Below are 115343 nucleotides of genomic sequence, written 5' to 3'. Positions count from 1 at the left end.
GTTTTCACCAAAAGGTCCATGCCTGTCGCATGAATGCCGTTCTGATAAATAAGTTGCTCGGCGGTCGTAATAATCTTTTCTCGAGTATCTGTCATTTGCGTCTCCATGGACTCAATGTAGAACGATCGTTCTCCCCGGTCAAGCACCAATCGGAAAATTTCTATGAGCGACTGAGGTCGTCAAGCTCAAGGACGCGGCGAGCCGTGCCATCGGAAGGCTGTTCTACGGATGAGCAAAAGCAGCCGCACGCAAGAAGCCCTGGCGTTGGCCAAGGCTTGTGCATTTTTCGTGAGTCAGGTCACTACCCTGGGGCTGGCATACTGGCACCGTCCCGCACCTGCATCAGCGCAAATCCCAGTAGATTCAAGCCTTTCCACAGATTTGGATTGTTCGCATCCCCGTTGTCCTGGGCGAGCCCTATACCCCAGATGCTATCAACCGGGCTGGCTTCGACAATAATGCGCGAACCGGTTTGTAGAAGATATTCGTTTAACTGCGGATTCTGAGAGAACTTGGCCTGGTTCGCTCTAACGACGATATCGTATCGGTGTTGCAGCCAAACCTTGTCATTAAATCCGCGCACCTTGCGGCCAAGTGCTTTGGCAGCATCGGGAGTTGGAGCGTGGAAAACCTGCGCACGAATTTCGTGATCGTCGAACAAGGCCGCTTTCTCGGCCATCATGAAGTGTTCGGCCGTCGGGTAATGTTGACCCTCGACATTAAACCCGGCCTCGAACCATTGGCTGAAGCACGAAGCCGTGACGGCAGCTTTGTTACGCTGGTGTCCCCAGAAAAACGTAAAGCTCAGATGCTCTCCCGAGTTGAAACGGGCGCACAGTGCTTTCAGATGTTCAGAGTCGTTCAATCAGATACCCTCGCTAAGTGAGGATCGAAGTTACAGCTACAGTGCTGGTCAAGGCAACCACGAAGCCTGGCAGGTCTTCGGCTGACAAGCTCAGGCTATGCAGCGTTGGCCTATATCGAATTTGATATATGGCGCATTCGCTCATCTTTTGGCCGATTACTGCCAGCAACCAAAAGAAAATGTTCAGGCCCGCTACGGAATGCATTCCTGTTACTGAGGTCTGTAGATCAACTCAGCCAGGGACGCGCTCTATGCCTATCCGCCGTACATGCTGTTTGCTGATCTTGCCGTTGTTTACAGGCTGTCAGTATTTACCTCATACCGATTACTTCACCGCACCTGAAAACGAGCCGAACCCCGCCTGGATCCGTATCGTCGACTTCACTCAGCATGCCGCTATATACCAATACGAAAACGGTGTGCGTTCAGGAGGCGTCATACGGACAAGTATTTTCCCGATCATCCATACGCAGGATATGGGCATGCCCAAAGCAGGGCAGGATCTGACGTGGGACTACTATGAAAGCCGGATCCGGCCTGGTATCGAAACTCATGTGTTCATGATGTGGGAGGGTTCACGTACCCGGCACTGCTACGTCACAGCGCAATTCACACCACAGGCCGGGCGCTATTACCAATTCAGCATGACATCGGGTATCACCGGCACTTGCAAGGCGTATTCTTCGCTGATTGAGCGCGACAAAGACGGCACATGGCATCTCATGCCTAATACGGATGTGACGTACAAAGATGGAAGCCCGAGGAGCAAAACGTATTACAACGATAGTAGATTCGAGGATTCGAATTACCGGCCATCTCCGGATCGTTATCCCGGCATGGACATTAACTGATTTTGTAGAATTGAACGCCCCCATCGGACCGAAAACGATTACTTGAAAAAAAAAGCCCGGCGAACCGGGCTTTCTCATGCCGAGCGCTGATTAATTAGCAGTTTTCAGCTTGATAACATCGCCGGATACGGTGGTGGTGTAGCCGTTCAGGACCCAGGCCCAGAACCATTTTTCCTGCACCTGAGTATTGATCAGCGCATCTCCGCCTTTTGCCTGGATTGCAGACTTTTGAGCGCGAACAAAACGATCGTTCTGACGAATAGGGATCAGACCGAAAAGCATCAGGCCAGTAGCACTTGCTTCACTGTGACCAACGACGGTGTACTGGTTGCTATCGTATTGCTGAGTCTTCATGGCAGTGCCGGTGCAACCCGCCAGAACCAGACCACATACTGCAGAAGCGATGACTTTACTAAAGGACTTCACGATGTTTCCCCATGGCATATAACCCGAATCCAATTTTCGGGCGGCGCCACTCTACCTGAAGTGCTCAAATTTTTGACATTTTTTTACACACATGCCCGAACTTACGCCGTTCCCTTATTAATATGCATCGGCTTCTTGGTAGAGTTACCGATTATTAAGGCAGAATTAGAGGTATTTCAGAGATACCAGTGAAAAAATCACGCACTTAAAACTCGTGCTGCACGAGCGAGCGAGGCGAGAATGTCTTCTGAACCGACAGATATTCTGCGTCGGTACGCTGAAGTCGCCAGCAAGCTGCCTCCCACGAAGTGATTTCGCCAGCCTGCTGCAAGAAGCCTCGGTTTACGGTGCCAGAGCCACCTCTGAAAGCTTGATCCCACACATCTCGGCAAGCACCTGCACCACCAGCGCATGATCCTGCCTCTGATGAGGCAGACCCGACACAGTCACGACGCCTATGAATCCAACACCTTCGACCTGTAAGGGGAAGCTGCCTCCGTGGCATGCATAGTCGCGTGGAGGGAGAGCCATGGAAGCCTCCAGCGAGTTGCCGTTTTCAAATGACAGGCCCACTCGATAAGAACTCTGCCCCATCAACTCCACCACATTCCTTTTCCGGCGAGCCCAGTCAGCATTGCATGCAGCGGTTCCGGGCATTGCGTAGAAAAACACCGTCTCGCGAGCAAGTCTGATTTCAATCGTCGTACCCACCCCCGCCTCTTCGCACAGGGTCTTCAGCCTGAGCCCAAGTGCCCACGCAGCAGCGTTATCGAACGCCTTGAACTGGAGCACCTGTTCCTGAACCGCGATACGCTGCAGATCTTCCTGTCGCTCAATATTCATCGATATAAGTCCGTTATTCTGACGTCTGCGAAAGACTCGCTTTGAGATATGCGGGCAACGATACAACACTCATCCAGTGATTGCAGGACCATCAAAACTCCAACTGCGCCGAAAAAGCCACAGTCCGCGGATCCCCCAGATAGCTGCTGTTGAGCCAGTACTTCTTGTCGGTCAGGTTGCTCACGTTCATGCGCAGGGTCAGGTCATTCTCGCCCAGCGCCAGGCGATAGCGGACACCGGCGTCGAAGGTGGTGAAGGATGGCAGGTTGTAGTTGTTGGCTTCGTCCGTGTATTGCCTGCCGGTGTAGAACGCGCCGCCGGTCACTGCAAAGCCTGGTACGGAGGCCATGTCGTATTCGGCATAGACCTTGGCCAGTTGCTTGGCCACGTTGATGGGGGTGTTGCCGTCGTTGGCCGCTACGGCACCTTTTTTCACTTTGGGGTCGAGCAGAGTCAAACCGCTGACCAGCGTCAGTTGCGGGGTGACCTTGCCGGTAACGCTGAATTCCAGCCCATTGTTTTCCTGACGGCCGTCCTGGACGTAGACCCGGGCGCTGTTGGTGTAGGCGTTGGGCTTGTCGATGTTGAAGGCTGCCAGAGTGATCAATGTGTCGCCGATGCTGGCCTTGGCGCCGATTTCGTATTGTTTGCTGATCTGTGGTGCCAGGCCAGTGCCCGAGTTGATTGCTCGCGAGGGTGCTATGCCGCCGCTTTGCAGTCCTTCGATGTAGGTGGCGTAGGTGGTCAGCCAGGGCACGGGTTTGTAAATCAGCGATACGCTGGGTGAGGTGGTGCTTTCGTCATATTCGGTTTTGCGCGGGATGGCGGAATTGACGAAATCGTTGTTGTAGGTCTGGATCCGGGTGTGGGTGACGCCGAGGATCGTCGACCACTGTTCGTTGAAGGTGATGATGTCGCCGATCAACAGGTTGTGGGTGTCGCTGGTGCTGGAGAGGTGCTGTGCGCCGTGACCGATGGAGTAACCCGGCCTGCTCACTTGCGGTTGTTCGTCGAGCGACACGGCCGGGCCGGTGACCGAGCTGTATTGCTGGCTCGGGATATGGTCCTCGTGCATCAGGGTGCGTGCGGTATTGCCCTGATAGCCCAGCGTCAGTTTGTGATCGAGGGTGCCTGTCGCGAACTGCGAATCAAGGAACAGATAGCCTGAGTACTCCCGGGTTTCAAGGGGCGCAAACGCATACAAAGGCTGGGTGTACACACCCGGCGCATCGATCTGCGGGCCAGTGTAGGTGTATTCCTGGGTGTATTGCTGTGCAGCAACCGCCGCACGCAGGCTGAACCTGTCATTCAGACGCCATTTGACCCGCACACCCGCCTTGTCGGTCTGGTTGTCGGCGAACCCCCATCTCTGGCTGTAGAGCTTGTCGGTATCCAGTGATGAGGCACTGGGCCGGAAAGCCTGATTGGCGAAGAACCAGTAACTGGTCAGGCCGCGGGTCTGGCTTTCTTTATGGGAAGCGTCAAATTGCACCTGCAGGTCGTCGCTGATGTTCCAGTCCAGTGCCAGGCTGATCATCTGCCGACGACGCTTCTGCAGGTCGATTGCAGTTTCGCCATCCTGAGTCAGCAGGTTGAGTCGGTACGCAAACTTGCCTTCGCTGTCGATCGGGCCGCCGAAGTCGCCATGCAGGTAATAGTTCTCGCCACCGGCATTACCCAGAGTGACGCTGTTGTAGCGCTGGTAGGTCGGACGCTTGAGCACGTAGTTGGCCAGGCCGCCGGGAGACGCCGGGCCATACAGAAAGCCTGTGAGGCCGGTGATCACTTCCAGTTGTTCGGTGTCTTCGATGAAGTTGCCCGCATCGGCGAGTGTGCTGAAACGCAGGCCGTCGTTGGCGATGTTCAGGCTGGCGGAACTGCTGAAACCTCGAACGTTGACAGCGCTGGCGTAACCGGCGCTCTTGGGGGAGTAAAGCTGGGTAAAGGGATTGCGTTTGAACACATCGTCGAGGGAAGTGGCCTGGATGTTCTTGAGCAGCGCCTGAGACGTCACGCTCATGGAATAAGGCGTGTCCTGCAACTTCATCCCGCCCAGAGCACCGACATTGTTGATGCTGTCGCTGACATAACCCGCCGCTTCCGAGCCTTGCAAGGCGGCGCTGCTGGCATTGATATCGACATTCGGCATGGTCAGCGTACCGGCCTCGGTACTGACTTTGACCAGCCCATAAACCCGATCCCCCAACTGCACCGCCTCAAGCCCGGAGCCGGCCAGCAGTCTTGCAAGGCCCTGCTCCGCGCTGTAGTCACCTTCCAATCCCGGTGAGTTCAAGCCCTGAGTCAGGGCCGGAACGAACTGCACAGTGATTTTCGCCTGCGAGCTGAAGCCGGCAAGCGCCTGGGACAGGCTCGCTGCCTGGACGCTGTAATGCCGGGTCGCTCCGTCTGCCAGAGCACACAGCGGCTGGGTGGCCAGAGCCAGGGTCAGCAATGACAAAGCGAGCCTGTTGCGTGTGCTTGCACACGGGATACGAAGATGAGCCATGGAGCAAAATGTCCTTTGGTGATTTACAGATTCACAACCAAGGACGAGTGCCGCAGAAAAACGGGCCAAAAAAGACTGTTCGAAAAATCACGCCTTGCTCACTGTCACCCAATATCGGGTTCGATAGCTCACCGTAACCGGGAGCGTGACCGGCAGCGCGGCGAGGATCGCGTCGCTGTTGTCGAGCTGAAAGCCACCGCTGATACGCAAGGCCGATGCGCTTTCGTCACAGTGCAGCCGGCCGGGTCGATAACGGGTCAGCTCCTGGAGAAAATCGCCCAGCGGCATGTTCTCGGCCACCAGTTCGCCTTGTGTCCAGCGGGTAGCCAGCTCGCTGGCCGGGCGTAAAGGGCCAAAGGCATCTGCGCTGAAAGACCGTTTTTCTCCGGCCTCCACGACCTGTGACGCTGCCTGCTCGGGCGTGGCCCGAACCCGGCCCTGGAGCACCGCAAGTTGTGTGGTGCCACTGAACTGGCGCACGCTGAAGCGCGTTCCCAAGGGTTCCATGGCCCCTTGTGCGCTGACCACTCGCAGGGGACGGGCATCGACGCCGGTGCGGATCAATATCTCCCCACGCACCAGACGGATCAACCGCTGCCCGGCATCGAATCGAACATCGATGGCGCTGTCGGTGTTCAGGTCGACCACGCTTCCATCGGCGAGTGTCAGTTGCTGCCGTTCGCCTGTGCGGGTTCGGTAGTCGGCCATCCAGCCCTGCCCGGAGCCAAAGCGATAGCCAAGGTAACCCGCGGGGGCAATGGCGGCCAAGACCAGCAGCGTCTTCAAGACCTGGCGTCGCTCACGATTGAGAGTGCCCATGGCAATAGATGGCGGCAGACCACCCAGTTGCTGTTGCACATGCTGCACGCGCTGCCAGGCGCGTTCATGCTCGGGGTCGGCCGCACGCCAGCGCGCACAGGCCTGCTGTTGCGCGGGGCTCAGTGGCTGCTCATGCATCAGTACAAGCCAGTGGGCGGCCTGGCGTGCGACGTCCCGACTGATCGGAGCCTGTGCGGACATTAAAACGTCACGTCGCTCAGGATGCAGGCTTCAAAGGCAGTGGCCATATGGCGCTTGACCGTACGCTCGCCAATACCCAACTCGCGGGCGATCTGCATATAGGTCAGGCCATCGATCTGCGCCAGCAGAAATACTGCACGCACGACAGGCTTCAGGCGGTCGAGCAAGGCGTCAAGCTGGAACAGCGTTTCGCGCATCTGCCATTGCTCTTCCGGCGACAGGGCAAAAGCCTCGGGCATCAGGGCGAGCATGTCGAGATAAGCCCGCTCCAGGGACTGGCGCCGAAAATAGTCGCAAACCAGCCGTTGGCCCACAGTCGCCAGATAGGCACGTGGACGGTCCAGAGTCAGGGTTTCGCCGGTTTTACGCTGTGAAGTGAGGATACGCAGGAAAGTATCCTGCGCCAGATCCGCCGCCTGACTGGTGCAGCCCAGACGGCGATAAAGCCAGCCCGTCAGCCAGTTGTTGTGCTCTGCATAGAGAAGCCCTATACGGTCCTCGCTCACGACTTGCCTCCCCAAAGAAGCGGCGATAATAATTGATAATGATTCTCATATCAATGCGGGTGCGTGGAGCTGAACCTCAGCGTACAGACAGCAGAAATACCTTTCAGCAAGCCCCTTGACTTAGAGCGCACTCAAAGTATTAACGTGTGGGGTGCCTGGACGAGAAGGTGGATATGAAGATAGGTGAACTGGCTGAACGCTCGGGGCTTTCGGCCCATACGATTCGCTATTACGAGCGCATTGGATTGCTTCCTTACGCCCGACGCGACGGCTCGAGTCAGCGTGACTATGACTCATCGATTCTGGTCTGGATCGAGTTTCTTGGTCGCTTGAAAACCACCGGGATGCCGATCAGGGAAATGCTGCGTTATGCGAACCTGCGCGAGCGTGGTGTAGAAACGGAAGCCGAACGTTGCGAAATGCTTGAACAGCATCGCGAGTCCGTACGGGCCAAAGTGGCCGAACTCTCAGCCTGCCTGCTCGTCCTCGATACCAAGATCGCCGGTTATGTCGATCGCGCACAGAGGATCAATGAATATGACACCGCACCGCCCCTACGCAGACGAAAGTCGACTGGAACGAGGTAAACGGGCACTTGCCGAAATCGACGGCGAAGCCGGGCATAAAGTGATTGCCGCACTCGCCGATATCGCCCCCGACTTTGCCACTTATCTGTTCGAATTTCCCTTTGGCGACATCTACTCGCGCCCCGGCTTGAATGTGCGAGACCGGGAGATTGCTACAGTCGCAGCCTTGGCTGCCATGGGCACCGCAACGCCTCAACTGAAGGTGCATATCGAGGCTGCTTTGAATGTCGGGCTTTCGCAGGCAGAAATCACCGAAATCCTGATGCAGATGGCGGTGTATGCGGGCTTTCCTGCTGCGCTCAACGGATTGTTTGCGGCCAAGGAAGTCTTTGCCAACCGTACCGAATGAAATGAGAGGCCAGGGAAGCAGACGTGCCGCCCTGGCACAACTTTCAGCGCTTGAATCTGCGTGCGACTTCAACCACACGCTGACCAAAGAGCTCGGCGGTCTTCAAGTCGCCAGAGCGTGGTGCATCATCGGCGCTGGCATCCGATGGAGAAATGGCCAGGGCACCGGCAAAGCCGCCAGACCAGTTGATGTCAGCAGGACCGTTTTCGGTCTTGTTCGCAGGCATCAGGCCCGTCCCCACCCAGATCTGCCCATGCTGCTGGGAAAGCGTCCACATGTATTGAATGGTGGAGAACTTGTCGCCGTTGACCGATGCGGAGTTAGTGAAACCTGCGGCAATCTTGTCCTTGAGGCCCTCTTTGAACCAGAGTTTCGAGGAAGCATCGGCAAATTTCTTGAACTGCCAGGCTGGCCCGCCCATATAGGTCGGTGATCCGTAAATGATCGCATCCTGCGCTTCCAGCACATCGAGCGAGCCGTCTGGCAGATGGCCGTCCTGGTCGATGCGAAGCAGAGTGACTTCGGTATTTTCCAGCGATGCAGCACCGCGCTGAACGGCCTCCGCTTGTTTGGCTGTATGGCCATAGCCACTGAAATAGACGATAGCGATCTTGATCATGGTTGTCTCCGTTGAGGGATTGAGGCTGTGAGTGTAGGCGTGCTCGTCAGACCAGCAATGTGTCGAGCTTTCGATTCAGGACATCCAGTGCCGTACCGGTGGCTGGCAGTTGGTGGACATCGCTGCCGTTGATGAAGAGAAGCGTCGGATAAGACGCCACACCGAGACGGCGTACCCGGGCGAAATCTGCCTGTGCCTGCACTGCACTCAAGCCATGCTTCAGATCGCTCAGCACAGCGGATTCGTCCAGGCCGTTCGCCCTGGCGATGGCGGCAATGGTTTCGGGGTCGGACAGGCTCAGCCCCGACAGATAAAACGCTGCCTGCAGCTCGTGAGCCCAGTGAATGGCTCGCTCCGGAGCCTGAGCGCGCAGTACGGCCAGACCTTGTGCTGCGCCGAATGAGTCCATCACCGCGTCGCCCTTGCGCAAGAGCTTTTGGTAGGCGTCGCCGAACACTGCGCCGGTAAGACGCGAGATCCGTTCGTTGGCCTCTGGAATGTGCGGGTAGTCAGATAGTGGAGCTGCGCGGCTGCCGACGAACAGGCCACCACTGATAGCCGTGAAGTCCACCCGATGGCGGTTCGCAGCCTCGAACTCGGCGATGCGTTCGGCAAATCCCCAGCACCAGCCGCAATAGGCATCCATCACATAAACGACTGTCGGGGCGGGAAGGTTGAAGTTGTTCATGATGTCTCCGATAGCAGCGGTTGCTGCTGATGGAGGCACTGTATTGATTCGTATATTGAGAATAAACTCCCTTTCAATTAATTGATTGTTAACCGGATCGTTAAAATAAATGGATCGTCTCACTGCAATGCGGGTGTTCGTCGAGATTGCCGATCGTGGCAGCATGAGCGCCACTGCCGAGGCACTGGACATGTCCAGGCCGATGATAAGCCGCTACCTCGAAAGTCTGGAGGCATGGCTGGGTGTGCGGCTTCTGCATCGCACCACTCGAAAACTGACGCTGACCGATGCCGGTTTCAAGGCGCTCAGAACCTGCAGGGAAATGGTTGCTCTTGCCGATGACGTCCATCTGGAGGCGAGCCAGGAAGGAGAAGTACAGGGGCGTTTACGACTGACCTCTACACCGTCGTTCGCTCAGGCCCAGCTCACCGCCGCCATAGTGGATTTCCAGGCGCTCTACCCCAGGCTGGCAATCGATCTGGTCATGCTGGACAGGCGGGTTGATCTGGTTCAGGACCGCATCGATCTGGCCATCAGGCTCAGCAACCGGATCGATGAAGGACTGGTCGCACGCAAATTGACAGTCTGTCATTCCGTCCTTTGTGCATCGCCGGCCTACCTCAAGCGCAGCGGCACACCGAAAGGGCCACAGGATTTGAATGCTCACAGGTTTATCACCCATAGCAACGGTTTTGCACCCTCATACAATTTGCGCAAGGGAGATGAAGTCACCACCGTAGAGGCGCAAGGTACTCTCACTGCCAACGAGACCTCGATCGTGCGAGCCGCAGCGCTGGCGGGTGCCGGCATTGCGATGCTGCCCACCTACTACGTCGGAGAAGAACTGACCCGGGGAACGCTGGAGGTGGTACTGCCGGCCTACGAGCTGGACACGATGAATATCCAGGCGGTGTATCTGTCACGCAGACACCAGCCCCTGCCGCTGCGGTTACTCATTGACTTCTTCGTCGCCCGTTTTGGCGGTGATGTGGCGCCGTGGGACAGGGGGCGCACAAGCCTGCGCTGAAGCAGCTCGTCTCGCCAGTCACCCTAACATCCCCACCACCTGCCATGGCGTCATCTTGGTCACCATGATCAGCACGATAACGAACATTCCTGCAAACCCCAGCACGCCCATCCAGAACCACTTGCGGTAAATGGCCTGATACTCGACGCCCAGTTCTGCCCCCGAGTGAACCGCTGCCAGCGCCATCGTCTGCAATTGCTTCTGCAGGACCAGCACCGGCAGCCAGAGTGAGCCCACGCACAGGAAAATCACCAGCGAGGTCAGTACCCACTCCGTGGTCAGGGGCAGGCCCATGATTCGGGTCAGCAGGTAGCCGCTGATGATCTGCAGAAAACCCGCCGGGGTGGTAATCCAGGTATCGAAGCGCACCACCATTCTGGCGACATGGGCGATGACGTGCGGGTTGGCAGTGCGGCTGACGGCAATCAGATACAGGTAAGACCCCATGCCGAAACCAAACAGGAAAATTGCCGCGATGATGTGGGTGTATTTCAGAAGAAGGTACGTCATCGGTCAGCGCTGCTTGTCGGAAAACTGTACGGACAGATGAATATTCAACGGCTCGTCGATCGCCGCCAGGTACTCGTCAACGGTGATTTCCCCCACACAGGCCCGGGCACCGGGTTCAGACGTGTAACCGCGATTGACCTTTTCCATCAGGGCAACGGCTGCGCAACTGGGGATTTCCGGGCCCTTGTCGTTGGAAGCTGTCAATTGCACCGTCATCAAGAGTGGCCTGGCGTCATGATCAAGACCGTGGACATCGATGAACATCGCACTTTTGCCATCCCCAAAACGCTCGAACCAGGTTCCCCAGCGATGCAGCCGCGCAGCCCATTCGGGAATGGAACGGATCACCCCTGCCCTCACCGCCAGAGCCAGTAAATAGTTGGCGACACCTCCGAGCTTCAGGCCCGACCCGGCCTTGAAGCTCAGGTTCCTGGCACCATAGCGCCCGGCGAAGATATCCATGTCGGGCACATCGACATTGGCCAGAAGCCGGGTGCCGATCATCGGCATCTTGCGCAGGACGAGCCCCTGCCAGCCTGATACCGCATGCACCTGCCCGCTCCTGAGCTGGTTGATCGGCTTGCCGGCATAGGCCAGCACACCTTCGATGGTCGACAGACCGGGCATTTTCGCCGACGAGGAAATGCCGTGGTTGATGGTGTCGATACGGGTAAAGCGATGGCGATGTTGATCGATGATGGCCGAAGACAGCGAAGGCACGGAGCTGCAACCGCTGAAGATCGCCACGCCCGCCGCCCTGGCCCGCGCATCGAGCGCGGAAATGCCGCTGACGAAATGGCGGCAGTCGGACAGGTCGCAGTAATTGACCCCGGCCTCGATACAGGACTCGGCAATGGCATAGGGTTGCCCCTGAAACGGGCCAGCCGTATGGATCACCCAATCAATGCTCATTTGCCTCAGGACCGATTTCAGCTCTGCGCTCATCGCGTTGCCACACCAGCCTTGCACAACCTTGCCAGACTGCCGCTCAAGCGCCTCGACCTTGTGCGCCAGCTTTTGCGCATCGCGCCCTGTGATGACCAGTTCGATATCGGATACGGCGGCGAGATGCCGGCAAATGATGCTGCCGAAATTTCCATAACCGCCGACCACCATCACCTTGAGCGCCATTCACCACGTCCGATATTCATTTATTGATGCGGCGGCAGCTTCGCTGATATCCCCCAGGCGTTCAAGTTGAGAGGCACTTCAGATACCGCATCGCTTTGTGAGAGGCAGCTTGTTTGTACTTATGGATGAGAAATTTCAGATTCGACGTATAGCCAAAGGCTTACACGACCCAAGGGCAATTCGCTCTTTTTGCCCTTCAGAAAGGCTCGTAGTATTGGATCCAACAACTGGTGGGCAGGAAGCTCGCCAGGATCAAGGATGATCGACCATGGCCTGGATGCCTGCCGACAGGGAGTTGGAATGGTCTTTGGAAAACCCGCTTCGGCGGGTTTTTATTTGCCTGCAGAAAAGTGAGCCAGACGGCTCAGCGCTTTATATCCCTCACTGCGAATCTGCAGGTGTCGCCTCTTGAGCGGCTTCGGCAGCCATTTTCAATCGATCGGCCTTGCAGATGTACTTGGGCTTGCTCTTGGGGGCCAGTTTGGCACTGGCCTTCTTGGCGTGAGCCTTTAACAGCTGCTGGATCTTTTTACGACGATTCATGTTTCCCACTCACCTTGCGAATGCCTGGATGATATCAGCTTGAGATAGCGGACCAGAGCCCTGAAGAACCTTCTGCTCCAAGGTCATGGGAAATTTCAGAGCCGACATATAGCCAAAGGCTTACACGATCATAGGACAATTCGCTATTTTTACCCTTCAAGAAGCCTCGTAAGATTGGATCCAACAACTGGTGAACAGGGAGTTCGCCAGGATCAAGGATGATCGACCATGGCCCGGAGGGCTGCCGGCAGGGAGTTGGAATGGTCTTTGGAAAAACCCGCTTCGGCGGGTTTTTATTTGCCTGCAGAAAACTTCGGGGAGTAGCTCGATGACGGACAGGAACTCCCCGCAGACTTAATTTGCCGGCCTGAGAACAAATTCAGTGATCTCGGAAGGGACACCCAGCCGGACAGGGAATCCCATCCATAACCCTGTGCCATTGCTCACGTACAACTTCATCCGCCCCACGTCATAGCCACGGGATACATACCCTTCGTTGGCACGAGCAACGATTTGATCGAACCCCAGGATCATGCCACCGTGCGTATGCCCGGACAGTTGCACGTCAATACCCGCATCAGCATTTTCCATTGCCGCCTCGGGCCTGTGGCTGAGCAGAATCGTTGGCGCGCTGGCCGGGGCACCGGCCAGCGCCCTTGCCAGATCCGGGCCTGCGAACCCGTACTTCGGCGCAACATCATCCGTGATACCTGCGATCGTGAGGGCTGCATTCCCCTGCTGAAGTACCACATGCTGGTTCTCCAGCATTTTTATCCCCATGCCCTTGAACACAGGAGCCCACGCCGAGTAATCGAAGTAATACTCGTGATTGCCGGGAATACCGATCACGCCGTATCGCGCCTGCAGGTCTGCCAGAGGTGTTACATCGGAACGCCTTGCATCCGTATAGCCGTCGATCAGGTCGCCGGAAATCAGTACGAGGTCAGCGGAAAGTTCGTTGGTTCGATCGACCACTGCGCGGGCCCAGGACTCAGGAAAGAGTCGACTGATATGAAGATCGCTGAGCTGCACGAAACGGAAACCGTTGAACTCCGGTGGAAGGTTATCAATCGCCAATTCCACCCTGCGAACGTCCGGAACCTTGATCGCCTGCTGAACCCCCACCGCCGCCAGAGCCAATGCCAGCAAGACCGAGCCCGCTCGCCACCTGGGAGCTATCCGCCTGAATACCGGCCGACGCCCTGACACTGTCAGGGCAAGACCTGCCACATCGCCGATCACCGTGAACACCGTCAGCAGCACAAAGGCGCAGAACAGCCAGCCCAGAACCAGTACGACCCCAAAAGGCAACTCTGGCGACCACATGTCTCCATAGATCAACAATGACCAATAGTGATACTTGGAAACGATCAGCACACCGATGGCTATCAATAAGCGTGCGAACGTTGAAATCTTCAGCGGATAAACACACCGCACCAGGACATAGAGGCAAGCAACCGTAAGAAACGTATGGAACACAGCTTCGACCTTGAAATAAAAATGCACAGTAGCCGCTTTTGTCGGCTACTTGTTAGGCTCTGTACGAAATGTTTTCGAGCGAAGATGAGGCAAGGCAAAAACAGGCGAGGAAGCGGAGTTTACTGGTGTAAATGAGCATTCCGAGCCTGTTTTTAACGCAGCATCATCGAGCGCAGATAGATTTCGTACAAAGCCTAAGACTGCAGAGAAACACGCTCTCCCCCGACAGGCCTGATGAATCCGGTACAACAACGTTAACGTGGAGCCGGAGCCAACTTCGTCATGGGCGGCAACGAATTCCGGTAACCCTCTTTGTCACTGAGCAGAAGGCGTGCCTGGGTGCCCCAACCGCCGATAAATACATCGTCCTTGCCATCGCCGTCCAGATCACCGCGCCCCATGCTCCAACTACGCCCGACAGTAATGCCGGGAACGACATCGGCGGTGACATCCTTGAAATGGCCTTGACCGTCGTTCTGCCACGCACGCAACTGGAGCGGGACGAACCCGGGGATCTGAATTGCACCGACAAGCAGATCGGGGTGTCCATCGCCGTTGAAATCCACCACTGTACCGGCCCAGCTTGAAAAGCTGTGTGCGGGGAAGCGCTGTGCCGTTTCATCCACAAAACGCCCCTTGCCATCGTTCACCAGAATCCGGGTTTGAGGGTCCTTGTCCCAGCCGAAGTTATTGCTGGTGATATTGAAAAACACGATATCCGGATGGCCGTCCCGGTTCAGGTCGGCAACATGTACTTCCCGGGTCTCCATCGGTACGCGCAGATCGAGTCGCTCGGAAGCGTCACTGAAGTGCCCTTTCCCGTCGTTCAACAAGAGTCGATTCGATAACGCCGGACTTGCCAGCACCATATCGAGATCCCCGTCGCCGTCCATATCGGCCAGGACCACACCTTCGGTCTGGTCGTTGGTCTTTGGCAGATGGGGCTGCGTGGCATTGATGAAGTGGCCAGGTCGCTTGGGGTCATTCAGAAAGAGCAGGTTTCGTGCTGGAACAATCTTCGCGTCGGGCGCGTAACCCGTTTCGCCTGTGCTGCCAATCAGGATGTCTGGCAGGTTGTCTCCATTGACATCCCCCAACGCCAGGGCATTGCCTTGACTGGTTTGGGGCAAACGATCACTGGCATCGGTAAATCCGCCTTTCCCGTCGCCCAGAAACAGCTGATGCACCTCATCGGCTTCGGCAACGAATACCACGTCCATGTTGCCATCCGCATTCAAATCGGCGGCTCGGACATGCTCGCTGTCATGAATCACCGTTCCGAAGGCACCCGGTTTGATAGACAACCGGCCATGACCATCATTGAGATACAGACGATTCACCCCATGCTCAACGGATACCACCACATCCAGATCCCCGTCCTTGTCGACATCGACGAATACCGAGTCCGTTGCATGGAGGCTCGGTGCGATGGGCACATGGGTGGCGGTTGCATCGGCGAAGACGCTTGAAGGTCGTTCAGGGATGATGTCAAAGGCATCTTCAACAGCCGTGGAAGGCGCGGCATGAACGCCCGCTGACAGGGCGCTCAGGAGCCCGGCGGTCACCCACCCCATTCGCCCGTAAAAGCTGCTTTTCATGAAATCTCCTTTCAATCGTTCGAGCGCTCAACGCAGAGCTGTGGGTGAATTATTGACCGGGCAAGCAGGAAAGATTAGGTAGGCAGCATCGAATGGGTATATGACGAAACATCATATATAGATCGAAGATAGGCAGTGAAACAGGGAGTGGATAAGATCCGGCAGGCATATAAGCGCACCGCTCATGACTGGAGTAACTAAATGTTTCACGACGAGATGGGCAGCCTGATGGCTTTTGCAGCCGTTGCCGAAGAGTGCAGCTTCACCCGTGCGGCGGGCCGTCTCGGAACATCCCAGTCGGCGCTGAGCCACAAGATCCGGAGGCTGGAGGCGCGGCTGGGCGTACGCCTTCTCACCCGGACCACCCGCAGTGTGTCTCCTACCCATGCAGGAGAACGACTGCTTGAAACACTCAAACCCGCGCTGGCTGACATCACGGCGCAGCTAAAAAGCCTGACCGACGTACGTGACAAACCTGCCGGGACCATCCGCATCACGACAGCAGATCATGTCGCCGAAACCATCCTGTGGCCTGCACTGAATCGCCTGCTTCCCCAATACCCTGACATCGAAGTCGAGGTCACTGTCGATAACGGATTCGTCGATATCGTTGCCGAGCGCTATGACGCAGGCATCCGTCTGGGTAAAAACGTGAGCAAGGACATGATCGCCATCCCTATCGGCCCCATGGAGCGCTGCGTCATCGTGGGCTCACCGGCGTATCTGGCCAGGCATCCCGTTCCGACTCATCCGGATCAGCTCGCCAGCCATCAATGCATCAATCGCAGGTTTCCGAGCCTGGGTGGGATGGCCGCCTGGCAGTTCGAGAAAGAGGGGCGGCAGACCCAGATTCGCGTATCGGGACAAGTTGCATTCAACCGCCCCGAGATGATCCTGGAGGCGGCGCTTGCCGGATTCGGGCTCGCGTCTCTGCTCGACTCCCAAGTGATACGCCATGTGGAAGCCGGGCGCCTTGTGAGAGTCCTGGATGACTGGTGCCCTGAATTTCCTGGTTATCACCTCTACTACCCCAGCCGTCGGCAGAATACTCCGGCCTTTCAACTGCTGGTCGAAGCCCTGCGCTACGGGAAAGACCCGGAAGCCTGACTGTGGCACTCGCCAATGGGAGTTTTCATCACCGACGTATAGCCAAAGGCTTACACGAGCCGAGGACAATTCGCTCTTTTTGCCCTTCAAGAAGCCTCGTAATATTGGATCCAACAACTGGTGAGCAGGGAGTTCGCCAGGATCAAGGATGATCGACCATGGCCTGGATGCCTGCCGACAGGGAGTTGGATGGTCTTTGAAAAACCCGCTTCGGCGGGTTTTTATTTGCCTGTAGAAAACACGATGGGGGTAAGCCCCTTCATGCGTTTTTACGCCGGGATCAGGGTTTCCAGCAGCCACGCCCCTGCAGGCCCCAGACTGCGCTGGCGCGACCAGATGACATCCACCGCCGAACTGCGCGGCCAGCCCGGTACCTTGAGTTCCTTCAACAGTCCACTGGCATAGCGCGACACCAGCCAGCGCGGCAAGGCCGACCAGCCAAAGCCGAATCCCGCCATATCCATCAACAGCAGGTAATTGGGCGCTGACCAGTTGCGATAGCCACTGGTGGGCAAGTCATCGGTAGGGATGTTGTGGTCAATCAAGGTATTGAGCCGCAGCGCCCGGTATTCGGACAGTTGCTGATAGCTCACCTGCTCCAGCGCAGCAAGCGGATGGGAGTGGGCGACGAACAGGCCGAAGTCCGCACGCTCGACAATGGTCGCGTGGCCGATTTCCGGCGGGTAGCTCGCCTGTGCCGACAACAGCCCCAGTGACGCCCTGCCCGACTGGATCAGGTTGACCGCATCGCCATGTTCGGCAAACACGCACTCCAGCTCCAGTTCGGGAAAGCGCTGGTCCAGTTCCGTCATGCGCACCTCAAACTCGGCAAACTGGTTGGCATCGGACAGCACCAGAGTCAGGCGCGGCTCGGCACCTGCCGCCAGACGCCCCGCGGTACGGCGCAGGCAATCCGAAGCACTGAGCACATCCTCGACGCGCCCCAGCATGACCCTGCCCGCTTCGGTCAGGACCGGCTGACGTGCGGAGCGGTCGAACAGCTCCAGCCCCAGATCGATTTCCAGCCGGGCAATGGCTTCGCTGATGGTGGACTGGCTTTTGCCCAGACGGCGGGCAGCAGCACTGAACGAACCCAGTTCGACAATCTGGGCAAAGGCCTCGAGGGCTTCGGGTGAAAAACTCATGGGCATCCTTCTATCGGTTTTCCCGATGGAAACTATTTTCACTTTAGCGCAATGACCGATGAAAATGCAGCCTCCTATGACCACAGAGGTGAGATTTGCCATGGAACAGACAAGTCAGAGCACTGCCGAGTCAGCGAACGTGCCTGTCAAATCGCTCAAAGAGCGCATCCTGCATGCGCTGCTCTTCGAGCTGATTGGTCTGATCATCTGTGCGCCATTGCTGGCCTGGATCATGGATGAGTCGCTGGGCAAGATGGGCGCGCTGACGGTGATGATTTCCACGGCAGCGATGCTCTGGAACATGCTGTTCAATGCCCTCTTCGACCGCATCCGGCGCAAGACAGGCTTTGCCATGACCTTCACGGCCCGGGCGCTGCATGCCGTGTGTTTCGAGGGCGGTCTGATTCTGGCCATCGTGCCGCTGGCCGCCTGGTGGCTGTCCATCAGCCTGATGCAGGCCTTCTGGCTGGATATTGGCGTGCTGCTGTTTTTCCTGCCTTACACCATGCTGTTCAACTGGGCCTACGACAGCGTGCGCGAGCGGGTTGTGCAGCGCCGCCTGTCCAGATGTGGCGAGGCCTCGCGCTCCTGAATGCATTTGCCGTTGGATTGCAGTGCAAGGGTTCGGCACAATCATTGGCCCACAGTGACGATAAGGTCTGTCCGACATGACCACGGAAATTCTCAAACTGGCTGCCTTCAGCGACGGTAATCAAGGCGGCAACCCGGCAGGCGTCTGGATCGGCGATGCACTGCCCGATGAAAACACCATGCAGCGCATTGCCGCCGAGGTCGGTTTTTCGGAAACGGCCTTCGCGGCCCCGCTGGACGATGGATGGCGAGTACGTTACTTCTCGCCCCTGGCCGAAGTGCCCTTCTGCGGCCATGCCACCATTGCTCTGGGCGCAGCACTGGCCGGGCAGCAAGGCGACGGGCTGTTCAGGCTGACCCTCAATCAGGCGCAGATCACGGTCGAAGGCCATGCCCGTGGCGAACTGACCTCAGCCGCCCTGCAATCCCCGCCCACGCACAGCAAAGCCATCAGCCCGCAATTGCTGGAAGAAGCCCTGGCGCTGTTCGGTTATCAGCACAGCGATCTGGATGAGCGCATCCCGCCTGCGGCGATCAACGGCGGTGCCGGGCATCTGGTGCTGGCACTCAATAGCCGCTCGACGCTCAAGGCCATGCAATACGATCAGGAAGCCGGACGCCAGCTGATGGTGCGCGAAGGCTGGGCAACCATCGTGCTGGTGTTTGCCGAAAGCGAGCAGTTCTTCCATACCCGCAATCCGTTCGCCTTCGGCGGTGTCTACGAAGACCCGGCCACCGGCGCGGCAACCGCAGCGCTGGCCGGTTACCTGCGTGATATCGGCTGGCCCCACGGCGGCGTCATCGACATTCTGCAGGGCGAGGACATGGGCAGCCCGTCACGCCTGCGCGCCGAAATCCCGGAACAGACCGGCAGTTCGATCCGCGTCTCGGGCATGGCGCGCAAGCTGTAAGGTCTCAGGTCTTGAGCTGGCTGCCACTGATCGCCACGCCCAGCAGCATCACGGCAACGATCATGAACGCCAGTTCCAGGCTGCTGGCATGGGCGATGAAACCGATGGCAGCCGGCCCGACCAGAATCCCGGCATAACCGACCGTGGTGATGGCCGGGATCGCGACGCTTTCCGGCATGGTGGTCTGGCGGCCGACAGCGCTGTAGCAGACCGGCACGATATTCGAGCAACCGGCCCCCACCAGGGCATAACCCAGCAAGGCCGCCTCCCAGGCCGGCACCAGCGTGGCAATCGCCAGACCGCTGGCAGCGCACAAACCGCCCAGAATGATGATCCGGTTGGAGCCGAGCCTGCGCACCACCGCATCGCCAAACAGCCGCCCCAATGTCATGGTCACGGCAAACACCGCGTAACCCAGGCCGGCATAGGAAGTTTCAACGCCCCGCAGCGAACTGAGGAAAACCGCGCTCCAGTCGAGCATCGCGCCTTCGGCGAGAAACACGGTAAAGCACAGCAGACCGATAAACAGCACCACGCCACGGGGAATCGCAAAGGCAGGCCCTTCGGACTTGCTGCCGTAAGGCAACAGATGCGGTGCGGCCTTGGCCAGGGCTCCAAGCGTCAGCACGACCACTATCAGCATTGCTATCAGCGGCGAAGCGCCCAGGCTCAGCAAGGCACTGACGCCCGCCGCGCCCACAATGCCGCCGAGGCTGAACAGGCCATGGAAACCGGACATCATGGTCTTGCCGCTGGCCCGCTCGACAATCACCGCCTGGACATTGGCCGTGCAATCCACACCGCCCATGCCTGCACCGAACACAAACAGAGTCGCCACCAGCAGCGGCAGGCTGGAAATGCTCGCCAACAAGGGCAGACACAGGCAGACGATCAGGGTGGAAATGATCAACAGGCGGCGACAGCCGTAGCGTGACGCCAGCGCGCCGGCCATCGGCATGGCCAGGATCGAGCCCATGCCCAGACACAGCAACAATAAACCCAGCGTACCGTCATCCAGCCCGACCCGGGCCTTGGCATAAGGCACCAGTGGTGCCCAGGAAGCCACGCTGAAACCTGCAATGAAAAAAGCTATCCGGGTGGAAGACTGCTCCTGCCGGGCCTTTGTTATCTGGGCCTCGTGGCTGAAAGAGGTCATGCAAACTCCTTGAGAACACCAGACAGGATCGTGCTGGTGAGCATGACAGCCTAGCAAAGTCAGGGAGGGTTCCACATGTGCAATGCTCACAAATGGGGCAATCCATCACTCCATTCCGTGAACCTGGTCTTGGCCGCGACAGCATGTTCAGACGCTGGAGATGTGTTGCCTGTCGAAGCATCGCGTCCAAGGCCCCTCCCGCTTCATGACGTGTACGCCCACCTGACGAGCAGAAATACTCCAGCTATTTTCAAATCTTCGCACTAGACTACGCACCTTTGCAGTGCATCCCGCCCGCCCCATCCATCAAAGAGGCTGCTGTGTATAAAGGTGTCGTGCTGTCAGTCATGGCGTCGGTGCTGTTTGCCGTCATGTACTTCTATACCTCACTGATGACACCGCTGACCGGCGAGGAAATCTTCGGCTGGCGCATGTTGCTGACCGTGCCTTGCGCCACGCTGTTCATGCTGATCAGTGGCGACTGGAAACTGGTGCGCACACTGGCCGGGCGCATCAGGCAGCAGCCGCTGCTGATATTGGGCATCCTGCTGTCTTCGCTGCTGCTGGGCGCGCAACTACTGATTTTCATGTGGGCCCCGTTGCACGGCCGCAGCCTGGAAGTGTCCCTGGGGTATTTCCTGCTGCCGCTGAGCATGATCGTCACCGGCCGTATCGTGTATGGCGAACACCTGTCGCATCTGCAGAAGATCGCCGCCTCCTTCGCCCTGATCGGCGTGGGCCACGAGCTGTGGCGGCTGGGCAGCTTTTCCTGGGAAACCCTGCTGGTGGCGCTGGGTTATCCGCTCTACTTCGTCCTGCGGCGCAGGCTCAAGACCGATAACCTGGGCGGGCTCTGGTTCGACATGCTGTTCATGCTGCCCATCGGCCTGTGGTTCATTGCCAATGGCAACCCGATGGCGGCTCAACACGAACCCAGGCTCTACTTTCTGATTCCGCTGCTGGGCATCATCAGCGCCTCGGCCCTGATCAGCTACATCCTTTCCAGCCGCATTCTGGCGTTCAGCCTGTTCGGCCTGCTCAGTTATGTGGAGCCGGTACTGCTGGTGTGTGTCGCCCTGCTGCTGGGTGAAAGCATTGGCCGTGATGAATGGCTGACCTATGTGCCGATCTGGCTGGCGGTGGTGGTGCTGATCATCGAAGGCGCCAGGCACATGCTGGCCCAGCGTCGTCGGGATGTCGTCTGAACGATCAGTGCTCTGTAAAACGTTCCAGTTGCATTTCCTGCAGGCGACTGAGGGTGCGGCGAAAGGCAAATGACAGGTAACCCTCGGTGTACAGCTCGTCCATGGATGTCTGCGCCTCGATATACAGCGGAATACGCCGGTCGTAGCACTCGTCCACCAGGGCAATGAAACGCCGCACGCCATCGTCCTTGGGCGACAGTTGCGGCAATTGCCGATCCCCCGCCGTCACCTGCTCGACACCATCCTCGGTGCCACGGGCAATCTTCGCTTCGCGCTGGGCGGCGCTCAGGGCCGGGACTTCGCCCAGCAGGATCACCGAGAAACGGTCACACAAGGCGATGAAATCCATGGCTGCCAGGGGTTGCTCGCACAGGTCGCGGTAGCGGCACCAGATCGTCGTGTCGGTGTGCTGCACCACGTTTATGCTGCGATAACCGAGCATCACCTGCGAGTCATACGCCGTCTGCCCGCCACTCAAGGCTTTGAAGATATCCCCCAGCGCACTGGCACTGCCCGGTTCGGCAACCCAGTAACGCTGATGCAACTGGCCGGGATGCAGACGATGATCTTCGCCGCCGTCCACGGTCACCACATCCATGTACTGCTCGATCGCAGCGATGGCGGGCAGAAAGCGCTCACGGTTATGGCCATGGCTGTATAGCTGCTGTGGTGGCTGGTTGGAGGTGCAGACCAGCACCACACCTTCTTCGAACATCACCTGCAGCAGACCGCCGAGGATCACTGCATCGCCGATATCGGTGACAAACAACTCATCGAAACACAGCACCCGCACTTCCCGGGCCAGCTCTTGGGCCACGACCTTGAGCGGCTGGGATGTGCCCATCAGCTCGAACATGCGCTTGTGGACCCAGCGCATGAAGTGATGAAAATGCTGACGTCGGGCCGGTACGCTCAGGCTCTCGAAAAAACGGTCCATCAGCCAAGTCTTGCCGCGCCCGACAGGTCCCCACAGATAAACGCCCCTGGGTGTCTTGCCCTGCTGCGCCAGCGCCAGATAACACGTCTGCAAGTGCCGGGCAGCCTGAAATTGCGCCTCGTCAGGCTGAAAACCACGCTGGACCGCTCGTTCATAAGCATCCAGAGGAGACACGACATCCATTCGAGAACGCACCTTAGACTTGGGGAAAATTTGCCAGCATATAGAAGCACGAGGCAGATGATAGTCGCACATGAGGACTTTTTAACTGGTCGGTTAAACGCATATTTCGTAACATCTGCGCCCTTCTTTTGTATGCCGACGGCTGTGACGCAGTACGTTCGCCCTCAGGTAAGTCATGAAACCACTCCGTATCCGCACTGAAGTCCTGGCCGGGCTCACCACTTCTTTCGCCCTGGTGCCCGAGTGCATCGCATTCGCCCTGGTGGCTCATCTCAACCCGCTGATGGGCCTTTATGGCGCTTTTATCATCTGTACCCTGACCGCCCTGTTCGGCGGTCGTCCGGGCATGATTTCCGGCGCGGCGGGCTCCATGGCCGTGGTGATCGTGGCACTGGTGGTGCAGCACGGCGCGCAATATCTGCTGGCTACCGTGGTGCTGGGCGGGCTGATCATGATTGCTTTCGGCCTGCTGCGCCTTGGCAAGCTGGTGCGCATGGTGCCCTATTCGGTGATGCTCGGCTTCGTCAACGGCCTGGCGATTGTGATTGCCCTGGCACAAATGGAGCACTTCAAGAGCGGCGCAGCCTGGCTCAGCGGCAAGAGCCTGTACCTGATGCTGGGGCTGGTGGCCCTGACCATGGCCATTGTCTACCTGCTGCCACGCCTGACCCGTGCCGTGCCCCCCGCGCTGGTGGCGATTCTCAGCGTCGGTCTGCTGGTGTATCTGCTGGAACTGCCGACCCGCACCCTGGGCGATATGGCGCACATTGCCGGTGGCCTGCCGTCACTGGCCTTGCCCGACGTGCCATGGAATCTGGAAACCCTGCAGATCGTGATGCCCTATGCCGTGCTGATGGCAATCGTGGGTCTGCTGGAAACCCTGCTGACCCTGAACCTCACCGATGAGATCACCGAAACCCGCGGCCACTCCAATCGCGAGTGCATCGCCCTGGGTGCGGCCAACATGGCGTCCGGCTTCTGCGGCGGCATGGGCGGTTGCGCGATGATCGGCCAGACCGCCATCAACCTCAGTTCCGGCGGGCGTGGGCGTCTTTCCGGCGTGGTGGCCGGCATGATGATCCTGATGTTCGTGCTGTTCCTGTCGCCGCTGATCGAACGCATTCCGCTGGCGGCGCTGGTGGGCGTGATGTTCGTGGTGTCCCAGCAGACCTTTGCCTGGGCCTCGTTGCGGGTGCTGCACAAGATCCCCATGAACGACGTGCTGGCGATCATCGCCGTGACCATTGTCACCGTGCTCACCGACCTGGCGGCCGCCGTCGTGTTCGGCGTCATCATCGCCGCCCTCAACTTTGCCTGGCAGCAGGCCCGCGAACTTTACGCCGACACGCATCTCGAACAGGACGGCAGCAAGCTCTACCTGATGCATGGCACGCTGTTCTTCGCCTCCACCACACGCTTTCTCAACCAGTTCGACCCGGCCAATGATCCGCAGCAGACCACCGTTGACTGCCGCCATCTGAACTTCGTCGACTACTCGGCCATTGCCGCACTGAAAACCCTGCGCGAGCGCTACAGCAATGCCGGGAAACACCTGCGCGTGATACACCTGTCCGAACGTTGCAAGACACTGCTCAAACGTGCAGGAGCCCACGACAGTTGAGCGACCTGAAACACATGGGTCATATCTTGAGAAAGAACGTTTATTGAGCCCTGGCCTGCAAAATGCCAGGGTCTGCTCCCTCAGCGAATACGAGGACGTTTCAATGCAATGGACCCAGACATGCGTTGCATCGGCACTGCTGCTCATCATCGGCAGCACGGCCTTTGCCCAAGGCGAAACACCAGCTCTGGACAAGACCGTGGACGCCGAAGTCCAGAGCCTCATGCAGCAGTACAACATCCCGGGAATGGCCATTGCCATCACCGACAATGGCCAGCGGCGCTTCTATGACTACGGGATTGCTTCCAGAGACAGCCAGGCAAAGATCAGCAACGACACGCTGTTTGAACTGGGCTCGCTCAGCAAGCTTTTCACTGCGACCCTCGCCACCTGGGCTCAAGCCAACGGCCAGCTTTCCCTGACCGACAGCATCGACACCTATGTGCCCCAGTTGTACGACAGCCGCCTGGGCAAGGTGCCGCTCTTTCATCTGGGCACCCATACCGCCGGTGGTTTTCCCCTGCAGTTTCCCGATGCAATACGGGACAACGGGCAGATGCTGAGTTACTTCAAGGCCTGGCAACCGCAATATTTGCCCGGCGCACATCGCAGCTACGCCAACCCCAGCATTGGTCTACTGGGCATGATCGCAGCCAGCAGCATGAAGATGCCGTTCAATACGGCGATGGAGCAGCATCTGTTTCCGGCTCTCGGCATGACCAACAGCTACCTTGATGTGCCCGCCAACCGACAGTCCTACTATGCACAGGGTTACAACAAGCAGGACGAAGCGGTAAGGCTCAACCCCGGCGTACTGGCCGCCGAAGCCTATGGCATGAAGTCCGGCAGCGGTGACCTGATCCGTTTTGTCGAAGCGAACATGGGCCTTGTGCAGACCACACCTGCACTGCAACGCGCACTCGCGGATACCCGGACCGGCTATTTCAGATCAGGCAGCATGACTCAGGACCTGATCTGGGAGCAGTACACACTCCCCGTCAAGCTGGAGACGCTGTCAGAAGGTAACTCCAGCAAGATGGCCTACGAAACCCAGCCCGCCAGTGCCTTGAACCCGCCCTTGAAGCCACAGCAGGACGTTTGGATCAACAAGACCGGCTCGACCAATGGCTTTGGCGGATACGTGGCTTTTGTGCCCGGGAAGAAGCTCGGCATCGTGATTCTGGCCAACAAGAATTACCCCAATGAAGCGCGGGTTCGCCTGGCGTATCGCATCCTTGAAGAACTGGGTTGCTGCTCGCCGGATTGAAATACCGATCAGTTGCGGGAGGCAGCTTGCTGGCGAAGAAGGCCTGAAACCGGCAGATATTCTGCGTCTGCGTGAAGTCGCCAGAAAGCTGCCTCCGACACAGTGACTCATTGATTCTTTACCTGAACCCAACCTGAACAGCATAGGCATCACCGGAAAAACAACTGGCTCTCATTCGGGAATGAGTATCATTATGTTACTTATTGTTTCAGCCATACAGCTCGCTGAAACACCTCACCCCGAAGCCTTTACCCCGGTGAACCATGCTTGTTCCGTTTTTGATCATGCTGCGCGAAGGCATTGAAGCCGCGCTTATCGTTGGCATCATCGCCAGTTACCTGAAACAGACCGGCCGCGGCGAGTGGATGCCTGCGGTGTGGATCGGTGTCTTCCTCGCCGCGGCCCTGGCCCTGTTCGTCGGCGGTGGCCTTGAGCTGATGAGCGCCGAATTTCCGCAAAAGCAGCAAGAGCTGTTCGAGGGCATCGTCGGTCTGGTGGCCGTGGGCATCCTCAGTTCCATGGTGTTCTGGATGCGCAAGGTGGCGCGCTCCATCAAGCACGCCCTGCATGCCTCGCTGGACGCCGCCCTCGCCGGCTCGAAAAACCAGACTTACGCCCTGATCGCCATGGTGTTCTTCGCCGTGGCCCGGGAAGGACTGGAAACCGTTTTCTTCCTGCTCGCCGTCTTCCAGCAGAGCGAAGGTTCCAGCGCGCCCCTGGGTGCCCTGCTCGGCCTGCTGCTGGCCATCGGTTTCGGCGTGGCGATCTACAGCGGCAGCATGCGCCTGAACCTGAGCCTGTTCTTCCGCTGGACCGGGTTGTTCATCCTGGTGGTAGCCGCCGGAATTCTGTCCAACTCCGTGCAGGCACTGCATGAAGCCGGGGTGTGGAATCACTTGCAGGATGTGGTCATCGATTTCAGCGCGACCCTGCCGATGGACGGCCCGCTCGGCTCGGTGCTGGCCGGCATGTTCGGTTATCAGGATGCGCCGACCGTCAGCACCCTGAGCGCTTACCTGATCTACCTGATCGGTGCGCTGGTGCTGTTCTTCCTGCCTCACTCCACGGCAGAAAAACCGCAACGCTCCCCCACTTCCGTCACGAACGAATAAGGGCCTACATGTCGAACCCTTCCTCTGAGCTTTCCGGGAAAGCCAGGCCTCCCCGCGCCTTGCGACTGGCAGTCGCCGGCTCCGTGATCCTGATGATCGCTGCCGGTGGGCTGTTCTACTACGCCTCGCAGGTGGCCTCGAAAAAACGCGCCGCCAACAGCGGCAATGAAACCGTGGTCAACATCCACGCCCACAACTGCGATCCCGATACGCTGACCGTGCCTGCCGGCAAGAACGCCTTTCGCATCGTCAACCGCTCCGAACGTGCCGTGGAATGGGAAATCCTCGACGGCGTGCTGGTGGTGGAAGAGCGGGAAAACATTGCGCCGGGCCTGAGCCAGGTGATCAACGCCAACCTGCAGCCCGGCGACTACGCCATCACCTGCGGCCTGCTGAGCAACCCGCGGGGCACCCTGCATGTCACCCCGACGGCCGAGTCCGAGGCACGAGCCAAGGCGCGTCCGTCGATGGTGGCGTTTATCGGCCCGCTGTCCGAATACCGCGTGTACCTGAGCCAGCAAAGCTCGGCGCTGATCAAGGCCGTCACCACCTTGCAACAGGCCATCGAGGCCGGTGACCTGAGCGCAGCGCAAGCCGCCTACACCCCGGCCCGCACGCTGTATCAGCGCATTGCCCCTGCCTCGCAGCGTCTGGCGGAACTGGACAACGCCATCAACGCCCGGGCCGACTACTACGAAAAACGCGAGCAGGACCCCGGCTTCGGCGGCTTCCACCGCATCGAGTACGGACTGTTCGAGAAGCGCAGTACCGAAGGCCTGACACCCGTGGCGCAGCGTCTGCAAACCGATGTCGCCAGTCTGAAGCAGCAACTGCTGGCGCAGACCCTGGCACCCGAGCAACTGGCCGAGATCCTTGCCCGCAACATGCGCAGTCTGGCCGAGGTGCGCAGCAAGGGCGAAGAGGAGCGCTACAGCCACAGCGACCTCAATGGTTTCGCCGCCAACCTGGAAGGCACCCGCAAGGTCATCGACCTGCTGCGTCCGCTGCTGGCCAAGAGCGCAGGCGCTCTGCTGCAAACCCTCGACAGCACCTTGGGGGCCCTGGATGAACAACTCAAGGCACTGAAAACCGACAGCGGCTACCGCCCTTACGATCAGGTCGATGCCGCACAGCGCCAGGCAATCGCCGACAAGGCCAGGGCCCTGGCCGATGCGCTCAACGGCATCGATTCGGCCCTCGGCCTCTCCGACCTCTGACTGATGTGAACAAGTGACTACGATGAAAAATCCGGAATCCGATAACGCTCCCCACTCCCCTCAGCGTCGCCGTGTTCTGCTGGGGCTGGGTGCCGCCGGTGCAGCGCTGGCGGGCAGCAGCCTGAGCGGCAACGCTTTGGCTGCCACCACCGCTCAGGTCACCGAGGCCCCGAACAGCGACAAGACCCAGGACCACAATGCGTTCCATGGCATTCACCAGAACGGCATCGTCAACCCGCGTCCGGCGGCGGGCATGATGGTCGCCTTCGATGTGCTGGCTGCCGACCGTGAAGACCTGGAGCGCATGTTCCGAACCCTCAACGAGCGCATTGCCTTCCTGATGACCGGCGGCCCGGTGGCTGAAGTCGATCCGAAACTGCCGCCACTGGACTCCGGCATCCTTGGCCCGGTGGTCACCCCCGACAACCTGACCATCACCGTATCGGTGGGCGAGTCGCTGTTCGACGAGCGCTTTGGCCTGACGGCCGTCAAACCCAAGCGCCTGAGCCGCATGACGGGCTTCCCCAACGATGCGCTGGAAGCCAGCAGTTGCCACGGCGACCTGAGTATCCAGTTCTGCTCCAACACCCCGGACACCAACATTCACGCCCTGCGCGATATCGTCAAGAACCTGCCGGACCTGCTGCTGGTGCGCTGGAAGCAGGAAGGCACGGTTCCGGCGCAAGCGCCTAAAAAGCCGGGCCAGCCCGCGGAAAGCGCGCGCAACTTCCTGGGTTTCCGGGACGGCTCGGCCAACCCGGATTCCAACAACCAGAAGACCATGAACGAGCTGGTCTGGGTCCAGCCCGGCAGCGACGAACCCGCCTGGGCCGCCAACGGCAGCTATCAGGCAGTGCGGATCATCCGCAACTTCGTCGAGCGCTGGGACCGCACGCCCCTGCAGGAACAGGAATCCATCTTTGGCCGCACCAAAAGCACCGGTGCGCCCATGGACGGCAAAGTGGAAAGCGATGTGCCGAACTATGCAGCCGACCCGCATGGCAAGAAGACCCGCCTGGACTCGCACATTCGCCTGGCCAACCCGCGCACGCCCGAAACCCAGCGCAACCTGATCCTGCGTCGCCCGTTCAACTACTCCAACGGCGTCAACAAGAACGGCCAGCTCGACATGGGCCTGCTGTTCATCTGTTACCAGAGCGACCTGGAAAAAGGCTTCATCACCGTGCAGACCCGCCTCAACGGCGAGCCGCTGGAGGAATACCTCAAGCCTTTCGGCGGCGGCTATTTCTTCACCCTGCCGGGCGTGACCAGCGACAAGGACTTTATCGGCCGCTCATTGCTGGCCGCCGCAGCGACTGCCCAAACCGCATGACCTCCAATCACCTGACCCGGAAGACAACCATGAAAAAAACGCCTCTGGCCTTGCTGCTGACCCTTGGCCTGCTTCAGACCCCGATGGCGGCGTTCGCTGCCACGGCGCCGCTGGATCTGGTCGGCCCGGTTTCGGACTACAAAATCTACGTCACCGAAAACATCGATGAACTGGTCAGCCACACCAAAGAGTTCACCGATGCCGTCAAGAAAGGCGACATCGCCACGGCCAAGAAGCTGTACGCGCCGACGCGGGTCTACTACGAATCGGTAGAGCCGATTGCCGAACTGTTCAGTGATCTGGATGCGTCCATCGACTCCCGTGTCGACGATCACGAGCAAGGTGTCGAGGCCGAAGACTTTACCGGCTTCCATCGTCTGGAATATGCCCTGTTCTCGAAGAACACCATTCAGGACCAGGGCCCGATTGCCGACAAGCTGATGGCCGACGTGAACGACCTGCAAGCCCGCGTGGCCGACCTGACCTTCCCGCCCGAGAAAGTCGTCGGTGGTGCTGCCGCCCTGCTGGAAGAAGTCGCAGCCACCAAGGTCTCCGGCGAAGAAGACCGTTACAGCCACACCGACCTGTATGACTTCCAGGGCAACATCGACGGTGCGAAGAAAATCGTCGACCTGTTCCGTCCGCAGATCGAGAAACAGGACAAGGCCTTCGCCACCAAGGTCGACAAGAACTTCGCCACCGTCGACAAGATCCTGGCCAAGTACAAGACCAAGGATGGCGGCTTCGAGACCTATGACAAGGTTAAGGAAAACGACCGCAAGGCCCTGGTCGGTCCGGTCAATACACTGGCCGAAGACCTGTCGACCTTGCGCGGCAAGCTGGGTCTGAACTGATCGTTCCCTTGTTCACATAACGGTAGGAGCGCGCTTGCCCGCGACCATCAGTGTCCAGACAATACATTTTTGTCGTCTGAGCCATTGTCGTCGCGGGCAAGCGCGCTCCTGCCGGGTTGCTTACTCAAATCCCGCTGAACCAGTTATACCCCTGATCCTCCCAATACCCGCCCGGGTTCTCGTTGCTCACGAAGATCTCGACGATATGCTTGGGATTCTTGAACCCCAGCTTGGTGGGCACCCGTACCCGCAACGGGTAACCGTAGTCCGGCGGCAAGGCCACGTCACCGAAGTCCAGGGCCAGCAAGGTCTGTGGATGCAGGGCCGTGGGCATATCCAGGCTCGAATAATAGCGATCGGCGCACTTGAAACCGACGAAACGCGCAGTCGTATCCGCCCCGATATATTCCAGAAACGTCCTGAGCGGCACGCCGCCCCACTGCCCTATCGCGCTCCAGCCTTCGATGCAGATCAGCCGCGTGATATCCGTGCGCTGCGGCAGCTTGCGCAAGGCTTCGAGGGTCCATGGCTGCCTGTCGCGCACCAGTCCCGAAACCGCCAGTCGATAGTCGGACAGCTCCACTTCGGGCACGTTGTATTCCGGGTAGAACGCATTGAACGGGAACGGGTTGGTGATCTGCGCCTTGCTGTAGGTCGGAGCCAGTTTCTGGCCGCTGAACAGCCAGGCCTGAACCCGATCGTTCCAGCGCGACATGGCCCACAGCGCCCTGTCCACCTGATCGCCATCCTGGAGATTGCAGCCGGTCAGCATCGACATGGCCCCCACGGTCAGCCCGGCGCGCAGGAACGAGCGGCGCTGGATATCCACCAGTTGTTTCTGTTGCGCAGGTTCCAGGCGGATGCGCGGTTTACGAGGTTCATTCATGGCCGGAGTTGCCGTGTTCAGCCGGCAGACGCCCGCCAGTAATCATGGGCAACAAGGTGCGCGGGACCAGCACGACCAGTGCCAGGTGCACGATGACGAATGCACCGATGGCCGACATCGCGGCGAAATGCACCCAGCGGGCAGCGTCGTAGCCGCCCATCAGGCTGGCCAGTTCCTGAAACTGCACCGGTTTCCACATCGCCAGTCCGGACAGCACTATCAATACGCCCATGGCCAGCACCAGCCAGTACATCAGGCGTTGCACGGCGTTGTAGCGGCCCTTGATATGCGCCAGACGAAAGCGCAAGGCATCGGCGATATCGCGCTTCACCTCGGCGGGACGTACCGGCAACAGGTCACGTTTGAAGTGGCGACTGAACACGCCATACAGCACATAAACCAGACCATTGATCACCAGCAGCCACATCACTGCAAAGTGCCAGGCAATCGAACCACCCAGCCAGCCGCCGAGGGTGAACGATTTGGGGAAGGTAAAAGCCATCAGCGGCGCAGCGTTATAAATCCCCCAGCCGCTCATGAACATGCAGACCATGCCCACCGCATTGACCCAATGGGTCAGGCGCACCGGCCAGGGATGAATGGGACGGGTTTTCATGATTGTTCTCTCAGAAGTTGACCGAGCCATGGGAGTAATGCCGGGCTGATTTCAAAAAGCAGGTGACTGGGCCACCGTGGAAGGGGCCTTGGCCGCGACAATTTGCTTACAGGCAACATATTTTCAGGGCCTGAACTGAAAGCTGTCGCGGCCAAGGCCCCTCCCCCAAGTAACAGGTATGCCTTGACTGATCGGCATTCACGCCATGTATCAGTTACATCGGCGGGGTATACCCATCCTTGCCAACCGCAATCCCGCGGGCGGACTTGCCGTCATCGGCGGGGAACAGCACGATTTTCGCGCCCGCTTTCAACTCACTGCGCTGGCCCGGTTCGACATAGGCAATCGGCACATCTTCCGGGACCACCAGTTGTTTCTCGCCGCCCTTGTAAAGCACGCTCAGGGTACGGCCATTGGCCTTGGACAAGGTGCCCACCGTGCCGTTGGTCATGGTGCCGGTGCTGCCATCGGCATTTTCCCAGCCGTAGTGGCCTTCGCCGCTGCCTTTGAGGCTGGCTTCGAACACCGTGACTTCCAGGGCCTTGAGCGTGCCGTCAGCCTGGGGAATGGCTGCCGAGCCGACGAAGCTTTGCGGTTTGATAGTGTCCAGATCGGCCTTGGAAACCAGACGGATACCGGTCTTTTCGGTCAGTTGAATACTCTGGTGCTGACCGGCACGGGTGGTGAAGTTCAAGGTGTCGGCCTGCAGGCTCTCGACCGTGCCACGCATCGGTTTGACCACCGGCAGATCGGCGGCTTGAGTCATGGCAGCGGCACTGAGCAACAGCAGGCCGAAGGTAGTGGAAAGCGCAGTCTTCATCGGTTATTCCCTGACAGATTGAATGAAGCGCCATCATTGCTCCGCTACCGGTACTGCAAAATGACTTGCCCATGACATTTTTGTCATTCACGAAACCGGCCGATCAATGACAAAAATGTAACCGACTCGCCGCTGGCAACTGGTTAGACTGCCGACACCGGCGCGACTGAAGGCGCCTGCCAGAGTGTAGCCAGCCTCACCATGCATATCCTGCTGATTGAAGACGACACCAAGACCGGCGAGTACCTGAAAAAGGGCCTCGGCGAATCCGGCTATCAGGTCGACTGGACCCAACACGGCGCCGATGGCCTGCACATGGCGCTGGAAAACCACTACGACCTGATCGTACTGGACGTGATGCTGCCCGGTATCGATGGCTGGCAGATCATCGAGGTGCTGCGCGCAAAACAGGATGTGCCGGTGCTGTTTCTCACGGCACGGGATCAATTGCAGGACCGGATTCGCGGCCTGGAACTGGGTGCCGACGATTATCTGGTCAAACCCTTCTCCTTTACCGAGCTGCTGTTGCGCATCCGTACCATCCTGCGGCGGGGCGTGGTCCGTGAAGCCGATCACTTCCATCTGGCCGATCTGGAACTGGACCTGCTGCGCCGCCGCGTCACCCGCCAGCAGCAGGTCATCGTCCTGACCAACAAGGAATTCGCCCTGCTACATCTGTTGCTGCGCCGCGAGGGCGATGTGCTGTCACGGGCGCAGATCGCCTCCGAAGTCTGGGACATGAATTTCGACAGCGACACCAATGTGGTGGATGTGGCCATCAAGCGCCTGCGCAGCAAGGTGGACCTGCCCTACCCGATCAAGCTCATCCATACCGTGCGCGGCATCGGTTACGTCTGCGAGGTACGGCCATGCAACCCGGACGCCAGCCATCCCTGACCCTGCGCTCGACCATGGCCTTCGCGCTGGTGGCGATGTTCACCGTAGGCGGCGCGGGGCTTTATCTGTATCAGTCGATCAAGCAGACCGTCATGCAGCGCAGCGACCATGCCGTGCTCGCCCGGCTGGATCACTTTCGCAAACTGCTGCGCTATGACCTGACCCTGGACAACCTCAAGGCCAGCCCGCAGTTGTTCGAGAACATGCTCGACAGCGAAGAAGACATTTTCATCATTGGCGAACCGGGCAAGCCACCGGTGATTGCCGTGAACCCGCAACGCGCGCCACTGCCGGAACTGCCAACGGTCGCTCAGGATCAGGCGCTCAGTGTCAGCGACCTGCGCAGCGGCATGAGCCTGCAGGGCGTGCCGCTGCGAGCGGCGTCGGTGCAGGCGATGTCCAATGGCGTGGAGTTGCGCCTGCAGGCCGCGCACCTGATGGTCAAGGAAATGGCCATGCTCGCCAGTTTCCGCGAGCGCATCTATGCCGCCATGACACTGACCTTTGTAATGACAGCCTTGCTGGGCTATGTGCTGTTGCGACGCGGCTTGCGCCCGTTGCGCCAGATGGCAGCCCATGCGGCCGGGATCTCCCCGACCAGTCTGCATAACCGTCTCGATACGCGGAACACGCCGGTCGAGCTGCAACAGCTAAGCGACGCCTTCAATGCCATGCTCGACCGGCTGGATGACGGCTATCAGCGCCTGACGCAGTTTTCCGCCGATCTGGCCCATGAAATCCGCACCCCGGTGGGCTCGCTGATGGGGCACTGTCAGGTCGCATTGCGCCAGAACCGCAGCGTCGATGACTACCAGGCCTTGCTGGCCTCCAACCTCGAAGAACTGGAGCGGATTTCACGGCTGGTGGAAAGCATTCTGTTCCTGGCTCGCGCCGACGAAGCCCAGGCGGTTCTGGAACGTCAGCCGCTGCACTTGCAGGACGAGCTGCAACGGGTAACGGGCTATTTCGAGGGATTGGCCGAAGAGCGGCAACTGGAACTGCATGCCAGTGGCCAGGGCAAGCTGGACGCCGACCCGATCCTGCTGCGCCGGGCCTTGAGCAATCTGGTGGCCAACGCCATCCGCTATGCCGACGAAGGCAGCCGGATTCTGCTACGGGTCGTGTCTCTCAGGCATGAACAGCGGATCGAAGTGGAAAACCAGGGGCCTGTACTGCCCGCTGCAACCCTGGACCGGCTGTTCGACCGTTTCTACCGTGGCGACTCATCGCGCCACGAAAGCTCCGATTCCAACGGCCTGGGGCTGGCCATCGTGGCGGCGATCATGCATTTGCATGGCGGTCGCGTCGAAGTGGCACAGCCCCAGGCCGGAAGGATCTGCTTCAGCCTGGTATTTACAGGTCAGGCTTTCTTGTCGTGAGCGATGGTCAACTGGTAGAACGTGGCTGCGCCGCCTTCGTTGGTGTAGCCGGTGTTGTCCTGGGTATAAACCCCGGCCTTGAAGTAAAACAGTTTGGTGCTCCAGGCCGAGTCCAGGCTGGCATTCCAGACATGATCGTAGGCATTGACCGTGAGACTCCCGGCGGGCGTCAGATGGATGCTGTAGCTGAAACGCTCGTTGAGCGGGACACCCTGGGCAATCATGATCACTTCGATTTCGGCATCCGGGCTGCGCCGAAACTTGGCGACGATGTTGCCGGTCTGCAGTTTTTCCTTGTACTGATACTCGACCTTAAGCAACGGCTCGGTGCTGCCGTAGCAGTGGATCTGGCCGATCACGATCTTGCCGGTCGATGGCACCTGATTGACTGTCAGCGCCGCCCGCAGGAAATTGTCCGCACTCGAATAAGCCCAGTTGTGGGCTCGACCATCTGCCGTGGTTTCGCGCAGCTCGGTACGCGGGTACTTGGCATTTTCCGTGGTGGAGCCGGTGACCGGTGCCCAGAAAAACAGAGTATTGCCTGAACGGAAATAACCATCCTGATAGCCACCCATGAGTTTCGGGGTGTCGATGGTAGTGGCTGGTGTCCCGACAGGTACGGACAGATTCCAGGTGGCGAGGTCGATCATGGGGTTGCTCGCAAGGTGCGCCATGGCACCGGCAGGATGGCTCTGGAACGGGCGTTTGGCGCCCGTTGGATTCGTCCTGACTATCGGCTGAATCGTTTATTTTTTAAACATCGACCCACGGCATATTGGCGTCAAAAGAAAGTCATAAAACCCCTAAAGCCACTATTTTGATGTTATTTGTATTGAAAGTTTGACAAATGGTTTTTTTGTTCTAAGCGGCGATTTATTTGGAAATGGTCAAAAGCGGAGCGCGTCATTTTTTTGAATGACAACCTCCGGAGCGGGCATTTTTTTCGAAAAATTGCCGACGAACGGTAGCAATTATTTTCAGGAATCGAGGCACTTTTCAAAGCCAGGACTGTCCTGACGACCGTTCATCGGCCTTTGGAGGCGCATTTGGGGGAGCGCCGCCCGATCCGCTCCTACGCAGGAAGCGTAATTTTCGCGGGAGACAGGACCGGTTCGGGCAGACGGATAAACACGGTATAAGTCGCGCCTTCCATTTCCTCGAAGGCAATCAGCTTCTCGACCAGAAGTTCACTGAGCACCTTGCCGGCATTGAGCAGCAGCATGCCGTTATCGGCGTTGAGGTTACGGGCCAGCACCATGCCTGCACTCAACTCACGGGGTTTCATGGCCTTGACCAACGGGTCGCCCAGGGTGATATCGGAGCGGTAGACCGCGCAGGCCTTGATGAACCCTTCCAGCAGGCCAGGGTCGTACCAGCGCCCGCTGTACTGACGGATAAACACCAGCGCTTCGTCGCTGTTCATGCGCCGCTGAATGATCAGGCCATGCTGCAGCTCGATGAAATCCACGGCCAGCTTGAGCAGGCGCGAACCGAAGGGAGTCGCCTCGCCCTTGAGCCGGTCAGGAAACCCCGTGCCGTCCCAGCGCTCCTGATGGTGCAGGATCAAGCGGGCCGCATCGCGCATCGGGTCCAGGGTCATGAGCAAGGCTTCGCTCTGCTTCGGATAGTCCCGATAGCGTTCACGCTCGGTGTGGGAGAGCTGATCGGCAGGCGCGCCGATCATGTTGTCAGTCCAGGCGAGTTTGCCGATATTGTGCAGCGCGGCCGCCATGCACAGGTCGCGTCGACTGACCTCATCCAGCCCGTGAACCTGACAGTAAGTACGCACCAGATCGATGATCTGCCGGTTGGTCTGCTTGTCCGCAGGCAGGCGCTGATTGACCAGCAATGAGAAGAGTTCGGTGCTGGTGGCATAGCTGTGCTTGAGTTCGTCGTAGGCCAGATCGAGCATGTCGGCGGTCTGCTGCACCTCGGACGTGCGCGCCAGCACGCGCTTTTCCAAAGTGGCATTGAGCAGTTGCAGCGCTTCGTTCTGGTCGTGGGTCAGTTGTTCGAGCCGTTGCCGCTCGCGCTCGGAATGCTGATGGGCCAGGGACTGACGCAAGGTCAGCAGCATGTCTTCGTCATTCCAGGGTTTGCTGATATAGCGATGAATGCCGCCTTCGTTGATCGCCTTGACGATCATGTCCAGATCCGCATAACCGGTGAGCAGCAAGCGCATGGTGCCGGGATAGAGCGCATGGATACGGGCCAGCAGCGTGGAGCCGTCCATGTGCGGCATGCGCGCATCGCTCATCACCAGGTCGATGGGATGTTGCGCCATGATGTTCAGGGCTTCTTCGCCGCTGGTGGCGCAGTGAATGGTGTACCCCTGGGTCCTCAGCAGACGGCGCAGGCTGCTGAGAATCAGTTCCTCGTCGTCAACCAGAAGCACGTTCGGTTTGTATGCACCGGCAGAAACAGACTTGTCGTCCATCGCGAGTACCTCGCTCGGCGGTAGTGGCACATTTTTCTTTTCAAGTGCCAGATCATCATGCGCTTCGATCCTGTCTTGAGCATAGCGGGATATTGAAAAATAGTGGCACTTTGCAATTATTTCCGATGAAAGCTCATGCATGGCGCTATGCTCAAGTCAGTCAGGGACGCTTCCTGTCATCCACTCGACCGTTGCCGCAGGTGTGCCATGAAAATCCTGTCCAACCGACGCATTCTCCTGATAGACAGCACCCCCGCCACTCACGAAGATTTTCGCAAGGCTCTGGTCCCGGACAGCAGCGGCCAGACGGATCTTTACCTGATCGAGGCGGCCCTGTTCGGCAACGACATGCCGATCATCACTCACCACTACCTGCTCGACTGCGTATACGACGCGCAAGACGGCCTGCTCAGGGCGCAACAGGCGCTGGATGACGACGAGCCCTATGCGCTGGCCTTTGTCGACATGCATCTGGCGGAAGATGCGCGAGTCATCGAAAAACTCTGGCAGATCGACCCGCGCCTGCAGGTGGTGATCTGTACCGCACAAGCCGACTATTCGTGGGAAACCCTGATTGATCGCCTGCAAGGCCATGAGCGGCTGTTGACCCGCAAAAAGCCCTTCAACGACATTGAAGTCCAGCAACTGGCCAATGTGCTCACCACCAAATGGGAAATGACCGAGCTGGCGTCGGTGCAGATGGACCGGCTCGAACAACTGGTGGAACAGCGCACCGAAGAACTGACCCGCACCAGTGAAGAACTGCAACATCAGATCGACGAGCGCAAACATCTGGAAAGCCAGCTGGTGCAGTCGGAAAAACTGGCTTCGCTGGGGCAACTGGCGGCCGGCGTGGCCCATGAAATCAATAACCCCATCGGCTTCATCTCTTCCAACCTCGGCACCCTGGAAAACTATTTCGTCCAGGTCAGGGAAATGCTGCTGGCTTACCGGGAGGTCGAGCAGGGCCTTGGGCAAGGCCCGGAACGGGAGCGGCTGGCCGAACTGCGCGAGCGCATAGAGCTGGACTACCTGATCGACGATATCCCGGTGTTGATCAGTGAGTCCAAGGAAGGCATCGACCGCGCCGGGAAAATCGTCAAAGACCTCAAGGCCTTCTCCCGGGTCGACAGCAACGAACAATGGCAGTGGGCCGATCTGCATCTGGGCATCGACTCGACGCTCAACATCGCTGCCAACGAAATCAAGTACAAGGCCGATGTGCTCAAGGAGTACGGCGACCTGCCGCAGATCGAGTGCCTGCCCTCGCAGATCAACCAGGTGGTCATGAACCTGTTGGTCAATGCGGCCCAGGCCATCGGCGACGAGCGCGGGCAGATCGTCATCCGCAGTGGTCAGGAAGGCGAAAATGTCTGGCTGGAGGTGGCCGACAATGGCTCGGGCATGGAGCCGCAGGTCATGCAGCGCATCTTCGACCCGTTCTTCACCACCAAGCCTGTGGGCAAAGGCACGGGGCTGGGTCTGTCGCTTTCCTACGGCATCGTCAAGAAACATGGCGGCAGCATCGGCGTTACCAGCCAGTTGGGGATCGGTACCACCTTCAGGGTCGTGCTGCCGATCCATCAGGTCCAGACCGGCCATTGAGGTACAGCGCCACCACCTTCCGGAAATTTACGGTTGACGGAAAGACTTTGTTACAGGATATTATTAGTTAGCAAGCTATTAATATCCTCACTAACAATATCGTCCCTAACTAAATATCCGGTTTTCCATGTCACTCGATTCACTCCACAGAGCCATCAGCAGCGGCGTGGTCGCCGCCTCTCGCCAATGGCGGCGCATCTGCCATGCCACGCTGTCCACTTATGGCATCTCCGAAGCCTGCGCCGGCCCGCTGCTGGCCATTGCGCGTTTGGGCGACGGCGTGCATCAGGTGAAAGTGGCCCAGGCCGCCGGTATGGAAAGCCCGACCCTGGTGCGTCTGCTGGATCAGCTTTGCGCATCCGGCATCGTCTGCCGTACCGAAGACCCCAGCGACCGACGCGCCAAGGCCCTGAGCCTGACCGAAGACGGTCGCAGGCTGGCCGGGGCGATCGAACTGGAACTGACGCGCCTGCGCGCCGAGGTGTTCAAGGGCATCGACACTGCCGACCTTGAAGCCACCTTGCGCGTCTGCAAGGCTTTCGCCGATGCGGCTCACCCCGACAATGCAGGTCAGTCGTGAACGGTTTCTTCGCCGGTTTTCCGCCAGCGCGCGACTGGTTCTATGGCGTGCGCACCTTCGCCGCTGCCATGCTGGCGCTGTATATCGCGCTGATCATGGAAATGCCGCGGCCTTACTGGGCCATGGCGACGGTCTATATCGTTTCCAGCCCGTTCGTTGGCCCTACCAGTTCCAAAGCCCTGTATCGCGCACTGGGAACACTGGCCGGTGCTGCCGCCTCGGTATTGCTGGTGCCGGTCTTTGTGCAGACACCTTTGCTGCTGGCGATCGTGATCGGCCTGTGGACCGGCACGTTGCTGTTTCTTTCCCTGCACCTGCGCACCGCCAACAGCTACGCATTGATGCTGGCCGGCTACACCATGCCGCTGATTTCCCTGCCGGTGGTGGACAACCCGCAAGCGGTTTTCGAGATTGCCGTCTCGCGTACCGAAGAGATTTTCCTGGGCATCATCTGTGCTGCCGTGGTCGGCGCCATGTTCTGGCCGCGTCGCCTGAAGCCGGTGTTCCAGAGCACCACTGAACAATGGTTTCGCGACGCCAGCGCCTACAGCGACCGGTTCCTGGGGCGCAGTGCCCGGGCCGAAGAAGTCGGCGCGCTGCGCAACTCCATGGTCGGCAGCTTCAACTCGCTGGAACTGATCATCAGCCAGTTGAGCCATGAAGGCACCCGCAAGCAGACCGTGCGCAACGCCATGGAACTGCGCGGCCGCATGATTCATCTGCTGCCGGTGATCGATGCCCTGGACGACGCGCTCTGGGCACTTGAACGCCGCACCCCGGAACTGCTGGCCAGCCTCTCGCCGCTGCTGGTGGAAACCCGCAACTGGCTGCACAACACCGCCCACGGCCCGCAACTGGAACAATGGCAATTCTTGCATCGCGAACTGGAGCGCCTGCAACCCGCCTCCGAGCAACTGGATGAACGGGAACAACTGCTGCTCTCCAATGCGCTGTACCGGCTGGGCGAATGGATCGACCTGTGGCTGGACTGCCGCACCTTGCAATACGCCATCGACACCGACGATCAAACGCCCTGGCGCGCCGTCTACCGGCACTGGCGGCTGGGCCGGCTCACGCCCTTTCTGGATCGCGGCCTGATGCTGTATTCGGTGACCTCGACGGTGCTGGCAATTATCGTCGCTTCGATGCTGTGGATTCTGCTGGGCTGGAAAGACGGTGCCAGTGCCGTGGCCCTGGCAGCGGTGTCCTGCAGCTTCTTTGCCGCCATGGACGACCCGGCGCCGCAGATCTACCGGTTCTTTTTCTGGACCTTGCTATCAGTGGTGTTCGCCAGCCTGTACCTGTTCGTGGTGCTGCCCAACCTGCATGATTTCCCGATGCTGGTACTGGCCTTTGCCGTACCCTTTATCTGCGTCGGCACCCTCACCGTGCAGCCGCGCTTCTTCCTCGGCACTCTGCTGACCATCGTCAACACCTCGTCCTTCATCAGCATTCAGAGCGCTTATGACGCCGACTTTCTGAACTTCCTCAACGCCAATCTGGCAGGTCCTGCCGGGTTGTTGTTCGCCTTTATCTGGACCCTGGTGTTCCGCCCGTTCGGCGTCGAACTGGCGCTCAAGCGTCTGATCCGGTTCAGTTGGCGTGACATCGTAAGCCTGAGCAAACCCGCCACCCTGGCCGAACACCGGCACATGGGCGTGCAGATGCTCGACCGTCTGATGCAGCAACTGCCGCGTCTGACCATCACCGCGCAGGATTCGGGCATTGCCCTGCGCGAACTGCGGGTCGCCCTCAATATCCTCGATCTGCGGGCCTATACGCCACGAGCCACAGTCGTTGCCCAGGGCTTGCTCAATCAGGTGGTGGATGAAGTCGGCAGCTATTTCAAGGCCTGCATCAAGGCCGATGAGCGCCTGCCTGCGCCCAAGGGGCTGCTGATGACCATGGACCGGGCGCGCCGCTCGCTCACCGCTCAATGGATGGGCCAAGACCCGGCGCGCATTCACCTGCTGCATGCCCTGAGCGGCCTGCGCCTGGCGCTGCTGCCGGGGGTCGAGATCGTCAGCGTTGCCGGGGAAAGCACCGAACAACCGCCCTATGGCATCGATGGAGCGCCTTTATGATTGGTGATCTGGATATCAGCGGCATCTTCGTGCCCACCTTTCTGGCGATCATGGGCATCGCCTATCTGTTGTTTCTGGGCGTGCATGCACTGCTGTCGCGCGCCCACTTCTACCGCCTGGTATGGCACCGGGCTTTGTTCAATGTAGGTCTATACGCTTTGTTGCTCGGCGGCGTGGATACTCTCAGTCGATACCTGATGACATGAAAAAACCATTACTGACATTGGGCCGTGTGGTCCTGACCCTGCTCGTTGTACTGCTGGCCAGCGTCGTCGTATGGCGCATGGTGATGTATTACATGTATGCGCCCTGGACCCGGGACGGCCATATCCGCGCCGACATCGTGCAGATCGCTCCGGACGTCTCCGGCCTGATCCAGACAGTCGAAGTCAGCGACAACCAGCAGGTCAGCAAGGGCCAGGTGTTGTTCACCATCGATCAGGACCGCTTCCGGCTGGCCCTGCGTCAGGCCCAGGCAACGGTTGCCGAACGCCAGGAAACCTGGGAACAGGCGCGTCGCGAGAACAGGCGCAACAAGGGCCTGGGCAATCTGGTGGCCCGCGAGCAACTGGAAGAGAGCCAGTCCCGTGAAGCCCGTGCCCTGTCGGCACTCAATGAAGCCAAAGTGGCGGTTGACGCTGCGCAACTGAACCTGGATCGCTCGGTGATCCGCAGCCCCGTGGACGGCTACCTCAACGACCGTGCGCCGCGTCCCCACGAGTTCGTGAGCGCAGGCCATGCCGTGCTGTCGGTGGTCGACACAGCCTCCTTCCATATCGACGGCTACTTCGAGGAAACCAAGCTCGATGGCATCCATATCGGCCAGAGCGTGGACATCCGCGTGATCGGCGACAACGCCCGCCTGACCGGCCATGTGGTGAGCATCGTCGCCGGTATCGAAGACCGCGACCGCACCAGCGGCTCGAACCTGCTGCCCAACGTCAACCCGGCGTTCAGTTGGGTGCGTCTGGCGCAGCGCATCCCGGTGCGGATCGCCTTTGACGAAGTGCCTGCGGACTTCCGCATGATCGCCGGGCGCACGGCGACGGTCTCGATCATCGACGACCGTCAGGGAGCGGCACAATGAAACACGCCACACACATGGCCACGCTGGGCCTGGGCTTGCTGCTGTCGGCCTGCCAGATGGTCGGCCCCGATTATCAGTTGCCCAAGGACAGCGCCATCAATCGTCCGGACCTGCAAGGCGAACTGGCGGGCCGTTCAGTCAATACCGTTTCGGCACCAGTGCCGGAACACTGGTGGCGTCTGTATCAGGACCCGCGACTCGATGAACTGGTGCAACAGGCCATGGCCTCCAACACCGACCTGCGAATCGCCGCCGCCAACCTCCAGCGCGCCCGCTACCAGACAGCTGAAGCCCAGGCCGCAGGCGGTTTCACCAACAGCGCCACCCTGGGAGTCCAACGCCTGCAGGAATCGGGCGAGGCCTTTCTGCTGGCCGACAAGGTGCCGGTGGCCAATGTCGGCGATGTGGGGCTGACCACCTCCTATCAGTTCGACCTGTTCGGCACCTTGCAGCGCGGCATCGAAGCGGCCCAGGCCAATGTCGATGCCAGCCAGGCCGCAGCCGATACCGCACGCATTACCCTGGTCGCCGATGTGGTGCGGGCCTATACGCAGATCTGCGCCGCCAATGAAGAGTTGCACATCGCTCAGGAGTCGCTGGATCTGCAACAGCAGAGCGTGACCCTCAACCAGCGCCTGCGCGATGCCGGACGTGGCGATGAAACCCAGGTCACCCGCTCCCAGACCCAGTTCAAATCCCTGCGTGCCGAAATGCCCCGCTATCAGGCCTTGCGTCAGGCCGGGCTGTTCCGCCTGTCGATGCTGCTGGCCAGGCCCGTGGAGCAACTGCCAGCTGGCGTCAGCACCTGCAACGAACTGCCGCATATCGCGCAAGTCATGCCGGTGGGCGATGGCGCCGCCCTGCTCAAGCGCCGTCCCGATGTGCGTCAGGCGGAGCGGCACCTGGCCATGGCCACCGCGCAGATCGGCGTCGCCACGGGCGAGCTGTACCCGGACATCAGCATAGGCGCAACCGTGGGCAGCATCGGCATTCTCGAAAACCTCGGCAAACCGGCCGCCAACCGCTGGGGCTTCGGCCCGTTGCTGAACTGGACCGTGCCGTCCAACGGCTCACGGGCACGTATCCATCAGGCCGAAGCCTCGACCCAGGCCGCACTGGCGCGCTTCGATGGCGTGGTGCTCAATGCCATTCGCGAAACCCAGACCGGCCTGGCGAAATACACCGCTCTGCTGGATCGCCGCGATGCCCTGAAAGAGGCCGAACAGTCGGCACAGGAAGCTGCCGAACAGACCCACCGCTTCTACAAGGCTGGCCGCGCCTCGTTCCTGGCGGATCTGCAGGCGACACGCACCTACACCGATGTACGCGCACAGATGGCAGCGGCCAATACCCAGGTGGCCATGGGGCAGATCGATCTGTTTCTGGCACTGGGCGGGGGTTGGGAACAGGAAAGGAACAGCCCTCGAAACACGCCTTGAGTTCAACCCATGCGGGGGCAGCCAAAGCCCCCTGAAGGCTTGCCAGATTCAGACAGTGCGACGACTTATTGTATTGAAAATGACAAGTATCAATACGATATCCCCCTCTACAAAAAATTGGCGTCAAATATTATTAGTATATTCAGCCAGTTCTCGCTCGACTCCTCCATGAAACGACCGCTGTTCTTACAACGCCACCTGACCTTTGATAAATGCCCGAAAACAGGGCATCGCGCATTGACTGGCAGACAAGGACGCTCTGCTGCAGCTCAAAAAATATTTAATATTTTTTGAGCTTGCTAGCGGATTTCAATAGTGCTATTAAATAGCAGCGCCATTATTTGGCCATTACCAAAACTATAATCAAGGATGACCGCCATGCATGGCGCACTTCTCTTTCAGCAGATCCCCACTCGACTGTAACAACCCTGTAATTTGACGATGACTCTGCCTTGCAGCGTTATAAGGCATTGCCCTGCACGTCAGATATCAAACCGATAGAAAGCTGCCGACTTGATGCTATTCAAGTGCTGCTTTGTTGCGCCCGTACATATGTACTTATTGAACATAGAGTCATACATCTTTTATTGAATTCATCAACCCGAGGGAAACACCATGAGCTGGCCAGGCAAAGGCGTCGATTATTATGCTTACTTGGAAACCAACGAATTCACTACCCTTTTCCAACAACCCACCGATTGGGGTGATAAAACGGCCTCCTATCGACTCGATACGCCGAACACGATGCAACATGGCAATCTTCAGATCTCGGAAAACGATATCGGTCCTTTCTCGCACACCGGACGCTATAGCTGGCAACTTTCAAAGAACCAGAAAGCGATAGCGGACAGGTATGCAGATATTGCCCCCTTTACCGGAAACCTCAGTGATACCACCTTGGGCAACATGCTGCAGACCCCTGCCCTGTTCGGCCAGGGCTGGGCGGTTTCCTATGGTTTCTACGACAGCGGAAGCGGAAGCGGCGGTCTTACCAACCAGGACCAGTCTTATGTATACGCCACAGGCGACATGTCAGGCTGGATGGGAGATCTCGCCAACAGCATGGGAGCGGCACTGACGGAAAAGCCGTTTTCCTCCTTTGCATTGCCGGGTTCCCATGACGCCGGCATGTTTGACCCGACACTTCTCTCAAAGCTGTTGGATGACGCAAAGTTCGTGTCCACCATCGCGAGCTCGCTTCCTCCTCCCATCGGCTCCATCGCTTTCATCGCTTCTCTGAGCAAACCCATTGCCTTGCGCGCAATCATCAACCTGGCTTTTACCCAGAAAGACAACATCACCGCACAACTCAACCTGGGGACCCGCTACTTCGACTTCCGTCCGGGATATTGCTACCAGAACATTACGGGCGGCATCTATCACCAGCACACCCTGATTCCAGGTTATTCGTATCAGAGCTTCCTGGAAGACATTCTGAACTGGCTGGCTCAGCATCCGACGGAAATTGTCGTCATCAGCCCGAACTTCCAGGGTTTCGCGCAAGGTGCGATGAAACCGGCCTCCGATGTACTCGACGGGATGCTCAATACTGCACTGGCCAACACCCAGACACAGGGCAAGATCGTGCCCGGCTACAAAGGTGATCTTGCCTCGAGTTATGCAACGCTGCTCTCGCAATCGAAACGCCTGATCCTGCTACCGCAGACCGACTCGCCTGAAGATGCCTCCAAGTACGACTCCTACAACGACAGTTACACCACAACAGACGTCAACAATATTCTGGCAGCCCTGAACAAAATGAATGCGGGCGGTCAGGCCAGCCACGACTACACCGTGCTGCAACTTCAAGGAACAGCCAGTGGCGTGGACGGGGCAGCCACTCCCTCCATTGCGACCCTGAGCGATGCCTCTTCTCCGTTGATGTCAACCAAGCCGGGATTCGACTTCCATACCTATCCGTGGCTGGTCGCGAACGTCGCCAGCAATCTGAGCGCATCGGGACTTGTCGTCTTTCTCAACGACTTCTGTGACAACGCCCTGGCTTCCATTGCGAAACAGATCACACAGGCCAGAGCCAGCAAACTCTAGTTATCCGCCCACTCAAGCATTTGTAACAAGCCTGATAATAACAGCCAACTCTCGCATGTAAGGGATGTACCAGCATGGGAACAAAACACACCGCGACCATTTTCATCACCAATGACACTGGTGGAAATGCTGACATTACTCTGTTCCACACAGACTCGAACGACCAAAGACAGTCCAAGCAATGGTTTGCACAACCGGGACAAACTGTCGGCCCGCTGGAAGTTACTTTTGAAACGGGCCTGAGTGCCATTGATGTTCTGGATTACTGGTCCGTCATGGTCAATGTCAGGGATGGTGGATCGCCAGGCTATTACGCCAATAAAGGCAGCGATAATTACAAGAAGGAATGCCAACTGCAAAGCAAGGATGCAGAGCAAACCCTTACCTTCTCCGTGAGCACCACGAAGTTCAATATTGCATTGAAATCAGGTGGATGCAGTGATGGCATGAAAAAGCTGGCACCCGCTGCCACTGCCCCCATCACCCACGTATTTGTCGTCATGCTGGAAAACCATTCGTTCGACAATATATTCGCCATGTCCGGGATTCCGGGCATAACGGCAGCCACGACCAATGACTCGAACACCTACCAGGGAGACGTCTATAAAGTTCAGTCCAGCGCTCCCGTGAGCATGCCAACGGATCCGGGGCACGAGTTCAATGATGTGTTGGAACAACTGACCGGGGGGACCAACTTCGTCAAAGGTCAACCTTACCCCACCATCAACAATTCCGGGTTCGCTTCAAGCTACGCAACATCAACAACCGAATACCCGAAAAAAGCGCCATCCCCCGAAGACGTCATCGATGTCATGTCATGCTTCGACACGCCGACTCAATTGCCTGTCATCTACAACCTGGCGACCGAGTTCGCGATATGCGATCACTGGCACTCTTCCATTCCGGGGCCAACATGGCCGAACCGCTTCTTCGTTCACGGCGCTTCGTCGGCCGGCTTCGACGACAGTCCGAAAAATGAACAGATGCTCGTCTGGGAAACAACCGATGGATTCGTCTACCCCAACGGGTCCATTTTCCAACGCCTCAATGATGCCAACATCCAGTACAGGGTTTACAACGACTCTCAGGTTCAGCCAAAAACCTATCTGAGCCTGTACAGCGACCAGCCTCAACGAGGAACAGCTCTGGGCGCGGTCCCACAGGTGGCGGCTCTTAAAGGCCTGTCGGTGTTCGATATTGAATCCCTGCAGCACTTTGCGGACGACCTGCAACAACCCTACCCGTTTTCCTACACCTTCATAGAGCCTCATTACGGGAGTGCCAGCGCTGATTATGCGGGCGGCTCATCACAGCACCCGATGGATGGCGTCTATGGTGGAGAGCACTTGCTGCAGTCCGTCTATGCAGCCATCCGCAACTCGCCTTACTGGAACACCAGTCTATTGATCGTCACTTACGACGAACATGGCGGCCTCTATGACTCGGTCACGCCGGGAACGATAACTGCGCCGGGCGATAAATTTCCCGCAGGCAACAACACCCATGGCTTCGACTTCACGACAGCAGGCGTTCGAGTGCCAGCCATCGTGGCATCCCCGCTGATTCCCAAAGGCACGGTGGACTCGACGCTGTACGACCATGCTTCGGTTCCTGCACTGCTGGAAAATCTCTGGGGCCTGAAGCCTTTGACGCAGCGGGACGCCAATGCCAATACTCCCCTGCATCTGCTTTCGCTGACCACTGCACGCGATACACCCAGCGCACTGGCCGACCCGAAGGCTCCAGCGCCAGAAACCAGGGCTACACCGAGCGAAACCGAGAGCGCTGCAAAACTGGCCAACCCCGTTCCGGCTTCCGGAAATCTGGCGGGGACCCTGGCCATTCTTCGCAAAATGGACGCAGAGTTGTCAGCAGGCAAACCTGCCGGATTGCTTCCCGAGCAAAACCTGGCTGGCGTCGGACTGCTTGCCGCCACAGGACAGATCGCCACCGTCCAGACACTCGATGACGCAGAGCAATATGCTCAAAAGGTTCTGGAAAAAGCCCACCAGGCCAGACTCCTGAACAAGCTCGCAACTCCTGACAACTAATCGGAAACTGCTGACGCTTGCGTACGAGTTACGCAAGCGTCAAAAGAAAATGGATTCTTTCCGATACAGCGCATTAAGCTTTCGCAATAGCCATTGCGAGAGCAACCATGAACACCACTCTCAGCCGCCGCGAGCGGCTGCACAGCATCATTTTCCAGACCGACACACCCGCCGGACGGCGTTTTGACAAGATTCTGCTGATTGTCATTCTGCTCAGCCTGCTGGTGACCATGGTCGACAGCATTCAGGACATCCATCGCGACTATGCCACCCTGCTCACCTATATCGAGTGGGGCTTTACGCTGGTCTTCGCCATCGAGTACATCCTGCGCCTCTACTGCTCGCCAAGGCCACTGAAGTACGCCTTCAGTTTCTATGGCCTGGTGGACCTGCTGGCCATCGTGCCGGGCGTATTGGCGATCTACTACAGCGATGCCCAGTACCTGCTGATCGTGCGGATCATCCGCATGCTGCGTATCTTCCGGGTCCTCAAGCTCAGCCCGTATCTGAAGCAGGCCCACTATCTGGTCGAAGCCCTGCGCGGCAGCAGGCAGAAGATCATCGTGTTTCTGGTCAGTGTCTCGACCCTGGTCACGGTGTTCGGCACCCTGATGTACGTGATCGAAGGTCCGCAACATGGGTTTACCAGCATACCCAAGGGCATTTACTGGGCTATCGTGACCCTGACCACCGTGGGCTTCGGCGATATCGTGCCCAAGACGCCGCTGGGGCAGATGGTGTCATCGGTGGTGATGATCATCGGTTACTCGATCATTGCCGTACCCACCGGTATATTCACCGCCGAACTGGCCAATGCCATGCGTGGCGAACAGCTCAGGCATGACTGCCCGGTGTGCGCGAAAAAGCACCATGAGCATGGCGCAGCGTTCTGCTCGCGGTGTGGTAACGCGCTGTTTGCCAAGGAATAAGCAAAGACGTTTTTAATCTTTATGAGGCCAATGTCCAGCAGCTATAGTCGCGGCATTAGGCCATCAGCCTTATAACAATGACTGTCAACTCAAGGAATGCGCAGTGAAAAAAATCTTCGCCGCCTCGCTACTGGCCGCCGGTCTGGCTTTCGCCAGCGCCGCCCAGGCCGCCCCGACTCTGCTCAATGTCTCCTACGACGTGATGCGTGACTTCTACAAGGACTACAACAGCGCCTTCCAGAAGCACTGGAAAGCCGAGCACAAGGAAGACGTCACGGTACAGATGTCCTTCGGCGGGTCGAGCAAGCAGGCGCGTTCGGTGATCGATGGCCTGCCGGCAGACGTCATCACCATGAACATGGCCACCGACATCAATGCCCTGGCCGACAATGGCGAACTGGTTCCCAAGAACTGGGTGACCCGTCTGCCGAACAACAGTGCGCCCTTCACGTCCGCCACCGTGTTCATCGTGCGTAAAGGCAACCCCAAGGCCCTCAAAGACTGGCCGGACCTGATCAAGGATGGCGTGGAAGTCATCGTGCCCAACCCGAAAACCTCGGGCAACGGTCGCTACACTTACCTGTCGGCCTGGGGCTACACCCTGAAAAACGGTGGCGATGAAGCTGCCGCCCGCAAATTCGTCGGCCAGTTGTTCAAACATGTACCGGTGCTCGATACCGGCGGTCGTGGCGCAACCACCACCTTCATGACCAACCAGATCGGCGACGTGCTGGTGACCTTCGAGAACGAAGCGGAAATGATCGCTCGCGAGTTCGGTCGCGACCAGTTCGAAGTGGTCTACCCGAGCGTTTCCGCCGAAGCCGAGCCGCCGGTGAGCGTGGTCGACAAGGTCGTGGACAAGAAAGACTCCCGCGCACTGGCCGAAGGCTACCTGAAATACCTGTGGTCCCCTGAAGCCCAGGAAATCGCCGCCAACAACTACCTGCGCCCACGCGACGCAACAGTGTTGGCCAAGTACAAGGACCGCTTCCCGAAAGTCGACTTCCTGTCCGTGGAAAAAACCTTCGGTGACTGGCGCACCGTGCAGAAGACCCACTTCGTTGACGGTGGCGTGTTCGACCAGATCTACTCGGGCAAGTAAGCCGACCCGGGCCTCACCGGCGCTGTTGCGTCGGTGAGGCCTTTTTGTTTCTGCTGTCCCGTCTCTCAGAACACCTTATTTCGTGGGAGTCAGCTTGCTGGCGAAGTCGGTACAGACACAACATATGCGCCGGTTTTCACAGGCCTTTTTCCCCAGCAAGATGCCTCCTGCAAGTTTCATATATGCCCGGATTTACCGGCATTACCCGCCATCGCGCCTTTTTCATTGGTAACAAAAAGCTTGCACACCTTAGACGTAATGGCTATAAACATGCCACGCAAGTACGTCCGCTACTTGAATAAGGATATGAATATGTCGACACAGGGAAGGTGTTCAACTCAAGTGTACTCACACTTCGACTTCAAATTATCTGAATGCCTGCGCTGGACATGACCGCACACTAGCGTGTCAATCTTTCGACGCCTGCACATTCAAAACCGAACAAAAACAATACCTTTCTCAAAAGGAATGTTGCTACGCCTGATTGAAAGTTTAAAACCTTAAATCATCGCAACACAAAAAGGATTTTCACATGATCAAGAAGACCTGCCTGGCCCTCTTCGCAACTGCCGTACTCGCCACAGGCAATGCCTATGCCGCCTGTGCCAACCTCAACGTCAACAGCAGCGGCGCCAATGTGCTTGCCCAGGGCGATGCCGTTGTCTATGGCCCTTACAGCATTTCATGTGCAGGACCGCAGACTTTCACCTTTCAGGACTTGTCGGCGTCCAACAGCAACAACTCGATCAAACATATCTTCGAGAGACAGAACGGCTCCACCTGGACCGTCGTATCCAGCAGTACGAGCACCGGCGCGGCATCCGTCACCAAGACCTTCTCCATCAGCACCAACGGCACTTACCGTTATCGCATCGAAAACGTCGGTACTTCCCGGATCGCGAACTGGACAATGAGTGGCCGGGTCACCTTGTTCACCATTCCGGGCACGTTCTAACTCGTCCATTATCAAACTGAACAAAAACAATACCTTTTAAAAAAGGAATACTGCTATACCTGCTTGAAAGTTAAAAACTCAATAACTGCCAACATCAAAAGGATTTTTTCAAATGCTCAAGAAGACCTTCCTGGCCCTCTTTGCAACTGCCGTATTTGCCACAAGCAATGCCTATGCCGCCTGTGTCAACTTCAACCTCAACCGCAGTGGCGCAAACGTTTACCCCCAGAGTGATGCCGTTGTCTACGGTCCTTACAACACTTCATGTGCAGCGACACAAACCTTCAGGCTCCAGGACCTGTCGTCCAGGTATGTCACCAACAGTATCAAACACATTTTCGAGAGACTGGACGGCTCCACCTGGACCGTCATTTCCAGCACCACCAGCCTTGGAGGCGCCTCGCTGAGCTTTTACGCCCCTACCCCAGGCACCTACCGCTACCGGATCGAAAACGTAGGCACCACGACTGTCGCGAACTGGACAGCAACCGGCAGAGTCACCATCTAACTGAACAGTCTGGCAGTGATACGTTGTATTACTGCCAGACTTTCATATGTCCGTTATTGAAGTCACTGATTAAAAGCCATCTTCGCGGATGAATCCGCTCCTGCCATCGCCTGCTGTAAGCCAACGAAATGCCGCAAATATAGGACTTTTCTTACAGTCTTACCCACTTTCATACGAGTGAACTTTCCTGGAAAATCCTTCCACCCTTGCATGGGTGTTTACTGCGTTGCGCAGCCGCTACCGCTTACGAATCCGGCGACAGCCTCAACGGTCCGAAACGCGACCTGGCGTTCCCAGTCGTGCATCTGATCGGCATGGCCCGAAAGGAGCTTGACCGCTCGCTTGAGCGGATTGAACCACGCTGACCTGAATGGCACTCCTACGCTCTACTGCCGATCAACAAGGCAAGGCACAAACAAAACTTGTGGGAGGCAGCTTGCTGGCGAAAAAAGCCTGAAAAACCAACAGATATTCTGCGTCTGCACACTGAAATCGCCAGCAAGCTGCCTCCCACAGAGTGATTTATGACCTTCTGATCAGGAGCGGATTCATCCGCGAGAGGTCGGTACATTCAAGGAAAATGCACCGCCTCCCGGCCCACTCAATTACTGAACTGTCTGCCCAGCCCCGCCGGAACCCCACTGGCATCGGTCGCCTGCCACGGTCCGTTCGGACTGGTGGACCAGCTCCAGCCGTTGTTCCATTGGTAGTAGGTGCGCTGGCGGTAGAAGGTGTTGGTCTGGTCGTCCATCACGTACACGCCCATACGCGCATCCCAATGGCTGTTGCCGCCCGGTGGCGGGGCGAAGCTGGCGGAGGTTTTCGGCGCAGGTGCCGGAGCCTTGGGCGGGGTTTTGGGCGTAGTCGGGCGTGGGCTGCCGGGTTGCTGGCCGCCCGGCAAGGACTGGATGGGTTCCTGACCATGGGGCTCGGGTGGCTGAACCGCACAGGCACTCAAACCAAGAGCCAGTCCCAATAAGGTAATGCGTGCGGTGCGGTACATAAGCGACCCTCTATTTGTCAGGACTGTCGATAGTTAACGCCTGCTGCGCCGTGATGCTACTGGCCAGTGGCTGGCTGCGGCCGATCCACTCACCGGTGGTTGGCAGCCCTGCACGGGACACCCGTGCAACCAGTTGGACTTGCGCAAAGTTCGACAGTTTCAGTTGCGGCATCATTGCGTCGGAATCTCCCAGTTCGACCTGCGCAGGCAGGTCGGCCACGGTGATGCGCTTGACTGCCAGAGGTGCCGGAGGGCCATTCACGGCACGGGCAAAGATGAACACGCTGTCACCGGGCTGGACGCTGGCCTTGAGCGCTGGTGCCAAGTCGACACGGACCTTGATGCGTGCAGCATCGGCCACGACGGGAACCGCTTTCATTCCGAGGTTTTCACGGGCGCGGGCAATGCCGCCTTCCAGTGCCGAACGGGACGGGTCTTGCGGGGGCAATACGCTCAGCAGTCGCGTCCAGTAATCCACCGCGATTTGATAACGCTCGCTTTCATAAGCGGCGATGCCCAGCAATCCGAGGCTGGTGGCTTCTCGCGGGTCGGCCTTGAGGGCTTCGTCGGTGAGCGCCTGGACCTGAGGCGTGAATTGCTTGTTGCTGGCGAAATACAGGGCCTGGGCCCATTGCCCCAACAGTTCCGGTTGACGTCCGGCCAGGGCTACGGCGCGCTCGAGCATTTTTGCGGCATCGCCAGGACGTTCCTGGGCCATGTAGCTGCGGGCCAGGAAGTAGAACCCTTCTGCCGAATCCGGCTGGGCCTCGACGGTGCGCTCCAGACGACGGGTCATGTCTGCCAGGGACGTCGGCGGCTGGGAGAACTCACGGGCCAGTTCGACCTTGTCGCTGGCGCCATAGTGCAGGTACAGCCCCAGACCAAGAGTCGGCACCAGCAACGCCGCCAGCAAGGGCAAGGCCTTGCCCAGACGTGAGTGGCACACAGGGCCGGCGTCTTCGGTATCGGCCAGCAGTTCACGCGCTGCCTCGGCACGACCGCTCTGCATCTGCGCCGCCGACAACACGCCCTCCTCCTGCTGGCCTTGCAGCTCGGCCACGCGCTCCTGATACAGGGCGACGTTAAGGGCGGTGCGATCTTCTTCCGCTTGCACATGACGACCGCGCAGGACCGGGATCAACAAGAAACTCAGGGCCACCAGCAACAGCAGGCCGGCTGCCATCCAGAAATCGATCATTCTCGGTTTTTATCCAGCAGATGGGCGAGGCGCTGACGCTCCTCGTCGGAAAGAACGTCGGCTTCTTCGCGGCGCTCACCGCGACGACGCCCGACGATCACGCCTATTACGATCAGCCCCACAAGCAGCAGCGCGACCGGGCCGAACCAGAGCAGCCAGGTGCGTGAACTCAGCTTCGGGTTGTAACGCACGAACTCGCCGTAACGATTGACCATGAAATCGACGATCTGCTGATTGCTCTGGCCTTCACCGAGCATGCGGTAGATTTCCTTGCGCAGGTCGGCGGCAATCGGCGCGTTCGAGTCGGCGAGGTCCTGGTTCTGGCATTTGGGGCAGCGCAGTTCCTTGGTCAGTTCGCTGTAGCGAGCACGCTCGGCTTCGTCGCGAAACTGATAGGCATCGATCGCTGCCTGGGCGAAACCGGCAAGGCCCAGACTCAATGCGGCAGCAGTCAACCAGCGCTTCATGGTCTGGCCTCATCGACCAGCGTCTGATACAGCCCGGCCAGTTTCTCCCGCCAGACCGTTTCATCGATCACGCCGACATACTTGTGGCGGATGATGCCCTTGCTGTCGATCAGGAAGGTTTCCGGCGCACCATAGACACCCAGATTCACGCCCAGAGTGCCCGCTTCATCGCGGATATTGAGCTGATAGGGGTTGTGAAAGTCCTTGAGCCACTTGATCGCGTCGGCGTTCACATCCTTGTAGTTGATGCCGTAGATCACCACGCCTTGCTGCATCAGTTTGTTGAGCACCGGATGCTCGACCCGACAGGCGATGCACCAGGTTCCCCAGACATTCACCAGGGCCGGTTTGCCCAGCAGGTCGGCGCGGGTCAATACCTTGTCGCTCTCGACCTGTGGCAGGGAGAACTCGGGGAAAGGCTTGTCGATCAGCGCCGAAGGCAGCTCGGCAGGGTCCAGGTACAGACCGCGATAGAGAAACACTGCAACAACCAGAAAGATTGCCAGTGGCAGCACCATGATCCAACGCTTCATACCGCCGCTCCCGCCATGCCCAGCGCATCGCTCACCTTGTTCTTGACCTTGATCCGGTAACGCCTGTCCATGGCCGCCAGCATGCCGCCGAGGCCGGTCAGCAGGCCGCCGAACCAGATCCAGCGCACGAAGGGTTTGACATGGACCCGCACCGCCCAGGCACCGTTGCCCAAAGGCTCACCAAGGGCGACATACAGATCGCGGGTCACGCCTGCGTCGATACCGGCCTCGGTCATCATCGACTGCTGCACGGTGTAGAGGCGTTTTTCCGGATGCAGCACCGAAATCACCTTGCCATCCTGCAAGACCCGCACGGTGCCGCGATCCGAGGTGAAATTAGGCCCTTCGTAGTGCCTGGCTCCCTCGAACACGAACTGATAGCCGCCCAGTTCGGTGGATTCGCCGGGGGCCAGGCGCAGATCCCGCTCGTCACTGTTCTGGCTCGACAACACGACACCCAGAGCGCAGACCGCAATCCCGATGTGTGCCAGTTGCATGCCCCAGTAGCTGCGGCTCAGGCCGCGAGCCCCCTTGAGCAGGCCTTTGTGACGAGTCTTGTCCAGCAGGTCGCGAACGCCCGCCAACAATACCCAGGCCGCCAGCATGAAAGTCGCCATCACTGCCCAGTGGAAATCACCCAGTACAAGACCGGCGACAACCGCCAACACCGCACTGCCGATCAGCACCGGGGCCAGCATGCTTACCAGCCATTTGAGTGGCGTGTCTTTCCAGCGCACCAGCACGCCAACCGCCATCACCACCATCAGCAGCCCCATCAGCGGCACGAACAGCGCATTGAAGTACGGCGGGCCAACCGACATCTTGGCGCCGCTAACAGCATCGAGCACCAAAGGATAAAGAGTACCGAGCAGGATCATGGAAGCCGCTACCACCAGCACCAGGTTATTGCCCAGCAGCAGCGTCTCGCGGGACCACAGGCCAAAGCCCACGTGGCTTTTCACCACCGGCGCACGCACGGCGAACAGCGTCAGCGAGCCACCGACCACCACCAGCAGGAAGATCAGAATGAACACGCCCCGCTCGGGATCGGAGGCGAAGGCATGCACGGAGGTCAGCACGCCGGAACGCACCAGGAAGGTCCCCAGCAGGCTCAGGGAAAAGGCTGCAATGGCCAGCAATACCGTCCAGCTTTTGAAGACGCCGCGCTTTTCGGTGACTGCCAGCGAGTGAATCAGCGCCGTGCCCACCAGCCAAGGCATGAAGGACGCATTCTCTACCGGGTCCCAGAACCACCAGCCGCCCCAGCCCAGCTCGTAATAGGCCCACCAGGACCCCAGAGTGATGCCGATCCCCAGAAACGCCCAGGCGACGATGGTCCAGGGCCGCGACCAGCGCGCCCAGGCCGCATCCAGACGCCCGCCCAGCAAGGCAGCGATGGCAAAGGCGAAGGCCACCGAAAAACCGACATAGCCCATGTATAGCATCGGCGGGTGCACGATCAGGCCGATGTCCTGCAACAAGGGGTTGAGATCCCGGCCATTGGCCGGAACCTGGGGCAGGATGCGCGAGAACGGGTTGGAGGTCAGGATCAGGAACGACAGAAAGCCGACGCTGATCATGCCCATCACTGCCAGTACCCGCGCCAGCATGATCTGTGGCAGTTGCCGGGAGAAGACCGATACGGCGAAGGTCCAGCCGCTGAGGATCAAGGCCCAGAGCAGCAAGGAGCCTTCATGGGCCCCCCACACGGCACTGAACTTGTAATACCAGGGCAAGGCGCTGTTGGAGTTCTGCGCGACGTAGGCCACCGAGAAATCATCGACCATGAAGGCATGGGTCAGGCAGGCGAACGCAAAGACCAGAAAGCTGAATTGTCCCCAGGCTGCGGGCCGCGCCAGGCCCATCCAGAGCCGATCGCCCCGCCAGGCTCCCAGCAGCGGCACGATGGCCTGCACGACAGACAGGCACAGCGCCAGAATCATGGCCAGATGGCCGAGTTCAGGAATCATGACTCAACCCTGCTTCGATGGTGTGGGAGATGGAGCCGGAGCGGACTGGCCGCTTTCCTGCAGCGCCTTGGTCACTTCGGGCGGCATGTACTTCTCGTCATGCTTGGCCAGCACTTCATCGGCTACCACGACGCCTTCGGCATTGAGTTTGCCCAGCGCGACAATGCCCTGCCCTTCACGGAACAGATCCGGCAGGATACCGCGATAGGTGATGGTCACCGACTTGCTGAAATCGGTGACGACAAAGCGCACATCCAGAGAGTCGGTCGAGCGTTGCAGTGAACCCTTGGCCACCATTCCGCCTGCCCGGATACGCGTATCCAGCGGCGCTTCGCCATTGGCGATCTGGGTCGGGGTGTAAAACAGGTTGATGTTTTCCTTCAGGGCACTGAGCGCCAGAGCCAGGGCAATCCCGACCCCGGCCAGTATCGCGAGGATGATCAACAGACGCTTCTTGCGCAGCGGATTCACTTCTTGCTCTCCCAGCGCAGACGACGCGCCTCTTGTTGCAGGTAACGCCGACGTGCCAGCAACGGCAGCGCCACATTGAGAATCAGCACGAACAGGCAGATACCGTAAGCCGACCAGACGAACAGGCCATGGCGGCCCATGGCCAGAAAATCAGCGAATGACTCGAAACTCACTGTGCGCCTCCGCTGTTTGAAGAACTCGGATTCTGACCCAGGCTGTTGAGGATTTCGGCTTTCACCCAGCTGGAGCGCGACTCGCGCTTGAGCACTGCAAGGCGCATGCGCACCAGCAGCACGGCCCCGAAAAAACAATAGAAACCCAGGGTGGTGAACAGCAGCGGCAGCCACATTTCAGCAGGCATGGCCGGCTTTTCGGTGAGGGTGAAGGTCGCGCCCTGATGCAGAGTGTTCCACCACTCCACCGAGTACTTGATGATCGGAATGTTCACGACACCAACGATGGCCAGCACCGCACAGGCCTTGGCGGCGCTGTCGCGGTTGGTGATGGCATTGCCCAAGGCGATCAGACCGAAGTACAGGAACAGCAGAATCAGCATGGAGGTCAGCCGCGCATCCCACACCCACCATGAGCCCCAGGTCGGCTTGCCCCAGATGGCTCCGGTGACCAGGGCCACGGCCGTCATCCAGGCACCGATGGGAGCGGCGCTCTGCAGGGCGACATCGGCCAGTTTCATCTTCCAGACCAGACCGACCACGCCACAGACCGCCAGCATCACATAGCAGGACTGGGCCAGCATGGCAGAGGGAACGTGGATATAAATGATGCGAAAGCTGTTGCCCTGCTGATAGTCAGGCGGCGCAAAGGCCAGCCCCCAGACCGTGCCGATGCCGATCAGCAGCACTGCGGCAATGCTCAACCAGGGCAGCAGGCGCCCGCTGATGCCGTAGAACCACTTCGGTGAACCGAGCTTGTGAAACCAGGCCCAACTGATGCTGCTTTTCATCACGCTGCTTTTCATCACGGTGCATTCCGGGTTTTTACTGATGGCCAGCCTTTGCCAGCCTCAGAACCTCAATTATTCGCCGACGCTGATCTTCAGGCCTGCGGCTATTGCAAAGGGTGTCAGGGTTACAGCCAAAGCGGTCAGGCTGCCAAGCCAGAGTAGATAACCGGTTGCCGGCATGCCTTGCAGGGCTGCTTGCAATGCGCCACTGCCCAGGATCAGGACCGGGATATACAACGGCAGGATCAGCAAGGCTAGCAACAGGCCACCACGTTTCAAGCCGACAGTCAGCGCGGCACCGACGGCACCCAGCAAGCTCAGCACCGGCGTGCCCAGCAGCAGGGAAAACAGCAGGACCGGCAGGCATTGAGCGGGCAGACCGAGCATGAGCGCCAGCAGCGGCGCCAACAATACCAGTGCCAGCCCGGAAAAAACCCAGTGTGCCAGTACTTTGGCCAGTACCAGAAGCGCCAGAGGGTGTGGCGAAAGGACCCATTGTTCCAGTGATCCATCCTCGAAATCACTGCGGAACAGCCCGTCCAGCGAGAGCAGGACCGATAAAAGCGCCGCGACCCAGAGCAACCCTGGCGACAAGGTTTGCAACAATTGAGTCTGCGGGCCGACCGCCAGAGGGAACAATGCAATCACGATAGCGAAAAAGACCAGTGGGTTGAGCAGCTCCGCCGGGCGACGCACCAGCAGACGCGCCTCACGGGCCAGCAGCAGGGTAAATACATTGCTCATACCGACCACTGTCCCAGATCAATATCCCGATAACCCGCAGGTATGCGGCTCAGTGTGTGATGGGTGGTCATGACGATCATTCCGCCTTTTTCGCAGTGTCGGGCCAGATGGTTTTCCAGTTGCGCGACACCCTGCTTGTCCAGAGCGGTGAAAGGCTCGTCGAGAATCCAGATCGGCGGCGTTGCCAGATGCAGGCGCGCCAGTGCGACACGACGCTGTTGACCGGCGGACAGGGTATGACACGGCACATCCTCGAATCCCTGCAAGCCGACAGCCTCGAGTGCCCGCCAGATATCAGGCGCCTGCACCGGCTGATGCAGGGCACAGAGCCAACTGAGGTTCTCTGCCGGGGTCAGCAAATCCTTGATCCCGGCGGCATGGCCGATCCACAGCAGGTTACGCGCCAGTTCGGCCCGCTGCCCTTCAAGAGGCTGGCCATTGAGGCGAACCTCCCCCGCCGTTGGCTGCATCAGGCCGGATAACAGCCTCAGGAGGCTGGTCTTGCCACTGCCATTGGGGCCGCTGATCTGTACCATGTCGCCCGTGTCGAGGCGCAATTCAAGGTTCTCGAACAGCATGCGCCAGTCACGTTCGCAGCACAGAGCGGTCGCTTCCAGAAGAGGTGTCGCCAGGGTCATCGGGGGCTTCCAGCATGGCGTTGGTACGTCGAGGGACAACGTACAAGACGCAGACAGAGAAAGGGACGGTTCAAGTCGGTATTGAAACAGCCGTTACAGTGATGCAACTTTATCTCCGGTCCATGCGTGGCCGACATTATACATGTGTGTCCTGATACCAAGAGGGCAACTTCCACAGGTCGAGATTCAATGACGGGTGATATCACCAGCGTTCCTGCCGCGACACCGCCTGCCGCCTTGCTGAAGGCGACAGTGACTCAGGCGCAGGTCCTGACCTTGCTGCAAGCGGCAGACAATCTCGTGCCCGAAGGCGAAACCGCCGAAGCCGAGGTACTGACCCTCAAACAGGTCAATCAGCAATTCCAGTTACTGCTCAGGCTGGCGCTCGCCAATGGCAGCCAGACCAACCTGCCGGTCAACAGTAGCCTGCCCTTCACGCCAGGTACCACCCTGCAAGTGGCACAATCTTCGCCCAATGAACTGACGCTGACCTTGCAGCAGATCAACAACGCGTTGAAAAACTCGCAAACCAGTATCGATCTTAAACAATTACCGGTGGGTTCCCTGCTGCAAGGCAAGGTCATGACCAGCCAGGTCGTCAATCAACTGGCCGGAGCGCAGAGCTATCGCTCGATCGTGATGCTGCTCAATACCGCTCAGGCCGGCACCATCCTGACCATCGAGAGTCCCAAGCCGCTGACCGTTGGCAGTCTGCTCAGTGCCCAGGTGCAGGGCAATCAGTCGCTGAACTTCGTCCCCCTGCCCGGCCGCCTCGATCAACTGGCGGTCGCGCAGCAACTGGCCACTCAGCAGAATCGCCAGGGCTCGCTGGAAAACCTGATTGCCGCCCTGCAGAACCTGCCGCGCTCCAACCCTGCGATTCCCGCGCCGTTGCAGGCCAGCATCAATCAGATACTGGCCAACATTCCCGACATCGAGCAGATGAGAACGCCAGGCAATGTCGCTCAGGCCCTCAATGCCAGCGGCATGTTCATGGAGGCCAAGCTGCTGGCCGGCCTGAACCCGGCGCAAGTGCCAGACATGAAAGCCAACCTGATGCGCCTGATCGCGCAGGTTCTGCCCGAACTGCCGGGCAACGCTTCGTACAATGCGGCTGCGGCATCCAACATGTTGACCCGGATCATCCCCAGCACCATTCGCAACGCCCTGGGCACCCTGGGTCTGGTAGCTCCGCGCCCGCAACCCAGCAGTTTCCCTCTCCCCTCCCGGGATGTCAGCGGTGGCGAAAGGGAAGAGGATCTGGAGCTGCTCCTCAAGCTGGCTGCTGCCGCGGTGTCGCGCCTGCAAAGCCATCAACTGGGCAGCCTGGAACAGACCCGGACCAATGCCGACGGCACACAGGTCACTACGTGGCAGATGGAAGTGCCGATGCGCAACGCCCACGATATCGTGCCCCTGCAGGTCAAGATACAGCGTGAAGATGCGCCGGAACAGGAAGCCGCCGAGGATCAGAATGGCAACGACGTAAAAGGCCCACGGGAAAAGCTCTGGCGCATCGACCTGGCCTTCGATCTGGAGCCGCTGGGACCTTTGCAGGTCAGTGCGCAATTGATCAGCGGCACACTGTCCAGCCACCTGTGGGCCGAACGCCCCGGCAGCGCGACCCTGATCGCTCAGGAGTTGGGTTATCTGCGCGAACGGCTGATCGCCTGCGGTCTGGCGGTGGGCGAGCTGGCCTGCAGTCAGGGAGTTCCCCCACAAGGACCGCGTACCACACTTGAACAACGCTGGATCGACGAGAACGCCTGATGAGCCTACCCGACCACATGCCGCGTCAGGCCATCGCCCTGACCTACGATGGGCAACAGGCCCCAACCCTGAGCGCCAAGGGCGACGATGAACTGGCGGAAGCGATTCTGGCGATTGCCCGGGAGCACGAAGTCCCGATCTACGAAAATGCCGAACTGGTCAAATTGCTGGCGCGCCTGGAGCTGGGCGACAGCATCCCCGAACAGTTGTATGTGACCATCGCCGAAATCATCGCCTTTGCCTGGCACCTCAAGGGCAAGTTCCCCGCAGGCCAGGACCCGGATGCGCCGCCGATAGAGCGGGATATCACACCCCGGTAAACCGCGCCGCATAGCAGCAATACCGTCGTCGCGAGCAAGCTTCCTCCCATAAAACCCGTGGGAGGGAGCTTGCTCGCGACGGGTCAAGAAGGTCTTTGCGCGAGAACCACAGGAGGTTATTGATCAGCCGTATTGCGATGCAACTTGCTCATCAATTGCGCTTCGGCCTGGGTCAGGCCGCAGGATTGAGTCAGTTCATCGACACTTGCCCCCATACCGACCAGGCGTGCCGCCTGGGCGAAGGACAGCGTGGAGGGATCGCGCTGTTCAAGTGCCGTGAGCTTGTCAGGCAGAGGTGCAACCATCGCACGCAACTCATGCAGGTCTTCCCCCATGCGCACCGTGCCGTTCTGGAAGGTGTCCACACGCTTGGCCAACTCCCGGATCCGCTGGTCCCGCAAGGCACTGGCCTCATCACGTTCAGCGTCAAGAACCCGCTGACGCCTGGTATGAGCCAGGAACATTCCCAGGGTCACGACCCAGAGAATGCCCAGGAAGACAACTGCTACCTCAAGAATCAATCAGATGTTCTCCAGCTCGGACCACTCTTCTTCGGACATCATCTTGTCCAGCTCGACCAGGATCAGCAGCTCGCCGTTCTTGTTGCAGACGCCCTGAATGAACTTGGCAGTTTCGTCGTTGCCCACGTTCGGCGCGGTTTCGACTTCGGACTGACGCAGATAAACTACTTCAGCCACGCTGTCGACCAGAATACCGACCACCTGCTTGTCGGCTTCGATGATCACGATACGGGTGTTGTCGCTGACTTCCACCGGAGCCAGGCCGAAGCGCTGACGGGTGTCGATCACGGTCACAACGTTACCGCGCAGGTTGATGATGCCCAGCACATAGCTTGGCGCACCCGGCACAGGAGCGATTTCGGTGTAACGCAGCACTTCCTGGACCTGCATCACGTTGATGCCGTACGACTCATTGTCCAGACGGAAAGTCACCCACTGCAGGATAGGATCTTCGGAACCTTGTGCAGACGTCTTATTCATACCGCTAACCCCTCACGTGTGTACTCTGCGGGCAACGCCACTGGCGCCAACCCATGATTATCTCGATTTGTTCAACTGCTTGACCGCGCCACTGGCTATCAACTCGGCCAATTCTGCAACATCCACCAACGCGCACATATGCTCGATCACTGTTCCCGCCAGCCATGGACGCTGACCACGATGGCCCCGCCATTTGATCTCTGCCGGATCGAGGCGCAACGAACGACTGACCTGATGCACTGCCAGCCCCCACTCGTAGCCTTGAACCGAGATCACGTACTGCAATCCCTGGCGAAAATCGTCGCGGTAGCGATCAGGCATGATCCAGCGCGCGGTATCCAATACTTTCAGGTTGCCTGCCTGACTGGGCAGGATCCCGAGAAACCAGTCCGGCTGCCCGAACAGGGGTGTCAATTCCTGGCCTGCCAGAGGATAGATCGACCCCAGGCATATCAGCGGTACGGCCAGCGTCAAACCCGCCACATCGAACAACAGGCACTCGAAAGGCTCGTCGGCCCAGGCCGGACGCCCCTCACGGGTCGGCGGCGGAGTCGGCGTGCGTTGTTCACCCAGGGTGCTCAACTGCACGACAGGCTCGACCACTTCCACTTTCGGCACCGCAGCTTCGGCAACGATCACCGGCGCAGGCACTTCGACAGGTGTCGCCACCGGAACCGCAACCGGCGCAGCTACCGCGACGGGTACATCCACTGGAGCAGGTGCCGCAACGGCCACTGCAACGGGTTTGACCTGCTGCCTGCGCGCATCGAGGGCCTGCTCTTCGAGCACTGCTGCCTGGAACTCGTCGATGGTATTCGACGGTTCTTCCAGTTCTTCAGTGGCATCCTGAAGCAAGGCATCGAGATACGACTGCAATGCCAGTTTTGGTCGTGTAGCAACTTCTAAAGGGCGGTTCATACCTGGGCCCAACGAAAAATGGAGCGAGTGCCGCCTGATAAGCTTATCGGCCGCATTGAGGCCTGACTTGAGCGGGCTGCACAGAAAGAGTAAGGACGCACGTCAAGCCACCTGAGCCGTAAGCTGCTCGGAGAGCATGTGTTTGAGCAACGCCCGGTAAGCCATGACCCCACGGCTCTTGCCGTCGTTCTGCGAAGGCGTGATACCGGCACGGCTGGCATCGCGCAGACGGGTGTCCACAGGCACGTAGGCTTTCCAGACATGATCGGGAAACATGTCGCGCAACAACTTGAGCGTCCCCATTGAAGCCTGGGTCCGACGATCGAACAGGGTCGGCACGATGGTATAGGGCAAAGGCGTCTTGCGTGACCGGTTGATCATCGCCAGGGTATTGACCATACGCTCCAGGCCTTTGACGGCCAGGAACTCGGTCTGTACCGGAATCGCCAGTTGCTGGCTGGCTGCCAGGGCATTGACCATCAGAACGCCCAGCAAGGGCGGACTGTCGATCAGGGCATAGTCAAAATCCTGCCACAGCTGTGCAAGGCTCTTGGCGATGACCAGCCCAAGACCGCTCTGCCCCGGCGACTGGCGCTCAAGGGTGGCCAGGGCCGTGCTCGAAGGCAGCAGGGAAATACGTTCATCACTGGTCGGCAGCAGCAACTGGCCAGGCAACCCTTCAGGGACCGAGCCTTTGTGCAGGAACAGATCGAAGACACTGTGTTCAAGCTCGTCGGGGTTATGCCCGAAGTAGCTGGTCATGGAGCCGTGGGGGTCCAGATCGACCACGACCACGCGCTTGCCCGCGTCGGCCAGCAAGCCGGCCAGGGCAATGGTCGTAGTGGTCTTGCCGACTCCACCTTTCTGATTGGCTACTGCCCAGACTCTCATTGATGTTTTTCCTTCCGCACAACGACGACCATATCGATAACGACTACTAGAGGGCGGGTGACGGAGAATTGACGGAGTTCGCTCGTACCGGCGGCTTTGCTGGCACAGGTGCAGTTTGTGTGCCAGCACGCCTCAAAGCTGCATCCGGTTGTGCATTGGCCGTTCCGGTGCTGGTCAGACTACGCCGAACATCGAGATTACGCGAGATGACCAGCACCACGCGACGATTCTTTGCACGCCCTGCAGCCGTGGTGTTGGTTGCAATCGGCTGGAACTCGCCATACCCCACCGACGCCAGTCTGGCGGGATTGACACCGTCCATGGCCAGCATGCGCACGATGCTCGCGGAACGGGCCGACGACAGCTCCCAGTTGGTGGGGTATTGAGCCGTGCTGATCGGCTGGTCGTCGGTGAAACCTTCAACGTGAATCGGGTTGTCGAAGCGTTTGACGATCCCGGCCACCTTTTCAATGATGGTGAATGCCTTGTCGCTGGGCATGGCATCGCCACTGCCGAACAACAGGCTGGAATTCAGTTCGATCTCGATCCACAACTCGTTGCCGCGCACGGTCATCTGGTCGGACTTGATCAGGTCACCAAAGGCATCGCGCACATCTTCAGCGATGGTCTGTAACGGATCGTCGGACTTCTGGCCTATCCCGGCATCGGTCTGTTCGCTGTCCTTGAGCAACGGCTGGGCAGGCGTGACGCTCTGCGGACGCTGCTCGCCGATGGGAATGGGTTTCATGGTGCGCTCGGCATCGTTGAACACGCCGACCAGCGCCTGGGAAAGAATCTTGTACTTGCCTTCGTTGATCGACGAAATCGAGTACATCACCACGAAAAAGGCAAACAGCAGCGTAATGAAGTCGGCATAGGAAACCAGCCAACGTTCATGATTCTCGTGCTCTTCGGGTGGACGACGGCGAGCCATGCGGCATTACTCCATGAAGCCTTGCAGCTTGAGTTCGATGGAGCGCGGGTTTTCACCCTCGGCAATGGACAGCAGACCTTCGAGCAGCATTTCCCGGTAACGGGCCTGACGGTGGGCAATGGCCTTGAGCTTGTTGGCCACCGGCAAGAGAATCAGGTTGGCCATCGCGACACCGTAAATGGTCGCAACGAAGGCCACGGCGATACCGCTGCCCAGCTGGCTCGGATCGGCCAGGTTGCCCATCACATGGATCAGCCCCATGACCGCGCCGATGATCCCCACGGTCGGCGCATAGCCGCCCATGCTTTCAAATACCTTGGCCGCCTGGATGTCGCGGGTTTCCTGGGTGATGAGATCCACTTCCAGAATGCTGCGAATCGCTTCGGGTTCGGCACCGTCCACCAGCAACTGCAGGCCCTTGCGGGAATAGTTGTCGGGTTCGGTATCGGCAACCGTTTCCAGGCCCAGCAGACCTTCCTTGCGGGCAGTCAGGCTCCAGGCAATCACCCGGTCGATACCGCCAGCCAGATCGATGCGTGGCGGGAACAGAATCCAGCCCACGATCTGCATGGCACGCTTGAAAGCGCCCATCGACGACTGCAACAGCGAAGCACCCAGCGTACCGCCCACCACGATCAAGGCTGCCGGGCCGTTGACCAGAGCGCTCAGATGCCCGCCTTCGAGGAAGTTACCGCCAATGATGGCAACGAATGCCAGGATAAGACCGATAAGACTCAGTACATCCATCAGAGACAGGCCTCGACCAGATGCCGACCGATATCGTCCAGGCTGTAGATCGCATCCGCCAGATCAGCTTTGACAATCGCCATCGGCATGCCGTAGATCACACAGCTCGCTTCGTCCTGTGCCCAGACGCTGCTGCCGCCCTGCTTGAGCAGACGCGCACCTTCACGGCCGTCGGCGCCCATGCCGGTCAACACCACAGCCAGCACCTTGTCGCCATAGGACTTGGAAGCCGAACCGAAGGTGATGTCCACACAGGGTTTGTAATTGAGGCGTTCGTCACCCGGCAGGATTTTCACCGCGCCGCGACCATCCACCATCATCTGCTTGCCACCGGGTGCCAGCAACGCCAGGCCCGGACGCAGGATGTCGCCATCCTCGGCTTCCTTGACGCTGATCTTGCACAGTTTGTCCAGACGCTCGGCAAAGGCCTTGGTGAAGGCAGCCGGCATATGCTGGATCAGGACCAGAGGTGCCGGGAAATTGGCAGGCAACTGGGTCAGCACCCGCTGCAATGCCACCGGACCACCGGTGGAGGTACCGATGGCGACCAGTTTGTAGGCCTTGCGCTTGGGCGAACCCGAGTGAGCCTGGGGAGCCGGCGCGTGATGCGCAGGCGCATGGGCTGTCGGCGCGGCCGCAGTGCGAGGTGGAACTGTACGGGCTGTCGGCACGCTCGCACGGCCTGGCGCAGCGGCCGGGGCCGGTGCAGGCGCGGCAGGCGCTGCGGCTGGCGTACTCATGCCACTGAAACGACGATTGCTGCGTGCGATGCTGTTGATCTTCTCGCACAGCAGTTGCTTGACCTTCGTCGGATTACGCGAAATGTCTTCGAAATTCTTGGGCAGGAAGTCCACCGCACCGGCGTCCAGGGCATCCAGCGTGACGCGGGCACCTTCATGGGTCAGTGAGGAGAACATCAGGACCGGAGTCGGGATGCGCTGCATGATGTGTCGAACCGACGTAATGCCATCCATCATCGGCATTTCGTAGTCCATGGTGATCACATCCGGCTTGAGCGCCAGAGCCTGTTCGATTGCTTCCTTGCCATTTGTCGCCGTGCCGACGACCTGGATGTTTGGGTCCGATGAAAGAATTTCCGATACGCGGCGGCGGAAGAAACCGGAATCATCCACCACCAGGACCTTGACTGCCATAAACACTCCAATAGGCGCAGCAGGCAGCTTGCGCTGCCCGCGACCCCAGAATCAAATACGCCGTGCGGCGTAACGCTTGAGCATGCTCGGTACATCCAGAATCAGGGCGATGCGACCGTCACCGGTGATGGTGGCGCCCGACATGCCTGGCGTACCTTGCAACATCTTGCCCAGCGGTTTGATAACCACTTCCTCCTGACCGACCAGTTGATCGACCACAAAGCCGATACGCTGAGTGCCAACCGAAAGGATCACGACATGGCCTTCATGCTGTTCTTCATGGGCGGCAGAGCTGATCAGCCAGCGCTTGAGATAGAACAGTGGCAGAGCCTTGTCGCGAACGATCACGACTTCCTGGCCATCGACGACGTTGGTGGTCGACAGGTCCAGGTGGAAGATTTCGTTGACGTTGACCAGCGGGAAGGCAAAGGCCTGATTGCCCAGCATGACCATCAGGGTCGGCATGATTGCCAGTGTCAGAGGCACCTTGATGACAATCTTGGAGCCCTGGCCCTTGGTGGAGTAGATGTTGATCGTACCGTTGAGCTGGGCGATCTTGGTTTTCACCACGTCCATGCCCACGCCGCGGCCGGAGATATCGGAAATCTCGGATTTGGTCGAGAAGCCCGGGGCAAAGATCAGGTTGTAGCAATCGGTATCGCTCAGGCGATCGGCAGCATCCTTGTCCATCACGCCACGCTTCACGGCGATGGCACGCAGAACGTTGGGATCCATACCCTTGCCGTCATCGGAAATCGACAACAGGATGTGGTCGCCTTCCTGCTCGGCAGAAAGAATCACCCGTCCGCCACGTGACTTGCCGGAAGCTTCACGCTCTTCAGGCATTTCGATACCGTGGTCGACCGCGTTACGCACCAAGTGGACCAACGGGTCGGCAAGCGCCTCTACGAGGTTCTTGTCCAGGTCGGTTTCTTCACCGACCAGCTCCAGGTTGATTTCCTTCTTGAGCTGACGCGCCAGGTCGCGAACCAGTCGCGGGAAGCGACCGAAGACTTTCTTGATCGGCTGCATCCGGGTCTTCATCACCGCGGTCTGCAGGTCGGCGGTGACCACATCCAGGTTCGACACGGCCTTGGACATGGCTTCGTCGCCACTGTTGAGCCCCAGGCGAACCAGACGGTTACGCACCAGCACCAGTTCGCCGACCATGTTCATGATCTCGTCCAGACGCGCGGTATCGACCCGTACGGTGGTTTCCGCTTCGGATGCCACAGGCTTTTCAGCCGGGCCGCCCGCAGCAGGTGCGCGAGCCGGAGCCGGAGCCGCAGGTGCTGCTGGTTTGGCAGCAGGCGCCGGAGCCGGGGCCGGAGTCGGCTTGGCTGCAGCAGGTGGTGGCGGAGGCGGTGGCGGCGCGGCGGCTGCCGCATTACCGGCAAGAGCCTGAGGCTCGAACTTGCCTTTGCCATGCAGCTCATCGAGCAGATTCTCGAACTCGTGATCGGTGATCTCGTCGCTGGCCGCTGCAGCAGCAGGAGCTGCAGCCTTGGCAGGCGCCGGAGCAGCCGCTGCTGCGACCGGGGCTGCTGCGACACTGGCATCGAACGAGCCCTTGCCATGCAACTGATCGAGCAAGGCTTCGAATTCGTCGTCAGTGATTTCATCGCTGGCAGGTGCAGCGCCACTGCTCTGGGCAGCCGCTACCGGAGCGGGTGCAGGAGCGGAGACGGCATCAGGCGCAAACTGGCCCTTGCCATGCAACTGGTCGAGCAGCGATTCGAATTCCTGATCGGTGATTTCATCACTGGCTGCCTCAGGAGCTTGCGCAGCAGGCGCTGCATCGGCCTTGGCCGCGCTCATGGTATCGAGCAGATGCTCGAACTCGGCATCCGTGATGTCATCGCTTGCGGCCGGCTCCACAGGAGCAGCCTCGACAACAGGAGGTGGTGGTGGCGGTGCAGCGGCCTCGGCCTGCTGAGCCGACTCGGGCTCGGCAAGACGCGACAGCGCAGCCAGCAGTTCCGGAGTCGCAGGTGTAAGGTCGGTACGCTCGCGCACCTGACCGAACATGCTGTTGACTGTATCCAGAGCTTCAAGGACCACGTCCATCAACTCGGCGTTAACGCGGCGCTCCCCCTTGCGAAGGATGTCGAACACGTTTTCGGCGATGTGGCAGCACTCCACCAGCTCATTGAGCTGGAGGAAGCCGGCGCCCCCTTTTACAGTGTGAAAACCGCGAAAAATTGCATTGAGCAGATCCGCATCATCTGGCCGGCTTTCCAGCTCGACCAACTGTTCAGACAACTGCTCCAGAATTTCGCCGGCCTCTACCAGAAAATCCTGAAGGATCTCTTCATCGGCGCCGAAGCTCATTGGGGTGCTCCCTAAAATTAACCGTCAACAGACCTAGAAGCCAAGGCTCGATAGCAGATCGTCTACATCATCCTGTCCGGATACGACGTCTTCACGTTTATCGGCATGAATCTGCGGACCTTCACCCTGCGTGATATGTTTTTTAGGATCTTTTTCAGCAAGGAGTGCTTTCTGGTCATGTTCGATACCCGCAAAGCGGTCGACATGACTGGCCATGAGGACCAGTTTGAGCAGATTGCTTTCGACTTCAGTGACCAACTGCGTAACGCGCTTGATCACCTGACCGGTCAGATCCTGATAATCCTGGGCCAGCAGAATGTCATTGAGATGGCTGGCAACGGTATGAGCTTCCCTCTCGGTGCGAGACAGGAAACCGTCAACACGCTTGGCCAGATCACGAAACTCTTCGGCACCGATTTCGCGGCGCATGAAACGCCCCCAGTCCGCGCTCAGCGACTTGGCATCTTCGCTCAGCCCGTTCATCAGCGGCGTGCTCTGCTCTACCAGGTCCATCGTGCGGTTGGCCGCATTCTCGGTCAGGCGTACAACATACGACAGACGATCGGCGGCATCAGTGATCTGCGACACTTCTTCGGCTTGCGGCATGTTCGGGTCAATATGAAAATTGACGATCGCACTATGCAGTTCGCGAGTCAGCTTGCCGACTTCCTGATACAGGCCACGGTCACGAGCCTGGTTGAGCTCATGGATCAATTGCACGGCATCACCGAAGCGGCCTTTTTCAAGGCTGGCAACCAGTTCCTGCGCGTGTTTCTTCAGGGTTGACTCGAAGTCACCCAATGAATCGTTGTTATCCATAGCGCCCTCGCGGCATGCATCAGCTGTTGACGCGTTCAAAGATCTTTTCGATCTTCTCTTGCAGCACTTGGGCCGTGAACGGCTTCACGACGTAACCGTTCACACCGGCCTGGGCAGCTTCGATGATCTGCTCACGCTTGGCTTCGGCAGTCACCATCAGTACCGGGAGACTTTTGAGACGCTCATCCTGACGAACCTGACGCAACAGATCGATGCCGGTCATGCCTGGCATGTTCCAGTCAGTCACCAGAAAGTCAAAGGAACCGCTTTGAAGCATCGGCAAGGCAGTGATGCCGTCGTCCGCTTCGGATGTGTTGGTGAACCCCAGGTCACGCAACAGGTTTTTTATGATCCGCCGCATCGTTGAAAAGTCATCAACGATGAGGATTTTCATGTTCTTGTCCAATTCGACCTCCAAGCAGTCTTTAACGCATTCAGCACCTGAACACGCTGTTCACTCAATACTGGCACAGCACACCCCCGGCTGTACGAAACGACGACGGGCTTGGCAAAACACAGAGCACAAACCTGAACCTGCAGGCCATAGGCGCTGTCTGAACAGGCTCCTGCCTTGTCTATCCTGATACCACGCAACGCTCTGCACAGCCGGCTTGCGACAACCTGTGACCCGGATAAGTCACAAATTGCCATCAGCGCGCTCGCCACTCCCCCAAACGCCCCCGCAAACGAGCTGCGCACTGGCTGTGTAACTGACTGACTCGCGACTCGCTGACCCCAAGCACCTCACCGATCTCCTTGAGGTTCAGCTCTTCGTCGTAGTACAGCGCCAATACCAGTCGCTCACGCTCCGGCAAATTGGCGATTGCATCTGCCAGCGCTGCCTGGAAACGCTCATCTTCCAGGTCCCGCGACGGTTCGAGCGAGCCGCTTGCACCGTCCTCATGCAGCCCTTCATGATCACCGTCCTGCAAGAGGTCGTCGAAGCTGAAGAGGCGGCTGCCTAAGGTATCATTCAAAATCCCATAATAATCATCGAGACTTAACTGGAGTTCGGCAGCAACCTCGTGATCTTTAGCGTCACGACCGGTTTTTGCTTCAATTGCGCGAATTGCATCACTGACCATGCGCGTATTGCGGTGCACCGAGCGTGGTGCCCAGTCGCCCTTGCGCACTTCATCGAGCATGGCACCACGAATACGGATACCGGCATAGGTCTCGAAACTCGCACCCTTGGTGGAGTCATATTTGGTGGACACTTCCAGCAGTCCGATCATGCCGGCCTGGATCAGGTCTTCCACCTGAACACTGGCAGGCAGGCGCGCCAGCAAGTGATAGGCGATACGCTTGACCAACGGCGCATAACGCTCGATGAGTTCGTACTGCGAATTTCTGGAAGCCTTGCTGTACATTTGAAAGCCGCTCGCTGTCATTGAACAGGCCCCGCACTGGTCTGGTGGACAAGTCGTTCGACGAAGAACTCCAGATGGCCACGCGGGTTGGCCGGCAACGGCCAAGTGTCAACCTTCTGAGCAATGGCCTTGAAAGCCAGTGCACATTTGGAGCGTGGAAACGCCTCGTAGACAGCGCGCTGCTTCTGCACCGCCTTGCGAACACATTCGTCGTAAGGCACGGCACCGACATATTGCAGGGCAACATCGAGGAAGCGGTCAGTCACTTTCGTCAGTTTGGCGAACAGGTTGCGCCCTTCCTGTGGGCTTTGGGCCATGTTGGCCAGAACGCGAAAACGGTTCATGCCGTAGTCACGGTTGAGCAGTTTGATCAGGGCATAGGCGTCGGTGATCGAGGTAGGCTCATCACAGACCACCAGCAGCACCTCCTGAGCGGCGCGCACGAAGCTGACAACCGATTCGCCGATACCGGCAGCCGTGTCGATCACCAGTACATCGAGGTTGTCGCCAATCTCGCTGAAGGCCTGGATCAGACCGGCATGCTGGGCAGGCGACAGGTGAACCATGCTCTGGGTGCCGGAAGCCGCAGGCACGATGCGAACACCGCCCGGGCCCTGCAACAGGACATCGCGCAAGTCGCAACGACCCTCGATGACATCCGCCAGCGTGCGTTTGGGGGTCAGCCCCAGCAGGACATCGACATTGGCAAGGCCAAGGTCGGCATCCAGCAGCATGACGCGCCGACCGAGTTCGGCCAGAGCCAGTGAGAGGTTCACTGACACGTTAGTCTTACCGACGCCACCTTTGCCACCGGTCACTGCGATAACCTGTACGGGATGCATGCTGCCCATGTTATTTCTTTACCTTGTCTTGCGTAGACCGAAACCACATTACGGGCTGCATGCTCGCGAGCGAACAATGCCTGGCAGACCATCGATGCAGGGACATTCCAGTAATACCCATCACTTAACCCACTCTCTTGCCGGGGGTGTGATAGAGGTCGGCAAACATATCAGCCATCGCTTCCTCGCTTGGCTCATCTTGCATTTGCACACTGACTGCACGGCTCACCAACTGGTGACGACGTGGCAGGTGCAGGTCATCGGGAATACGCGGCCCATCCGTCAGGTAAGCCACGGGTAACTCATGACCGATCGCAAGGCTCAACACTTCGCCGAGACTTGCGGTTTCATCGAGCTTGGTCAGGATGCAACCTGCCAGGCCACAACGCTTGTAACTGTGATAGGCCGCAGTCAGCACCTGTTTCTGGCTGGTCGTTGCCAGCACCAGGTAGTTGCGTGCACGGATGCCGCGTCCCGCAAGGCTTTCGAGCTGCATGCGCAGGGCCGGATCACTGGCCTGCAGGCCTGCGGTATCGATCAGCACCACACGCTTGCGCAACAGCGGGTCCAGCGCCTGAGCCAGCGACTGGCCAGGATCGACATGGGTCACCGGCACATTGAGGATACGACCCAGTGTCTTGAGTTGCTCCTGGGCGCCGATACGGAAACTGTCCATGCTGACCAGGGCAATGTTCTGCGGGCCGTACTTGAGCACATAACGGGCAGCCAGTTTGGCGAGGGTCGTGGTCTTGCCCATGCCGGCCGGGCCGACCATGGCGATCACGCCACCCTCTTCGAGAGGCTCGACATCGGGCACGCTGATCATCCGCGCCAGGTGCGCCAGCAGCATGCGCCAGGCCTGACGGGGTTCGTCGATATCCGGGATCATCGCCAGCAGGTCGCGTGACAGCGGGCCGGACAGACCGACGCGCTGCAGACGACGCCACAGGCTGGCCTGCTGCGGACGGCTGCCTTGCAACTGGTTCCAGGCCAGGGAGCCGAGCTGGACTTCCAGCAGCTCGCGCAGGCCATTCAATTCATGACGCATGGAGTCGTAGGCACGCTGCCCGCTTGCCGGCTCTGCAGCGGCAGCCGCAGGCGCAAACGGACGTGGCGGCTCTTCGAGAGTCGGCTCGATATGCTTATCGAGGGCGTTGAGCGGCATGCCGGAAAACAGCTGGCGATTGATCGAAGGATCGCTGTCACCGCGATTGTCCAGTTCGGCCTGGGCGGAAACGATGCGCGACTGAGTCTTGCGCAGCTCGTCCTCAAGCTCCATGTTCGGCACGCGAGGCGCCAATGCGGACAGCTTGTAATCCAGAGCGGCAGTCAGCTCCACACCACCGGCGATGCGGCGGTTGCCAATGATGGCTGCCTCGGCGCCCAGCTCATCGCGAACCAGTTTCATGGCTTGACGCATATCGGCGGCGAAAAAACGCTTAACTTGCATGACTCACTACCTCAGCCGTTAGGCCCGACAGTCGCTACGATGGTGACTTGCTTATTGTCAGGAATTTCCTGATACGCCAGAACATGCATGTTCGGTACAGCCAATCGTCCAAATCGTGACAGCATGGCCCGGATGGGGCCCGCTACCAACAGAATTACCGGCGACCCTTGCATCTCCTGACGCTGGGCGGCCTCAATCAACGAACGCTGGAGCTTTTCAGCCATGCTCGGTTCAAGAAGAACGCCTTCTTCCTGACCCTGACCAGCCTTCTGCAAACTATTGAGCAATATTTGTTCCAACCTTGGCTCCAGTGTGATCACAGGCAGCTCCGGCTCAATCCCTACAATGCTTTGCACGATTGCACGGCTCAGACCGACGCGCACGGCAGCCACCAAAGCGGCGGTATCTTGACTCTTGCCCGCGTTGTTGGCGATGGCTTCGGCAATGCTGCGGATATCGCGCACTGGCACGTGTTCGGCCAACAGGGCTTGCAGCACATTGAGCAACGCCGACAGCGAAAGAACGCCCGGCACCAGTTCTTCAGCGAGTTTGGGTGAGCTTTTGGCCAGCAATTGCATCAATTGCTGCACTTCCTCATGCCCGATCAGCTCATGAGAGTGTTTATAGAGAATCTGGTTCAAGTGAGTTGCCACTACAGTACTGGCATCCACCACCGTGTAGCCCAGTGACTGAGCCTGGCTGCGCTGGCTGATTTCGATCCACACCGCCTCAAGACCAAATGCCGGATCTCTGGCAGTGATGCCGTTGAGCGTGCCAAACACCTGCCCCGGGTTGATCGCCAGTTCGCGATCCGGGTAAATCTCGGCCTCGGCCAGAATCACGCCCATCAGCGTCAAACGATAGGCACTGGGTGCCAGATCGAGGTTGTCGCGAATATGTACGGTCGGCATCAGGAAACCCAGCTCCTGGGACAGCTTCTTGCGCACACCCTTGATCCGCGCCAGCAATTGACCACCCTGGTTACGATCCACCAGCGGAATCAGGCGATAGCCCACTTCCAGACCGATGATGTCGATAGGCGTCACGTCATCCCAACCCAGCTCCTTGGAGTCCTGAACGCGGGTTGGCGACGGCAACAGTTCCTGCTGACGCTGGATCTCGGCCAGAGCCTCGACCTTTGCCATGTTCTGCTTCTTCCAGAGCCAGTAGGCAACACCGCCGGCCACCATCCCCAGACTGATAAAGGAAAAGTGCGGCATGCCCGGCACCAGACCCATGACAATCATGATCGCTGCCGATACGGCCAGAGCCTTGTGGGAGGTGAACATCTGGCGATTGATCATCTTGCCCATTTCTTCCGAACCGGAAGCACGGGTCACCATGATCGCCGCAGCAGTGGACAGCAGCAGTGATGGCAATTGCGCCACCAAACCGTCACCGATGGTCAGAAGCGTGTACACGCGGCCCGCATCGGCAAAGGTCATGTTGTGCTGCAGGATACCGACCAGCATGCCGCCGATCAGGTTGATGAACAGAATCAGCAGGCCCGCAATCGCATCACCGCGCACGAATTTGCTGGCACCGTCCATGGAGCCGTAGAACTCGGCTTCCTGAGCAACCTCGGCACGACGGCGCTTCGCTTCGCCCTGATCGATCAGGCCGGCGTTGAGATCGGCGTCGATCGCCATCTGCTTGCCGGGCATCGCGTCGAGGGTGAATCGCGCACTCACCTCGGAGATACGACCGGCACCCTTGGTGATAACCACGAAGTTGATGATCATCAGAATCGCGAACACCACGATACCGACCACGTAGTTACCGCCGATGACCACTTCACCGAAGGCCTGGATCACCTTGCCCGCAGCCGCGTGACCATCCTGGCCGTGAAGCATGACCACACGGGTGGATGCCACGTTCAGCGCCAGACGCAACAGAGTGGCCACCAGCAGGATGGTGGGGAAAACCGAGAAGTCCAGCGGGCGCATGGCATACACACAGACCAGCAACACGACGATGGACAGTGCGATGTTGAACGTGAAGAACACGTCGAGCAGGAAAGGCGGGATGGGCAACATCATCATTGCCATCATGACCAACAACAACAGCGGAATACCCAGTTGGCCACGACCAAAGCCGGCCAGACTGCTGCGTGCGCCACTGATTATCTGAGAGCGATCCACTGTTCTTTACCTGCGCACTAAATCAAAACTTTGACGCCCAAGGCGACCTGAATCGACCTATTGCAAAAAGCCGTCCAACTTTAGCAGCGAGTAGCCATTACCAAGCCACAAGCTGATAACAACTTGTGGCCTTGCCTGGAGGATACGGGGTTTTCGCGAATGAATTCGCGATCAGGAGTCTCGCTGCAAATCTGGCGGGATAGGCAGAACACCCAATGGATCCGGGCGCTTGCCTCGACCGGCCTGGTACTGGCGGATCTGGTAGACGTAGGCCAGCACCTGAGCCACGGCCAGGTAAAGCCCGGCAGGGATCTCCTGTTCAAGCTCGGTGCTGTAGTAGATGGAACGGGCCAGGGCGGCCGATTCCAGGATCAGAATCTGGTTGTGCGCGCCGATCTCGCGAATCTTCAGGGCGATCAGGTCGGCGCCCTTGGCCAACAGCATCGGTGCCCCACCCTTCTCGGGGTCGTACTTGAGCGCCACGGCAAAGTGCGTCGGGTTGGTGATGATGACATCGGCCTCAGGAATCGCCGCCATCATCCGGCGATGGGACATCTCACGCTGCAGCTGACGAATGCGCTGCTTGACCTCAGGACTACCTTCGCTGTTCTTGTGCTCGTCTCGCACTTCCTGCTTGGTCATCAGCAGCTTCTTGTGCGCTTCGTACAACTGGAAAGGCACATCGAGCGCAGCAATGAAGAACAATCCGCACGCCATCCAGAAGCTGCTCCAGCCGACCACCTGCAAGCTGTGGATCATGGCCTGCTCCAGCGGCTCATGAGCAATGGAAACCAGGTCGTTGCGCTCCTTGCTGAGCACCACCAGCGCCACCGCCAGAATGATCAGAAATTTGCCGAGGGACTTGAGCAGCTCTACCAGCGCATGAGGCGAGAACATGCGCTTGAGCCCGGAAGCCGGGTTCATGCGACTGAACTTGGGGGCCAGCGATTTGGTCGCAAATAACCAGCCACCCAGCAGGATCGGCCCTACCAGCGCAGCCATCAGCATGGCAATCAGAAACGGCAACACCACAATCATTGCATGCTCGCCGGAACTGAGCAGCAGCTTGCCCATGTAGGTGGTGTCCATCAGGGTTTCACGACTGATGGTGAAGTTATTGCGCATCAGCTCAATCATCATGCGCGCAATCCCCCCGCCGAACATCAGCAGGCCACCCGCCCCCATCAGCATCACGACGAGAGTGGTCAGTTCCTTGGAGCGGGCAATCTGTCCTTCGGCCCGGGAGTCCCGGACCTTTTTCTCCGTGGGGTCTTCTGTCTTGTCCTGGCCATTCTCGTTCTCAGCCATATCAGCGGGCCCTCACCAGATCACGCAGGGACTGCAAGGCCTGAACGGCCATGGGTTGGTACTGATTGAGAATGTCGGCCATGCTCATCCACAGGATGACCATGCCAAGCACCAGCGTCAGGGGAAAGCCGATGGAGAAGATGTTGAGCTGCGGTGCCGCACGAGTCATGACACCAAAAGCGATGTTGATGATCAGCAGCGCGGTAATGGCTGGCAATACCAGCCTTATCCCTGAACTCATCACCCAGCCGAGCCCCGTGGCCAGCTCCCAGAAATTGTTGACCAGCAGGCCGCTGCCCACCGGCATGGTCGTGAAACTCTCGACCAGAATTTCCAGCACCACCAGATGGCCATTCATTGCCAGGAACAGCAGCGTGACCAGCATGGTGAAGAACTGACCGATGACCGCCGACGACACACCGTTGGTAGGGTCGACCATCGAGGCAAAGCCCATACCCATCTGCGTGGCAATGATCTGGCCTGCCACCACAAAGATATGGAAGAACAACTGCAGCGAAAGCCCCATGCCCGCGCCGATGAGGATCTGCTCACCAATGAGCAGCAATGCGCTGAGATCGAGAGCTTCGACGGCCGGCATGGCCGGCAGCACAGGAGCGACCACCACGGTAATCGCCACGGCAAAATACAGGCGCACGCGGCGCGGAACCAGCGTCGTGCCGATGATCGGCATGGTCATCAGGACTGCGACTATCCGGAACAGAGGCAGCATGAAGCTGGCGACCCAGGTACTGATCTGGGTATCGGTCAGCGCAAGCAAGGGTTGCATGAGCCGCTAGCCGATCAGGGTCGGAATACTGCCGTAGAGCGACAGAATGTATTCCATGAATATTTTCAGCAGCCACGGCCCCACGACGATCAGGGTCAAGAGCATGACGATCAGACGCGGGAGAAAACTCAGGGTCTGTTCGTTGATCTGGGTAGCCGCCTGGAACATGGCGACCAGCAGGCCGCAGATCAGGCTCGGCACCACCAGAATCGCCACCAGCACAGTGGTCAGCCACAACGCCTCACGAAACAGGTCGACCGCTACTTCCGGCGTCATCGGGCAGACTCCTCGTCAAAACGACTCATACACCACCAAAACTTCCCGCCAGCGTTCCGACGATCAGCGCCCAGCCATCCACCAGCACGAACAGCATGATCTTGAACGGCAAGGAAATGATCAGCGGCGACAGCATCATCATACCCATGGCCATCAGTACACTGGCGACCACCAGGTCGATGATCAGGAACGGAATAAAGATCATGAAACCGATCTGGAATGCCGTCTTGAGTTCCGAAATCACGAAGGCCGGGACCAGAATGGTCAAGGGCGCAGCATCAGGAGTCTGAATATCGGTACGCTTGGACAGGCGCATGAACAGATCCAGATCGCTGGTGCGGGTCTGAGCCAGCATGAAATCCTTGATCGGCACCTGGGCCTTGGCCACCGCATCCTGTGCACTGAGCTTTTCCGCCAGATAAGGCTGCAGGGCATCCTGATTCACCCGATCGAACACAGGCGCCATGATGAACATGGTCAGAAACAGCGCCATGCCGGTCAGAATCTGGTTCGACGGTGTCTGCTGCAAGCCCAGGGCCTGACGCAGGATCGAGAAGACGATGATGATTCGCGTAAAGCTGGTCATCAGCATGACGAACGCCGGAATAAAGCTCAGCGCCGTCATGATCAGCAGGATCTGCAGGCTGACCGAATACTCCTGCTGCCCCTGCGGGTTGTTGGACAGCGTGATCGCCGGTATCGACAACGGATCGGCAGCGAACACGACAGGTGCCGCCATCACCAACAGCAGCAATATCAGGAAACGCAAGGCACCCATCACTTCTTGTCCTTATCCTTGCCCATCAACTCCAGAAGGCGCTGGGCGAACTCAGGGGTTGCCTGCTCGCGCACGGGAACCTGTACCGGCTCCTTGAGCACATGCAAAGGCGTGATGTGCCCCGGCGTGACCCCCAGCAGAATCTGCTCGTTGCCCACCTGAACCAGCAGTAGCCGGTCACGGGTGCCCAACGCCCGCGAACCCAGCAGTTCGATGACCTGACCACCGTTCGGCCCGACGCTCTGCACCCGGCGCATGACCCAGGCCAGCACGAAAATCAGGCCAACCACCACCAGCAGGCCGAGCAGCAGTTGCAAGACCTGCCCGCCCATCCCGCCAGACACCGTGTTGGCCACCTGCGGAGCGGCTGCAGCAGCCTGCGCCACAGGTTCGCTCGCCCACGCCAGCGAAGGCAGTGTCAGCAGCACACCCAGCAAGCGCCTCACTTAGCGCAACTTCTTGATGCGTTCGCTCGGACTGATGACATCCGTCAGACGAATGCCGAACTTCTCGTTGACCACGACCACTTCGCCATGGGCGATCAAAGTGCCGTTGACCAACACGTCCAGCGGCTCGCCGGCCAGACGATCCAGCTCGATCACCGAACCCTGGTTGAGTTGCAGCAGGTTACGGATGTTGATATCGGTGCTGCCCACTTCCATGGAGATCGACACCGGAATATCCAGAATCACATCCAGATTGGGACCGTCCAGCGTCACAGGTGCATTACTCTTGGGCACACTGCCGAACTCTTCCATCGCCATGCGCGACGAAGAATTGCCTTCATCGGCAGCCAGCAATGCGTCGATATCGGCCTGTCCACCCTCACCGGCCTCACCCAGGGCCGCAGCCCATTCATCGGCCAACGCCTGATCTTCCGCAGACGTCATTTCGTTTTCATCAGCCATCGGTTGTCCTCAGCGGGCATTGATTCAGTTACGCAACAATTTCGGCATCGACCTGACAGATCAACGCCGCTCTATGGGTTCGATTACTTGCAGGGCCAGGTTGCCCTTGTGCGAGCCGAGCTTGACCTTGAAGGAAGGCACGCCATTGGCACGCATGACCAGCGTCTCGGGCAACTCCACCGGAATCACATCGCCAGGCTGCATGTGCAGGATGTCGCGCAGCAGCATCTGGCGCTGAACGACGGTCGTGCTCAGCGGGACGGACACATCGAGTACGTCTTCCTTGAGCGCCTTGATCCAGCGCTCGTCCTGATCGTCGAGGTCCGACTGGAAACCGGCGTCGAGCATTTCGCGGATCGGCTCGATCATCGAGTACGGCATGGTCACGTGCAGGTCACCGCCACCGCCATCGAGTTCGATATGGAAAGTGGAAATCACCACCGCCTCGCTCGGGCCTACGATGTTGGCCATGGCCGGGTTCACTTCCGAGTTGATGTACTCGAAGTTCACTTCCATGATCGCCTGCCATGCTTCCTTGAGGTCGATGAACGCCTGATCCAGAACGATGCGTACCACGCGCAGTTCGGTCGGGGTGAACTCACGTCCCTCGATCTTGGCGTGACGACCGTCACCGCCAAAGAAGTTATCCACCAGCTTGAACACCAGCTTGGCATCGAGGATGAACAGAGCCGTACCACGCAATGGCTTGATCTTGGCCAGGTTGAGACTGGTCGGTACGTACAGAGAATGTACGTACTCACCGAACTTCATGACCTGGACACCACCCACCGCCACATCCGCCGAACGACGCAGCAGGTTGAACATGCTGATACGGGTATAGCGGGCAAAACGTTCGTTGATCATTTCCAGGGTCGGCATCCGACCCCGCACGATCCGGTCCTGGCTGGTCAGGTCGTAACTCTTGATGCTGCCAGGCTCATTGTTACTTTCGGTCTGGACCATCCCATCGTCAACGCCATGCAGCAGCGCATCGATTTCGTCCTGGGACAGCAGGTCTTGAACGGCCATGTCAGGGTCCTACTGCAATACGAAGTTAGTGAAGAGCAACTGTTCGATCACGGTCTTGCCGAGTTCTTTCTGTGCCACTTCCTGAATGCTGGCGGTCGCTTTCTGACGCAGCATTTCCTGGCCGATGGGCGTGGCCAGCGACTCGAAGGGAATGGAAGCGAACAGCATGACCAGATTGTTGCGAATCACCGGCATATGAACCTTCAAGGCCTCCATGTCCGCAGCATTGCGCGCCAGCATGGTGATGCTGACCTGCATGTAGCGCTGACGACCGTTGGAATTGAAGTTCACCACGAACGCCGGCGTCAGAGGCTCGAAGACTGCCACTGGCTTGACGTTGGCCGCCGCTGCCACTGCCGCCGGATCCGGCGCACTCGCAGACTTGTGCATGATGAACCAGGTCGCACCTACCGAAAGGCCTACAGCGAGCAATAAAGCCACGACTGCGATAATGATGAGCTTGAGTTTACCTTTGGAAGCGGGGTCTTTAACTTCTTCGCTCTTCGCCATGCCAATAATCCGTCACTATTCAAGGGGTTCGCTGATGCGTGAGAGAGGCAGAGCAAGTGTTATGCCAGAGTTGCGGGAAGGAAGGCGGGAGCGTGAATGAATTCGTTACATCTGCGGGGGCTTTTCGCGACCAAAGTCGCTCCCACGGATTTCGTAGAAGCGAATTCAGTCGCGAAAAGAGTCGGCAAGCCAATCAGGCGTAGAAATCGATCTCGCTGGTGCCGATCACCCGGGCAGCCGGTTGACTGACCGGCGCGGCAGCATCGGCGACAGCGGTATCATCCACTCCGTCACCGGAACCCGAACCGCCGCTACGACCACCGCGCTGTGCCCGACTGGCCTGTTCTTGCGCCTGCTGCTGGGCTTGCTGCTGAGACTGATCGGACACGTTCACATCGACCTGCCCGAGCCCCTGCTGCACAAACGACTCACGCAGACGTGACATCTGACTTTCCAGCGCCTCACGTACGCCCATGTGAGCACTCATGAAGGTCACCTGGGTCTGCTGCTCCGGCGCCATATTGACGCGGATATCCAGACGACCGAGCTCAGCAGGTTCCAGCTTGATTTCAGCCGACTTCAGATTCTGGCTCGACAGGTACATCACACGATCCACGATGCCTTCACTCCAGCCGCTCTGGTTCATGGCCAGAGGCTGATTGATCAGCGGCGTCGCCGGCGCGGTCCTGGCAGGCTGCGCTGCCTGGCTCAGGGCCGCCAGACGTTCTGCGAAGTTATCGACCCGGGTATCGGCAGTGACGCTCTTGGTGTCCTTGAGGCCATCGTTGATCAGGCTGCTGAACGATTTGTCGCTGCTTTCGGTACTGCTTTCGTCCGAGGGCAACTGCTCGCTCAAGGCGGCCAGATTATTGGCGACATTTTGACTCTGATCGTTATCGGCATTGTGGGTAGCCCGACCCGACGAATTAGCCTGTTGTGCAGCATGCTTGGAGTTGGCGTTTTCCAGGGCCAACTGCACCGCATGCAGGCCATCCAGCGGATCGGCTTCAGGGTCGAAGGTATCGTCTTCAACAGGCGCCGCGGTGGGCAGAGCGGCCAGAACCGGCACTGCCTTGGTCGCATCGCTGTCGGTCATGGCTGCCGAGGCCGCCAGGGCAGCAGGCGTCTGGGCCGCAGCCAACTGCAAGGCCGGATCAAGCGCAGGATCGGTAACCGGCGGCGTCACGACTTCGGCCAGCGCCTCGCCATCGGCAGCGGACTTGTCATCAGTGCTGGCGCTGGCCGAGTCGGCAGGCAAGCCATTGCCGCTTTCGGCAACGGTCGAGTCATCGGCGGCAGCTTTTGTATCAGTGTCAGTCTTGTCCTTGCTGGCGACTGTCTTGTCCTTTTCAGGCACAGCCTTGTCACGTGCAGGCTTGACCGTAGCGTCGTTGCGATCAGCAACCTTGTCCTTGGCCTGCTTGGCGTAGACATTGGAAAAGCTGGAGCCGTCGCCCTTGCCGCTGTCTGCAGCCTTGATCGCATTGTTATTGGCAGCGCTGGACTTTGACGTCGCAGTCGCATTGGCCTGAAGAAGCACATTTGGGGCAAGGGGCATTTCAATCTCCGCACATGGGCAGCTGGTTCCATGAACAACAGCAAGATGCGGGCCAGCTTTTGCAGGCAACTGAAATGAGAGGATGGACTCAGGTCTGACCGATGAACAACTGGCGCTCGGCGTCGAATAACCGGCGGATGGTCAGGTACTCGTTAGCGATCAGGCCAATCAGCTCTTCGAGCCCCACCCGCTGCTGCTGACGCGCACGCTCTTCGAGCTGACGGCACAGGTCGGACAGGAGCAAAGCGCCCATGTTGCTGCTGCTGCCCTTGAAGCTATGGGCCGTAAGGCTCAACTCCTGGAGGTCCAGCAGTTCGGTATCGATAGCGCGGCGCAATTGCGTCAGACGCTGCTCGGAATCCTTGAGGAAAACATCGAGCAACGTTGGATATTCGTCTTCCATGACTTCCTGCAAAGCGCTTAAAACGCTGTAATCCAGATGAATCGACACTTGCTCACTCCTTGATCAAGACTCCGGAGGCGGATTATGCCACTGCTCCCCAGAAAAATTCCACGCAGGCAACCCGGCCATCCTTAGACCATTGCGCCTGCTGGCTCAATTCACGAATCAACCTCAGACCACGACCATGCAATCCATCCAGCGCAGGAGGCATGGCAAGCATTTGCTGCACATCGAAGCCCTGACCACTGTCTTCGACACGAACCGTCAATCGACCGCCCTGCTCTACCGGTTCGATCTGCAGATGCAAGCGGATGAAACCCGAGCGCAATGCATCGAGCCGCTCCGCTCGTTCTTTATAATAGCGGGCAAATCCGACAGCATCCTGTTTGAGTGCAGAATCCAGCCCCAACACACCATGCTCCAGCGCATTGCTGTAAAGCTCGGTAAGCACGCTGTGCAGTGCAGCACTCTGCGCCTGAAGCCCTGGCACCTCAAGCAATAACTGCATCAGATAGGGCAAAGGATTGAAACGCCGCAGGGTCGAAGCCCGAAACTCGAAGCCGACCGACCAGTCCAGAGGACTCGAGGCTTCATTGTCGGAGTAATTCGACACGGCAGGCGAATCCTGTTCTTCGTCGATAACGCTGATTTCCAGCATGCTGACATCATCACGCGCCTGCCCGCCAAAATCGTTCAGCGCCTGGAGGATCTCCTGGATCAGCAGAGGCGGCTGACGGTTTGCCGTCAACACTTTGCGCAAACGCTCCACACCAAACAGCTCATCCTGACCGTTACTGGTGTCCAGAACACCGTCGGACAACAGGAAGATCCGGTCCCCCGTGGACAGCGGGTAAACCTCCGTCCGATCGTCAAAAGAGCGGGCACTCAGCACCCCGAGCGGCAAGTGCCGTGATACCAGCGGCAAATGACTGCCGTCAGCCACCCGAAGCAGATAGGCATCGGGCAACCCGCCATTCCATATCTCGAGTTGCTGCTGCTTGAGGTTGACGCATAACAGCGCCGCGCAGCAGAACATGTCCACCGGCAGGATGCGCTTGAGCTTGGCATTCATTTCCCGCAGGGTTTCACCCACGCCATAACCCTTGGCGGTCATGCCATAGAACACCTCGGCCAGAGGCATCGCCCCCACCGCTGCCGGCAGACCATGGCCGGTGAAGTCGCCAAGCAGGACATGCATGTTCCCCGCAGGCGTGTAGGCGGCGAGCATCAGGTCACCGTTGAACAGCGCGTAAGGCGATTGCAGGTAGCGGATATTGCTCGCCCCCAGACAGCCCGAATGCGCCACCTGATCGAACACTGCCTTGGCGACGCGCTGTTCGTTGAGCAGATAGTCATGATGCCTGGCTATCAGGTCGCGCTGATGCAGAACAGTTTCCTGCAACAGGCGCAGCCGGTTCATGGCATTGATCTTGGCCGCCAGGACCAGCGGATTGTAAGGCTTGGAAATGAAGTCATCGCCACCGGCATCCAGGCAACGCGCCAGGGCTTCGCCCTCGGTAAGAGAAGTCAGAAAGATGATCGGCACCAGCCACTCGCCGGACAGACTCTTGATACGCCGCGCGGCCTCGAAACCGTCCATGACCGGCATCATTGCATCCATCAGGATCAGGTGCGGCCGCTCGGCCTCGAATATCGCCAGCGCCTCGATACCGTTGGCAGCACTCAGGACTCGATGCCCCAGGCGTCCGATGATGGTCGACAGCAGCAGACGGTCGCTGGCACTGTCGTCTGCAATCAGTATGCATAACCCCCTGGCTGCCGAGGACAAGAGCGTCAACTCAGCTGGAACAACTTCGAGAAGTTGGAAATGGTGAGGATCTTGATGACATCAGGCGTGCAATTGACCAACCGCACCACCACGTCATCGCCACCGGCGTGATCGCGCAGCAACAGCAGCATTCCCAGGGCCGAACTGTCCAGATAATGAGTGCGCCCCAGATCCACCACGTACTTCAGATTGGCGGAATGGCCTTCATAGGCTCCGCGAAAATCCTGGTGAGTGGAAAAATCAAAACGTCCCTCGATGAACACGGTCAGTTGCTGACCGTCCTGGGAAAGCTCGGAGGTGATCTTCGCCATAAGGACTCCTGAAGTACGTCATCACATCGCAAGCGTAGACGAGAGAATCGACATATCAATACTGTTCATGGCGCGGCAGGCGCTGGGACAATTCGTCCAGCAGCTTCTGCTCGCGCTTGTCTTCAAGCAGGCGCGCTTCGTCGATATAGCGCTGCACCAGTTTGCGCAACCCCTCGACCCGTGCATAGCACTCCTGCCAGGCACCGCGAGCCTTTTCGAGGTTGACCTTGTGCCATTCCAGACTCTTGTTCTGCTGGCCGACGGCCGTTTCCAACTGATTGAGGAAGCGCTGATAGTTGGTCAGCCACTGCCCGGATACGCCATGGCTGCCCTGGCGGATCCATTGCTCCTGATAACTCAGACGGAAGCGCTCCAGCTCTTCAAGCTTGCTGTAGGCCAGATTGACCTGCCCCTGAAAGTGCCCGAGACGCTGGGCTGCCGTGCGCTCGGCAGCCTCTGCCATCTCGACCACAGGCGCCAGACGCGCAGCACGACTCTTGGCCATGATCTATCAACCGCCAGGAGCCGGAGCGAACACGGCAGCCAGCGCGTCGCTGCTGGCCTGCATGCTTTCGTTATCGCGCAAACCCTGACGCAGATAGCGCGCCAATGCCGGTTGCAGGGCAATGGCCGTGTCGGTTTCCCGGTCGCCGCCCGCTACATAGGCACCCACGCTGATCAAGTCGCGACTCTGCTGATAACGGGACCACAGTTGCTTGAACAACTGCGCACGCCCCATATGCTCGGGGCTGACGACCGCCGGCATGACCCGACTGATGGAGGCTTCGATATCGATGGCCGGGTAATGCCCCTCTTCGGCCAGACGCCGGGACAACACGATATGACCGTCCAGTACACCTCGGGCGGAGTCGGCAATCGGGTCCTGCTGATCATCGCCTTCGGACAGTACGGTATAGAACGCTGTGATGGAGCCACCACCGGCTTCGGCATTACCGGCACGCTCCACCAGCTTGGGCAGACGGGCAAATACCGAAGGCGGATAACCCTTGGTTGCGGGTGGCTCACCGATGGCCAGAGCGATTTCCCGCTGGGCCTGGGCAAAACGGGTCAGGGAGTCCATCAGCAGCAGGACATTCTTGCCCCGGTCACGGAAGTATTCGGCAATACGTGTGCAGTACATGGCGGCGCGCAGTCGCATGAGTGGCGCATCGTCCGCAGGCGAAGCGACCACCACCGAACGCTTGAGCCCTTCTTCGCCCAGAATGTGCTCAATGAACTCCTTGACCTCGCGGCCCCGCTCACCGATCAGGCCGACGATGATGATGTCCGCCTCGGTAAAGCGCGTCATCATGCCCAGCAGCACACTCTTGCCCACGCCAGTACCGGCGAACAGCCCGAGACGCTGACCACGACCGACCGTCAATAAACCGTTGATGCAGCGAATACCCACATCCAGCGGCTGGCTGATGGGGTCGCGCTTGAGCGGGTTGATGGCCGGGCCATCCATGGGCACCCAGTCTTCTGCCTTGATGGGCGGACGTCCGTCCAGCGGGCGACCGGCACCATCGAGCACCCGCCCGAGCATGCTCATGCCCATGGGCAGGCGTCCGGTATCGGCAAGCGGCACAACCCGCGCCCCGGGCGCAATGCCTGCCACGCTGCCCACCGGCATCAGGAAAACCTTGTTGCCCGAAAACCCCATCACTTCCGCGTCGACCTCGACCGGATGATGGCTGTCATCGTTGATCACCACACAGCGACTGCCCATGGCCGCCCGCAAACCCTCGGCTTCAAGGGTCAGGCCGACCATGCGCAGCAGGCGTCCTTCCACCACCGGCTGGGCAGGCAAGATAATGGAGTCGGCATACGACCCCAGGCGCTTGCCAAAGCTGGTGCGATCAAGGCGCATCGTTTTTCTCTATGTCGACGGCGCTGGCAGGAACGCCTGTCAGCTCGATATTCAGATCGGCAGCACCCGGATGAGCGACCTGTTCATGCAACTGGTCGTACATTTTGGAAATGGCCAGGGAGATACGCGTTTCGACACTGGCGTCGATACGGCTGTGCTCGGTTTCGATCCGGCAGCCGCCCGGCAGCAGACTGTCGTCCTCAAGAATTCTCCAGCTTTCTTCATGACGCTCACGCAGCGCCTTGACCAGCCCGAAGTCCTGAGGATTGATAAAGATGCGCAGGTTCTGGGCACCCATCGGCAGCAATTTCAGGGCATCGCGCAGTACGTGGGTGATCTGCTGCGAATCGGTCTGCAACTCGCGCTGAATGACCTGACGAGCAATATGCTCGACCAAGTGGATCACCGATTTTTCGATCTGCTTGTCCTGCTCGGCAATAGGCTCGAACAGATGCCCCATCAACTGCTCGAGACTGGCGAGCTTGGCTGCCAGAGCCACTTCCGCTTCCTGCCGGACCTTGAGCTGGGTGCTGTGAAAGCCTTCCTTTTCGCCGGTTGCAAAACCTTCGTTCCAGGCTTCCTGGCGAATGCTTTCCAGCTCCTCCAGGGTCAGCGGCTGAACCTCCTCCAATGGAACTTCTTCCATCTCGGCCGGTTCTTCCTCCACGGGCTCCGGCTCGGGTTCCGGCTCAGGCTCTTTGTGCGGGTCAAAGCTGGGCAGTGACCACATGTCGAAGCCAACGACATCCTTGGCGCGAATGAGATCGCTAACCGAATCTTTACTGGAGCTGGACATGGGTCAAAGCAATCCTTAGATCATTTCCTCGCCACCTTTGCCACCGAGCACGATCTCGCCGGCCTCGGCCATACGACGTGCGATGGTGAGGATTTCTTTCTGTGCAGTTTCCACGTCGCTGACACGCACCGGGCCCTTGGCCTCCAGGTCGTCGCGCAGCAGTTCGGCAGCACGCTTGGACATGTTCTTGAAGATCTTTTCCTTGATCGCCTCGTCCGACCCCTTGAGCGCCAGTACCAGCACGTCCGAAGACACTTCGCGCAACAGCGCCTGGATACCGCGGTCGTCCACGTCGGACAGGTTGTTGAAGACGAACATGAGGTCTTCGATCTGAACCGACAGGTCTTCGTCGACCTCGCGGATCGAATCCATGAGCGCGCCTTCGATGGAGCTGTCGAGGAAGTTCATGATGTCGGCAGCACGCTTGATACCACCCAGGGTAGTACGCGACGTGTTGGCGTTGCCGGAGAACTGCTTCTCGAGAATCTGGTTCAGTTCCTTGAGCGCTGCCGGCTGTACGGTGTTGAGCGACGAAACCCGCAGAATGATGTCCAGACGCACCTTGTGGTCGAAATGCCCAAGCACTTCGCCCGCCTGATCGGCGTCCAGATAAGCGACCACGATCGCCTGGATCTGCGGGTGCTCGAAGCGGATCACATCGGCGACCGCACGCGGCTCCATCCACTTGAGGCTGTCCAGACCGCTGGTATTGCCACCCAGCAGGATGCGGTCGATCAGGCCGTTGGCCTTGTCTTCGCCCAAAGCCTGGGTCAGCATCTTGCGGATATAGCCATCGGAACCGACGCCAAGGCTGGTCTGATCGCCGACGATATCGACGAACTCGCTCATGACTTCCTCGACCTGCTCGCGATGCACGTTGCGCATCTGAGCCATGGCCACACCCACTTTCTGCACTTCCTTGGGGCCCATGTGCCGAAGCACCTGAGCCGCATCGGTTTCCCCCAGAGAAAGCAGCAGAACGGCAGCCTTCTCGACTCGGGACAGTTTGGCTACGACGGCTCGATCATTCATCAGTGTTAATCCACTCTTTCACGACCTGGGCCACACGGCCCGGATCTTCGGCCACCAAACTCTTGATTGCATTCAACTGTGCGTCATAACCCTCGGTCGGGCTAGGCAGCAGGATACTTTGCGGACCACCCAGGCTCACACGGTCATTGGACAGCTCGCCATCCATGCCACCGCCGCCCATGCCACCGAAGCCACCCAGCTCCGAGTCGCCGAACCCGCCCAGCTCCTTGCCCTTGCCGCTGGTGATGTTGTTCAGCACAGGACGCAGAACACCGAACACCAGAATCAGGATGAAGATCACACCCACGGCCTGTTTGAGAATGTCCCAGAACCATGGCTGCGAGTAGAACGGAATTTCCGGGATCACTTCACCGCGCTCACTGGAGAACGGTACGTTGATCACGCTGACGCTGTCGCCACGGCTGGCATCGAAACCGACCGCATCCTGAACCAGGCGCGTGAAGCGGGCCAGATCGGTAGCGCTCCATGGCGCACGGGTCACTTCGCCATTGGCCGGGTTGGTCTTGACCATGTCATCGACCACCACCGCCACCGACAGACGAGTCAGGCGACCCTGCTGCTGCTTGGTATGGCTGATAGAGCGATCCAGCTCGAAGTTCTTGGTCGACTGCACACGCTTGTCGGACGGATACGGTGCCAGAGCAGGCTGGCCGGTAGCCGGGTCCATGATCTGCTGACCGTTGGCATCCAGCAGTGGCTGGCCGGGAGCGATGGCGGCTGCGGCACCGGCAGCACCGCCACCGGTAGTCTGAGGCGCGGTCGCCGGACCTGGCGGCTGGTTGCTCAGGGCACCCGGAACACCTTGCGGGCCGGAACTGCTGGAGCGTTGCTCATTCACCGACTGCTCGCTGCGCAAGGCAGGCTGGTCAGGGTTGAAGCTTTCGGCTGTCGATTCGACCGCACTGAAGTCCACCACCGCAGAAACTTCGGCCTTGTAGCGATCGCTACCCAGGATAGGTTGCAGAATGTTCTGTACCCGCTGGGTCAGCATGCCTTCCATGCGACGGCTGTAGTCGAACTGCTTGCCAGCCATGGTCAGCTCGGAGTTCTCGGCCTGATCGGAAAGCAGGTGGCCTTTCTGATCCACAACCGTAATCTGCGACTTGCTCAGTTCGGGAACGCTGGTAGCCACCAGATTCACGATGGCCACGACCTGGCTTGGCTCAAGAGTACGGCCTGCATACAGCTCGACCAGAACCGAGGCACTTGGCTTGCGATCGTCACGGACAAACACCGAGCTTTTCGGGATCGCCAGATGCACGCGAGCAGCCTTGACGTTGTTCAGGGACGAGATGGTACGTGCCAGTTCGCCTTCCAGACCACGGCGATAGCGTGTGGCTTCCATGAACTGGCTGGTACCCAGGCCCTGATCCTTGTCGAGAATCTCGAAACCGATATTGGAGTCGTTCTGTACCACACCGGCCTGAGCCAGCTGGATACGCGCACGCTGCACGTCATCGGCCTTCACCAGCAAGGCACCGGAGTTGGGCTCGACGGTATAGGAGATATTCGCCGCAGTCAGAGTGTCCATGATCTGCTTGCTGTCCATCCCCGCCAGGCTGCCGTAAAGCGGCCGGTAATCGGGTTGCTGGGACCAGAGCACCACGGCAAAGCCAATGGCCACGCTGGCAGCCAGACCGACCATGAGGCCGATCTGACGCAGCATGGTCATCTCAGAAAGGTTTTCCAGAAAAGACAGACCAAACAAGGGTTTCTTGTCCGGGGAGCCCGCTCTTGCCGGAACGGTTTCGGCTGTTGCTTCGGCCATGACTCAGTACGTCCCTTAAACCGGCATCTGCATGATGTCTTGATAGGCTTGAACCAGCTTGTTGCGAACCTGGGTCAAGGCCTGAAACGAGACGCTGGCTTTTTGTGAGGAAATCATGACGTCAGTCAGATCGACACCACTCTTGCCGATTTCAAATGCAGTCGCCAACTGACTGGCAGCCTGCTGGGTTTCGGAAACCTTGTTGACGGCCTGGCCAAGCATATCGGCAAAGCTGCTGGTGCCGACTTCCGGCGTAGCGGTCACTGGTTTGGAAGCCGCCATGGCATCCATCTGCATGGCCCGCATATCCAACATCAAGCGATTAAATTCAACACCTTGGCTCATGGACATTTTCTCTCGTAAGGCCCGCAATTTTTTGACACTGATTCAGCGGATAGTGAAGACATAGCAACAAGAGTGCCAAACAGATAACAACCTCTGCTTCACTTTGCTCTCACCCGCGACCCAGACCTTCTGGGCGAACCCTGCCTCTCACCCAATGACATCAATATGCCATTGAATTACAACATTCATACGACAAAGCCAGACAAACAGATCACCCTTCCCGACCCGTCGGAAAAACTCAGGTCGCGAACAGATAACCCTCGACATCCATGCCCGCATCACGCATCTGTGCCAGCTTGTAGCGCAACGTCCTGGGACTGATGCCCAGGCGCTCGGCAGCTTCCTTGCGACGCCCGCGCTCTGTGCGCAACGTGTCGATGATCACCTGAAACTCACGGCGCCTCAGATCATCTTCCAAGGCACCGGCAGACTCGGCAACAGCCGGCACATTATCGACCGGAGCCATAGGGGCCAACGGCACCGAAGCAACAGAAGGCGAAGCCCCTGTGACAGGCCCCGCCAGGCAGAAGTCTTCAGCCTCGATCACCCCGCCCTGCTGCAATATCAGGGCGCGCTGCACCGCATTGTCCAGCTCACGCACATTGCCCGGCCACGAATACCCCACCAGGCATGCCTGCGCCCGGGCAGACAACCGCACAGGCGCATGTTTCATTTTATTGACGTGCTTGGCCAGCAGACGCTCGGCCAACGGCAGAATATCGGCAGTCCTTTGACGCAATGCCTGCCACGCCAGCGGAAATACCGATAACCGGTAAAACAGATCCTCGCGAAACCGCCCGGCCGCCACTTCACCCGCCAGATCACGGTTGGTGGTCGCCAGCACCCGGATATCCAGATTGATCGGTTTACGGGCCCCCACCCGCTCGACCTCACGCTCCTGGAGCACACGCAACAGCTTGGCCTGCAGCCCCATCGGCATTTCAGAAATTTCGTCGAGCAGGATGGTGCCGCCATCAGCCTGCTCGAACTTGCCCGCCTGCGCCGCAATGGCACCGGTAAACGACCCTTTCTCATGACCGAACAATGTCGCTTCGAGCATGTTGTCCGGAATCGCCGCACAGTTGATCGCGATAAAAGGCTTATCGGCACGTGGCGAGTTTTGATGAATGAATCGCGCCAATACTTCTTTGCCTGTCCCGGACTCACCGGAAATCAGCACGGTGGAATCGCTTTTCGCCACCCGACTGGCCAGACTCAGCAGCTGGATACTGGCGGGCTCCACGGCAATGGGCCCATCGTTTTCGGCAGGCCCCAGACGCCCCAGCGCATGCCGGGCAACCAGCGCCAGCAGGGCCTTGGGCTCGAAAGGCTTGACCAGATAGTCCGCCGCGCCCTGGCGCATGGCGTCCACCGCTCGCTCTACGGCACCATGAGCCGTCATCAGCAGAACCGGCAGTTGCGGATGGCGACTGCGCAACAGCGCCAGCAATTGATGGCCATCCATACCCGGCATGTTCACGTCGCTGATAACCAGACTGAACGATTCCTGATCCACCGCCAGCAAGGCATCTTCAGCCGAGCCCACCGCCCGGTAGCCGTAACCGGCCAGCTCCAGAGTCTCGCCCAGCGCTTCGCGCAACGAACGGTCGTCTTCGACCAACAGCACTTTGATCGACATCAGTGGCTACTCACTAAAGCGGAAACCGGAATCAACGGCAAAGTGACGATTGCACAGGTCCCGCGATTGACAGTGGAGCGATACTGCACACTTCCCTGATGAGCACGGGTCACCGCCATGACCACCGCCAGACCAAGGCCGGTGCCGGTGGTCTTGGTGGTAAAAAAAGGTTCTCCGATACGTGCCAGCGCCGCCTTGTCCATGCCGCCGCCATTATCACTGAAGCACAGGCGCAGCGTATTGCCACGGCTGTAGGCATGAATTTTCAGACGGGTCTTTCCGACACTGGCCTGCACCGCATTTTCCACCAGGTTGAGCATCGCCCCCACCAGCGTGTCGCGGTTGCACAGCAGCTCACCATCGATCGAATCGCACTGCCAGCGCACGGCCACGTCCTGCACATGGGTCTGAGCTGCCGACTGCAAGGCCTGGAACAGCTGCCCCGGCGTCAGGCGGTCAGTCAAAGGCAATTCGCCACGCGCAAAGACCAGCATGTCGCGCACCTGATGCTCAAGCTCATGCAGACGCTCCTTCAGGCGCGCCGCAAAACGCTGCTGGGTTTCCACCGGCAACTCCTGCTCGGTCAGATGGCTGGCGTAGATCATGGCCGCCGACAAAGGTGTACGGATCTGATGCGCCAGAGAAGCGACCATGCGCCCCAGGGAAGACAGGCGCTCATGACGAGCCAGTTGCTCCTGGAGGCGACGGGTTTCAGTCAGATCGTTGAGCAGCACCAATTGTCCGGGCTCGGCATCCAGAGAGCGGGTGGCAATGGACAGACGACGTCCGTCACGCAGGGAAACCTCATGTCCGTCATCTTCGCGAGGTGCGAAACAACGGCTGATGACATGACGCCACAACATGCCCAGCAGAGGCTGCCCCAAGAGTTCGATGGCGGTCGGGTTGGCCTCGCGCACCACACCCATTCCATCGATGACGATTACGCCGCCAGGCAGCAGATCCACAAGATTCTGCAGACGATTGGCCAGGCGCTCCTTTTCTGCCAGTTCCTGCATACGCTGAGCGCCCGCCTCCGCCAGTTCGCCCTTCAACTCGGCAACGCGGGTTTCCAGCAGCCCGTAGGAATCAGCCAGTTGCGACGACATCTGGTTAAACAACGAGAAGGCCTGCTCAAGACCCTGGCGACTTTCCAGTTCCAGGGAGGGTCGGGCTTGGCTGGGCAAGTCAGGGGACATCTGGACGGCCTTGGACATATATCATCTCTCGCGTGGCGAACCGTCATTAAACGGTATGTTGAGAGTGACTTAGCAATCCTCGTGCCTAAAAAAAACCCCTGAAAATTCAGAGGTTTGATTTTTTGCGCATGCAGCAGGCGTCAATCATCCGCCTGATCGTCACCTTCCCGGCGACTCATGCCGTACTTGCGCATCTTTTCAACAAGCGTTGTGCGACGAATCCGCAGACGCTCCGCAGCACGCGCCACGATACCGTTGGCATCATCCAGCGCCTGCTGAATCAGGCCCTGCTCAAGACCACCCAGGTAGTCCTTGAGGTCCAGGCCTTCAGGCGGAAGCACGGCTCCGGAAGCGAAGTTCGGCGTATGGGCATTGATAGCCACGCGCTCTTCCAGGTCGCTGCGCAGGCTGTCGACCATCTGCTCGTCTTCATCCTCGACGTAGCGGAATTTCTTCGGCAGCTCTGCCACGCCGATCACGCCATAAGGATGCATGATCGCCATGCGCTCCACCAGGTTGGCAAGCTCCCGGACGTTACCCGGCCAGGCATGACGACACAGCGACATGATGGCGGCCGAGTTGAAACGGATCGAACCACGCTTTTCGTGCTCCATGCGCGAGATAAGCTCGTTCATCAGCAGCGGAATATCTTCGACACGCTCACGCAGAGGCGCCATTTCGATCGGAAACACGTTCAGACGGTAATAGAGGTCTTCACGGAAGCTGCCGGTCTCGATCATGCTTTCGAGGTTCTTGTGCGTCGCCGCAATGATGCGCACATCGATGCTTTGAGTCTTGTTGCTGCCGACCCGCTCGAAGGTACGCTCCTGCAGGACACGCAGCAGCTTGACCTGCATCGGCAACGGCATGTCACCGATCTCATCCAGAAACAGCGTGCCGCCGTTGGCCAGCTCGAAGCGTCCGGCACGACTGGTAATGGCTCCGGTAAAGGCGCCCTTCTCATGCCCGAACAATTCGCTTTCCAGCAACTCGGCAGGAATCGCACCGCAGTTAACCGGAACAAAAGGCGCATCACGACGCTTGGAGTGGTAGTGCAGGTTGCGAGCGACCACCTCCTTGCCCGTGCCCGACTCACCCAGAATCAGCACGCTTGCATCGGTATCGGCCACTTGCTGCATCATCTGGCGCACGTGCTGAATGGCACGGCTGGTGCCTACCAGACTGCGGAACAGATTGGGTTCGCGATGCCGACCCCGCTCGCGGGCCTGATCGTACATTTCACGATAGACCTGGGCACGATGCAGGGCATCCAGCAATTTGCTGTAGCTGGGCGGCATTTCGAGGGTGGAAAGCACGCGACGGCGAAGATCTTCGGGAAGGTCGACGGCAGAATGTTCGCCCATCAACAATACGGGAAGGAACTCATCCCATGCAGCGACTGTCTTAAGAAGCCCCTGCAGACTGCCCGGAGTATTTACGCTGCCCACGAGCACGCAAAGAACTTCACGTGTCGAGGCCAAAGAACCGACAACCTGCTGCCAGTCCTGACTGGAGCAGGATAAATTTTCTTCACCCAGAAAATTCAGGATAACCGCCAGATCCCGGCGGCGCTGGCTATCGTCATCGATTAGCAGAATCTTGATTTCACGCCACATGCAATAGCAACTTCCCTAGTCAACTCAATGCCCGAGATCGTGGGCAGCTTGGCATCTCTCAGCCGTTATATCCGATGAGACGCCAGAAAATAGTGAACATCACTAGTTAAGTCAAAAAAACATATACAGTCAAATTTATGGCGAAACTATTGTCGAACAATCAAACCGACAAATAAAAGCTAGCCAAACAGATGGTATACCTTCGCGGCGTTTTTAGCATTGCGGATTTGCGTCATTTCGTCGGCGATTGCCTGACGCTCATCTGTAGCAACGTCAATCAATTGTCGATATACACCCAGCAGCTCTTCCAGATTGCTGCGCAGCCCCGGCTCATCGGCAGGTGCCTCGCTCACAACGGCCTCAACACATTCACGACATGCCAGGTCAAGTTTGACGATTGCGTCCCAGTCACGCTCGGCCAGGGCCCCGACCAACGCTTCACGGGTTTCTTCGATACGCTTGAGCGCAGCACTCATGGTGTTTTCTCCAGAAGACAGCGAACTTATTGTTGTACAGCGCCGATTGCGTCCCAGCCTTCCTTGACTGTAATCAGCAGACCGGCAACTTCATCGAGCATCTTTTCATCGTTCTTGGCATTGGCTTCGGCCAGACGCTTCATCATGTAGTGATAAAGGCTGTCCTGGCGAACCAGTGTAGGATCGTTTTCAAGATCCAGCCCTTCGCGCAATCCACCCACAATGCCGATGGCCTTGCCGATGAAAACGCATTTGTTGGGGATATCCTTGCGCGCCATGGCACCTTTGGCCTGGGCGATGCGATCCAGACCGCCTTCCATCAACATCTGGACCAGACGGTGAGGGCTGGCTTCAGAGGTCTGTGCCTGGGAGCCAATCTTCTGATACTGACGCAGTGCTAACATCGGATTCATAGGGGGCCTCGTAGCAGATCCGGATTACGTATACCCAAGCTATCGACGTACGGTCAAAAAACTTTAGCCTGAAAGCAAAAACCCGACACGGGGTCGGGTTTCTGGCATTTCTTTTATTTACGAAGCGTTTTTCTGTGCATTCATCGCTTCGAAAATCGAGGTGATACTGCTGGCCGTTGCCTTGAGCTTGCCAACCGCCAGATCCATCGCGTTGTACTTGGTGGTCAGGGTTGTAGTCAGCGTTTCGATACGGCGATCAAGCGCTTCCTGCTCGGCGGTGAGTCGAGTCTGAACCTGGGTCAGGCTGGTCTTCTTGGCAGCAAGAATCCCGCCGGTCTTCGTATAGGGCTCGATGGCTTTTTCCATCCGCTCGATCAATCCACCGCTGCCGGTAAACAGCGTCTGGATCTCACCCCCGAACTTCTTGTCATTCAGAGCTTTGGTAAATTCCGAAGTATTCAAGGACAACGTACCGTCGCTTTGCTGCGTCGTGATCCCCAGCTGAGCCAGAGAACCCAGACCGCTGTTGGCGGTTGCAGTAGCAATCTGACCACGAACGGCCGCCAGCAAGGCACGAGGCGTCGCATCGCCGGTCATAGGCGCAGCCGTAAAGGATTTTCCGTCTGCCGATACCGTTCCCTTGGTCAGCGTGGTGACCAGCTTGGCCAAGGTGTTATACGAATCGACAAAGGTCTGCAGCGAGGTTTTCAAGCCCTCGGTGTTGGTGGCAACCGTGATCGTCGTATTCGTGTTGGCATCAGCACTTTTTGCCACCAGCTCGAACGTCAGACCGGATACAGCGTTGCTGACCGTATTGGTCGAGCTGGTCAGACTCAGGCCATCGATGGTGAACGCGGCATCCTTGGCCAGATCCTGAATCGCACCCGCACCCGGAATTGCATTGCCGTTGGCATCGGTCGATGTGCTGGTGGAGCTCATCAGCTTGGTGCCGTCGATGTTCAGCATGCTGAGTTCTGTACCGCCATCAACCGAAATATCACTGCCTTTGCCGGTCGTGGTCGAACTGAATACCAGGCGCGAACCATTGCTGTCAGTAATGATGTTCGCCGAAATACCCTTACCCTGAAGCGTGGAGTTGATCGTGTCACGCACCTCCTGCAGGGTAGAGGTCTTGGTAATCTTGACTTCGTGAGTAGTGCCATTTTGAGTGATTTTCAGGGTACCACTCGGAATAGCACTGGTTTGAGTCGAGTCGAGCGCAACCGTCGCAACCTTGGAAGCGGTCGCCAACTGGCTCACATTGAGAGAATAAGTACCATTGACTGCCGCGTTACCCGCAGTTGCCTTGACCACAGACTCATTGGCTGAAGTGGCAGCAAAACCCTGAAATGCAGGCGTTGTAGTGCTCTTGAGACTGTCCATCGCCTTCTGGAAGGCACTCAATGCAGCCGTGAGCTGATCGACACCATCAGCCGAAGCCTTGGCGACGCTGGTCTGCTTGGTGATCTGGTTCTGCTTGGCAGCCTTCTCGACGCCCACCAGACCATCGACGATTGCCTTGATATCCAGGCCAGAGTTGAGGCCCGTACTCGATGTAATTGTAGCCATGATGCTTACCCCTCAAGAATGTCGCCGACCTTTTGACTCTTTCAAGGAATCGGAAAAATCTGCAACAAGTTTCGTGCCAGTAGTCAGGCCTTGACGTGAAACAACAAGCTGTGCGCGTCGCTCAAGCTATCGGCCAGTTTCAGGATTTCCGCATTGGGAATCTGTCGGACCACCTCACCGGAGTCACTTGCAATCACTTTGACAATGACTTTTCCAGAATCTTCGTCAATCGAAAATTCGAGGTTACGCCTGACCGACTGAAAGAACTTCTGAATGTCTTCCGCGGCAGCCTTCACCTTCTCCTCTTCCTGCGAGTCGTCCTTGTGCAAGTCGGAACCCTTACTTTCAGACGTCGGCTCGATTCGCTCGACGGAAGGTTTATCAACTGGCTTATCCGTTGCCACAACAGGGCTTACCGATTGAGCGGCTGGATAAGACAAGTTCAACTTTACACTCATATCCATGACCATCACCTCCGAAAGTAAAAAAGCGAGAGAGCACGGTTAAGCACTCCCCCGCCAAAATCATTCCGATATTACTGAAGCAGTTTCAGTACAGCGGAAGGCAGCTGGTTAGCCTGGGCCAGAACAGAGGTGGAAGCCTGTTGCAGAGTCTGTTGCTTGGTCAGCTGTGCAGTTTCAGCAGCGAAGTCGGTATCTTGTACACGACCCAGTGCAGCACTGGCGTTTTCGTTGATGTTCTGCAGGTTGGAGATGGTGCTGGTCAGACGGTTTTGTGCAGCACCGAGGTCAGCACGAGTGGCGTTGATGGTCGACAGAGCGGAGTCGATAGCGTCCATTGCAGCAGAGAAGTTGGTCTCTGCAGCGGCGCTGTCGGAACCGGCGATGGTGATAGCCGAACCAACACCCAGGGTATCAGCGTCGAAGCTGGAGCTCAGAGTCAGAGTGATCTGGTTCGAAGTGCCAGTGTTGGAGCCGACCTGGAAAGTCATGGTGCTGGCAGTACCGTCGATCAGGTTCTTGCCGTTCAGGTTGGTGCTGTTTGCGATACGAGTCAGTTCTTCACTCATCGCGGTGAATTCTTTGTTCAGAGCGTCACGGTCAGTAGCGCTGTTGCTGTCGTTTCGCGACTGAACAGCCAGTTCACGCATACGCTGCAGAATGTTGGTGGACTCTTGCAGAGCACCTTCAGCGGTCTGAGCCAGGGACATACCGTCGTAGGCGTTTTTGATGGCCATGGTCTGGCCTTTGATCTGCGAGTTGATACGGGTGGAGATTTGCAGACCGGCAGCGTCGTCTTTGGCGCTGTTGATTTTCAGACCGGAGGACAGACGAGTCATCGAAGTCGACAGAGCGTCCGATGCGCGACCCAGGTTCTTCTGAACGTTCAAGGATGCAACGTTGGTGTTTACTGTTAAAGCCATGATGAATTCCTCGTTGGTTGGGTACTACGTGGCTTCCGGCCCCTGCAAGCGCCGGGTGTGCCTAGAGAACCTTCGTAATAGTTATCGTCGCGGTGGCAGGTTGCTTGAGCATTTTTTTGAAAATTTTTGCCAGCAATCTGCCAGCCCTTATAAAACAAGGGCTTGAAGCCCAACCCACAGAGAAATGACGCCAGTAAACTGCCTTGAATGGCGAGGCTGACAAGACAGGAAAAAGCAGAAATACAAAATCGATGCTATTGGCACGGCGCACTTTCTGACGAAAAAAGCGCCTGCGGGCTGCCCCACAAGCGCTTTTCTTGAGCAGACGGTGATCAGTCCCGATAGATGATCGCCGAGCCCCAGGACAACCCTACACCAAAACCGCTCAGTGCAACGCGCTTCCAGGAAGAGTCGAGCACATGTTTTTCAATCAGCAGCGGAATGCTCGAAGACACCGTATTACCGGTTTCAACCATGTCTTTGACAAACTTCTCGGGCTTGTCTTCGAAACGACGCGCCACGGCATCAACGATGGCCGCACTTCCCTGATGGATGCAGAAGGCATCGATGTCGTCGGGCTGCAGGCCGGACTCGCCCAATAACTCATGCAGGTGCGCCGGCACCTTGAGCAAGGCAAAGTTGAAGACCTGACGGCCATTCATGAAAAACACGCCGTTACTGACCTTAAGGTGTGGCGCACCGGAACCGTCGGTACCGAACTTCGCCTTGCCCAGTTGCCACGGAGCATCTTCGCCCATCCAGGTCGCAGTGGCCGCATCGCCGAACAGCATGGTGGTGTTGCGATCTTCCGGGTCGACGATCTTGGAGTAAGGGTCGGCAGTCACCAGCAGGCCGTTCTTCAGGCCTGTCGCCTCCATGAATCCCTTGATCGCATAGATGCCATAGACATAACCGGAGCAACCCAGGGAAATATCGAACGCAGCGACATTGGTCGGCAGACCCAGCTTGTCCTGAACGATGGCAGCAGTGTGAGGCAGCCCTTCTTCATCGCCGTTCTGGGTCACGACGATCAGCACATCGATACTTTCGCGCTTCAACTGAGGGTTGCTGGCAAACAGCTTGTTGACCGCTTCCACGCACAGATCGGACGTTTCCTGGACGGAATCCTTGCGCGGGAGAAATGTGGAGCCGATTTTCCCAAAGATGAACTCTTCATCCTTACCGAACTTGGCACCTTGAGCGTAGTTATCCACGCCATCTGTGGGCACGTAACTCGCTATGCTTTTTATGCCAATCATCATGGCTTCCCGATTAGTAAACAGGTAAATGTTCGTCCCAAGAAAATCAGGGCGCTATCGAATAGGCGATTTGCGGGCATTTTCAGGGTGTGGGACACGCTACGCAAGTCGAACGCACGCCGCTCCCTGTAACACGATAATGTGGAGATGCACTTTATGACCCGTAGGTCACTCCGAGATGCATGCTTTACGATTTGCGGATCACGAAAAAGCCGAAAACGACGGCTTGCGGGAGCAACGATCCGCCTGCGTTACAGACGGATCGCTCAAGAGAGACGGAATCAACGCGCAGCCAGCGTGAATCCCGGACCGTTGAGGTCAAGATTGCGGTTATAGGCCTCGTCATGGGCAAACTGTGTCGGCCATTTATCGATCAGCGCCGTGCGCGCCTCATCAGGGGCATTTACCACACCGGAATGCACGACCTGCACATGGGGTGTCCAGACCGTCAGATAACCGGCCTGGGCAGCCTTGAGGCACAAATCGACATCGGACAGGGCTTCGGCAAACTCACCTTCGTCCAGCCCGCCTACCGCATCGAACAACGACTTTTCGATCATCAGGCAAGCCGATGACACGGCAGAGTAGTTCTGCTCGACCACCAGACGGTGCATGTAGCCTCTGGACTTCTTCGATTCCCCCACAAAACCCGAACCGACTCCACCATTGAGTCCCAGAATCAGTCCGGCCTGGGTCACGGTGCCTTCACGGTCCACCAGTCTGACACCAACGATACCGACTTCCGGACGCTGGGCCTGATTGAGCAGCGACTCGATCCAGCCAACGTTGACGATCTGGCTCTGGGCATCGAGCAGAATCAGGTATTCGCCCTTGGCCTCCTGACTGACGAGGTTGCTCAGGACGGCCGGGCTCAAACGCTGGTCGGCCCTGAACACACGAACCCGGTTGGACAGCTTCTCCTGCTGATCCAGCCAGGTCGACAGCTCGGGCGAGCTGCTGTTGTTATCGGCGATCAGCACCTCGAAACGCTGATAGCGGGTACGCTGCAGAATGCTTTGCAGGCAGCGCTGCAACTCGGGCAGGTTGTCCTGGCTTTGCAGCAGGATCGATACCATTGGCCGATGGGTATGGCGATAGTCGATCTTGTAGGTGCCTGGCAGTATCGAACTGACTTCAGCCTGATAACCGCGCTTGCCGAGGTGACGGGTCAGCGCCTTTTTCTCGTCCTCGTTCTCTTCAAGCTCGGGCGCATCGCAGATCAGGACCGGTTCACTGAGGTGCGCCAGCCCGCTCATGCCACCCTGCTCGATCAGGCGCAGCAGCAGGTCGTACTCCAGCGCGTTCAGGAAATCGCGGGAATAGCCACCCGCCTCCACCAGCAAATCACGGCGAATCAACCAGTGACGCGCCATCAGGGCAGGCAGGCTTTGCAGCAGATCCAGGTTGAAGCCCGGACGGAACAGAGGTGCCAGCGTACCGTTAGGCTGGCGATGGATTTCGTCCACTGCCACTGCGCGACACTGCGCGGCATCGATCAATTCGATGCTGGCCTGAAGCAGGCCGCTTTTGGTGAACTCTTCGCCAGCATTGGCCAGCATCAGCCAGTCGCTTGGGGACTGCTTGACCACCTGATTGATCTTGTCGACGTAGTTGCTCTCGGTGACCTTCACAAAGTGCAGGGTATTCTGCAGCGTGGTGGTCGCAGGCAACTCGCCAGTGGTGAAGACGACCACCTTGAATGCCCGGTAATGGCCGTTGATCAGACTGTCGAAGGTGGCCTGCAATTTGAAGATATCGGCCTCGAGATCGAGCAACAGAATCCCGATCCGGGAACCCGCAGGATTTTTCTCCAGTCGGGCATTGAGCTTCTTCAGCTCGACAGGGCCTGGATTTCGCGCATCCAGCCACTTGAGCAGGCGACCGGACGCCATGCCATCGAGCAGTCTGCCATTGTCCTTGTCGGACACTGCCTGCAGACGTTTGCCCCAGGCCACGATCCGCTCCGCCTCTTCCTCATCGTCTGCCGACTTGCTCAGCTCCTGAGCCAGCTTCTGCACAACACCATGGTTGAAAGCATAGGTTCCATACGCCTGCCAAAGGCGACTGACCAGCGTCTCGGCATCGGGGTTGCTTTGTGGGCGCAGCAGCTCGCTCTGTTTGAGCAGCGCTGCCTCCAGCCCCTCCAGTTGCTGACGACCAGCCGGCAGGATATGGATCAGAAACTCGATCCGGGCCAGTTCGTCGAAAAACGGCTGGTTGTAAAATGGCAACTCCACGAACTGCCGAGGTTCGAAACGCGGCTCGGACTGTTCGAAGGCAACGCTCCAGACCGAGCTGACAATCTTGTCCTTGCCTTGAAAGCTCCGGGTGCTCAAGGATTCGCCCATGGCCTCGAGCCCTGCCAGAATCAGCTTTTCACTCTCGCCATCTGCGGCCGAGGCCACGGCTGAAGCCAGCATCCGGGCAAACTCTTCGCGCCCTGCCCTGGCCTTGGGATCGATATGCGTCAGCGCAGCCTTGATCGCAGCATTGTGGCGCGAAAGCTCTTCTTCACTCTCGACGAAATGCAACCCATAAGGCACGGGCAGGATGCGCAGTTTTGCAGACGCTACCAGATAGGCCATATGGCCGATTTCCTGCCAGTGCAGATCCGTATTCTCAGGGACCGCAGCAAACCACTGCCGGGCCAGCTCGGTGCGGGTAACGGCATTGAGCAGGGAAATGCCCTGCCCCAGGAACCCGATAAGGCGTTCACCGGCCTGATCCGATGAATGATCCTCGACGATCTTGCGATCGCGACACAGATAGTCCACCTGACCGACCTGAGCCTGATAACCCAGGCTGTAGCCCTGGCTTGCACCGTACTGGTCATTTTCTTCAAGAAAACGCAATGCATCAGTCAGCGCGTCAGGCAACAGAAAGCTGCGGGTATCCAGACAGGCAACGAAAGGCGTGGAGACACGCTTGATGCCTTCGGCAATCCGGGCGCTCAGACCGGCCTCGGCGAGCGCAGCATCGTGCCAGTACTCAAGACCCGGGGTCCTGGCGATTTCGGTATCGATTGCCCGCGATGCATCCACCACCACCAGAGCGCAGGGATAGTCGCTGTAGTACTTCAAGGCTCGACGCAGGAAATCAGGCTGATCCTGAGCCAGCAACACCAATGTCAGACGCTGATTCAACGGCGTGGCTTCATTCCCGAAATTACTTTGCATAGTCTTTCCCATAGCGAACCGATGACTCTCTCAACAGAGGGGAAACTCGGCCCACTGCTGAAGCAAGAGCAAAAACATAGCATCTGCAGCGCAAGTCCTGCGCTACAGAATGTTCATTTTGTGCGAATCAATCCGGCAACCAGCCGTTGGCCCAGTACTGCAGGTTCTCGCCACGCAGCATGAAATCGCGCAGTACGGTCTCCCTCAGTTCATCCCCCATGCGGTAGCTGGCATTGGGATCGGACAGGTGCATGCGGATCGCCTGCAGCCACTCCTCGGAGCTGTTGGTGTAGACCCGAGTGGCCGGCAAGTGCCCGCGATAGGCTTCGGTATCCGAGCAGATGACCGGGTAACCGCAAGCGCCATACTCCAGCAGACGCAGGTTGCTCTTGCAGTCGTTGAAGATATGGAACTCCAGCGGAGCCAGTGCCAGATCCAGATTCAGACTCGCCAGCTTTGCCGGATACGTATGCAGGCTCACAGCCGAGTGGAATTCATGGATGTAAGGCCTGAGCAGATCCGGGCACATGCCGAAGAAGACCCACTCGACCTCATCGGCCAACGTGCGTATCACATCGACAATCAGCTCCAGATCGCCCCGATGGCTGGTTCCGCCACCCCAACCGACTCGCGGTTTTCCGGAACTGCGGCGGACACTCTTGAGATTGCTCCACAGATGGGTCGCCAGCATGTTCGGCACCACGCGAATATCGCTGTGCATGCCGGACAAGGCCTGGGCCAGTGGATGGGTCGATACCACGACACGGTCACAGAGCCCGATACCCCGGCGCAACATGGTCGCAATGTTGTCCGGCATGTTGCGGCGATGCTCGTTCTTCTCCGGGACATCGGCGATGTAGTCATCCAGCTCGAAAATACGCATCGCACTGGAGTAATTCTTCGCCAAGGCAATATCCGGCACCTTGGCCTCGGTGTAGCGGCCCTGGAAGACGATGACATCCGGGGACTGACGCTCGATTTCGATGATCGAAGGCGACTCGTAGGTCATTCTCCCGAGTACACGTCCGGCAGCCACCAGTTCGAGCAAAGGCTGGCTGACCCGATAGTGCCCCACGGCCGAGGAGTTGACAGCCATGCCCAGAATGGAAGGCAGATGGCGCGTGCAGAACGGGTTCCAGCCAAACTGCAGCCCGGGCTCCAGACTGAACGAGGAAGCCTCGCCAAGGCTCAGGTTCGGATTGTAGGCCGGATCCCTGGCCATTTTCGGCAGCCATTTAAGATAAAAGGACTTCTGTTCGTTCTCTAGCTTCTCGCGAGAAGACTCCGAACGCTGAACAGCAGCGGGCTCGGCCAGTACCACAGAAGAGCATGGCGTCCCGACGATCAGATAACCTTCGCCGCCGACACGCATGCACAGGTCCAGATCATGCAGCCCCTGTGAGAACGAGGAAGCATCCATCCCGCCAACACTGTCGAATACTTCTTTGCGCACCATGAGGCAGTTACCGCTGACTGCACTCCAGTTCTGCGTCAGCAGCAGGCGCTGCATGTAACCACTCGCTTCCGCTGGCAAGTTGACGAAGGGTCTGCCTGCCAGCCCTTCCAGTCCCAGGACCATACCGGCGTATAGAATATTGCCCTGTGGGCTCAGGATGCGTGGGGCGACAATACCGACCTCTGGACGCTGGCCATGATTGAGCAACTCATCGAGCCATTCTACCTGATGAATAATCGCGTGAGGACTGAGGGTGACCAGATACTGGCCACGGGCATGGGAAGCCGCAAAGTTCTGCGTGGCGGCTTCGTTATCGGCATCGGGCGAAGCGAAAATCCGCAGCTTCTCGCTGCCCAGTTCGCCCATGGCAGCAAACCAGGCACGGGCATCGGCGCTCTCGCTGGCCTTGTCGACAATCAATACTTCGTAATGTGGGTATCGAGTCTTGCTGAGCAGGCTGTCGAGACAGCGCTCCAGGTCGGTCAATTGATCGCGAGTACTGATAATGATCGAGACCAGAGGGCTGGAAGCATGCAGGTACTCGATACGGTTGAGCAGCGGCAACTGGTCATGATGGATGACATGGGCCATGCCGATACGCTGCAAATGAGCCGAGACCAGCGGCTCGCTGCGCTCGATCACCGCCGGCAGCGACAGCCATTGGGCAAACGACAGGCTGGACTCGACCTGGACCTCAGCGATGTGCTCGATGGTTTGCGGGCCGATACTCTCTACCAGACGCCAGATCACATCATGGGGTGCCAACTCACCATGAGCCGGATCAAAACCACCCATGGTCAGCAGGTTGCGACGCTCGAAGGCCAATGTCCGCCCCACATACGGGTAGCCCCGCATCAAGTCGAGGTTGAAGTCCGGCTTGAACACCGGTTCCTGCGACTCATCCTCGATGATTGCGCCTTCGTCGCTGTAGACACACAGAAGGCCGGCAGTCTGGGCAATACGCTCGGCCAGAATCAACAACGCAGGCTCGGTCAGCCTGTCACCGGCACGCAGCAGATACACCCAGTCGGCATGCTCCAGCAACGGCAGTACATCGTTCAGTTGTTGTGACCAGTCGGCCTGCAACGGGAACCGTAATACCTGCTGATCCTCGAGACTGGTGGCATTGGTCAAGACCACAACGGACTCGGCCGTGTAGTTCTGATCGGCAATGCTTTTGAGGGTCATCTCCAGCGCATCGGTATTATCCTGATCATCGATCACCACCGGAACGATGCGCGGTTGCCAGGCCCAGCGCGCAATGCGCTGCTCCAGAAGTTTTTTCTGCGACCCGAGAAACCGACGGTGCGACAACCACTCGGTATAGAGTTCGACATAGCTTTCACTGTCACTGCCGACCCGGCTGCGCATGATGCCCTGCCGATTGGCCATTACGCCGTAGAGTCCGACTTCATCCCACTCTCTGGGCGACTCCAGAGCCTTGCGCAAGGCGACAAAACGCACCCAGCCCTGGGCAGGTGCCTGCTCTCCGCTGCGCGCCTTGAGCATTTCGTTCAGCCAGCCCCACTCCGTGGTTGCAGTGTGGTACATGTCCGGCTGACTGCTGAACCGGGCAGGATGCAGGCGCTCGATGCTTTCAATACTGTGCAACGCAACCAGATTGCCGCGTCGCAACAGGCAGTTGAACAACGCAAAATCGAGCAACGCCACAAAGCCCTGCCCCGGTTGCGCCAGGGAGGGCAGATACTCCAGAACATCGGCCCTGCGCATCAAGGCACTGCTGAAGCCGCCAAGGGTGTTGCGCGGTGTACGCTCGAAAATCGCCAGCATGTCCTCACCCTTGAACAGGGCGTCGTAGGGAACAAGACCAACGTTTTCCATTCGGGTCGGCAGTACATAGTCATCGACATCGACCAGATGCCGCTTGCCGACCACCAGCAGAACATCGGGATGCTGATCCAGTACCTGTGCCTGACGGGCGATGCAATAGCGGTACAGCCGATCGTCATCGCACAGGAACTTGATGTATGTACCCTGCGCCTCTTCAAGGCACTTGAGCAGATTGCCCTGGAAACCCAGACGGCGAGGATTGCCTACATAGCGCGCAACGGCGTTCGACGACGACACCAGTTCGTCGAATATCTGTCTGATTTCGCCGGTCTGGCAATCATCGCAAACGATGATTTCAAGGCTGTCGTAGCTCTGTTCCAGAGCACTTTGCAGCGCTTCGCGGAAGAACCGTGGATTGAGGGCGGGGATGACGATACTGACGAGGGGAGCTGGATTCACAGTGCAAACTCATGAGCGGCGGGAAACCAGCCAGTCGAATGGCTTCCCTCACCGCTGAAAAAAGACGGCGGATGCTCAATGCCAGGAATCAGATCTGGCTGAACAGGTTCAACTTGGACAGTTGGACAAAAACTGCCTGGGATGCGTCCAGCATGGTCTTCTGCATCGTCAGTCGGGTAGTGGCTTCAACCATGTCGGAGTTGACGAACGTACCCTGCTCAACCTCATTGTTGCCCTTGAGCAAGTCGTTGGTCACGCCTTGCGCAGTTGCAGCGACCTGACGCGCACCGCCCGCCGAACGCGCAGTGGAAGCCTGCTCTCTGCTGCTGATGATGTTACCCAACGCCGAGGACAATGCCGCATCGAGCTTCTGCGAAGCAACCAGATCGCCATCGGTAGGCGTGGTCAATGCCTTGATCGCTGCCGACAGAGTGTTCAGCACGTTTTCGGTCTGATGCGTGGAAGACTGCACCACGAACTGGTCGCCACTGGCCGGCGTGCCGCTGATGGTGAAGTTGACGCCCGCCGCATTGGCCGTTGTCCCGCTCAGTGTGCCTGTGGACACCGGCGTACTGCTGCTGGTGATGGGCGAGGCATACAGTTCGTAATTCGTGGCACTGGTGAACCTGAGAATCGCGCCCGTGGTAGGGAATGTATTGTTGAACGCAGTCAGGTCCGCAGCGCTGGTCCCTACGACCGAACTGCTGATGTTCGCAGTCGAAGGGTTACCCGGACTACGGGAAGTGGTCACGCTGTCAGGCGTCGAAGCCAACTGATAGGTACGGTTGGTCAGGACCGCATCCGCAGCCGCTGTCGTTGCCCTTTCCGCTGCCGTCAGGTTGACGTTCATGGTCAGCTCGACACCACGGAACGTGAATGACTGATCGTTGAAGCTGTCGTGGGTGAAAGTACCCGCCGTCGAAGCATCGGCAGTCACGTCATTGCCCGAGCCGTCCGTGATCTTGAACTGGGTACTGCTCAGGAAGGTCAGCGTGTAAGGCTCGCCTGCCTGATAGTTGTTGTTATAGGCGTTGCTGGACTTCACCAGGCCACCGGTCAGCGATACCTTGCCATCTTCAACCGCAGGCGAGGTCAATGTCGCCGAAGTACGAGAGGTGTTGATTGCCTGCTCGAATGCCTCGAAACCGGTGGTATTGCTTGCCAGCACCAGGCCATCACCCACCGCCAGGTTCACGTGGGTCTGATCACCGTTGTAGCTGTAGGTGCCGTCGGCATTCTGCGAGTACGGAGGAATCGAGGATTTCGAGCCCGAGAACATGTACTGACCGTTGGAGTCCTGGCTGTTCATCAGGCCCAGGATCTGGCTTTGCAACTGCTTGAGTTCATCTGCCGTGGAGATACGGTCCTTGTCGGTATACGAACCGTTACCCGCCTTGACGATCAACTCCTGGGCAGTCTGCATGGCATCGATGATGCTGGTCAGCGCGGTTTCGGAGTTGGTGGCGTTGGTATTGATCGTGCCGATGTTCGATGAATACTGAGTCAGCATGGAGTTCTGCTGCGCCAGTTGCAGGACGCGAGCGGCACCCACCGGGTCATCGCTGGCGGTATTGAGCTTGATCCCGCTGGAGACTTCGTCGCCAGTCTTGACCATGTTTGAATAATTGCGCTGATAGTTCGAAGTCGTGGCTTCGTAGAACTGGGCAGTTGAGATACGCATGGTTCACGACTCCTTAAAGACTGTTGATCAGCGTGCTGAAAATGGTTTGTGCCGCCTTGATGATCTGCGAAGAGGCGGTGTAGTACTGCTGATACTTGATCAGGTTGGCCGCTTCTTCGTCCAGCGACACGCCCGATACCGAATCACGCGCCGACTTGGCCTGGGCCAGAACGGCATCGGTAGCCGTCACATCGCTCTTGCCCTGACTGGCGCGAGTACCGATCTTGGCGACCAGGTCACCATAAGCGCCGGACAGGCTGGTGCCGACACTGCCACCGGTCACGTCAACGCTCTTGGCGGTCTGCAAGGCCACACCGGCCAGGGCGTTACGGTTGTCGGAAGAACCGGCACCGGTCAGATCGATGCTGAAAGTGTCATTGACTATCGGCGAACCCGAGAGGGTCATCTCGATCTCGAATGCGGTCTGGGTGCTTGGCGTGGTACGGGTATCGGCGTAGCCCACGCTGAGCTTGATGGTGTTGCTCTGCCCTTGAACGATCGAACCGCCCACGGCATTGCCATTCTGATCGAGCACGGCTGCACCGGTGGAATCCACCAGCGTGTAGCTTTGCACGCCCGTGCTGCTGACCGCGCCCATCACCAGCTTCATGGGCGTGGTGCTCTGCAGCGCGTTGCGCAGGTCGGCGGTCTGGGTCGAATCGTAGATGTCGGCCTTGGTATTGAGAACCGGCTGAGTAAAGCCACCGGTGCCGGAGTTGCTGACACCCGCCTTGGCGGTCAGTGGCGCGGCTGCGGCAATGTCCTTGGCGTCGGTCAGGGCAACGGCGATACCCGAAGCACCGTTGCGCGTCGGACTGACTTTGAAGGAGTCGCCAGCGGCCAGCGTATTGCCGTTGAGGCTGACAGTGAAGCCCTCGAACTGGGTCGGCGGGTTATCCGTCAACGAACCGGTACCGACGCTTTCGCCATTGGGCAGGCGACGCACCGTGAAGTTGTTGGCATCGCTGAAGGTAACTTCGTAATCGTCGGCCGTCAGTTTGCTGGTGTCCTTGATCGTGACATCCAGGTTGCCCGAACCGGCACTGTTACCCACCTTGCCGATGCTGCGCTGGGTGATCAGATCGGCACTGTTGATGTTGGTGAACAGGCTCGAACCGAAATTGCCCTTGCTGTCGATACCCTGGCTCATCTGGCTGTTGACCTGATCGGCCAGCACCAGCGCCACACGCCCGAGCTCGTTGGAAGCAGGCGTCAACACTTCCGAGCGATAACGCAACAGACCACCGATGGAGCCGCCTGTCACTACCGAGGTCACATCGGTGGTGGTCTGGCCGATCTTGATCTGCAGGTTGTACTGGAGAGGGTCGGTCTTGCTTGGGCCAGCCGAGAGAGTCGCGGCCATGGAACCGCTCACCAGGGACTGTCCGGTACCGGTCATGACATCATAGTTGCCATTACTGCTTTCAAGCACTTTCACACCGATCAGCTCGTTGAGCTTGCGCACGGTTTCGTTGCGCGTATCAAGCAAGGTGTTGGGTGTGGTATTGCCGGCAGAAGCTGCAGTGATCTGCTTGTTCAGGCTGGCAATCGTGCTCGTCAGCTCGTTGACCTGAGCGGTCAGCGTAGTCAGTTGTGCATTGACGTTATCGTTCTGCGACGACAACTGCGCAGAAATCGAGTTGAACCGTGCGCTCAACGCGCTGGCCTGGGTCAGAAAAGTCGAACGCTCGGCCGACTGGGTCGCATTGGAGGCAACCGATTGCAGGTCGGTAAAGAACTTCGACATCTGTGCCGCAACACCTGTGGTGTTGTCCGACAGCAAGGTGTCGGTCTTGCTCGCCTGACCGGAGTAAGCCACAGCGTCGGCGCTGAGTGCCGTACTGGTTTGCAATTGGGCATCAAGATAGCTGTTGTAGATACGACGCACATCGGACAGCGTGGTGCCGGTACCGATGTAGCCGACCCCCAGGCCGATGTTGATCTGCGCCGAAGCCGTGGTCATTACCTGCTGACGCGAATACCCGGCAGTGTCCACGTTGGCCGTGTTGTTACCGATGGTATTGATCGCGGCACTGCTGGCAGTAATACCCGAGAGCCCAATTGAAATCAGCGACATGATTCAAACCTTATAAAGTCGTGGAAGAGCCCGTTGCAGCGGCGTAGTTCTGGTAACTCTTCATCTGTTTCGCAATCTGCGAAATCTTGCTTGCGTAGGCCGGGTCCGTGGCGTAACCGGCTTTCTGCAATTCTTTTAAATACTGCTCAGAGTTATCGGCGGAGTTGACGACTTCTTTATACCGATTGTTGTTCTGCAACAGGCTGACCAGGTCATGGAAGCTGTCGGCATAGGAATCGTAGGAACGGAAATCCGCCGTTTCCTTGACCATCTTGCCGTCACGGAACTCGCTGGTAATCGCACGGGCCTGCGCACCCTGCCAGCTACCGGTTGCCTTGATACCGAACAGGTTGTGACTGCTGCTGCCATCCTGCTGACGCATGATGGATTTACCCCAGCCGGTTTCCAGCGCAGCCTGGGCCACCAGCATGACGGGATCGACACCAATACGCGCTGCCGCCTCCTTGGCCAGAGGCAACATGGTCGCCACGAACTCGTCGGAGTTTCCAAAGGCACGCTTGGCCGGTGCCAAAGGCGGCTGAGCCATGGTGCGAACGTATTGCGGCTCGGCAAGATTGGGATCCAGCGTCCAGTCGCCATTGTTACCGGTCGGTGTCGCACGCTGCGCAGCCATCGGGCTGTTGGCATTGGCGTTGGCGGCTGCCGCCGAAGGCACAATCCCCAGCAACAGACGATCGGTGAGTTTGGTCGGCAATGCCAGACGACGCGAATTGAGCAGCGCCATGTCATTGCGGCCTTCGACAGCGCCAGAAGCCCCCGCCTTGTCTGCAGCAGCCGAGCGCGTCGCCCACAGCGGACGCTGATAGACGCTGGCGGCCAATCCTGCGTTGGAGGAATCCGTAGCGGGAGCCTGGGTAGCACTCGCCGCAGCCGCATGATTGACGCCCTTGTCCTTGGACAACTGGCGCATCAGCACATCCTGCAGGCCGATACCATTGGCACGGGTCGACAGGGTCACTGCCAACTGCTGGTCATACATGTCCTGATACTGCCGCGTCGCGGCAGTATTCAGCGGGTTGTCCTTGGCCAGCACTTCGTTGGCCGAACGCATGGCCTTGAGCATCTGGCTGACGAACAGCGATTCGAACTCCCGGGCCACCTTTTTCAGGTTCTCCGGATTGTCCTTGTCGCCATTCTTCAAGGCGGCCAGACGATTGACGTCGGTATAGGCACCCGAGTCGACCGTTGTGGAAAATCCGCTCTTGGGCATATCCATGCTCGATTCCTCAGATCACGATCAGGTCGGCTTGCAACGCGCCGGCCTGCTTCAAGGCTTCGAGAATGGCCATCAGGTCACCGGGAGCCGCGCCCACCTGGTTAACGGCACGAACGATCTCATCCAGCGTGGTGCCCGGGCCGAATTTGAACATCGGATGCATTTCCTGCTGGGCATTGAGCCTCGAGCGCGGCACCACAGCCGTCTGACCATTGGAAAGCGCGCCCGGCTGGCTGACGATCGGATCTTCGGTAATGGTCACGGTCAGGCTGCCGTGAGTCACGGCGGCCGGCGACACCTTGACGTTCTGACCGATCACGATAGTGCCGGTACGCGAGTTGATGATCACCTTGGCGGCGGTCTGGCCCGGATCGATCTCCAGGTTTTCCAGAATCGACAGGTAATCCACACGCTGCCCCGGATCCAGAGGCGCAGTCACACGCACCGAACCACCGTCCAGCGCCTGGGCAACACCCGGGCCAAGCATGTCGTTGATCTTGTCGACTATGCGCTTGGCCGTGGTGAAGTCGGAGCGATTGAGGTTCAGCGTCAGGCTGTTGCCTTGGTTGAATCCGCTCGGCACGGCACGCTCCACCGATGCACCACCTGGGATACGACCGGTCGACGGAACGTTGACGGTAATCTTCGAGCCATCGCGACCTTCAGCATCGAAACCGCCGACCACCAGGTTGCCCTGGGCAATGGCGTAGACGTTGCCATCAACACCTTTGAGCGGGGTCATCAGCAGACTGCCACCACGCAGGCTCTTGGAGTTACCGATGGACGAAACGCTGATATCCACCACCTGACCCGGTTTGGCGAATGGCGGCAGATCCGCATAGACCGCCACTGCGGCAACGTTCTTCAACTGCACGGTGCCGGAACCGGTCGGCACCTTGATACCGAACTGCGACAGCATGTTGTTGAAGGTCTGCAGGGTAAACGGCGTCTGAGTGGTCTGGTCACCCGTACCATTGAGGCCGACGACCAGGCCATAACCGATCAATTGGTTGGCCCGTACACCCGAAATACTGGCGATGTCCTTCAGACGCTCGGCCTGAACACCGAAGGTGGCGGACAGCAGCAGCGTTGCGGCAATCAGTTGCTTGAACTTGATCATGTCTATCCCGCTATCAGAAAGGGAACAACGGGCTGAGGAAGAACCGGTCGAACCAGCCAGGCTGGTTGGAATCGGCAAATGCACCAGTACCTGAATACGTGATACGCGCATCAGCCACTCGCGTGGATGACACAGTGTTATCGGTGGCAATGTCATCGGCACGAATCAGACCGGCAATGCGGACCAGTTCGTCACCGGTATTGAGAGTCAGCCATTTTTCGCCACGCACCGCCAGAATGCCGTTGGGCATTACGTCAGCCACGGTAACAGTCACCGAACCGGTCAGGCTGTTGCTCTGGGCTGCCTGCCCCTGGCCTGCAGTAGAACGTGCACCCGTGTAACCGGCATTGAGACTCAGATCGTTGCCGCCGACAGGGTTATTGGTCGTCAATCCGGAACCGAATAACGAAGTCAGACCCAGGTTGGCGGTACTGTCCTTGGTGATTGCAGAGCTTGCAGCCTTGCTGGAAGCCATCCGCTCGGAAAGCGTGATGGTGATGATGTCACCCACACGAAAGGCTTTGCGGTCGCCATACAGATTCTGCTCGAAACCGGCCTGATAGATCGCACCATTGTTGGCAGCGGCAGATATGGGCGTTCGCGGCAACACCGGAGCGTAATAAGGGTCATTAGGCTTGGCAGAAGGCGCCACACAGCCTGACAGCAAGGCAATCGCGCTCAAGGGAGCGATCAACACTGAAAAACGCAGAACACTAAGGCGTTTCATGACACTTGAAACCTCGCGGTGTAGCAGGCGCCCATCAGACGCCTTGTCGGTTTTGAGCAGATACATCAGGGTCTTACAGATTCTGAGTCAGGTTCTGCAACATCTGATCGGCAGTCGAGATCACTTTGGAGTTCATCTCGTAGGCACGCTGAGTGGTGATCATGTTGACCAGTTCCTCAACCGTGCTCACGTTGGAGTTTTCCAGGGTGTTCTGCAGGGTCGTACCCAGACCGTTCAAGCCAGGAGTACCCACTTGAGGTGCACCGCTGGAACCGGTTTCCAGGTAAAGGT

At 58.6% G+C, this 115343-nt stretch carries 113 protein-coding genes (2 of these 113 cut by a window edge); 32 read left to right on the top strand and 81 right to left on the bottom strand.

Annotation, left to right across the window (positions count from 1 at the left end; genetic code table 11):
* Both JSY17_RS06485 and JSY17_RS06480 read right to left on the bottom strand, forming a co-directional pair.
* Positions 1-107, bottom strand: the 5' end (the start) of a protein-coding gene (locus tag JSY17_RS06485) for a TetR/AcrR family transcriptional regulator (RefSeq protein ID WP_420908019.1). 451 nt of this gene lie to the left of the window's left edge; the window shows 107 of its 558 coding nt (coding positions 1-107); it begins with the start codon at positions 105-107; its stop codon lies beyond the left edge, outside the window.
* 194 nt (positions 108-301) lie between these two features.
* The gene (locus JSY17_RS06480; protein ID WP_206402056.1) at positions 302-865 is read right to left on the bottom strand and encodes an NADAR family protein; all 564 of its coding nucleotides are present in this window, start codon (positions 863-865) and stop codon (positions 302-304) included.
* A gap of 251 nt (positions 866-1116) precedes the next feature.
* On the opposite strand from JSY17_RS06480, the gene JSY17_RS06475 reads away from it, so the two are divergent.
* The gene (locus tag JSY17_RS06475) at positions 1117-1716 is read left to right on the top strand and encodes a hypothetical protein (protein ID WP_117187049.1); all 600 of its coding nucleotides are present in this window, start codon (positions 1117-1119) and stop codon (positions 1714-1716) included.
* Between the two features lie 90 nt (positions 1717-1806).
* Here the strand turns inward: JSY17_RS06475 and JSY17_RS06470 are convergent, their stop codons facing one another.
* The 5 genes from JSY17_RS06470 to JSY17_RS06450 form a co-directional block, all read right to left on the bottom strand.
* Positions 1807-2142: a hypothetical protein gene (locus tag JSY17_RS06470; RefSeq protein WP_117166808.1), complete on the bottom strand. Its 336-nt coding sequence runs from the start codon at positions 2140-2142 to the stop codon at positions 1807-1809.
* Between the two features lie 342 nt (positions 2143-2484).
* A complete protein-coding gene (locus JSY17_RS06465; RefSeq protein WP_206402054.1) occupies positions 2485-2985 on the bottom strand; it encodes a heme-degrading domain-containing protein in 501 nt (166 codons plus the stop codon).
* A 91-nt stretch (positions 2986-3076) separates the two neighbouring features.
* On the bottom strand, positions 3077-5491 hold the full coding sequence (locus JSY17_RS06460; RefSeq protein WP_206402053.1) for a TonB-dependent receptor: 2415 nt from the start codon (positions 5489-5491) through the stop codon (positions 3077-3079).
* A gap of 87 nt (positions 5492-5578) precedes the next feature.
* Positions 5579-6511 (bottom strand): FecR domain-containing protein, encoded by a 933-nt coding sequence (locus JSY17_RS06455; RefSeq protein WP_206402052.1) that lies wholly within the window; start codon positions 6509-6511, stop codon positions 5579-5581.
* A complete protein-coding gene (locus JSY17_RS06450; RefSeq protein WP_236249673.1) occupies positions 6511-7017 on the bottom strand; it encodes a sigma-70 family RNA polymerase sigma factor in 507 nt (168 codons plus the stop codon). Before JSY17_RS06450 ends, JSY17_RS06455 begins: the two co-directional genes overlap by 1 nt.
* Before the next feature lie 173 nt (positions 7018-7190).
* Here JSY17_RS06450 and JSY17_RS06445 point away from each other — a divergent pair, with 173 nt between their 5' ends.
* Both JSY17_RS06445 and JSY17_RS06440 read left to right on the top strand, forming a co-directional pair.
* Positions 7191-7604: a MerR family transcriptional regulator gene (locus JSY17_RS06445; protein WP_117166648.1), complete on the top strand. Its 414-nt coding sequence runs from the start codon at positions 7191-7193 to the stop codon at positions 7602-7604.
* Positions 7555-7953, top strand: coding sequence for a carboxymuconolactone decarboxylase family protein (locus JSY17_RS06440; protein WP_117181232.1), 399 nt, complete (start codon positions 7555-7557; stop codon positions 7951-7953). The genes JSY17_RS06445 and JSY17_RS06440 overlap by 50 nt, the downstream gene beginning before the upstream one ends.
* Positions 7954-7996: 43 nt before the next feature.
* Here JSY17_RS06440 and JSY17_RS06435 read toward each other — a convergent pair whose 3' ends face one another.
* Together JSY17_RS06435 and JSY17_RS06430 are read right to left on the bottom strand one after the other, a co-directional pair.
* Positions 7997-8572: a flavodoxin family protein gene (locus JSY17_RS06435; RefSeq protein ID WP_117166650.1), complete on the bottom strand. Its 576-nt coding sequence runs from the start codon at positions 8570-8572 to the stop codon at positions 7997-7999.
* A gap of 46 nt (positions 8573-8618) precedes the next feature.
* Positions 8619-9260: a DsbA family protein gene (locus JSY17_RS06430; RefSeq protein WP_200976493.1), complete on the bottom strand. Its 642-nt coding sequence runs from the start codon at positions 9258-9260 to the stop codon at positions 8619-8621.
* Positions 9261-9369: 109 nt separating this feature from the next.
* Between JSY17_RS06430 and JSY17_RS06425 the strand changes: the two genes are divergently transcribed.
* Positions 9370-10287: a LysR family transcriptional regulator gene (locus JSY17_RS06425; RefSeq protein WP_206402051.1), complete on the top strand. Its 918-nt coding sequence runs from the start codon at positions 9370-9372 to the stop codon at positions 10285-10287.
* An 18-nt stretch (positions 10288-10305) separates the two neighbouring features.
* On the opposite strand, the gene JSY17_RS06420 is transcribed toward JSY17_RS06425, so the two are convergent.
* The 5 genes from JSY17_RS06420 to JSY17_RS06400 form a co-directional block, all read right to left on the bottom strand.
* Complete coding sequence (locus JSY17_RS06420; protein ID WP_206402050.1) at positions 10306-10797, bottom strand: DUF2269 domain-containing protein; 492 nt, start codon at positions 10795-10797, stop codon at positions 10306-10308.
* A gap of 3 nt (positions 10798-10800) precedes the next feature.
* Positions 10801-11928, bottom strand: a complete 1128-nt coding sequence (locus JSY17_RS06415) for a saccharopine dehydrogenase family protein (RefSeq protein WP_206402049.1) — start codon at positions 11926-11928, stop codon at positions 10801-10803.
* Between the two features lie 381 nt (positions 11929-12309).
* Complete coding sequence (locus JSY17_RS06410) at positions 12310-12471, bottom strand: DUF2986 domain-containing protein (RefSeq protein WP_117181227.1); 162 nt, start codon at positions 12469-12471, stop codon at positions 12310-12312.
* 354 nt (positions 12472-12825) lie between these two features.
* Positions 12826-13977 carry a metallophosphoesterase gene (locus JSY17_RS06405; protein ID WP_263942935.1) on the bottom strand — a complete coding sequence of 384 codons (1152 nt, stop codon included), beginning with the start codon at positions 13975-13977 and terminating at the stop codon, positions 12826-12828.
* A gap of 227 nt (positions 13978-14204) precedes the next feature.
* A complete protein-coding gene (locus tag JSY17_RS06400) occupies positions 14205-15548 on the bottom strand; it encodes an FG-GAP repeat domain-containing protein (protein ID WP_206402047.1) in 1344 nt (447 codons plus the stop codon).
* Between the two features lie 201 nt (positions 15549-15749).
* Here JSY17_RS06400 and JSY17_RS06395 point away from each other — a divergent pair, with 201 nt between their 5' ends.
* The gene (locus JSY17_RS06395) at positions 15750-16655 is read left to right on the top strand and encodes a LysR family transcriptional regulator (RefSeq protein ID WP_122372684.1); all 906 of its coding nucleotides are present in this window, start codon (positions 15750-15752) and stop codon (positions 16653-16655) included.
* A 269-nt stretch (positions 16656-16924) separates the two neighbouring features.
* Here the strand turns inward: JSY17_RS06395 and JSY17_RS06390 are convergent, their stop codons facing one another.
* Entirely contained in the window at positions 16925-17800 is an 876-nt protein-coding gene (locus JSY17_RS06390) for a LysR family transcriptional regulator (RefSeq protein ID WP_117166658.1), read from the bottom strand.
* Positions 17801-17900: 100 nt separating this feature from the next.
* Between JSY17_RS06390 and JSY17_RS06385 the strand changes: the two genes are divergently transcribed.
* Positions 17901-18392, top strand: a complete 492-nt coding sequence (locus JSY17_RS06385; protein ID WP_200976506.1) for a multidrug/biocide efflux PACE transporter — start codon at positions 17901-17903, stop codon at positions 18390-18392.
* 76 nt (positions 18393-18468) lie between these two features.
* Positions 18469-19302, top strand: coding sequence for a PhzF family phenazine biosynthesis protein (locus tag JSY17_RS06380; RefSeq protein ID WP_117185962.1), 834 nt, complete (start codon positions 18469-18471; stop codon positions 19300-19302).
* Positions 19303-19306: 4 nt separating this feature from the next.
* On the opposite strand, the gene JSY17_RS06375 is transcribed toward JSY17_RS06380, so the two are convergent.
* Positions 19307-20458 (bottom strand): MFS transporter, encoded by a 1152-nt coding sequence (locus JSY17_RS06375; protein ID WP_117185963.1) that lies wholly within the window; start codon positions 20456-20458, stop codon positions 19307-19309.
* Positions 20459-20778: 320 nt separating this feature from the next.
* Between JSY17_RS06375 and rarD the strand changes: the two genes are divergently transcribed.
* Positions 20779-21663: an EamA family transporter RarD gene (gene rarD, locus JSY17_RS06370; RefSeq protein WP_206402046.1), complete on the top strand. Its 885-nt coding sequence runs from the start codon at positions 20779-20781 to the stop codon at positions 21661-21663.
* A 4-nt stretch (positions 21664-21667) separates the two neighbouring features.
* Here rarD and zapE read toward each other — a convergent pair whose 3' ends face one another.
* A complete protein-coding gene (zapE, locus tag JSY17_RS06365) occupies positions 21668-22783 on the bottom strand; it encodes a cell division protein ZapE (RefSeq protein WP_122372686.1) in 1116 nt (371 codons plus the stop codon).
* A gap of 175 nt (positions 22784-22958) precedes the next feature.
* On the opposite strand from zapE, the gene JSY17_RS06360 reads away from it, so the two are divergent.
* The 6 genes from JSY17_RS06360 (at position 22959) to efeO (JSY17_RS06335) (ending at position 30187) form a co-directional block, all read left to right on the top strand.
* Positions 22959-24404, top strand: coding sequence for a SulP family inorganic anion transporter (locus tag JSY17_RS06360; protein WP_117185966.1), 1446 nt, complete (start codon positions 22959-22961; stop codon positions 24402-24404).
* Between the two features lie 103 nt (positions 24405-24507).
* Positions 24508-25671, top strand: a complete 1164-nt coding sequence (gene ampC, locus JSY17_RS06355; protein ID WP_206402045.1) for a class C beta-lactamase — start codon at positions 24508-24510, stop codon at positions 25669-25671.
* Between the two features lie 263 nt (positions 25672-25934).
* Positions 25935-26783 carry an iron uptake transporter permease EfeU gene (gene efeU, locus JSY17_RS06350; protein ID WP_117181218.1) on the top strand — a complete coding sequence of 283 codons (849 nt, stop codon included), beginning with the start codon at positions 25935-25937 and terminating at the stop codon, positions 26781-26783.
* 8 nt (positions 26784-26791) lie between these two features.
* Positions 26792-28000, top strand: a complete 1209-nt coding sequence (gene efeO / locus JSY17_RS06345) for an iron uptake system protein EfeO (protein ID WP_206402044.1) — start codon at positions 26792-26794, stop codon at positions 27998-28000.
* A gap of 22 nt (positions 28001-28022) precedes the next feature.
* On the top strand, positions 28023-29333 hold the full coding sequence (efeB, locus tag JSY17_RS06340) for an iron uptake transporter deferrochelatase/peroxidase subunit (protein WP_206402043.1): 1311 nt from the start codon (positions 28023-28025) through the stop codon (positions 29331-29333).
* 29 nt (positions 29334-29362) lie between these two features.
* The gene (gene efeO, locus JSY17_RS06335; protein WP_206402042.1) at positions 29363-30187 is read left to right on the top strand and encodes an iron uptake system protein EfeO; all 825 of its coding nucleotides are present in this window, start codon (positions 29363-29365) and stop codon (positions 30185-30187) included.
* Positions 30188-30311: 124 nt separating this feature from the next.
* On the opposite strand, the gene JSY17_RS06330 is transcribed toward efeO (JSY17_RS06335), so the two are convergent.
* From JSY17_RS06330 to JSY17_RS06320, 3 genes are all read right to left on the bottom strand, one after another.
* Entirely contained in the window at positions 30312-31073 is a 762-nt protein-coding gene (locus JSY17_RS06330) for a molybdopterin-dependent oxidoreductase (protein WP_117185970.1), read from the bottom strand.
* Entirely contained in the window at positions 31066-31689 is a 624-nt protein-coding gene (locus JSY17_RS06325) for a cytochrome b/b6 domain-containing protein (protein ID WP_201014048.1), read from the bottom strand. Before JSY17_RS06325 ends, JSY17_RS06330 begins: the two co-directional genes overlap by 8 nt.
* 214 nt (positions 31690-31903) lie before the next feature.
* Positions 31904-32509: a hypothetical protein gene (locus JSY17_RS06320; RefSeq protein WP_117166671.1), complete on the bottom strand. Its 606-nt coding sequence runs from the start codon at positions 32507-32509 to the stop codon at positions 31904-31906.
* Positions 32510-32710: 201 nt separating this feature from the next.
* On the opposite strand from JSY17_RS06320, the gene JSY17_RS06315 reads away from it, so the two are divergent.
* Positions 32711-33406 (top strand): heavy metal response regulator transcription factor, encoded by a 696-nt coding sequence (locus tag JSY17_RS06315; RefSeq protein ID WP_206402041.1) that lies wholly within the window; start codon positions 32711-32713, stop codon positions 33404-33406.
* Positions 33379-34785, top strand: a complete 1407-nt coding sequence (locus JSY17_RS06310) for a heavy metal sensor histidine kinase (protein ID WP_206402040.1) — start codon at positions 33379-33381, stop codon at positions 34783-34785. The genes JSY17_RS06315 and JSY17_RS06310 overlap by 28 nt, the downstream gene beginning before the upstream one ends.
* Here the strand turns inward: JSY17_RS06310 and JSY17_RS06305 are convergent.
* Together JSY17_RS06305 and JSY17_RS06300 are read right to left on the bottom strand one after the other, a co-directional pair.
* Positions 34767-35435: a polysaccharide lyase family 7 protein gene (locus JSY17_RS06305; protein ID WP_117185973.1), complete on the bottom strand. Its 669-nt coding sequence runs from the start codon at positions 35433-35435 to the stop codon at positions 34767-34769. The two genes, JSY17_RS06310 and JSY17_RS06305, sit on opposite strands and share 19 nt — an antisense overlap.
* A 422-nt stretch (positions 35436-35857) precedes the next feature.
* On the bottom strand, positions 35858-37222 hold the full coding sequence (locus JSY17_RS06300; protein ID WP_206402039.1) for an HD domain-containing phosphohydrolase: 1365 nt from the start codon (positions 37220-37222) through the stop codon (positions 35858-35860).
* 207 nt (positions 37223-37429) lie between these two features.
* On the opposite strand from JSY17_RS06300, the gene JSY17_RS06295 reads away from it, so the two are divergent.
* From JSY17_RS06295 to JSY17_RS25605, 14 genes are all read left to right on the top strand, one after another.
* Positions 37430-38827, top strand: a complete 1398-nt coding sequence (locus JSY17_RS06295; RefSeq protein WP_117185975.1) for an ATP-binding protein — start codon at positions 37430-37432, stop codon at positions 38825-38827.
* A gap of 127 nt (positions 38828-38954) precedes the next feature.
* Positions 38955-39407 (top strand): MarR family winged helix-turn-helix transcriptional regulator, encoded by a 453-nt coding sequence (locus JSY17_RS06290; protein ID WP_117166675.1) that lies wholly within the window; start codon positions 38955-38957, stop codon positions 39405-39407.
* The gene (locus tag JSY17_RS06285) at positions 39404-41491 is read left to right on the top strand and encodes an FUSC family protein (protein WP_206402038.1); all 2088 of its coding nucleotides are present in this window, start codon (positions 39404-39406) and stop codon (positions 41489-41491) included. Before JSY17_RS06290 ends, JSY17_RS06285 begins: the two co-directional genes overlap by 4 nt.
* On the top strand, positions 41488-41697 hold the full coding sequence (locus tag JSY17_RS06280) for a DUF1656 domain-containing protein (RefSeq protein WP_117166677.1): 210 nt from the start codon (positions 41488-41490) through the stop codon (positions 41695-41697). The genes JSY17_RS06285 and JSY17_RS06280 overlap by 4 nt, the downstream gene beginning before the upstream one ends.
* Complete coding sequence (locus JSY17_RS06275) at positions 41694-42578, top strand: efflux RND transporter periplasmic adaptor subunit (protein ID WP_117166678.1); 885 nt, start codon at positions 41694-41696, stop codon at positions 42576-42578. The genes JSY17_RS06280 and JSY17_RS06275 overlap by 4 nt, the downstream gene beginning before the upstream one ends.
* Complete coding sequence (locus JSY17_RS06270; protein ID WP_206402036.1) at positions 42575-44017, top strand: efflux transporter outer membrane subunit; 1443 nt, start codon at positions 42575-42577, stop codon at positions 44015-44017. Before JSY17_RS06275 ends, JSY17_RS06270 begins: the two co-directional genes overlap by 4 nt.
* A gap of 9 nt (positions 44018-44026) precedes the next feature.
* Entirely contained in the window at positions 44027-44311 is a 285-nt protein-coding gene (locus JSY17_RS06265) for a hypothetical protein (protein WP_206402034.1), read from the top strand.
* A 321-nt stretch (positions 44312-44632) separates the two neighbouring features.
* Positions 44633-46066 carry a PI-PLC domain-containing protein gene (locus tag JSY17_RS06260; protein WP_122371614.1) on the top strand — a complete coding sequence of 478 codons (1434 nt, stop codon included), beginning with the start codon at positions 44633-44635 and terminating at the stop codon, positions 46064-46066.
* Positions 46067-46140: 74 nt separating this feature from the next.
* Positions 46141-48117: an alkaline phosphatase family protein gene (locus JSY17_RS06255; protein WP_206402032.1), complete on the top strand. Its 1977-nt coding sequence runs from the start codon at positions 46141-46143 to the stop codon at positions 48115-48117.
* A 107-nt stretch (positions 48118-48224) separates the two neighbouring features.
* The gene (locus tag JSY17_RS06250) at positions 48225-49046 is read left to right on the top strand and encodes an ion transporter (protein WP_201012212.1); all 822 of its coding nucleotides are present in this window, start codon (positions 48225-48227) and stop codon (positions 49044-49046) included.
* A gap of 103 nt (positions 49047-49149) precedes the next feature.
* Complete coding sequence (locus JSY17_RS06245) at positions 49150-50148, top strand: sulfate ABC transporter substrate-binding protein (RefSeq protein ID WP_122371615.1); 999 nt, start codon at positions 49150-49152, stop codon at positions 50146-50148.
* 532 nt (positions 50149-50680) lie between these two features.
* Positions 50681-51103: a hypothetical protein gene (locus JSY17_RS06240; RefSeq protein ID WP_117181204.1), complete on the top strand. Its 423-nt coding sequence runs from the start codon at positions 50681-50683 to the stop codon at positions 51101-51103.
* Between the two features lie 112 nt (positions 51104-51215).
* A complete protein-coding gene (locus tag JSY17_RS06235) occupies positions 51216-51611 on the top strand; it encodes a hypothetical protein (RefSeq protein WP_206402031.1) in 396 nt (131 codons plus the stop codon).
* Positions 51612-51805: 194 nt separating this feature from the next.
* Complete coding sequence (locus tag JSY17_RS25605; RefSeq protein ID WP_122371616.1) at positions 51806-51976, top strand: DUF6124 family protein; 171 nt, start codon at positions 51806-51808, stop codon at positions 51974-51976.
* Between the two features lie 236 nt (positions 51977-52212).
* On the opposite strand, the gene JSY17_RS06230 is transcribed toward JSY17_RS25605, so the two are convergent.
* The 10 genes from JSY17_RS06230 to ccmA form a co-directional block, all read right to left on the bottom strand.
* On the bottom strand, positions 52213-52614 hold the full coding sequence (locus JSY17_RS06230; RefSeq protein ID WP_117166686.1) for a hypothetical protein: 402 nt from the start codon (positions 52612-52614) through the stop codon (positions 52213-52215).
* Between the two features lie 10 nt (positions 52615-52624).
* Complete coding sequence (ccmI, locus tag JSY17_RS06225; protein ID WP_206402030.1) at positions 52625-53812, bottom strand: c-type cytochrome biogenesis protein CcmI; 1188 nt, start codon at positions 53810-53812, stop codon at positions 52625-52627.
* Positions 53809-54279 (bottom strand): cytochrome c-type biogenesis protein, encoded by a 471-nt coding sequence (locus JSY17_RS06220; RefSeq protein WP_117181199.1) that lies wholly within the window; start codon positions 54277-54279, stop codon positions 53809-53811. Before JSY17_RS06220 ends, ccmI begins: the two co-directional genes overlap by 4 nt.
* Positions 54276-54812, bottom strand: coding sequence for a DsbE family thiol:disulfide interchange protein (locus JSY17_RS06215; RefSeq protein ID WP_206402029.1), 537 nt, complete (start codon positions 54810-54812; stop codon positions 54276-54278). Before JSY17_RS06215 ends, JSY17_RS06220 begins: the two co-directional genes overlap by 4 nt.
* Complete coding sequence (locus JSY17_RS06210) at positions 54809-56782, bottom strand: heme lyase CcmF/NrfE family subunit (protein ID WP_206402028.1); 1974 nt, start codon at positions 56780-56782, stop codon at positions 54809-54811. Before JSY17_RS06210 ends, JSY17_RS06215 begins: the two co-directional genes overlap by 4 nt.
* A gap of 3 nt (positions 56783-56785) precedes the next feature.
* Positions 56786-57253, bottom strand: coding sequence for a cytochrome c maturation protein CcmE (gene ccmE, locus JSY17_RS06205; protein WP_122371619.1), 468 nt, complete (start codon positions 57251-57253; stop codon positions 56786-56788).
* A complete protein-coding gene (gene ccmD / locus JSY17_RS06200; RefSeq protein ID WP_025260860.1) occupies positions 57250-57426 on the bottom strand; it encodes a heme exporter protein CcmD in 177 nt (58 codons plus the stop codon). The genes ccmE and ccmD overlap by 4 nt, the downstream gene beginning before the upstream one ends.
* Entirely contained in the window at positions 57423-58217 is a 795-nt protein-coding gene (locus JSY17_RS06195) for a heme ABC transporter permease (protein ID WP_206402065.1), read from the bottom strand. Before JSY17_RS06195 ends, ccmD begins: the two co-directional genes overlap by 4 nt.
* Positions 58218-58289: 72 nt before the next feature.
* Positions 58290-58961 (bottom strand): heme exporter protein CcmB, encoded by a 672-nt coding sequence (gene ccmB, locus JSY17_RS06190; protein ID WP_117181195.1) that lies wholly within the window; start codon positions 58959-58961, stop codon positions 58290-58292.
* Positions 58958-59599 carry a cytochrome c biogenesis heme-transporting ATPase CcmA gene (gene ccmA, locus JSY17_RS06185; protein ID WP_183134004.1) on the bottom strand — a complete coding sequence of 214 codons (642 nt, stop codon included), beginning with the start codon at positions 59597-59599 and terminating at the stop codon, positions 58958-58960. Before ccmA ends, ccmB begins: the two co-directional genes overlap by 4 nt.
* Before the next feature lie 189 nt (positions 59600-59788).
* Here ccmA and fliK point away from each other — a divergent pair, with 189 nt between their 5' ends.
* Positions 59789-61369 carry a flagellar hook-length control protein FliK gene (gene fliK, locus JSY17_RS06180; RefSeq protein ID WP_206402027.1) on the top strand — a complete coding sequence of 527 codons (1581 nt, stop codon included), beginning with the start codon at positions 59789-59791 and terminating at the stop codon, positions 61367-61369.
* Positions 61369-61689 (top strand): EscU/YscU/HrcU family type III secretion system export apparatus switch protein, encoded by a 321-nt coding sequence (locus tag JSY17_RS06175; RefSeq protein ID WP_117166696.1) that lies wholly within the window; start codon positions 61369-61371, stop codon positions 61687-61689. Before fliK ends, JSY17_RS06175 begins: the two co-directional genes overlap by 1 nt.
* A gap of 116 nt (positions 61690-61805) precedes the next feature.
* On the opposite strand, the gene JSY17_RS06170 is transcribed toward JSY17_RS06175, so the two are convergent.
* From JSY17_RS06170 to flgG, 49 genes are all read right to left on the bottom strand, one after another.
* Positions 61806-62210, bottom strand: a complete 405-nt coding sequence (locus tag JSY17_RS06170; RefSeq protein WP_117181192.1) for a DUF2802 domain-containing protein — start codon at positions 62208-62210, stop codon at positions 61806-61808.
* Positions 62211-62690, bottom strand: a complete 480-nt coding sequence (locus JSY17_RS06165; RefSeq protein WP_025260867.1) for a chemotaxis protein CheW — start codon at positions 62688-62690, stop codon at positions 62211-62213.
* A 57-nt stretch (positions 62691-62747) separates the two neighbouring features.
* Complete coding sequence (locus JSY17_RS06160; protein ID WP_206402026.1) at positions 62748-63608, bottom strand: CheW domain-containing protein; 861 nt, start codon at positions 63606-63608, stop codon at positions 62748-62750.
* Between the two features lie 102 nt (positions 63609-63710).
* Positions 63711-64499, bottom strand: coding sequence for a ParA family protein (locus JSY17_RS06155; protein ID WP_117181190.1), 789 nt, complete (start codon positions 64497-64499; stop codon positions 63711-63713).
* Positions 64500-64545: 46 nt separating this feature from the next.
* A complete protein-coding gene (motD, locus tag JSY17_RS06150; protein WP_117166700.1) occupies positions 64546-65433 on the bottom strand; it encodes a flagellar motor protein MotD in 888 nt (295 codons plus the stop codon).
* Positions 65434-65439: 6 nt separating this feature from the next.
* A complete protein-coding gene (locus tag JSY17_RS06145) occupies positions 65440-66180 on the bottom strand; it encodes a flagellar motor protein (protein ID WP_117166701.1) in 741 nt (246 codons plus the stop codon).
* A complete protein-coding gene (locus tag JSY17_RS06140) occupies positions 66180-67334 on the bottom strand; it encodes a protein-glutamate methylesterase/protein-glutamine glutaminase (RefSeq protein ID WP_206402024.1) in 1155 nt (384 codons plus the stop codon). Before JSY17_RS06140 ends, JSY17_RS06145 begins: the two co-directional genes overlap by 1 nt.
* Before the next feature lie 51 nt (positions 67335-67385).
* A complete protein-coding gene (locus JSY17_RS06135) occupies positions 67386-69665 on the bottom strand; it encodes a chemotaxis protein CheA (RefSeq protein WP_206402022.1) in 2280 nt (759 codons plus the stop codon).
* Between the two features lie 33 nt (positions 69666-69698).
* On the bottom strand, positions 69699-70484 hold the full coding sequence (locus JSY17_RS06130; protein WP_206402020.1) for a protein phosphatase CheZ: 786 nt from the start codon (positions 70482-70484) through the stop codon (positions 69699-69701).
* Positions 70485-70503: 19 nt separating this feature from the next.
* The gene (locus JSY17_RS06125) at positions 70504-70878 is read right to left on the bottom strand and encodes a chemotaxis response regulator CheY (protein ID WP_183134005.1); all 375 of its coding nucleotides are present in this window, start codon (positions 70876-70878) and stop codon (positions 70504-70506) included.
* 256 nt (positions 70879-71134) lie between these two features.
* The gene (fliA, locus tag JSY17_RS06120; RefSeq protein WP_025260876.1) at positions 71135-71875 is read right to left on the bottom strand and encodes an RNA polymerase sigma factor FliA; all 741 of its coding nucleotides are present in this window, start codon (positions 71873-71875) and stop codon (positions 71135-71137) included.
* Positions 71872-72705, bottom strand: a complete 834-nt coding sequence (gene fleN, locus JSY17_RS06115) for a flagellar synthesis regulator FleN (RefSeq protein ID WP_025260877.1) — start codon at positions 72703-72705, stop codon at positions 71872-71874. Before fleN ends, fliA begins: the two co-directional genes overlap by 4 nt.
* Positions 72706-72820: 115 nt before the next feature.
* Positions 72821-74146: a flagellar biosynthesis protein FlhF gene (flhF, locus tag JSY17_RS06110; protein ID WP_206402018.1), complete on the bottom strand. Its 1326-nt coding sequence runs from the start codon at positions 74144-74146 to the stop codon at positions 72821-72823.
* 11 nt (positions 74147-74157) lie between these two features.
* Entirely contained in the window at positions 74158-76287 is a 2130-nt protein-coding gene (flhA, locus tag JSY17_RS06105) for a flagellar biosynthesis protein FlhA (RefSeq protein WP_117181185.1), read from the bottom strand.
* A 171-nt stretch (positions 76288-76458) separates the two neighbouring features.
* Positions 76459-77595 carry a flagellar biosynthesis protein FlhB gene (flhB, locus tag JSY17_RS06100; protein ID WP_117166707.1) on the bottom strand — a complete coding sequence of 379 codons (1137 nt, stop codon included), beginning with the start codon at positions 77593-77595 and terminating at the stop codon, positions 76459-76461.
* A 1-nt stretch (position 77596) separates the two neighbouring features.
* Positions 77597-78382: a flagellar biosynthetic protein FliR gene (gene fliR, locus JSY17_RS06095; RefSeq protein ID WP_117181184.1), complete on the bottom strand. Its 786-nt coding sequence runs from the start codon at positions 78380-78382 to the stop codon at positions 77597-77599.
* 6 nt (positions 78383-78388) lie between these two features.
* Positions 78389-78658: a flagellar biosynthesis protein FliQ gene (gene fliQ, locus JSY17_RS06090; protein ID WP_025260882.1), complete on the bottom strand. Its 270-nt coding sequence runs from the start codon at positions 78656-78658 to the stop codon at positions 78389-78391.
* A 25-nt stretch (positions 78659-78683) separates the two neighbouring features.
* Positions 78684-79436, bottom strand: a complete 753-nt coding sequence (gene fliP / locus JSY17_RS06085; protein ID WP_117181183.1) for a flagellar type III secretion system pore protein FliP — start codon at positions 79434-79436, stop codon at positions 78684-78686.
* Positions 79436-79882 (bottom strand): flagellar biosynthetic protein FliO, encoded by a 447-nt coding sequence (gene fliO / locus JSY17_RS06080; protein ID WP_117166710.1) that lies wholly within the window; start codon positions 79880-79882, stop codon positions 79436-79438. Before fliO ends, fliP begins: the two co-directional genes overlap by 1 nt.
* Positions 79883-80344: a flagellar motor switch protein FliN gene (gene fliN / locus JSY17_RS06075; RefSeq protein ID WP_117181181.1), complete on the bottom strand. Its 462-nt coding sequence runs from the start codon at positions 80342-80344 to the stop codon at positions 79883-79885.
* Between the two features lie 60 nt (positions 80345-80404).
* Complete coding sequence (gene fliM, locus JSY17_RS06070) at positions 80405-81373, bottom strand: flagellar motor switch protein FliM (protein ID WP_117166711.1); 969 nt, start codon at positions 81371-81373, stop codon at positions 80405-80407.
* Positions 81374-81382: 9 nt separating this feature from the next.
* On the bottom strand, positions 81383-81883 hold the full coding sequence (gene fliL, locus JSY17_RS06065; protein ID WP_117166712.1) for a flagellar basal body-associated protein FliL: 501 nt from the start codon (positions 81881-81883) through the stop codon (positions 81383-81385).
* A gap of 193 nt (positions 81884-82076) precedes the next feature.
* Positions 82077-83441, bottom strand: a complete 1365-nt coding sequence (locus JSY17_RS06060; RefSeq protein ID WP_200976542.1) for a flagellar hook-length control protein FliK — start codon at positions 83439-83441, stop codon at positions 82077-82079.
* Between the two features lie 88 nt (positions 83442-83529).
* On the bottom strand, positions 83530-83892 hold the full coding sequence (locus JSY17_RS06055) for an Hpt domain-containing protein (protein WP_117166714.1): 363 nt from the start codon (positions 83890-83892) through the stop codon (positions 83530-83532).
* Positions 83893-83926: 34 nt separating this feature from the next.
* Positions 83927-85633 (bottom strand): ATP-binding SpoIIE family protein phosphatase, encoded by a 1707-nt coding sequence (locus JSY17_RS06050; RefSeq protein WP_206402017.1) that lies wholly within the window; start codon positions 85631-85633, stop codon positions 83927-83929.
* A gap of 5 nt (positions 85634-85638) precedes the next feature.
* Positions 85639-85944: an STAS domain-containing protein gene (locus JSY17_RS06045; protein ID WP_117181178.1), complete on the bottom strand. Its 306-nt coding sequence runs from the start codon at positions 85942-85944 to the stop codon at positions 85639-85641.
* A 55-nt stretch (positions 85945-85999) separates the two neighbouring features.
* Complete coding sequence (fliJ, locus tag JSY17_RS06040) at positions 86000-86449, bottom strand: flagellar export protein FliJ (RefSeq protein WP_117166717.1); 450 nt, start codon at positions 86447-86449, stop codon at positions 86000-86002.
* A 6-nt stretch (positions 86450-86455) separates the two neighbouring features.
* Complete coding sequence (gene fliI, locus JSY17_RS06035; protein ID WP_206402016.1) at positions 86456-87814, bottom strand: flagellar protein export ATPase FliI; 1359 nt, start codon at positions 87812-87814, stop codon at positions 86456-86458.
* Positions 87804-88610: a flagellar assembly protein FliH gene (gene fliH, locus JSY17_RS06030; protein ID WP_122371626.1), complete on the bottom strand. Its 807-nt coding sequence runs from the start codon at positions 88608-88610 to the stop codon at positions 87804-87806. The genes fliI and fliH overlap by 11 nt, the downstream gene beginning before the upstream one ends.
* Before the next feature lie 15 nt (positions 88611-88625).
* Positions 88626-89642, bottom strand: coding sequence for a flagellar motor switch protein FliG (fliG, locus tag JSY17_RS06025; RefSeq protein ID WP_117181174.1), 1017 nt, complete (start codon positions 89640-89642; stop codon positions 88626-88628).
* The gene (gene fliF, locus JSY17_RS06020) at positions 89635-91431 is read right to left on the bottom strand and encodes a flagellar basal-body MS-ring/collar protein FliF (RefSeq protein ID WP_117166721.1); all 1797 of its coding nucleotides are present in this window, start codon (positions 91429-91431) and stop codon (positions 89635-89637) included. The genes fliG and fliF overlap by 8 nt, the downstream gene beginning before the upstream one ends.
* A 15-nt stretch (positions 91432-91446) precedes the next feature.
* The gene (gene fliE, locus JSY17_RS06015) at positions 91447-91776 is read right to left on the bottom strand and encodes a flagellar hook-basal body complex protein FliE (protein WP_117166722.1); all 330 of its coding nucleotides are present in this window, start codon (positions 91774-91776) and stop codon (positions 91447-91449) included.
* 238 nt (positions 91777-92014) lie between these two features.
* Positions 92015-93415, bottom strand: coding sequence for a sigma-54-dependent transcriptional regulator (locus JSY17_RS06010; protein WP_206402015.1), 1401 nt, complete (start codon positions 93413-93415; stop codon positions 92015-92017).
* Positions 93415-94611 carry a sensor histidine kinase gene (locus JSY17_RS06005; RefSeq protein ID WP_232849311.1) on the bottom strand — a complete coding sequence of 399 codons (1197 nt, stop codon included), beginning with the start codon at positions 94609-94611 and terminating at the stop codon, positions 93415-93417. The genes JSY17_RS06010 and JSY17_RS06005 overlap by 1 nt, the downstream gene beginning before the upstream one ends.
* Positions 94612-94751: 140 nt before the next feature.
* Entirely contained in the window at positions 94752-96227 is a 1476-nt protein-coding gene (gene fleQ, locus JSY17_RS06000) for a transcriptional regulator FleQ (protein ID WP_117166725.1), read from the bottom strand.
* 179 nt (positions 96228-96406) lie between these two features.
* Entirely contained in the window at positions 96407-96703 is a 297-nt protein-coding gene (gene fliT / locus JSY17_RS05995; RefSeq protein ID WP_025260901.1) for a flagellar protein FliT, read from the bottom strand.
* Positions 96704-96729: 26 nt separating this feature from the next.
* Positions 96730-97116 (bottom strand): flagellar export chaperone FliS, encoded by a 387-nt coding sequence (gene fliS, locus JSY17_RS05990; RefSeq protein ID WP_025260902.1) that lies wholly within the window; start codon positions 97114-97116, stop codon positions 96730-96732.
* 117 nt (positions 97117-97233) lie between these two features.
* Positions 97234-98688 carry a flagellar filament capping protein FliD gene (fliD, locus tag JSY17_RS05985; protein WP_206402064.1) on the bottom strand — a complete coding sequence of 485 codons (1455 nt, stop codon included), beginning with the start codon at positions 98686-98688 and terminating at the stop codon, positions 97234-97236.
* 80 nt (positions 98689-98768) lie between these two features.
* On the bottom strand, positions 98769-99149 hold the full coding sequence (locus JSY17_RS05980) for a flagellar protein FlaG (RefSeq protein WP_206402014.1): 381 nt from the start codon (positions 99147-99149) through the stop codon (positions 98769-98771).
* A 71-nt stretch (positions 99150-99220) separates the two neighbouring features.
* Positions 99221-100069: a flagellin domain-containing protein gene (locus JSY17_RS05975; RefSeq protein WP_117166728.1), complete on the bottom strand. Its 849-nt coding sequence runs from the start codon at positions 100067-100069 to the stop codon at positions 99221-99223.
* 332 nt (positions 100070-100401) lie between these two features.
* Positions 100402-101328: a ketoacyl-ACP synthase III gene (locus JSY17_RS05970; RefSeq protein ID WP_162880383.1), complete on the bottom strand. Its 927-nt coding sequence runs from the start codon at positions 101326-101328 to the stop codon at positions 100402-100404.
* Positions 101329-101609: 281 nt separating this feature from the next.
* Positions 101610-104504 (bottom strand): glycosyltransferase, encoded by a 2895-nt coding sequence (locus JSY17_RS05965; protein ID WP_206402013.1) that lies wholly within the window; start codon positions 104502-104504, stop codon positions 101610-101612.
* A gap of 127 nt (positions 104505-104631) precedes the next feature.
* Positions 104632-108210, bottom strand: a complete 3579-nt coding sequence (locus JSY17_RS05960) for a glycosyltransferase (RefSeq protein ID WP_206402012.1) — start codon at positions 108208-108210, stop codon at positions 104632-104634.
* 88 nt (positions 108211-108298) lie between these two features.
* Complete coding sequence (locus tag JSY17_RS05955) at positions 108299-109891, bottom strand: flagellar hook-associated protein 3 (RefSeq protein ID WP_117181165.1); 1593 nt, start codon at positions 109889-109891, stop codon at positions 108299-108301.
* 13 nt (positions 109892-109904) lie between these two features.
* A complete protein-coding gene (flgK, locus tag JSY17_RS05950; RefSeq protein WP_117185988.1) occupies positions 109905-111968 on the bottom strand; it encodes a flagellar hook-associated protein FlgK in 2064 nt (687 codons plus the stop codon).
* 10 nt (positions 111969-111978) lie between these two features.
* Positions 111979-113205, bottom strand: coding sequence for a flagellar assembly peptidoglycan hydrolase FlgJ (flgJ, locus tag JSY17_RS05945; protein ID WP_206402011.1), 1227 nt, complete (start codon positions 113203-113205; stop codon positions 111979-111981).
* A 10-nt stretch (positions 113206-113215) separates the two neighbouring features.
* Positions 113216-114325, bottom strand: coding sequence for a flagellar basal body P-ring protein FlgI (locus JSY17_RS05940; protein ID WP_117181162.1), 1110 nt, complete (start codon positions 114323-114325; stop codon positions 113216-113218).
* 13 nt (positions 114326-114338) lie between these two features.
* Positions 114339-115052: a flagellar basal body L-ring protein FlgH gene (flgH, locus tag JSY17_RS05935; protein ID WP_117166814.1), complete on the bottom strand. Its 714-nt coding sequence runs from the start codon at positions 115050-115052 to the stop codon at positions 114339-114341.
* Positions 115053-115125: 73 nt separating this feature from the next.
* A protein-coding gene (flgG, locus tag JSY17_RS05930) for a flagellar basal-body rod protein FlgG (protein ID WP_117166736.1) crosses the window boundary here: on the bottom strand, positions 115126-115343 show its 3' end. The gene runs 571 nt beyond the window's last position; only the last 218 of its 789 coding nucleotides appear in the window; the start codon falls outside the window, past its right edge — the gene reads right to left on this strand; the stop codon is at positions 115126-115128.

This window comes from Pseudomonas capsici, assembly GCF_017165765.1.
GTDB lineage: Bacteria > Pseudomonadota > Gammaproteobacteria > Pseudomonadales > Pseudomonadaceae > Aquipseudomonas > Aquipseudomonas capsici.
The sequence above is the reverse complement of the archived record's forward strand: the minus strand, read 5'-3'. Positions and strand labels throughout refer to the sequence as shown.

Excerpts from the sequence above, each read along its gene's own strand:
- JSY17_RS06045 (WP_117181178.1), bottom strand. The coding sequence starts at position 85,944 with ATGGCGAAGATCACCTCCGAGCTTTCCCAGGACGGTCAGCAACTGACC.
- JSY17_RS06445 (WP_117166648.1), top strand. The coding sequence starts at position 7,191 with ATGAAGATAGGTGAACTGGCTGAACGCTCGGGGCTTTCGGCCCATACG.
- JSY17_RS06295 (WP_117185975.1), top strand. The coding sequence starts at position 37,430 with ATGAAAATCCTGTCCAACCGACGCATTCTCCTGATAGACAGCACCCCC.
- JSY17_RS05980 (WP_206402014.1), bottom strand. The coding sequence starts at position 99,149 with ATGGATATGAGTGTAAAGTTGAACTTGTCTTATCCAGCCGCTCAATCG.
- JSY17_RS06300 (WP_206402039.1), bottom strand. The coding sequence starts at position 37,222 with ATGGACGACAAGTCTGTTTCTGCCGGTGCATACAAACCGAACGTGCTT.
- JSY17_RS06415 (WP_206402049.1), bottom strand. The coding sequence starts at position 11,928 with ATGGCGCTCAAGGTGATGGTGGTCGGCGGTTATGGAAATTTCGGCAGC.
- JSY17_RS06165 (WP_025260867.1), bottom strand. The coding sequence starts at position 62,690 with ATGAATAAGACGTCTGCACAAGGTTCCGAAGATCCTATCCTGCAGTGG.
- JSY17_RS06265 (WP_206402034.1), top strand. The coding sequence starts at position 44,027 with ATGCGGGGGCAGCCAAAGCCCCCTGAAGGCTTGCCAGATTCAGACAGT.
- fliJ (WP_117166717.1), bottom strand. The coding sequence starts at position 86,449 with ATGGCCAAGAGTCGTGCTGCGCGTCTGGCGCCTGTGGTCGAGATGGCA.
- flgJ (WP_206402011.1), bottom strand. The coding sequence starts at position 113,205 with ATGGATATGCCCAAGAGCGGATTTTCCACAACGGTCGACTCGGGTGCC.
- zapE (WP_122372686.1), bottom strand. The coding sequence starts at position 22,783 with ATGGATGTCGTGTCTCCTCTGGATGCTTATGAACGAGCGGTCCAGCGT.
- JSY17_RS06435 (WP_117166650.1), bottom strand. The coding sequence starts at position 8,572 with ATGATCAAGATCGCTATCGTCTATTTCAGTGGCTATGGCCATACAGCC.
- fliG (WP_117181174.1), bottom strand. The coding sequence starts at position 89,642 with ATGAATGATCGAGCCGTCGTAGCCAAACTGTCCCGAGTCGAGAAGGCT.
- JSY17_RS06410 (WP_117181227.1), bottom strand. The coding sequence starts at position 12,471 with ATGAATCGTCGTAAAAAGATCCAGCAGCTGTTAAAGGCTCACGCCAAG.
- JSY17_RS06315 (WP_206402041.1), top strand. The coding sequence starts at position 32,711 with ATGCATATCCTGCTGATTGAAGACGACACCAAGACCGGCGAGTACCTG.
- fliM (WP_117166711.1), bottom strand. The coding sequence starts at position 81,373 with ATGGCCGTTCAAGACCTGCTGTCCCAGGACGAAATCGATGCGCTGCTG.
- fliT (WP_025260901.1), bottom strand. The coding sequence starts at position 96,703 with ATGAGTGCTGCGCTCAAGCGTATCGAAGAAACCCGTGAAGCGTTGGTC.
- fliP (WP_117181183.1), bottom strand. The coding sequence starts at position 79,436 with ATGGGTGCCTTGCGTTTCCTGATATTGCTGCTGTTGGTGATGGCGGCA.
- ccmI (WP_206402030.1), bottom strand. The coding sequence starts at position 53,812 with ATGATCGATTTCTGGATGGCAGCCGGCCTGCTGTTGCTGGTGGCCCTG.
- fliI (WP_206402016.1), bottom strand. The coding sequence starts at position 87,814 with ATGCGCCTTGATCGCACCAGCTTTGGCAAGCGCCTGGGGTCGTATGCC.
- fliQ (WP_025260882.1), bottom strand. The coding sequence starts at position 78,658 with ATGACGCCGGAAGTAGCGGTCGACCTGTTTCGTGAGGCGTTGTGGCTG.
- JSY17_RS06440 (WP_117181232.1), top strand. The coding sequence starts at position 7,555 with ATGACACCGCACCGCCCCTACGCAGACGAAAGTCGACTGGAACGAGGT.
- JSY17_RS06430 (WP_200976493.1), bottom strand. The coding sequence starts at position 9,260 with ATGAACAACTTCAACCTTCCCGCCCCGACAGTCGTTTATGTGATGGAT.
- ccmB (WP_117181195.1), bottom strand. The coding sequence starts at position 58,961 with ATGAGCAATGTATTTACCCTGCTGCTGGCCCGTGAGGCGCGTCTGCTG.
- JSY17_RS06310 (WP_206402040.1), top strand. The coding sequence starts at position 33,379 with ATGCAACCCGGACGCCAGCCATCCCTGACCCTGCGCTCGACCATGGCC.
- JSY17_RS06290 (WP_117166675.1), top strand. The coding sequence starts at position 38,955 with ATGTCACTCGATTCACTCCACAGAGCCATCAGCAGCGGCGTGGTCGCC.
- JSY17_RS06330 (WP_117185970.1), bottom strand. The coding sequence starts at position 31,073 with ATGAATGAACCTCGTAAACCGCGCATCCGCCTGGAACCTGCGCAACAG.
- efeB (WP_206402043.1), top strand. The coding sequence starts at position 28,023 with ATGAAAAATCCGGAATCCGATAACGCTCCCCACTCCCCTCAGCGTCGC.
- JSY17_RS06155 (WP_117181190.1), bottom strand. The coding sequence starts at position 64,499 with ATGAGAGTCTGGGCAGTAGCCAATCAGAAAGGTGGAGTCGGCAAGACC.
- JSY17_RS06135 (WP_206402022.1), bottom strand. The coding sequence starts at position 69,665 with ATGAGCTTCGGCGCCGATGAAGAGATCCTTCAGGATTTTCTGGTAGAG.
- JSY17_RS06145 (WP_117166701.1), bottom strand. The coding sequence starts at position 66,180 with ATGGATGTACTGAGTCTTATCGGTCTTATCCTGGCATTCGTTGCCATC.
- JSY17_RS06380 (WP_117185962.1), top strand. The coding sequence starts at position 18,469 with ATGACCACGGAAATTCTCAAACTGGCTGCCTTCAGCGACGGTAATCAA.
- fliN (WP_117181181.1), bottom strand. The coding sequence starts at position 80,344 with ATGGCTGATGAAAACGAAATGACGTCTGCGGAAGATCAGGCGTTGGCC.
- fleN (WP_025260877.1), bottom strand. The coding sequence starts at position 72,705 with ATGGGCAGCATGCATCCCGTACAGGTTATCGCAGTGACCGGTGGCAAA.
- JSY17_RS06060 (WP_200976542.1), bottom strand. The coding sequence starts at position 83,441 with ATGCCCCTTGCCCCAAATGTGCTTCTTCAGGCCAATGCGACTGCGACG.
- motD (WP_117166700.1), bottom strand. The coding sequence starts at position 65,433 with ATGGCTCGCCGTCGTCCACCCGAAGAGCACGAGAATCATGAACGTTGG.
- fliR (WP_117181184.1), bottom strand. The coding sequence starts at position 78,382 with ATGCAACCCTTGCTTGCGCTGACCGATACCCAGATCAGTACCTGGGTC.
- JSY17_RS05940 (WP_117181162.1), bottom strand. The coding sequence starts at position 114,325 with ATGATCAAGTTCAAGCAACTGATTGCCGCAACGCTGCTGCTGTCCGCC.
- efeO (WP_206402044.1), top strand. The coding sequence starts at position 26,792 with ATGTCGAACCCTTCCTCTGAGCTTTCCGGGAAAGCCAGGCCTCCCCGC.
- JSY17_RS06305 (WP_117185973.1), bottom strand. The coding sequence starts at position 35,435 with ATGATCGACCTCGCCACCTGGAATCTGTCCGTACCTGTCGGGACACCA.
- JSY17_RS06385 (WP_200976506.1), top strand. The coding sequence starts at position 17,901 with ATGGAACAGACAAGTCAGAGCACTGCCGAGTCAGCGAACGTGCCTGTC.
- flgH (WP_117166814.1), bottom strand. The coding sequence starts at position 115,052 with ATGAAACGCCTTAGTGTTCTGCGTTTTTCAGTGTTGATCGCTCCCTTG.
- JSY17_RS06240 (WP_117181204.1), top strand. The coding sequence starts at position 50,681 with ATGATCAAGAAGACCTGCCTGGCCCTCTTCGCAACTGCCGTACTCGCC.
- JSY17_RS06465 (WP_206402054.1), bottom strand. The coding sequence starts at position 2,985 with ATGAATATTGAGCGACAGGAAGATCTGCAGCGTATCGCGGTTCAGGAA.
- JSY17_RS06280 (WP_117166677.1), top strand. The coding sequence starts at position 41,488 with ATGATTGGTGATCTGGATATCAGCGGCATCTTCGTGCCCACCTTTCTG.
- fliS (WP_025260902.1), bottom strand. The coding sequence starts at position 97,116 with ATGAATCCGATGTTAGCACTGCGTCAGTATCAGAAGATTGGCTCCCAG.
- JSY17_RS06130 (WP_206402020.1), bottom strand. The coding sequence starts at position 70,484 with ATGGATAACAACGATTCATTGGGTGACTTCGAGTCAACCCTGAAGAAA.
- JSY17_RS06275 (WP_117166678.1), top strand. The coding sequence starts at position 41,694 with ATGAAAAAACCATTACTGACATTGGGCCGTGTGGTCCTGACCCTGCTC.
- fliK (WP_206402027.1), top strand. The coding sequence starts at position 59,789 with ATGACGGGTGATATCACCAGCGTTCCTGCCGCGACACCGCCTGCCGCC.
- efeO (WP_206402042.1), top strand. The coding sequence starts at position 29,363 with ATGAAAAAAACGCCTCTGGCCTTGCTGCTGACCCTTGGCCTGCTTCAG.
- JSY17_RS06395 (WP_122372684.1), top strand. The coding sequence starts at position 15,750 with ATGTTTCACGACGAGATGGGCAGCCTGATGGCTTTTGCAGCCGTTGCC.
- ampC (WP_206402045.1), top strand. The coding sequence starts at position 24,508 with ATGCAATGGACCCAGACATGCGTTGCATCGGCACTGCTGCTCATCATC.
- JSY17_RS06360 (WP_117185966.1), top strand. The coding sequence starts at position 22,959 with ATGAAACCACTCCGTATCCGCACTGAAGTCCTGGCCGGGCTCACCACT.
- efeU (WP_117181218.1), top strand. The coding sequence starts at position 25,935 with ATGCTTGTTCCGTTTTTGATCATGCTGCGCGAAGGCATTGAAGCCGCG.
- ccmA (WP_183134004.1), bottom strand. The coding sequence starts at position 59,599 with ATGACCCTGGCGACACCTCTTCTGGAAGCGACCGCTCTGTGCTGCGAA.
- fliF (WP_117166721.1), bottom strand. The coding sequence starts at position 91,431 with ATGGCCGAAGCAACAGCCGAAACCGTTCCGGCAAGAGCGGGCTCCCCG.
- JSY17_RS06230 (WP_117166686.1), bottom strand. The coding sequence starts at position 52,614 with ATGTACCGCACCGCACGCATTACCTTATTGGGACTGGCTCTTGGTTTG.
- JSY17_RS06215 (WP_206402029.1), bottom strand. The coding sequence starts at position 54,812 with ATGAAGCGTTGGATCATGGTGCTGCCACTGGCAATCTTTCTGGTTGTT.
- JSY17_RS06005 (WP_232849311.1), bottom strand. The coding sequence starts at position 94,611 with ATGTCCCCTGACTTGCCCAGCCAAGCCCGACCCTCCCTGGAACTGGAA.
- fliA (WP_025260876.1), bottom strand. The coding sequence starts at position 71,875 with ATGACAGCGAGCGGCTTTCAAATGTACAGCAAGGCTTCCAGAAATTCG.
- JSY17_RS06250 (WP_201012212.1), top strand. The coding sequence starts at position 48,225 with ATGAACACCACTCTCAGCCGCCGCGAGCGGCTGCACAGCATCATTTTC.
- JSY17_RS05975 (WP_117166728.1), bottom strand. The coding sequence starts at position 100,069 with ATGGCTTTAACAGTAAACACCAACGTTGCATCCTTGAACGTTCAGAAG.
- JSY17_RS06255 (WP_206402032.1), top strand. The coding sequence starts at position 46,141 with ATGGGAACAAAACACACCGCGACCATTTTCATCACCAATGACACTGGT.
- JSY17_RS06195 (WP_206402065.1), bottom strand. The coding sequence starts at position 58,217 with ATGAAAAGCAGCATCAGTTGGGCCTGGTTTCACAAGCTCGGTTCACCG.
- JSY17_RS06270 (WP_206402036.1), top strand. The coding sequence starts at position 42,575 with ATGAAACACGCCACACACATGGCCACGCTGGGCCTGGGCTTGCTGCTG.
- JSY17_RS06125 (WP_183134005.1), bottom strand. The coding sequence starts at position 70,878 with ATGAAAATCCTCATCGTTGATGACTTTTCAACGATGCGGCGGATCATA.
- flgK (WP_117185988.1), bottom strand. The coding sequence starts at position 111,968 with ATGTCGCTGATTTCAATTGGGCTCTCGGGTATTACTGCCAGCAGTGCC.
- JSY17_RS06460 (WP_206402053.1), bottom strand. The coding sequence starts at position 5,491 with ATGGCTCATCTTCGTATCCCGTGTGCAAGCACACGCAACAGGCTCGCT.
- JSY17_RS06320 (WP_117166671.1), bottom strand. The coding sequence starts at position 32,509 with ATGAAGACTGCGCTTTCCACTACCTTCGGCCTGCTGTTGCTCAGTGCC.
- JSY17_RS06390 (WP_117166658.1), bottom strand. The coding sequence starts at position 17,800 with ATGAGTTTTTCACCCGAAGCCCTCGAGGCCTTTGCCCAGATTGTCGAA.
- JSY17_RS06325 (WP_201014048.1), bottom strand. The coding sequence starts at position 31,689 with ATGAAAACCCGTCCCATTCATCCCTGGCCGGTGCGCCTGACCCATTGG.
- JSY17_RS06420 (WP_206402050.1), bottom strand. The coding sequence starts at position 10,797 with ATGACGTACCTTCTTCTGAAATACACCCACATCATCGCGGCAATTTTC.
- fliH (WP_122371626.1), bottom strand. The coding sequence starts at position 88,610 with ATGTCCAGCTCCAGTAAAGATTCGGTTAGCGATCTCATTCGCGCCAAG.
- JSY17_RS06160 (WP_206402026.1), bottom strand. The coding sequence starts at position 63,608 with ATGAACCGCCCTTTAGAAGTTGCTACACGACCAAAACTGGCATTGCAG.
- JSY17_RS06400 (WP_206402047.1), bottom strand. The coding sequence starts at position 15,548 with ATGAAAAGCAGCTTTTACGGGCGAATGGGGTGGGTGACCGCCGGGCTC.
- JSY17_RS06455 (WP_206402052.1), bottom strand. The coding sequence starts at position 6,511 with ATGTCCGCACAGGCTCCGATCAGTCGGGACGTCGCACGCCAGGCCGCC.
- JSY17_RS06010 (WP_206402015.1), bottom strand. The coding sequence starts at position 93,415 with ATGTCGATCAAAGTGCTGTTGGTCGAAGACGACCGTTCGTTGCGCGAA.
- JSY17_RS05955 (WP_117181165.1), bottom strand. The coding sequence starts at position 109,891 with ATGCGTATCTCAACTGCCCAGTTCTACGAAGCCACGACTTCGAACTAT.
- JSY17_RS06475 (WP_117187049.1), top strand. The coding sequence starts at position 1,117 with ATGCCTATCCGCCGTACATGCTGTTTGCTGATCTTGCCGTTGTTTACA.
- JSY17_RS06260 (WP_122371614.1), top strand. The coding sequence starts at position 44,633 with ATGAGCTGGCCAGGCAAAGGCGTCGATTATTATGCTTACTTGGAAACC.
- flhB (WP_117166707.1), bottom strand. The coding sequence starts at position 77,595 with ATGGCTGAGAACGAGAATGGCCAGGACAAGACAGAAGACCCCACGGAG.
- JSY17_RS06220 (WP_117181199.1), bottom strand. The coding sequence starts at position 54,279 with ATGAAGCGCTGGTTGACTGCTGCCGCATTGAGTCTGGGCCTTGCCGGT.
- JSY17_RS06175 (WP_117166696.1), top strand. The coding sequence starts at position 61,369 with ATGAGCCTACCCGACCACATGCCGCGTCAGGCCATCGCCCTGACCTAC.
- JSY17_RS05965 (WP_206402013.1), bottom strand. The coding sequence starts at position 104,504 with ATGCAAAGTAATTTCGGGAATGAAGCCACGCCGTTGAATCAGCGTCTG.
- flhF (WP_206402018.1), bottom strand. The coding sequence starts at position 74,146 with ATGCAAGTTAAGCGTTTTTTCGCCGCCGATATGCGTCAAGCCATGAAA.
- JSY17_RS05970 (WP_162880383.1), bottom strand. The coding sequence starts at position 101,328 with ATGATTGGCATAAAAAGCATAGCGAGTTACGTGCCCACAGATGGCGTG.
- JSY17_RS06375 (WP_117185963.1), bottom strand. The coding sequence starts at position 20,458 with ATGACCTCTTTCAGCCACGAGGCCCAGATAACAAAGGCCCGGCAGGAG.
- JSY17_RS06140 (WP_206402024.1), bottom strand. The coding sequence starts at position 67,334 with ATGGCAGTCAAGGTCCTGGTGGTGGATGATTCCGGTTTCTTCCGCCGC.
- JSY17_RS06425 (WP_206402051.1), top strand. The coding sequence starts at position 9,370 with ATGGATCGTCTCACTGCAATGCGGGTGTTCGTCGAGATTGCCGATCGT.
- fleQ (WP_117166725.1), bottom strand. The coding sequence starts at position 96,227 with ATGTGGCGTGAAATCAAGATTCTGCTAATCGATGACGATAGCCAGCGC.
- JSY17_RS06235 (WP_206402031.1), top strand. The coding sequence starts at position 51,216 with ATGCTCAAGAAGACCTTCCTGGCCCTCTTTGCAACTGCCGTATTTGCC.
- fliE (WP_117166722.1), bottom strand. The coding sequence starts at position 91,776 with ATGAGCCAAGGTGTTGAATTTAATCGCTTGATGTTGGATATGCGGGCC.
- fliL (WP_117166712.1), bottom strand. The coding sequence starts at position 81,883 with ATGGCGAAGAGCGAAGAAGTTAAAGACCCCGCTTCCAAAGGTAAACTC.
- JSY17_RS06210 (WP_206402028.1), bottom strand. The coding sequence starts at position 56,782 with ATGATTCCTGAACTCGGCCATCTGGCCATGATTCTGGCGCTGTGCCTG.